The 115,343-nt window shown below is 61.5% G+C and carries 92 protein-coding genes (2 of these 92 running past the window's edge); 45 read left to right on the top strand and 47 right to left on the bottom strand.

The window, feature by feature from the left end:
• The 9 genes from PJK54_RS07080 to can all read right to left on the bottom strand — a co-directional run.
• Positions 1-209, bottom strand: the start of a protein-coding gene (locus tag PJK54_RS07080; RefSeq protein ID WP_077376448.1) for a hydrolase. Its footprint begins 850 nt before the window's first position; only the first 209 of its 1,059 coding nucleotides appear in the window; its start codon is at positions 207-209; its stop codon lies off the left edge, out of view.
• 188 nt (positions 210-397) lie between these two features.
• On the bottom strand, positions 398-1,762 hold the full coding sequence (gene pepQ, locus PJK54_RS07075) for a Xaa-Pro dipeptidase (RefSeq protein ID WP_077376445.1): 1,365 nt from the start codon (positions 1,760-1,762) through the stop codon (positions 398-400).
• A 53-nt stretch (positions 1,763-1,815) separates the two neighbouring features.
• Entirely contained in the window at positions 1,816-2,742 is a 927-nt protein-coding gene (locus tag PJK54_RS07070; protein WP_271302569.1) for a LysR family transcriptional regulator, read from the bottom strand.
• A 379-nt stretch (positions 2,743-3,121) separates the two neighbouring features.
• On the bottom strand, positions 3,122-4,189 hold the full coding sequence (locus PJK54_RS07065) for an ABC transporter ATP-binding protein (RefSeq protein WP_077376441.1): 1,068 nt from the start codon (positions 4,187-4,189) through the stop codon (positions 3,122-3,124).
• On the bottom strand, positions 4,186-5,217 hold the full coding sequence (locus PJK54_RS07060; protein WP_136937816.1) for an ABC transporter ATP-binding protein: 1,032 nt from the start codon (positions 5,215-5,217) through the stop codon (positions 4,186-4,188). The genes PJK54_RS07065 and PJK54_RS07060 overlap by 4 nt, the downstream gene beginning before the upstream one ends.
• A 20-nt stretch (positions 5,218-5,237) precedes the next feature.
• Positions 5,238-6,218, bottom strand: coding sequence for an ABC transporter permease (locus PJK54_RS07055; RefSeq protein ID WP_271302568.1), 981 nt, complete (start codon positions 6,216-6,218; stop codon positions 5,238-5,240).
• Positions 6,215-7,261: an ABC transporter permease gene (locus PJK54_RS07050; RefSeq protein ID WP_077376432.1), complete on the bottom strand. Its 1,047-nt coding sequence runs from the start codon at positions 7,259-7,261 to the stop codon at positions 6,215-6,217. The genes PJK54_RS07055 and PJK54_RS07050 overlap by 4 nt, the downstream gene beginning before the upstream one ends.
• A 324-nt stretch (positions 7,262-7,585) precedes the next feature.
• Entirely contained in the window at positions 7,586-9,181 is a 1,596-nt protein-coding gene (locus tag PJK54_RS07045) for an ABC transporter substrate-binding protein (protein ID WP_077376429.1), read from the bottom strand.
• Between the two features lie 735 nt (positions 9,182-9,916).
• Positions 9,917-10,573 (bottom strand): carbonate dehydratase, encoded by a 657-nt coding sequence (gene can / locus PJK54_RS07040; RefSeq protein ID WP_077376424.1) that lies wholly within the window; start codon positions 10,571-10,573, stop codon positions 9,917-9,919.
• Between the two features lie 278 nt (positions 10,574-10,851).
• Here can and gorA point away from each other — a divergent pair, with 278 nt between their 5' ends.
• From gorA to PJK54_RS07020, 4 genes are all read left to right on the top strand, one after another.
• On the top strand, positions 10,852-12,240 hold the full coding sequence (gene gorA, locus PJK54_RS07035; protein ID WP_254696484.1) for a glutathione-disulfide reductase: 1,389 nt from the start codon (positions 10,852-10,854) through the stop codon (positions 12,238-12,240).
• 405 nt (positions 12,241-12,645) lie between these two features.
• Entirely contained in the window at positions 12,646-13,629 is a 984-nt protein-coding gene (locus PJK54_RS07030; protein WP_217622094.1) for a TAXI family TRAP transporter solute-binding subunit, read from the top strand.
• A 476-nt stretch (positions 13,630-14,105) separates the two neighbouring features.
• A complete protein-coding gene (locus PJK54_RS07025) occupies positions 14,106-16,688 on the top strand; it encodes a TRAP transporter permease (protein WP_271302567.1) in 2,583 nt (860 codons plus the stop codon).
• Between the two features lie 422 nt (positions 16,689-17,110).
• On the top strand, positions 17,111-18,511 hold the full coding sequence (locus PJK54_RS07020; RefSeq protein ID WP_077376418.1) for a PhoH family protein: 1,401 nt from the start codon (positions 17,111-17,113) through the stop codon (positions 18,509-18,511).
• Between the two features lie 143 nt (positions 18,512-18,654).
• Here PJK54_RS07020 and PJK54_RS07015 read toward each other — a convergent pair whose 3' ends face one another.
• On the bottom strand, positions 18,655-19,620 hold the full coding sequence (locus PJK54_RS07015) for a DNA-binding protein (RefSeq protein ID WP_084208682.1): 966 nt from the start codon (positions 19,618-19,620) through the stop codon (positions 18,655-18,657).
• A gap of 329 nt (positions 19,621-19,949) precedes the next feature.
• Here PJK54_RS07015 and PJK54_RS07010 point away from each other — a divergent pair, with 329 nt between their 5' ends.
• Together PJK54_RS07010 and PJK54_RS07005 are read left to right on the top strand one after the other, a co-directional pair.
• Positions 19,950-21,218 (top strand): tyrosine-type recombinase/integrase, encoded by a 1,269-nt coding sequence (locus PJK54_RS07010; RefSeq protein ID WP_271302566.1) that lies wholly within the window; start codon positions 19,950-19,952, stop codon positions 21,216-21,218.
• 112 nt (positions 21,219-21,330) lie between these two features.
• Complete coding sequence (locus PJK54_RS07005; protein ID WP_084208681.1) at positions 21,331-21,762, top strand: SufE family protein; 432 nt, start codon at positions 21,331-21,333, stop codon at positions 21,760-21,762.
• Between the two features lie 156 nt (positions 21,763-21,918).
• Here PJK54_RS07005 and PJK54_RS07000 read toward each other — a convergent pair whose 3' ends face one another.
• From PJK54_RS07000 to PJK54_RS06960, 9 genes are all read right to left on the bottom strand, one after another.
• A complete protein-coding gene (locus PJK54_RS07000; RefSeq protein ID WP_240499520.1) occupies positions 21,919-22,629 on the bottom strand; it encodes an RES family NAD+ phosphorylase in 711 nt (236 codons plus the stop codon).
• Positions 22,626-23,027: an MbcA/ParS/Xre antitoxin family protein gene (locus tag PJK54_RS06995; protein WP_084209711.1), complete on the bottom strand. Its 402-nt coding sequence runs from the start codon at positions 23,025-23,027 to the stop codon at positions 22,626-22,628. The genes PJK54_RS07000 and PJK54_RS06995 overlap by 4 nt, the downstream gene beginning before the upstream one ends.
• A 112-nt stretch (positions 23,028-23,139) precedes the next feature.
• Positions 23,140-23,415: a membrane protein insertion efficiency factor YidD gene (yidD, locus tag PJK54_RS06990; RefSeq protein ID WP_205632688.1), complete on the bottom strand. Its 276-nt coding sequence runs from the start codon at positions 23,413-23,415 to the stop codon at positions 23,140-23,142.
• Between the two features lie 67 nt (positions 23,416-23,482).
• Positions 23,483-23,929, bottom strand: coding sequence for a phosphoribosyl-AMP cyclohydrolase (hisI, locus tag PJK54_RS06985; RefSeq protein WP_373996124.1), 447 nt, complete (start codon positions 23,927-23,929; stop codon positions 23,483-23,485).
• A gap of 123 nt (positions 23,930-24,052) precedes the next feature.
• Positions 24,053-24,877 carry a metal ABC transporter permease gene (locus PJK54_RS06980; RefSeq protein ID WP_077376406.1) on the bottom strand — a complete coding sequence of 275 codons (825 nt, stop codon included), beginning with the start codon at positions 24,875-24,877 and terminating at the stop codon, positions 24,053-24,055.
• Between the two features lie 77 nt (positions 24,878-24,954).
• Positions 24,955-25,785 (bottom strand): metal ABC transporter ATP-binding protein, encoded by an 831-nt coding sequence (locus PJK54_RS06975; protein ID WP_136937812.1) that lies wholly within the window; start codon positions 25,783-25,785, stop codon positions 24,955-24,957.
• Between the two features lie 115 nt (positions 25,786-25,900).
• Positions 25,901-27,073 (bottom strand): metal ABC transporter solute-binding protein, Zn/Mn family, encoded by a 1,173-nt coding sequence (locus PJK54_RS06970; RefSeq protein WP_271302565.1) that lies wholly within the window; start codon positions 27,071-27,073, stop codon positions 25,901-25,903.
• 77 nt (positions 27,074-27,150) lie between these two features.
• Positions 27,151-28,488 carry a dihydroorotase gene (locus PJK54_RS06965; protein ID WP_077376398.1) on the bottom strand — a complete coding sequence of 446 codons (1,338 nt, stop codon included), beginning with the start codon at positions 28,486-28,488 and terminating at the stop codon, positions 27,151-27,153.
• A 59-nt stretch (positions 28,489-28,547) separates the two neighbouring features.
• Positions 28,548-29,015 (bottom strand): Fur family transcriptional regulator, encoded by a 468-nt coding sequence (locus tag PJK54_RS06960; RefSeq protein ID WP_084208678.1) that lies wholly within the window; start codon positions 29,013-29,015, stop codon positions 28,548-28,550.
• Between the two features lie 335 nt (positions 29,016-29,350).
• Between PJK54_RS06960 and PJK54_RS06955 the strand changes: the two genes are divergently transcribed.
• The gene (locus tag PJK54_RS06955) at positions 29,351-30,007 is read left to right on the top strand and encodes a DUF1826 domain-containing protein (protein WP_176493914.1); all 657 of its coding nucleotides are present in this window, start codon (positions 29,351-29,353) and stop codon (positions 30,005-30,007) included.
• A 74-nt stretch (positions 30,008-30,081) separates the two neighbouring features.
• Here PJK54_RS06955 and PJK54_RS06950 read toward each other — a convergent pair whose 3' ends face one another.
• The 3 genes from PJK54_RS06950 to PJK54_RS06940 form a co-directional block, all read right to left on the bottom strand.
• A complete protein-coding gene (locus PJK54_RS06950; RefSeq protein ID WP_240499519.1) occupies positions 30,082-31,098 on the bottom strand; it encodes an alpha-L-glutamate ligase-like protein in 1,017 nt (338 codons plus the stop codon).
• 1 nt (position 31,099) lies between these two features.
• On the bottom strand, positions 31,100-32,662 hold the full coding sequence (locus tag PJK54_RS06945; protein ID WP_077376389.1) for an inactive transglutaminase family protein: 1,563 nt from the start codon (positions 32,660-32,662) through the stop codon (positions 31,100-31,102).
• A gap of 99 nt (positions 32,663-32,761) precedes the next feature.
• Positions 32,762-33,592 carry an ATP-dependent zinc protease family protein gene (locus PJK54_RS06940; protein ID WP_077376386.1) on the bottom strand — a complete coding sequence of 277 codons (831 nt, stop codon included), beginning with the start codon at positions 33,590-33,592 and terminating at the stop codon, positions 32,762-32,764.
• A gap of 882 nt (positions 33,593-34,474) precedes the next feature.
• On the opposite strand from PJK54_RS06940, the gene PJK54_RS06935 reads away from it, so the two are divergent.
• Complete coding sequence (locus tag PJK54_RS06935) at positions 34,475-35,041, top strand: DUF3833 domain-containing protein (RefSeq protein WP_271302564.1); 567 nt, start codon at positions 34,475-34,477, stop codon at positions 35,039-35,041.
• Here PJK54_RS06935 and PJK54_RS06930 read toward each other — a convergent pair.
• The 6 genes from PJK54_RS06930 to nfuA all read right to left on the bottom strand — a co-directional run bounded on the left by PJK54_RS06930 (position 35,038) and on the right by nfuA (position 42,922).
• Positions 35,038-36,858 carry an EAL domain-containing protein gene (locus tag PJK54_RS06930; protein WP_271302563.1) on the bottom strand — a complete coding sequence of 607 codons (1,821 nt, stop codon included), beginning with the start codon at positions 36,856-36,858 and terminating at the stop codon, positions 35,038-35,040. The two genes, PJK54_RS06935 and PJK54_RS06930, sit on opposite strands and share 4 nt — an antisense overlap.
• Before the next feature lie 301 nt (positions 36,859-37,159).
• On the bottom strand, positions 37,160-37,552 hold the full coding sequence (locus PJK54_RS06925; RefSeq protein WP_065392486.1) for an ectoine synthase: 393 nt from the start codon (positions 37,550-37,552) through the stop codon (positions 37,160-37,162).
• Between the two features lie 232 nt (positions 37,553-37,784).
• Positions 37,785-39,047, bottom strand: a complete 1,263-nt coding sequence (gene ectB, locus PJK54_RS06920; RefSeq protein WP_271302562.1) for a diaminobutyrate--2-oxoglutarate transaminase — start codon at positions 39,045-39,047, stop codon at positions 37,785-37,787.
• 259 nt (positions 39,048-39,306) lie between these two features.
• Positions 39,307-39,864, bottom strand: coding sequence for a diaminobutyrate acetyltransferase (ectA, locus tag PJK54_RS06915; protein ID WP_077376377.1), 558 nt, complete (start codon positions 39,862-39,864; stop codon positions 39,307-39,309).
• A 403-nt stretch (positions 39,865-40,267) separates the two neighbouring features.
• Positions 40,268-42,073 carry a diguanylate cyclase domain-containing protein gene (locus PJK54_RS06910; RefSeq protein WP_271302561.1) on the bottom strand — a complete coding sequence of 602 codons (1,806 nt, stop codon included), beginning with the start codon at positions 42,071-42,073 and terminating at the stop codon, positions 40,268-40,270.
• Between the two features lie 258 nt (positions 42,074-42,331).
• The gene (gene nfuA / locus PJK54_RS06905) at positions 42,332-42,922 is read right to left on the bottom strand and encodes a Fe-S biogenesis protein NfuA (protein WP_077376371.1); all 591 of its coding nucleotides are present in this window, start codon (positions 42,920-42,922) and stop codon (positions 42,332-42,334) included.
• Positions 42,923-43,282: 360 nt separating this feature from the next.
• On the opposite strand from nfuA, the gene metH reads away from it, so the two are divergent.
• The 7 genes from metH (at position 43,283) to PJK54_RS06870 (ending at position 56,405) form a co-directional block, all read left to right on the top strand.
• Entirely contained in the window at positions 43,283-47,011 is a 3,729-nt protein-coding gene (gene metH / locus PJK54_RS06900) for a methionine synthase (RefSeq protein ID WP_271302560.1), read from the top strand.
• Positions 47,012-47,332: 321 nt separating this feature from the next.
• Entirely contained in the window at positions 47,333-48,661 is a 1,329-nt protein-coding gene (locus tag PJK54_RS06895; protein ID WP_271302559.1) for an MATE family efflux transporter, read from the top strand.
• 387 nt (positions 48,662-49,048) lie between these two features.
• Positions 49,049-50,164: an ABC transporter substrate-binding protein gene (locus PJK54_RS06890; protein WP_271302558.1), complete on the top strand. Its 1,116-nt coding sequence runs from the start codon at positions 49,049-49,051 to the stop codon at positions 50,162-50,164.
• Between the two features lie 211 nt (positions 50,165-50,375).
• Complete coding sequence (locus PJK54_RS06885) at positions 50,376-51,521, top strand: ABC transporter substrate-binding protein (protein WP_271302557.1); 1,146 nt, start codon at positions 50,376-50,378, stop codon at positions 51,519-51,521.
• Entirely contained in the window at positions 51,511-53,973 is a 2,463-nt protein-coding gene (locus tag PJK54_RS06880; protein ID WP_271302556.1) for a putative bifunctional diguanylate cyclase/phosphodiesterase, read from the top strand. Before PJK54_RS06885 ends, PJK54_RS06880 begins: the two co-directional genes overlap by 11 nt.
• 232 nt (positions 53,974-54,205) lie before the next feature.
• Positions 54,206-55,858: a nitrite/sulfite reductase gene (locus PJK54_RS06875; protein WP_271302555.1), complete on the top strand. Its 1,653-nt coding sequence runs from the start codon at positions 54,206-54,208 to the stop codon at positions 55,856-55,858.
• Positions 55,851-56,405, top strand: a complete 555-nt coding sequence (locus PJK54_RS06870; RefSeq protein ID WP_084208669.1) for a DUF934 domain-containing protein — start codon at positions 55,851-55,853, stop codon at positions 56,403-56,405. Before PJK54_RS06875 ends, PJK54_RS06870 begins: the two co-directional genes overlap by 8 nt.
• A gap of 139 nt (positions 56,406-56,544) precedes the next feature.
• Here PJK54_RS06870 and PJK54_RS06865 read toward each other — a convergent pair whose 3' ends face one another.
• The gene (locus PJK54_RS06865) at positions 56,545-56,718 is read right to left on the bottom strand and encodes a DUF2970 domain-containing protein (RefSeq protein ID WP_077376348.1); all 174 of its coding nucleotides are present in this window, start codon (positions 56,716-56,718) and stop codon (positions 56,545-56,547) included.
• 229 nt (positions 56,719-56,947) lie between these two features.
• Between PJK54_RS06865 and PJK54_RS06860 the strand changes: the two genes are divergently transcribed.
• Positions 56,948-57,307, top strand: coding sequence for a hypothetical protein (locus tag PJK54_RS06860; RefSeq protein WP_084208668.1), 360 nt, complete (start codon positions 56,948-56,950; stop codon positions 57,305-57,307).
• Positions 57,308-57,461: 154 nt separating this feature from the next.
• Here the strand turns inward: PJK54_RS06860 and PJK54_RS06855 are convergent, their stop codons facing one another.
• Positions 57,462-57,743 carry a hypothetical protein gene (locus PJK54_RS06855; protein WP_084208667.1) on the bottom strand — a complete coding sequence of 94 codons (282 nt, stop codon included), beginning with the start codon at positions 57,741-57,743 and terminating at the stop codon, positions 57,462-57,464.
• A 398-nt stretch (positions 57,744-58,141) separates the two neighbouring features.
• Between PJK54_RS06855 and PJK54_RS06850 the strand changes: the two genes are divergently transcribed.
• The 10 genes from PJK54_RS06850 (at position 58,142) to PJK54_RS06805 (ending at position 72,431) form a co-directional block, all read left to right on the top strand.
• Positions 58,142-60,385: a cache domain-containing protein gene (locus tag PJK54_RS06850; RefSeq protein ID WP_271302554.1), complete on the top strand. Its 2,244-nt coding sequence runs from the start codon at positions 58,142-58,144 to the stop codon at positions 60,383-60,385.
• A 340-nt stretch (positions 60,386-60,725) separates the two neighbouring features.
• Positions 60,726-61,451: a FadR/GntR family transcriptional regulator gene (locus PJK54_RS06845; RefSeq protein ID WP_170212600.1), complete on the top strand. Its 726-nt coding sequence runs from the start codon at positions 60,726-60,728 to the stop codon at positions 61,449-61,451.
• A gap of 66 nt (positions 61,452-61,517) precedes the next feature.
• Positions 61,518-62,666, top strand: coding sequence for a galactonate dehydratase (gene dgoD / locus PJK54_RS06840; protein WP_077376333.1), 1,149 nt, complete (start codon positions 61,518-61,520; stop codon positions 62,664-62,666).
• A 96-nt stretch (positions 62,667-62,762) separates the two neighbouring features.
• Complete coding sequence (locus PJK54_RS06835) at positions 62,763-63,560, top strand: SDR family NAD(P)-dependent oxidoreductase (protein ID WP_271302553.1); 798 nt, start codon at positions 62,763-62,765, stop codon at positions 63,558-63,560.
• On the top strand, positions 63,557-64,552 hold the full coding sequence (locus PJK54_RS06830) for a 2-dehydro-3-deoxygalactonokinase (RefSeq protein ID WP_271302552.1): 996 nt from the start codon (positions 63,557-63,559) through the stop codon (positions 64,550-64,552). Before PJK54_RS06835 ends, PJK54_RS06830 begins: the two co-directional genes overlap by 4 nt.
• 28 nt (positions 64,553-64,580) lie before the next feature.
• Positions 64,581-65,267: a 2-dehydro-3-deoxy-6-phosphogalactonate aldolase gene (locus PJK54_RS06825; RefSeq protein ID WP_271302551.1), complete on the top strand. Its 687-nt coding sequence runs from the start codon at positions 64,581-64,583 to the stop codon at positions 65,265-65,267.
• Complete coding sequence (locus PJK54_RS06820) at positions 65,236-66,192, top strand: SMP-30/gluconolactonase/LRE family protein (RefSeq protein ID WP_271302550.1); 957 nt, start codon at positions 65,236-65,238, stop codon at positions 66,190-66,192. Before PJK54_RS06825 ends, PJK54_RS06820 begins: the two co-directional genes overlap by 32 nt.
• Before the next feature lie 44 nt (positions 66,193-66,236).
• A complete protein-coding gene (locus PJK54_RS06815; RefSeq protein ID WP_271302549.1) occupies positions 66,237-68,465 on the top strand; it encodes an alpha-galactosidase in 2,229 nt (742 codons plus the stop codon).
• Positions 68,466-68,509: 44 nt separating this feature from the next.
• On the top strand, positions 68,510-70,540 hold the full coding sequence (locus PJK54_RS06810; protein WP_271302548.1) for a beta-galactosidase: 2,031 nt from the start codon (positions 68,510-68,512) through the stop codon (positions 70,538-70,540).
• A gap of 505 nt (positions 70,541-71,045) precedes the next feature.
• On the top strand, positions 71,046-72,431 hold the full coding sequence (locus PJK54_RS06805) for a GntP family permease (RefSeq protein WP_271302547.1): 1,386 nt from the start codon (positions 71,046-71,048) through the stop codon (positions 72,429-72,431).
• 121 nt (positions 72,432-72,552) lie between these two features.
• On the opposite strand, the gene PJK54_RS06800 is transcribed toward PJK54_RS06805, so the two are convergent.
• The 7 genes from PJK54_RS06800 to PJK54_RS06770 all read right to left on the bottom strand — a co-directional run bounded on the left by PJK54_RS06800 (position 72,553) and on the right by PJK54_RS06770 (position 80,024).
• Positions 72,553-72,873: a hypothetical protein gene (locus PJK54_RS06800; protein ID WP_176503324.1), complete on the bottom strand. Its 321-nt coding sequence runs from the start codon at positions 72,871-72,873 to the stop codon at positions 72,553-72,555.
• Between the two features lie 155 nt (positions 72,874-73,028).
• Complete coding sequence (locus PJK54_RS06795; RefSeq protein ID WP_084208658.1) at positions 73,029-75,257, bottom strand: FUSC family protein; 2,229 nt, start codon at positions 75,255-75,257, stop codon at positions 73,029-73,031.
• A gap of 3 nt (positions 75,258-75,260) precedes the next feature.
• Positions 75,261-76,178, bottom strand: a complete 918-nt coding sequence (locus PJK54_RS06790) for an efflux RND transporter periplasmic adaptor subunit (protein WP_077376306.1) — start codon at positions 76,176-76,178, stop codon at positions 75,261-75,263.
• Positions 76,179-76,398: 220 nt separating this feature from the next.
• A complete protein-coding gene (locus tag PJK54_RS06785; RefSeq protein WP_240499517.1) occupies positions 76,399-76,638 on the bottom strand; it encodes a DUF1656 domain-containing protein in 240 nt (79 codons plus the stop codon).
• Positions 76,639-77,024: 386 nt separating this feature from the next.
• The gene (locus PJK54_RS06780) at positions 77,025-78,320 is read right to left on the bottom strand and encodes a TRAP transporter large permease (RefSeq protein WP_271302546.1); all 1,296 of its coding nucleotides are present in this window, start codon (positions 78,318-78,320) and stop codon (positions 77,025-77,027) included.
• Positions 78,310-78,816 carry a TRAP transporter small permease gene (locus PJK54_RS06775; RefSeq protein ID WP_271302545.1) on the bottom strand — a complete coding sequence of 169 codons (507 nt, stop codon included), beginning with the start codon at positions 78,814-78,816 and terminating at the stop codon, positions 78,310-78,312. The genes PJK54_RS06780 and PJK54_RS06775 overlap by 11 nt, the downstream gene beginning before the upstream one ends.
• Before the next feature lie 218 nt (positions 78,817-79,034).
• Positions 79,035-80,024: a DctP family TRAP transporter solute-binding subunit gene (locus PJK54_RS06770; RefSeq protein ID WP_271302604.1), complete on the bottom strand. Its 990-nt coding sequence runs from the start codon at positions 80,022-80,024 to the stop codon at positions 79,035-79,037.
• Positions 80,025-80,768: 744 nt separating this feature from the next.
• Here PJK54_RS06770 and PJK54_RS06765 point away from each other — a divergent pair.
• From PJK54_RS06765 to PJK54_RS06725, 9 genes are all read left to right on the top strand, one after another.
• The gene (locus PJK54_RS06765; RefSeq protein WP_271302544.1) at positions 80,769-82,370 is read left to right on the top strand and encodes an MFS transporter; all 1,602 of its coding nucleotides are present in this window, start codon (positions 80,769-80,771) and stop codon (positions 82,368-82,370) included.
• Positions 82,371-82,668: 298 nt separating this feature from the next.
• Positions 82,669-83,088 carry a D-ribose pyranase gene (gene rbsD, locus PJK54_RS06760; RefSeq protein WP_271302543.1) on the top strand — a complete coding sequence of 140 codons (420 nt, stop codon included), beginning with the start codon at positions 82,669-82,671 and terminating at the stop codon, positions 83,086-83,088.
• Positions 83,089-83,093: 5 nt separating this feature from the next.
• The gene (locus tag PJK54_RS06755) at positions 83,094-84,728 is read left to right on the top strand and encodes a sugar ABC transporter ATP-binding protein (RefSeq protein WP_271302542.1); all 1,635 of its coding nucleotides are present in this window, start codon (positions 83,094-83,096) and stop codon (positions 84,726-84,728) included.
• Complete coding sequence (gene rbsC, locus PJK54_RS06750) at positions 84,728-85,705, top strand: ribose ABC transporter permease (RefSeq protein WP_271302541.1); 978 nt, start codon at positions 84,728-84,730, stop codon at positions 85,703-85,705. Before PJK54_RS06755 ends, rbsC begins: the two co-directional genes overlap by 1 nt.
• Positions 85,706-85,859: 154 nt before the next feature.
• Entirely contained in the window at positions 85,860-86,753 is an 894-nt protein-coding gene (gene rbsB / locus PJK54_RS06745; RefSeq protein ID WP_084208618.1) for a ribose ABC transporter substrate-binding protein RbsB, read from the top strand.
• 140 nt (positions 86,754-86,893) lie between these two features.
• Positions 86,894-87,919, top strand: coding sequence for a LacI family DNA-binding transcriptional regulator (locus PJK54_RS06740; protein WP_271302540.1), 1,026 nt, complete (start codon positions 86,894-86,896; stop codon positions 87,917-87,919).
• A gap of 138 nt (positions 87,920-88,057) precedes the next feature.
• Positions 88,058-89,278, top strand: a complete 1,221-nt coding sequence (locus PJK54_RS06735) for an MFS transporter (RefSeq protein WP_271302539.1) — start codon at positions 88,058-88,060, stop codon at positions 89,276-89,278.
• 226 nt (positions 89,279-89,504) lie between these two features.
• Positions 89,505-90,710, top strand: coding sequence for a dicarboxylate/amino acid:cation symporter (locus PJK54_RS06730; protein ID WP_271302538.1), 1,206 nt, complete (start codon positions 89,505-89,507; stop codon positions 90,708-90,710).
• Between the two features lie 248 nt (positions 90,711-90,958).
• The gene (locus PJK54_RS06725) at positions 90,959-91,993 is read left to right on the top strand and encodes a hypothetical protein (RefSeq protein ID WP_271302537.1); all 1,035 of its coding nucleotides are present in this window, start codon (positions 90,959-90,961) and stop codon (positions 91,991-91,993) included.
• A gap of 146 nt (positions 91,994-92,139) precedes the next feature.
• On the opposite strand, the gene PJK54_RS06720 is transcribed toward PJK54_RS06725, so the two are convergent.
• The 4 genes from PJK54_RS06720 to PJK54_RS06705 form a co-directional block, all read right to left on the bottom strand.
• Positions 92,140-92,679: a hypothetical protein gene (locus tag PJK54_RS06720; protein ID WP_077376142.1), complete on the bottom strand. Its 540-nt coding sequence runs from the start codon at positions 92,677-92,679 to the stop codon at positions 92,140-92,142.
• Positions 92,680-92,998: 319 nt separating this feature from the next.
• A complete protein-coding gene (locus PJK54_RS06715) occupies positions 92,999-94,540 on the bottom strand; it encodes a c-type cytochrome (RefSeq protein ID WP_271302536.1) in 1,542 nt (513 codons plus the stop codon).
• Positions 94,541-94,542: 2 nt separating this feature from the next.
• Entirely contained in the window at positions 94,543-96,156 is a 1,614-nt protein-coding gene (locus tag PJK54_RS06710) for a GMC family oxidoreductase (protein ID WP_077376139.1), read from the bottom strand.
• Positions 96,157-96,265: 109 nt separating this feature from the next.
• Entirely contained in the window at positions 96,266-96,850 is a 585-nt protein-coding gene (locus PJK54_RS06705; protein WP_077376136.1) for a sugar dehydrogenase complex small subunit, read from the bottom strand.
• 319 nt (positions 96,851-97,169) lie between these two features.
• Here PJK54_RS06705 and PJK54_RS06700 point away from each other — a divergent pair, with 319 nt between their 5' ends.
• From PJK54_RS06700 to PJK54_RS06685, 4 genes are all read left to right on the top strand, one after another.
• Positions 97,170-97,712 carry a carboxypeptidase regulatory-like domain-containing protein gene (locus tag PJK54_RS06700; RefSeq protein ID WP_271302535.1) on the top strand — a complete coding sequence of 181 codons (543 nt, stop codon included), beginning with the start codon at positions 97,170-97,172 and terminating at the stop codon, positions 97,710-97,712.
• Positions 97,713-97,786: 74 nt separating this feature from the next.
• The gene (locus PJK54_RS06695; RefSeq protein ID WP_271302534.1) at positions 97,787-98,518 is read left to right on the top strand and encodes a helix-turn-helix domain-containing protein; all 732 of its coding nucleotides are present in this window, start codon (positions 97,787-97,789) and stop codon (positions 98,516-98,518) included.
• A 176-nt stretch (positions 98,519-98,694) separates the two neighbouring features.
• Entirely contained in the window at positions 98,695-99,915 is a 1,221-nt protein-coding gene (locus PJK54_RS06690; RefSeq protein ID WP_271302533.1) for a DMT family transporter, read from the top strand.
• Positions 99,916-100,129: 214 nt separating this feature from the next.
• The gene (locus PJK54_RS06685) at positions 100,130-101,110 is read left to right on the top strand and encodes a DMT family transporter (RefSeq protein ID WP_271302532.1); all 981 of its coding nucleotides are present in this window, start codon (positions 100,130-100,132) and stop codon (positions 101,108-101,110) included.
• 126 nt (positions 101,111-101,236) lie between these two features.
• Here the strand turns inward: PJK54_RS06685 and PJK54_RS06680 are convergent, their stop codons facing one another.
• The 4 genes from PJK54_RS06680 to PJK54_RS06665 all read right to left on the bottom strand — a co-directional run bounded on the left by PJK54_RS06680 (position 101,237) and on the right by PJK54_RS06665 (position 106,358).
• Positions 101,237-101,566, bottom strand: a complete 330-nt coding sequence (locus PJK54_RS06680) for a HigA family addiction module antitoxin (RefSeq protein ID WP_077376121.1) — start codon at positions 101,564-101,566, stop codon at positions 101,237-101,239.
• 14 nt (positions 101,567-101,580) lie between these two features.
• Positions 101,581-101,919: a type II toxin-antitoxin system RelE/ParE family toxin gene (locus PJK54_RS06675; RefSeq protein ID WP_279854579.1), complete on the bottom strand. Its 339-nt coding sequence runs from the start codon at positions 101,917-101,919 to the stop codon at positions 101,581-101,583.
• Positions 101,920-102,044: 125 nt separating this feature from the next.
• Positions 102,045-103,346 (bottom strand): cytosine permease, encoded by a 1,302-nt coding sequence (gene codB, locus PJK54_RS06670; RefSeq protein ID WP_271302531.1) that lies wholly within the window; start codon positions 103,344-103,346, stop codon positions 102,045-102,047.
• Positions 103,347-103,907: 561 nt separating this feature from the next.
• Positions 103,908-106,358 (bottom strand): FdhF/YdeP family oxidoreductase, encoded by a 2,451-nt coding sequence (locus tag PJK54_RS06665; RefSeq protein ID WP_271302530.1) that lies wholly within the window; start codon positions 106,356-106,358, stop codon positions 103,908-103,910.
• 341 nt (positions 106,359-106,699) lie between these two features.
• Between PJK54_RS06665 and PJK54_RS06660 the strand changes: the two genes are divergently transcribed.
• Entirely contained in the window at positions 106,700-107,140 is a 441-nt protein-coding gene (locus tag PJK54_RS06660; RefSeq protein WP_077376112.1) for a hemerythrin domain-containing protein, read from the top strand.
• A gap of 179 nt (positions 107,141-107,319) precedes the next feature.
• Here the strand turns inward: PJK54_RS06660 and PJK54_RS06655 are convergent, their stop codons facing one another.
• Entirely contained in the window at positions 107,320-108,123 is an 804-nt protein-coding gene (locus PJK54_RS06655) for a spermidine synthase (RefSeq protein ID WP_240499723.1), read from the bottom strand.
• Positions 108,124-108,781: 658 nt separating this feature from the next.
• Between PJK54_RS06655 and PJK54_RS06650 the strand changes: the two genes are divergently transcribed.
• The 4 genes from PJK54_RS06650 to PJK54_RS06635 all read left to right on the top strand — a co-directional run bounded on the left by PJK54_RS06650 (position 108,782) and on the right by PJK54_RS06635 (position 112,872).
• On the top strand, positions 108,782-109,141 hold the full coding sequence (locus tag PJK54_RS06650; RefSeq protein ID WP_077376109.1) for a hypothetical protein: 360 nt from the start codon (positions 108,782-108,784) through the stop codon (positions 109,139-109,141).
• A gap of 222 nt (positions 109,142-109,363) precedes the next feature.
• Positions 109,364-110,218, top strand: coding sequence for an SDR family oxidoreductase (locus tag PJK54_RS06645; protein WP_271302529.1), 855 nt, complete (start codon positions 109,364-109,366; stop codon positions 110,216-110,218).
• 333 nt (positions 110,219-110,551) lie between these two features.
• Complete coding sequence (locus tag PJK54_RS06640; protein WP_271302528.1) at positions 110,552-111,574, top strand: patatin-like phospholipase family protein; 1,023 nt, start codon at positions 110,552-110,554, stop codon at positions 111,572-111,574.
• Positions 111,575-111,663: 89 nt separating this feature from the next.
• A complete protein-coding gene (locus PJK54_RS06635; protein ID WP_271302527.1) occupies positions 111,664-112,872 on the top strand; it encodes a hypothetical protein in 1,209 nt (402 codons plus the stop codon).
• A gap of 80 nt (positions 112,873-112,952) precedes the next feature.
• On the opposite strand, the gene PJK54_RS06630 is transcribed toward PJK54_RS06635, so the two are convergent.
• Positions 112,953-114,419, bottom strand: a complete 1,467-nt coding sequence (locus PJK54_RS06630; protein WP_271302526.1) for an aminotransferase-like domain-containing protein — start codon at positions 114,417-114,419, stop codon at positions 112,953-112,955.
• Positions 114,420-114,835: 416 nt separating this feature from the next.
• Here PJK54_RS06630 and PJK54_RS06625 point away from each other — a divergent pair, with 416 nt between their 5' ends.
• Positions 114,836-115,343, top strand: partial view of an APC family permease gene (locus PJK54_RS06625; protein WP_077376097.1) — the beginning only. The gene runs 917 nt beyond the window's last position; 508 of the gene's 1,425 nt are visible here — the first part of the coding sequence; the start codon lies at positions 114,836-114,838; its stop codon lies off the right edge, out of view.

The raw sequence follows: 115,343 nt of genomic DNA, 5'->3' as shown, positions 1-115,343 counted from the left end.
TCGGACAGTTCAACTTCCCGTTCGCGACGGCTGTTGCCATCACTGGTCACCCAGGAGAGTTCGACGAAATCACCGTCCGGCAGGTTGAGTATCTCGGTGCGGCGAGACAGCGGGGCGCGGGGCAGCAGGCGGGGCAGCAAGGTCTGGACATGGCGATTGCGCAACCCCAGAGCGGGCCGGAACTCGGAGGTGAAGATCGAATGAGGCATGACGCTGACTCCAGAGACAGGAAATCCCGAGCAGGGGCATCGCGCGCCACATGCCAGGATTTCCTGACTTCCATTCAGTGATTCTTTACGTCTGATACCAGGACTGGCTGCATCATTTCATTATCCATCGGTCACTGCTAGTTGCACTGCAGCATGATGCGCCGTCGTCGGTCAGGTCACTGCGCTGCTCACAATCCGGTGTCGGGGCTGCGCGTCAGGTTCTCGGCGCCATCGGCGGTGATAACCAGATTGTCCTCGATTCTGACACCGCCATGAGGCGCCAGGGCGTCTACCAGTGACCAGTTGATCGCCTCGCCCCGTGCATCGTTGCGCAGTGGCTCGAGAAGCATGGGGATGATGTAGCACCCCGGCTCGATGGTGATGGCCATGCCGGTCTCGAGTACGCGGGTCAGGCGCAGCATCGGGTGACCTTCCGGAGGGTGACGCACCTCACCGCTGGTGTGATCCGGAATTCGACCCGCGACATCATGCACCTGAAGTCCCAGCAGGTGCCCGAGACCATGCGGACAGAAGGCGGCGGTGATGCCTTGTGCGACCTGCTCCTCGGCAGGCAGGGAAACCACGCCCAGTTCACGCAGCAGCTCCCCCAGCTCACGATGCATTTCCAGGTGAAGCTCGACGTAATCGACCCCGGGCGCCAGTCTGGCGATCAGGCGCTTCTGGAGTGCCTCCACGCCCTCGATCAGTGAGCGGTAAAGGGGCAGCGCGTCATCACCCGCCCAGCTGCGGGTGATATCGGAGGCATAGCCGTGCACGCTGGCACCGGCATCCACCAGCAGGCTGCGGCGGGAATCAGGCGTCTGCAGGCCATAGTGCTGGTAATGCAGTACCGCGGCATGTTCGTTGAGGCCGACGATATTGCCGTAGGGCACATCGGATTCGCGTTGGCGGGACGCGCCGAGATACGCCAGCTGGATATCGAGTTCCGCACCGCCTTCCATGAAGGTCCGCCGGGCAGCCAGGTGGCCACGGGCAGCGCGCAGGCTGGCCTCTCTCAGACAGGCGATCTCGAATTCGCTCTTGCAGACGCGCCCCTCGTCCAGCTGACGGACAAGCCCGAGCGGATTGGGCAGCGCCTCAAGCTCGCTGACCACCTCCGGCTGAAGCTCGGCGATCTCACCCACCAGCGCCACGCGGCCCTCGGGACGCTCCGGCAGTGTCGGCTTGCGCAGATGCACGATCTCGAAGCACGCAGCCCAGGGGGCGATGTCAGGTGTCGGCAACGTGGGCGACAGGTGCCAGAAATCATCAGGGGCATACAGATAGAGCGTTGGACGCTCACCCGGACGAACCAGCAGCCAGCTATCGCTCAGGCCTGCCATCGGCACCCAGTGAAGGAAGTGAGCATGGGACTTGAAGCTGGCATCCTGGTCATCGGCGAAATGCCGTTTCGGCTTGCCGCTATGCAGCACGATGGCGTCCAGATCATGCTGTTGCATGGCAAGCTCATAGCGCGCCTGCAGCGCCGCCAGATGCGCGCGATGTGCCTCGGCATGGGTCAGTGCGGGGTCATTCAGGCGAGGTTCGAACATCTGTCTTCCTTATGTCAATGTGGTTCAGAGCTGCGCTGTCGCCGGCGAGTCCTTCAGGTCAGTCCGCCGGACTCCGGTGGCTTGCCAAGCCGCGACCATAGCTCACTGACGCTGGCGTGACGTGGCTCGCGCGGGCGATAGAGTCGAATATGCAGTGGCAGATCCCAGCGTTCATCTCCGGCGCGCACCAGCTGCCCGCTGGCCATCTCCGCGGCCGCCAGACGCTGTGGCAACCAGCCGATGCCGTAGCCCTGCAGCACCAGTGCCTTGATGTTGGCTGCCTGGATGTTCTCGTTCATGGTCACCAGGTGTGCCTGGACGGGCACCTGAGCCAGGTGAGCCGTCAATGAGGTCGCGATGACGGCGCGGGGGTGAGGGCTGATGAACGGCAAGGGATTGCGACGCGTGCCCGGCAGGGGGTGAAGCGGGCTGCCATCCGCCTGGGGCGCGCATAGCGGAATGAAGCACTCCTCACCGACTACCAGGTATTGATAACTGTCCAGCTCAAAGCCGAGGTCCACACGTGCCTGAGGCCAGTAACACATGGCCAGATCACACTCGCCGCGATCCAGACCATGAAAGTAATCCGCCGCCAGCCAGCCCGTCGCACGCAGATAGGGAAACACCTGCTCCCGCAGCTGGTGCTGATCCAGCCATTCGGGCAGGAAATGTGATACCAGCGATTGCGGCGCACCGAGCGAGATCTTGCTGGCCTGCTGCTGGGCCATGTCATGCAGACGTTCACGCGTGATGCGTACCCGCTCGGTAATCTGCTCGCACAGCTGGAGAAACTCATCCCCGGCAGGGGTGAGTGACAGTGGCAAGGTCTGACGATTGATCAATGTGGTGCCCATCTCCTCTTCCAGCAGTTTGATACGGCGAGAAAAGGTGGGCTGAGAGACATTCTGTGCATCGGCTGCCCGTGAAAAGTGACGGGTCTGAGCCAGAACGATGAAGTCTTCGAGCCAGCGTATTTCCATGGATTCGGTGTGCCTCGTCGGCCTGTCGACAGGCCATGTCAGGAGGTCGGGCGCACATCTCTGCGGACGTGTCACACCAGGGTATCTTGCGGGGAGGTCAATGGCGCCATGCCCGGCAGCGTTCATCGTGACGATTCGCTACCGGGCAGATTGACCCCTTGGTCAATATCGGATCTGCGAGATGTTGCCCTAGACCGAGAGTGGGATGCAATCGTCGATCCGTCGATGTCGACCCGAAAGTCCACGCCAGGCATGTCATCAGACGGCAAGGCAGTCGGCTTGCGCCGGCTGCCTTGGACATCGCCATCCGTGCCCCGAGGGCCGGGCCCTGAGGCACGGGGCAACTCACCACGGAGTGGCATCTGGGCAGGTGTCCTGCTCAGTCGATTCTGCCTTCCTCGACGGCATGGCAGGCCACCTGACCACCCTCGATGGCGATCAAGCGCGGGATCTCCCGACGGCAGCGTTCATTGGCATGCGGGCAGCGACCATGGAAGACGCAGCCCGATGGCAGATTCACCGGGGTCGGCACCTCACCCTCCAGGCGGATGTGATTGGGCTTGTCATCATGCAGGCGCGGTATCGCCGACATCAGTGCCTGGGTGTAGGGATGTCTGGGGCGAGCGAACAGCGAGCGAGTGTCCGCCAGCTCACACAGGGTCCCCAGATACATCACGGCGACACGTGTCCCGAAGTGTTCTACCACGGCAAGATCATGGGTGATGAACAGGTAGGTCAGATCCCGCTGTTCCTGCGCATCCATCATCAGATTGAGCACCTGAGCCTGAATCGAGACATCCAGTGCCGAGATCGGCTCATCGGCGACGATGAACTCGGGGTCCACCGCCAGTGCGCGGGCAATCGAGATGCGCTGGCGCTGGCCACCGGAGAACTCGTGGGCATAGCGCTTGCCCCAATCCGGGTCGATCCCCACCGAGCGCATCACTTCCTCGATCTTGTCGCGGATCTCACCATCCTTCAGTGTCGGCTGGTGGAAGCGCAGCGGCTCCTCCAGCGTCTGCTGGATGGTCATGCGGGGATTGAGCGACGCATAGGGGTTCTGGAAGATCATCTGCATGCGACGGCGATAGGGCAGCAGGTCCCTGGGTGCCATGTCATCGATACGTGTCCCGTCGAACCGTATCTCCCCGCCACTGGGCTTGAGCAGCCCCATCACGGTACGTGCGACCGTCGACTTGCCACAGCCGGACTCGCCGACGACACACAACGCCTCGCCCCGCTTGACGTCGAGAGTGACGCCATTGATGGCATGCACGTACTCCTGCTTGCGCCGCAGGCGTCCCTTCTCGAAGGTCAGCTGTTCGAGGAAGTCACCGGACAGCGAGAAACGTTTCTCGAGATCGCGGATCTCGACCAGGGTGTCGCCGAGCGCGGCACTTGTCCCGCTGGCGAGACGCTCCTCTGGTGTGAGAATGGCCTGACTCATGCGTTCACCTCCGTTCGGGGAGCCTGGGAGGCATCGGTGACGATCGGGGTCCACGACTCTCCTTTCACCATCGCCTGCACCATGTGACAGGCCACCTTGCAATTGCCGGATGCCACGAAGGCGGGCACCTGCTCATGACAGACATCCGCCGCGAAATCACAGCGCGGATTGAAGGCGCAGCCAGCCGGAATCTTGGTCAGTGTGGGCATCGAGCCGCGAATCTGATTCAGGCGACTACCGGGCGTGGCCATCTGGGGCAGGGCGTTGATCAGCCCCTGGGTATAGGGGTGCTGGGCATCATTGATGATCTCGCGGGTCGGGCCCTGCTCGATCACGCGGCCCGCATACATCACCAGGGTGCGCTGGGTCACCTGGCTGACGACACCCAGGTCGTGGGTGATCAGGATCAACCCGACATTGTGCTTCTCGCACAGCAGCAGCAGCAGCTCCATGATCTCGGCCTGGATGGTCACATCCAGTGCGGTGGTCGGCTCATCGGCGACGATGATGTCCGGGTCCAGCAGCAACGCGATGGCGATGATGATGCGCTGACGCATGCCACCGGACAGCTCGTGCGGGTACTGATCAAGACGCTTTTCCGGTGAGGGAATGAAGACCTGATTGAGCTTGTGCAGGGCGATGGCGCGCGCATCCTTGCTGGAGATGCGACGGTGCGCCTTCAAGCACTCGATCATCTGCTCGCCGATGGTCAGCACCGGATTCAGCGTCATCATCGGGTCCTGGAAGATCATCGAGATGCGATTGCCGCGAATCGATTGCATCGCCTTGGGCTTCATGGTGTTGAGCACTTCGCCATCGAATTTGATCTCGCCGCCGGCGATGTAGCCGGGCTTGGCGATCAGATTCAGGATGGTGAAGGCGGCGACCGACTTGCCGGCCCCCGACTCACCCACGATGCCCAGGCGTTCGCCACGTTCCAGCGTGAAACTGACGTCGCGCAGGGCGCGGACCTCGCCGCCTCGCATGGCGAAGCGGACATCGAGGTGGTTGACTTCAAGTAATGCCATTGTCTTGATTCCTCGTGGCTTCAGCCCTTGTAGAGGCGGGGGTTCATCACGTCACGCAGCCAGTCGCCCAGCAGATTGATCACCAGTACCAGCAGAATCAGCACGCCACCGGGAATCAGCGTGATCCACCAGCTGCCTGACTGCAGATAGTCGAAGCCGGATTTGATCAGTGAGCCCAGTGACGGCTGGGTTTCCGGCATGCCGAGGCCGAGGAAGGACAGCGCCGCCTCCGAGATGATCGCGTTGGCGATCTGCACGGTGGAGATGACGAAGATCGGCGACAGGGTATTGGGAAGAATGTGTCGGAACATGATCCGGCGGGAGCGGAAGCCCATCACCCGTGCGGCATCGACATATTCCTTGCTCTTCTCCGCCAGCACGGACGCCCTGACGGTGCGCGCATACTGGGGCCATTCCGCCAGCCCGATGATCAGGATCAGCAGGATCAGCGCATAGTCCGAGAAGGCGGCGCCACCGAAGGTCGCCTTGATGATGGCACCCACCACGATGGCCACCATCAGGGTCGAGAACGACAGCTGGATATCCGCCATGCGCATCAGGAAGGCATCGACACGTCCCCCCAGATAGCCCGCCAGCAGCCCGAAGGTCACGCCGAGCAACGCCTGCAGAATCACGGCACCGAAGCCGATCAGCAGCGACACGCGCGTGCCGTACAGAATGGTGGAGAGCAGATCCCGCCCCTGGGCATCGGTGCCCAGCAGGAAGGCCGGATCACCACCCGCCATCCACGCCGGCGGAAGCTCCGAGTTCATGATGTCGATGGTGGCCAGGTCATAGGGGTCCGCCGGGGCGAGCCACGGGGCGAGAAAGGCCCCGAGCACCATGGCGATGAAGACCAGCAGGCAGGCCTGGGCCATCCAGTCACGCTTGAAGCTGTAGACCAGATAGGACTCACGGAAGCGCTGCCAGCGTCCGGGCACCGCGATGGAGCTGGTCTTCGGAGTGACGGGCGTATGGGTCTCGGAAGTGGAATGGCTCATGCCGATTTCCCCGCAAGCTTGACGGTGGGGTTGACCAGACCGTAGATCAGGTCGACGAGCGTATTGGTGATCACGAAGATCACGCCGACCATCATCAGGTAGGCCACGATCAGCGGAATGTCGGAGCGGGTGATGGCCTCGAGGAACATCAGGCCCATGCCCGGCCACTGGAAGACGGTCTCGGTCAGGATGGTGTAGGCCACCATGGTGCCGATCTGCACGCCGCCGACGGTGATCACCGGCAGCATGGTGTTCTTCAGTGCGTGCAGGAAGTAGATGCGCTTGAGGCCGATCCCCTTGGCACGTGCGAACTTGATGTAGTCCGACTGCAGGACCTCCATCATCTCGGCGCGAATCAGGCGGATGAACAGCGGCAGCATGATCGAGGCCAGCGAGATGGCCGGCAGTACCAGATGCCAGAGGCCATCAGCGGTGAAGAAGCCGCTGGACCAGGGGCCTGCCACATGGACCAGCTCACCCCGCCCGTAGGAAGGCATGCCGCCATCGGTGGAGAGCATGCCGTTCAGCACACTGCCCCAAGGGGTATCACCGGGGAACCAGTCCACCGTGACGCCGATCGCGAACAGCTGGATCAACACGATGGCCGTCAGGAACACAGGTACCGAGATCCCGATGATCGAGGTCCCCATGAACAGGCGTGAGAGCCAGTTGCGTGGGCGGATCGCCGCGAACACGCCGATGGGGGCAGAGAGCAGGATGATGATCAGGCTCGAGGCCATCACCAGTTCCAGCGTGGCGGGCAGGTGCTTGAGTATCACCTCGGTCGCTGGCTGCTTGTAGAAATACGAGGTGCCGAGATCCCCTTGCAGGGCATTGCCGGCAAAACGCAGATATTGGGTGATGAAGGGGTCGTTGAGCCCCATTTCATCGCGCATGACTTCACGCTGGGCTTCTGACACGGCCTGGCCGGTCATCTCGCGCAGCGGGTCGCCCAGGTTGTCCTGAATGGCGAAGCTGATGATGCTGATCACGAACATGACCAGTACGGCGTGCATCAGGCGTTTGATCAGAAAGGCAATCATGGATCGCCACCTTCCTCGTGAACATCACGGTCTCGCGCGCGGCGGCCTGGTCTGGCTGGCCAATCGCGCTGGGTGTCAGGAGTCCCGCCTGTCGCTGGCCTGTCATCGGGCACAGGCTCCCCAACCCATCACCGAGAGGCGATGACCAAGGGGAAGCAACAAGCGGGGGTAAGTCGTCGCCTTCAGCCAAGCAGGGCAACCAGAGAGCTCACGTTGCCTATCTCCGGTTGCCTGACTTGCCTGTCGCGAGGGGTGCGTGGCCAGGAACATGACACTGGACGATGCAAGACGGTTCAGTGCCTGTCACTCACTCACGGCGTGGGATCAGTCCTGGTCGATGACCAGATCACCCAGGTACGGGAAGTTCATCACGTTGAGGACCGGCTCGATGTTGACGCCATCACGCGCGCCCCAGGCAAGGTTCTGCCAGTGCAGCGGCACGAAGCCGGCATCGTCGTAGACGGCTTTCTCGGCAGCCTGCAACATCTTGGCGCGCTTCTCGGTGTCGGTCTCCAGATTGGCCTCGGTGACCATCTTGTCGACGTCCGGGTTGCAGTAGTTGCCGGAGTTGTACTGACCGACACCGCTGTCGGCATCCGGGCAGAAGGTCAGGAATTCGAAGAAGTTGGCGCTGTCTTCGGTATCCGAGTGCCAGCCGATCATCATCATGTCGGCCGCACGTGCATCATATTCCGGCCAGTACTGGGCCTTGGGCAGGGTCTTGAGGTCTACCGTGATGTTGATCTTGGCCAGCATCGAAGCGACGGCCTGAGCGATCTTGGCGTCGTTCACATAGCGGTTGTTGGGCGCCATCATGCTGATCTCGAAGCCATCCTCGTAACCCGCTTCCTTCATCAGCTCCTTGGCCTTGGCCACGTCATAGCGCGGTGTCAGCTCAGGATTATGGCCCTGATAGCCATCCGGCGACATCTGGGCGGCGGGGGTCGCGAAGCCCTTCATCAGCTTCTGGGCGATGCCTTCCTGATTGATGGCGTAGTTGACCGCCTGACGGACACGCTTGTCCTTGAAGGCTTCGACACGTTCCTGGTTCATCTGGAAGGTGATGATGCGGGTGCCGCCCATCTCGACCAGGTGCACGCCGTCCTGCTTGCGGATGCGTTCCAGATCGGTCGGCGGTACCGGCGCGATGAAGTCCATGTCGCCGGAGAGCAGCGCCGCGACACGGGTGGCGTTTTCCTTGATCGGCGTCAGCACGATGTCGTCGACATTGCCCGGGGATTCGGTATCCCAGTAATCCTCGAAGCGCTCGAAGCTGATCTTCACGCCTTGCTGACGGTCGGTGACCTTGTAGGGGCCGGTACCGGACTCGTTGCGTGAGGCAAAGGTGTTGGCGGCCTTGGCGATCTCATCCTTGGCCTTGCCGTCTTCGGTCTCGCCGGAATAGAACTTGCTGTCCATCGGGAAGATGTAGGTCGCGGCATTCAGCACCAGCGGGAAGGGCTTGTCGGTCACCAGATCCACGGTGTAGTCATCCACTGCCTTGACGTCAGTGAACGGTGCGAAGATGGCCTTGAAGTCAGCACTCTTCCTGAGGCGCTCGATGGTCCAGACCACATCCTTGGCGGAGAAGTCATTGCCGGAATGGAACTTGACGCCTTCGCGCAGATGGAAGCGCATGGTGTTGTCATCGACACGCTCCCAGCTCTTGGCCAGACGGCCATCGAAGCCCAGGTCCTTGTTCCAGCGAATCAGCGGGTCATAGACCATGTGCGACAGCTGCAGAGTGCCGCCGGAGAGTTGCTCGTGGATATCGAGCGTGACCGGGTCTGCGTCGTAGGCCATGCGCAAGGTGACATCTTCGGCCAGGGCTGGTGTCGCCATGGCCAATGTCGCGCTGCCGATCAGCGCGCACAGGGTCTTCTTTTGGAAGAGGGACTGGAAGGCATTCTGACGGGTCATGAGCTTCCCTTTGCTTGTGATGTTTGGTTGTTCTTGTGGCTCTCTTCGCGTTGTCTCCCTCAGGGCGACACGCAAGGATGCGCTTTCACAGTAGTGAGACACGCCGCACAGAGACAATCGAAATGTTGACTAGCCAGATTCAGGCCGTGAATAGCGGTGTCGACAAAAGCGCAACACACACGTTGCTGGTGCATCACGAGGCAAGGGCGTCTTGCATGGCGTTCGTTGGACGATGGCAAGTGTCGTTCAGGACGGTTGGTTAAGTCTCTTGCCTGTGTCACGTGGGGAAAGCGTGACTGGTGATAGCATTCCGACAAAGGCGGTTGAAGGGATATTCTTATTCAATTCAATGGCTTGATGGCGATATGCATCCTTGCTCATCGAAAGGTGGCAAGAGAGCCACGCCATCGTGTCCTCTCGCGAGTCGGGCAGACGACGGAGCCTGTCTTGCGGAGATGACGGCGGGGAAATTCTTGACGAGGCGGTGTTCCCGGACGAGGAATCCGAGATTGCCTGGAAGGAAACGATGAGGCGCACCGTTCTGGTGCGAGGCTTGATTCGCGACTAAGGTCTAGTCGTTGTGCGCAGTCTCGCGGGCGTCATACACCCGAAATCAACGCTGCAACGTGACACGCCTCCCGAAAGGAAGGCGTGTGGGTGGCGCACCGCTGACGAGCCGAGAAGCCTCAGGCGTGGAGGCAGAGCAGGGTGCGCCTGCTCACTTACTCATTTCACTTACTCATTGCTGCCGGCGACAGGCGTCAGGCGGTCAACCCGATAGAGGTTCGGCACCTGGGAGAGACCGCTGATGGTGCACTCCAGGTTGTTGACGCGACCATCCGAGAGGCCATAGACCCAACCGTGGATCTGCAGATTCTGACCGCGCTCCCAGGCACGCTGGAGAATCTTGGTACGCGCCAGGTTCTGTACCTGAGAACGCGCATTCAGCTCACACATGCGGTCGACCTGTTCGTCCAGCGGCAAGTCCTTGAGCTCGGCGTGATGCAGGTTGTAGAGCTCGCGCAGACTGTGCAGCCAGTAGTCCACCATGCCGTTGTCCCCGCCGGTGATGGCAGCGCGTACACCACCACAACCGTAATGGCCGACGATCATGATGTGCTCGACCTTGAGGACATCCACGGCGTACTGGATCACGGACAACGCATTCATGTCGTTGTAGTGAATCAGGTTGGCGACGTTGCGGTGAACGAAGACTTCACCCGGCGGGAGATCGATGATCTGGTTGGCGGGGACGCGTGAGTCGGAACAGCCGATCCACAGATAGTCCGGATTCTGCTGGTCGGAGAGTCGCTTGAAGAAGTCAGGATCGCGCTCGGTCATGGACTTGGCCCAGACCTTGTTCTGCTCCAACAGCTTTTCAATATTGCTCATGGCGAGGGGACCACTTATCAGGATGACGGGGCAGGGGAAGATGTTGTACAGACATGCTTGCCGCCGCCAGGCCCTCTGCAATGCAATACGTCAACATCGCAGGCCATCGTGAGCGGCGCATGTTGTAACTTTTGTCTAACATCATTGGTATTTTTACCGCGCGATGACCTGCAGGGTCAACCAGCAGTCACGATGGCGGATGACCGCGGCCCACGTCATGGGGCTGCCGAGGGGCATGACTCCTGATACCATGTGGCCAATTTACCAAGGAGATTCCCGTGTCCGATCAGACCCAACAGCCTGTGACAGGCCAGTTTGACTTCGACCTGTTCGTCATTGGCGCCGGTTCCGGCGGTGTGCGTGCAGCGCGTACTGCCGCAGCCACCGGTGCACGCGTTGCCGTCGCGGAAGATCGCTATCTCGGCGGCACCTGCGTCAACGTGGGTTGCGTGCCGAAGAAGCTCTACTCCTATGCGGCTCACTACCATGATTCCTTCAAGGACAGCGCAGGTTTCGGTTGGAACATCGGCGAGGCTCCCCGGTTTGACTGGGCCACTCTGCGAGATCGCAAGACCGCCGAGATCACGCGCCTGAACGGCATCTACCGCAACATGCTCAACAACTCCGGCACCACGCTGATCGACGGCCGTGCCACGATCGCCGATGCCAACACCGTCGAAGTCAACGGCAAGCGCTATACCGCCGCGAAGATTCTGGTGGCTACCGGTGGCTGGCCTTTCCTGCCGGACTTCCCGGGCCGTGAGCATGCGCTGGACTCCAACCGCATCTTCGATCTCGAGCAGTTCCCCAAGCGCTTCTTCGTCATTGGCGGCGGCTACATCGCCGTCGAGTTCGCCAGCATCTTCAATGGCCTGGGAGCCGAGGCGCATCTGAGCTATCGCGGCGAGCTGTTCCTGCGGGGCTTTGACGATGAAGTGCGCGCCTTCACGCGCGACGAGATGGCCAAGAAGGGCGTCAACCTGCACTTCAACACCACCGTGCAGTCCATCGACAAGCAGGGCGATGTCTATCAGGTCAGCCTCAGCGATGGCCAGGTGCTGGAAGTCGACTGCATTCTCGCCGCGACCGGTCGCAAGCCGAACATCGATGGTCTCGGGCTCGAGAATGTCGATGTCGAGCTGAATGCCGACGGTACCGTGCGCGTCAATGAGCGCTTCGAGACCACCACCCCCTCCATCCTGGCACTCGGTGACATCACCGGCGGGCCGGAGCTCACGCCGGTCGCGCTGGAAGAGGCCATGCATCTGGTTCGCGCACACTTCGGTGATGGCGTGGTCGGTGGCCTGGATTACGACACCATCGCGACGGCCGTGTTCTGTCACCCCAACATCGGCACCGTCGGCCTCAGCGAGGAAGCGGCGCGCGAGAAGTTCGACAGCATCCGTGTCTACACCGCCGATTTCCGCCCGATGAAGCACACGCTGTCCGGCAGTGACGAGCGCAGTCTGATGAAGCTGATCGTCGATGATGCAACCGACAAGGTCGTCGGCGTCCACATGGTGGGGGATGAGGCAGGCGAGATCATGCAGGGTATCGGCATTGCCGTACGTGCTGGCTTGACCAAGACCGACTTCGACCTGACGGTCGGTATCCACCCGACCGCTGCCGAAGAATTCGTGACCATGCGCAGCGTGACCCGCACTTGACGCCTCATGCAGGCGACGGTGAGGAAGCTCTGGGCTATTCCATGGGCAGCGTTACCATTCGTTGACATTCGTCAGCGATCGCCAGCTTGAAAAAACGCCTCGCGGCATCACCGCGGGGCTTTTTTTGTGCGCGAAGGGCGCTTGACCAGTGAATTTCTTGTCTGCCAGTTCAGGTCACCACATGATCTTGCCAGCGCATACACCTTTCGTAGCATAAAGCTTTTCCGTTACGTACCAGAGACATCAGCTATGCTAATCTCATCTCAGCGTCGAGCATCCACAAGTTGCTGAAATATCAACCTTGTCATGCAATGCGGTGATCAGGTTGTTTCCTTCGCAGTGTTCAGCCGGGATGCAAGACGGCAACACCAATAACAAGCCAGCAAAGGGAGTTTCAAGATGACCATGATCAAGAAGTCGTTGACAGCGGCGGTCGCGACCGCAGGTCTTGGCCTGATGGGGATCTCCGGTGGCGCCAGCGCCGCGGAGCAGACCTTCGTGACCATCGGCACCGGCGGTGTCACCGGCGTCTACTATCCGGCCGGTGGTGCCATCTGCCGCCTCGTGAATCGTGGCAAGGCGGAACACGGCATTCGTTGCAGCGTCGAGTCCACGGGTGGTTCAGGCTACAACCTGAACAGCATTCGTACCGGTGAGCTGGACATGGGCGTCGCTCAGTCAGATGCCCACTACAACGCCTATGAAGGCGAAGGTGACTTCGCGGACTTCGGCCCCAACAAGGAACTGCGCTCCCTGTTCTCCCTGCACCCGGAACCGTTCACCGTCGTTGCCCGCAAGGACAGTGGCGTGACCGAGTTCGATCAGCTGGAAGGCAAGCGCATGAACATCGGCAACCCGGGTTCCGGTCAGCGCTCCACCATCGACACCCTGCTGTCTTCCCAGGACAAGGATACCAGCGTCTACTCGGTGGCATCCGAGCTCAAGGCTTCTGAGATGTCCTCCGCGCTGTGCGACAACAAGATCGACGGCTACGTCTATGTCGTGGGTCACCCGTCCGGTTCCATCAAGGAAGCCACCACTACCTGTGACGCGACTCTGGTCAACGTCACCGGCGACGCGGTCACCAAGCTGGTCGACGAGAAGCCGTACTTCTCGGTCGCCACCATCCCGGGCGGCATGTATCGCGGTAACGACGACGACGTCACCACCTTCGGGGTGCGCGCCACCATCGTGTCCAGCACCGAAGTGGAAGATCGTGTCGCCTACGAGGTGGTCAAGGCCGTGTTCGACAACTTCGATCAGTTCCAGCGTCTGCACCCGGCCTTCCAGGTGCTGAACAAGGAAGAGATGGTCAGTGCATCGCTGACAGCTCCGCTGCACGATGGCGCCAAGCAGTACTACAAGGAAGCGGGCCTGCTGAGCGAGTGATGCGGTTGACTCGCTTGCCTGTCGCAGGCTGATCAGGCTTCACCACGGAGACCGCACATGTTGCGGTCTCCGTGCTTGTGCAGGAACCGTTGTGCAGGAACCGTTGTAGAGACCTCACCTTCGTGACTCGTCGTCCTCATGAGTCGCAGCTCCTGCATGGCCAATGGATGGCTGCCGCCGGCGGGTCTGGTGATGCAGCAAGGCGCATGACTCATCCCCGTCGATCTCAGCGGTGAGCAGGTGGGGAAGGTGGTACCCCGAGCGTCGCTCGGCGCTGAGTCAGGAAATATCGTCCTGATTCAGCCAATTAATGGAAACATCCGTCAGGCCGGACATACTGAAGATGTAACCTGCTTGATAAGCATGTGGCTGTGCAGCGTCATCCTGGGTCGGGAACATGGCGGGTAGACGTAGATGCCGTTTCCTGATGATGCCTGCCAGCCATCGCCTGACTCGCGTTGATCGGATCATAAAAAATGACCAAAACTCAATCTTCACCGCCGTCCTCTGCGCCTGGCGCCGAGACGGATCATGATGCAGAAGTGCAGAAGATGCTCGAATCGGAGGTCGGCGGGCGTCATCCGGAAGGCTTCGTGGGGCGCCATTTCATGTGGTTGATCCCGCTTGCCTGGTCTCTTTTCCAGCTCTATCACGCCTCGCCCTTGTCGCTGCTGAACTCCGACACCGCGCGAGCCGTCCATCTCTGCTTCGCCATCTCGCTGGCGTTCGTGGCTTATCCCGCTTACAAGGGCGCGCCCGCCAATCGTATTCCTCTGTATGACTGGGCGTTGGCGATATTCGCCGTGGCAGGCGTGGCCTACGTGCTCATCTTCAGTGACGAACTGGCGCGACGAGCGGGTGCCTATACCACGACGGACCTCGTGTTCTCGGGCATCGGCCTCCTGTTGCTGCTGGAAGCGACCCGTCGCGCGCTCGGGCCGCCGCTTGCGGTCGTCGCCACCGTCTTCCTGCTCTACAGTCTGTTTGGCGCCTACATGCCCGATGTCATCGCGCATGCCGGGGCCAGTCTCAACAAGCTTCTGGGGCATCAGTGGCTGACCACGGAAGGGGTCTTCGGTGTCGCGCTGGGTGTCTCCACCGACTTCGTCTTCCTGTTCGTGCTGTTCGGCGCCTTGCTTGAACGCGCCGGTGCCGGCAACTACTTCATCCGCATGGCCTTCTCGATGCTCGGTCACATGCGTGGCGGACCGGCCAAGGCTGCCGTGGTGGCGTCTGGCCTGTCGGGGATCATTTCCGGCTCTTCCATCGCCAACGTCGTGACCACCGGGACCTTCACCATCCCGTTGATGAAGAAGGTCGGCTTCCCTGGCACCAAGGCAGGCGCCGTCGAGGTGGCAGCCTCCACCAACGGCCAGCTGACACCCCCGATCATGGGCGCTGCCGCCTTCCTGATGGTGGAATATGTCGGCATCCCCTATCTGGATGTCATCAAGCATGCCTTGTTGCCTGCACTGATCTCCTATATCGCGCTGATCTACATCGTGCACCTGGAAGCGTGCAAGGCCGGCATGGAAGGCCTCAAGCGGACGCACAAGACCAGCCTGATGGCTTCGATGCTGACCTTCCTGACCGTCTTCATCGGCATGGGCGTGCTCACGCTGGTGGTCTATTACGGTATCGGCTGGATCAAGGGTCTGGCGGGTGATGGTGCGGTCTATATCGTGCTGCCGCTGCTGCTGGCGTCCTATGTCGGCCTGATCGCCTATTCCGCCTGCTTCCCTCCGCTGGAGGAAGGGGACATCGATGAATTGCCGCCGGTGGGCCCGACGGTCAAGGTCGGTCTCTATTTCCTGCTGCCGGTCGTGGTGCTGGTGTGGTGTCTGACCGTCGAGCGCATGTCGCCGGGGCTTTCCGCCTTCTGGGCGGTGCTGTTCATGATCTTCATCACCGTGACCCAACGCCCATTGGTCGCGATCTTCCGCAAGGAAGGCAATCTGGGGGGGGCAACCCAGCGTGGCGGTGAGGACCTGTTCCATGGTCTGGTCATCGGCGCCAAGAACATGATCGGGATCGGTGTCGCCACGGCGGCGGCCGGTATCGTGGTCGGTACCGTGACCCTGACCGGGCTCGGGCTCAAGATGACGGCATTCGTCGAGTTCATCTCGGCAGGCAACCTGATGCTGATCCTGATCTTCACTGCCGTGATCAGTCTGATTCTGGGCATGGGGCTTCCCACCACAGCCAACTACATCGTGGTCTCCACGCTGATGGCGCCGGTCATCGTCAATCTGGGCGCCGAGAACGGCCTGATCGTGCCGCTGATCGCCGTGCACCTGTTCGTGTTCTACTTCGGGATACTGGCAGATGACACGCCACCGGTGGGTCTGGCCGCCTTCGCGGCGGCGGCCATAGCCAAGTCAGACCCGATCAAGACCGGTATCCAGGGCTTCACCTATGACATCCGCACCGCGATCCTGCCCTTCATGTTCATCTTCAACACCAACCTGTTGCTGATGAACATCGATAGCTACTGGCATCTGGCGATCACCATCGCCTCGGCGGTCGCGGCGATGCTGGTCTTCGCGGCGGCCACGCAAGGTTATTGGCTGACGCGTACCCGCTGGTACGAGACCATCGGTCTTCTGCTGATCACCTTCACGTTGTTCCGTCCGGGCTATTGGTGGGACATGGTCTATCCGCCAGTCATCATGGCGGCTCCGCAGCAGATCGAGACCCTGATGGAGGAGGCACCGGTCGACAGCAAGCTGCCGATTCATGTGTCAGGCATCAATCTGGATGGCGATGAGGTCTCCAAGACCGTGCTGCTGCCGGTGTCGGATGCCGACAGTGGCGAAGCGCGCCTGAGCGATGTCGGTCTGACGCTGGATATCAGCGACAAGCAGGTGCTGGTCAGCATGGTGGAATACGGTAGCGTGGCACAGCAGGCCGGTATCGATTTCGATTTCACCATCGATGGCATCCAGCAGACCGCTGAACGTCCACCGAAGGAAATCGCGATGCTGCCAGCCATCGTGCTGTTGTGGTTGATCGGCTGGTTGCAGGTGCGCCGTCGCCGTCACGAAAGCGTCACTGCCTGATGCTTCGAGGTCTGGACGATCGAGACCCGTGACATTGTGCACCCGCCAATGAAAAACCGCCCCTGACATCGTCAGGGGCGGTTTTTTTCATCTGTCCTTCCGCAGCGCTCCTGGCGGCGCGGTTGTCTGACGATCTGGCGGCAGGGGATGTCTGGCAAATGAAATCTGGCAAATGAAAAGTGCAGAGAGTCCAGTGGCTGCGTACTCATGGCTGCACGAGATGCTCGGCAGGAAGGCCGACAACATGGCCGTGACGAACAGCAGATGAGAGTGCGGCCAGCAGAGCCGGGGACAGATTATGCGCCTGCGTTGCGTGACCTGTCAGCACCCTGTGCGTGAAATCGAGCGCCAAATTGAAACATCCTCGACATATTCGGCGTGATAGCTTCAAAGGGCACACCCCAACGGAAGGCATGTCGCCAATGGTAAGAGTCGAGAAGCAGTCCCGTCGTCTGTACGTCCTCGATACCAACGTGCTGATACACGACCCCTCCGCCATCTTCCAGTTTGACGAGCACGATGTCGTCATTCCGATGACGGTGCTGGAGGAGCTGGACAAGCACAAGAATGGCCACAAGGAAATTGCCCACACTGCTCGCCAGATCAGTCGCACTCTGTCTGATCTCACCGCCGACATCACACCACAGGAGATTCTGCGCGGTATTCCACTGCCGGGCTCGTTGAATGGCGCCGGCAATCTTCATTTTCTCTCCGGCAGCATCGATCAGAGCGAGGCAAGCGCCGACAACCGCATTCTTGCCGAGACACGCAGTCTCGCGGCGCGCAGTCAGGATGCATCCGTCATCCTGGTGACCAAGGACATCAATCTGCGCATCAAGGCAGCGGCACTGGGCATGGCCGTCGAGGACTATCTGACGGATCGCGCCTTCAGTGACAGCGATGCCATGATCGAGGGCGTGAAGCTCTATCACGAGGCTGGGCCTGACGGTCAGGGCGTATGGGATGACCTGCAGGTGGATGTCACCGTCAGTCGCGAGAATCATCGCACCTTCTACACCCTCGCCGGCCAGATGCCCAAGGACTGGTATCCGGGAATGTTGATCGCGGATTGTGATCGTGGTGCCAGCTTCGAGGCCATCGTGCGCGAGCTGGACAATGATCACGCCTGCCTTGAGGTATTGCAGGATTTCCGCAACGAGCGTAGCGCCTGGGGCGTCAATGCCCATGACAGTCGCCAGAATTTCGCGCTCAATCTGTTGATGGATGAGAGCGTCGACATGGTCTCGATTGCCGGGAGTGCCGGGACAGGCAAGACCTACATGACCCTGGCGGCGGCATTTGAGCAGACTCTGGAGAAGAAACGCTTCGAACGTATCATCTTCACGCGCGCGCCGATCGCCATGGGGGAAGAGATCGGCTTTCTCCCCGGGACCGAGGAAGAGAAGATGTCGCCGTGGATGGGCGCCTTCCACGACAACATGGACAATCTGCTGCGCAAGGAAGGCGAGGGCACCAGCGCGTGGAACGAGGAGGCCACCCGTGCCTGGATTGGCAACCGTGTCCAGATACGCTCGCCGTCCTTCATGCGTGGGCGAACCCTCAGCGATACCTTCCTGATCATCGATGAGGCCCAGAACCTGACACCGAAACAATTGAAAGGGCTGTTGACCCGGGCTGGTGCCAACACCAAGGTCGTGCTGCTGGGCAATGTCGGGCAGATCGATACGCCCTATCTGACGGCCAATACCTGTGGCCTCGCGGTGGCAGTGCAACGCTTCGCCAATTGGCCGCATGCCGGTCACGTCACGCTCAAGTGTGTCGAGCGTTCGCGTCTGGCACTGGTGGCGGAAGAACTGCTGTAGATTTCTCGACAGCGGTGAGCATGATGTGACGTGAATCCTGAGGTGCGGGAACGCGCCATCCTCCAAGCGAAACGCCACCCCTGAGGGTGGCGTCTTTCATTGGTGTGAGTGTTGCAGCAACCTCAGCAGACGTTGCAGGAACATCAACACACAAAGGGAGGAAGCGGCGCGAAGGCCAGGCGCTCCTTGAGCAACTTGTTTTCATGCGTGATCTGGCTCAGCTGTGCTTCCAGACGAGATTGTTCCGCCATGGACTGCTCCAGCTGAGAGCGCAGATCCTTGAGCTCCACATCGCGCTGCTGTCGTAGCGTGGTTTCCTCGAAGCGACGACGTTCCTCTTCCTGAAGCAACTTCCGCTGCTCCGCCGTCTGGGCATCCAGGCGTTCCACGCGCTTCTCGAGCTGCTCGTGGCGGCGGCGATGCTGCTTGTCCAGCTCCTGCTTCTCCAGGCGCGCATCATCGAGCAGCTTCATCAGGCGCGTCTCACTGGCCTCGTGACGAGACTCTTCCTGCGCCAGGCGCTCCTTGAATTCGCTTTCCTGTTGCTGCACCAGCTGCTGATGGCGCTCATGGTCATGCTCGCGTGTCCGCTCGAGTGCGGTGACATCTTCCTGGGCAAGCGTCAGGCGCTTCTCGAGCTTCTCCTGCAATTGCTGCCATTGTTCGCGCTCACTGGTCAAGGTCGCCAGTGTCTGCACGCGCTCCTCGAGACGCGCCTGTACTCCCGCCAGTTGCTCCGTGAGTGCACTGAGCCGCTGCTCCGCATCTTCTGCGCGCCGCTGTGACTGTGCCTCGGCCTCACGGGCTGCCTCGGCCTGGCGGTCAGCTTCCTGCCGATAGTGCGCCAGGCTCTCGTTGGCCAGAGACTGGGCTTCACTCCATACCGTGGCCAGTGTCTCCGTCAGACTATCCGGCATCGCCTGGGTCAGAGGCTCATCACGTTTCTCGGCGCGACGTTGGCGCCATTCGCGCAGATGATCGCTGATGGTGGTGAAGCTGCCGGTCCCCAGCACTTCCCGAATCTTCTGCACGCTGGGCGCTTCACCACGTGCCATCAAGGATTCTATCGCTCGTTGTACATCCTCGTACTGGACGCCAATGCGCGCCATGGGAATCTCCGTCCGTATTCTGAAGTTGATGCTCAGCGGCCATTACGCCACGAAGTGACGTTCACTACCACTCCATTGGTCAGGATTCTGCGTGATATGCACAAGAAATCTTCCCTGTGCTCTCGCGGGCTCCCCTTTAGGCAGGCTTCTGGCCGCTTAGCGTCATTGTAGCGGCTCGTCTGCTTGGGATAAAGATAATTACATATTACGTAATACGTAATTTACGTTACCCTTGGTGGTCATAATTCATGATTACGCGCCTTATCTTGAATTATAATGGGCGTAACGTCACAATCAGCCCCCCAGGCAACGCGACAGGAGTCGAGACAGTGGAGAAGGGCGCACACGGTGGCATGACCGCGTTGATCGGGCGCCTTGAGGGCGAGCTGGCCAATACCACCAGCACTGCAGCCGTCACGCAGAGTGGCGACGCTGCACTCATCAAGGCGCAGACGGACATTGAAGCCGTGGCGGCGTGGCTCAATGAATATCGCCACAGCCCGCAGACCCTGCGCGCCTATCGCAAGGAAGCAGAGCGTCTGCTTCTGTGGCTCAGGGCGGAAGGTGAGCAGGGGAGAGACGCCGCCCTGGCAAGTCTGGATCGTGAGCGGCTCGAGCACTTCGAGGCCTTTCTGGCCAATCCTCAGCCAGCGGAGGTCTGGATTGGCAGTGTGCGTGCCCGCAGGCACCCCGAGTGGCGACCCTTTCGCGGGCCGCTGGCTCCGGCCAGCCGCCGCCAGAGTCTGGTGATCCTGCAGGGGCTTTATGCCTGGTTGATCGAGGCCGGCTATCTGGCGCGCAATCCTTTCCGGCTGATGCGCGACAAGCGGCGCATGGACAATCGCACGCTGCGCATCGAGCGCTATCTGGAGCGTCCGCTATGGGATTGGTTGTGGGGGCGTATCGAGGCGCGCTGTGATGAGGTGCGTTGTCACGTACCGACAGCCGGCAGTGCCTCCCTCGAGCACGAGGTGTCGCGGGAGCGATTCATCGCGGAGCGCCAGCGGTTTCTGTTCGCGTTTGCCTACCTGATGGCACCGCGTATCGCCGAGATGGCCGCCGCGAGAATGGGGGATATCATCAAGCGGGAAGGCCAGTGGTGGTGGCGAGTGATAGGCAAGGGCGCCAAGCTGGCCGAGATCCCGCTGCCGCCCCCGATGCTCGAGGCCCTGGTGCGCTGGCGACGCCTGCGTGGACTGAGTGACTTGCCGCAGGCACTGCCCGCTGATGAGTCACTGCCCCTGCTCGCGCGGTTGGATGGCACGACCCCTCTGGGCGACAATCAGCTCTACCGGTTGATCAAGCAGACGTTTACCCAGGCCGCCCACGACATGCGCCAGCGAACGGAGCGCCCCGGCGACGCCAGCGAGCTGATGGCACGCACGCTCGACCAGGCAAGCCCGCACTGGCTGCGTCACACCGCCATTACCCACCAGGCACAGGCCGGGGTAGAGCTACGTTTCCTGTCTCGCTCCGCCAGACACTCACGGCTGGATACCACCTCTCGCTACCTGCATGCCGAAGACGGCGAGTGGCAGCAGCAGATGGCAAGGCACTCGCTGGCGACGACGACGGCTACCCCTGAGGAGGAGGCGTGACTGCTGGCATGGCGCCAGGCTTCACGCCTCCCGTGCGTCCGTCGGAGTCAGGCGTTATCATGGCCGACAGCATATTTTCAGACACTCTTCAGTGACATCAACGGGAGTCAGCATGAGCGACGCGCAACAAGCGCAGGCGGAACTGGTCGAGGAATTCAGCTTCTTCGACAATTGGATGGACCGCTATCAGTACATCATCGACATGGGCAAGGCGCTGCCGGAATACCCGGAAGAGTTGAAGGGGCCTGAGACCAAGATCGACGGCTGCCAGTCCAACGTCTGGATTCATCCTGACGTACGTGGTGAAGGCAGCGAGCAGCGTCTGCACTTCCAGGCCACCTCGGATGCGGCCATCGTGGCAGGCCTGATCGCCGTGGTGCTGCGCATCTACAACGACCGGACGCCGCAGGAAATCGTCGCCACTCAGCCGACCTTCCTCGCTGAGCTTGGCCTCGACAAGCACCTGTCGCCGACACGCTCCAATGGTCTGCATGCAATGCTCAAGCGCATCTACGGTGTTGCCGAGCTGCACGCCAACGCCTGACCCCCTGGCGAGAAAAGAGGCCTGACGATAACCAAGACGCCCGCCATGCCGATCGAGATGTCTCGAGAGGCCTGGCGGGCGTCTTTGGCATTGCGATTGTCATTGCAATGACGCGCTGACTGGACCCAGCGGGAGGTTCGCAGTGTCGTCACAGGCTTAGCGGTGCTCCTTGACCTCCAGCACATGCGTCATGGCCTGTTGCTGACCATCCCAGACGTAGCGCAGGTGGGGGCCCTGGATGGGGATGCTGACCGCCGGTGGACGCAGGATGGCCGCGCATTCGGCATCGGGCTCAACCTTGGCATGGCGGACGCTGGGGTAGAGCAGACCATGGCTGCCGGTATCTCTCATCTTTGCCGCGAAAGCCTGGCCGGCCGGGTAGCTGGCCGTGTCCGGCTGGCATAGCTCGGCGTATCCCTGGCGAATGTCGTGCAAGGGTTGCGTCACGCGATTGACGTAACTGCGCATCGTCATTTCCTGGCTGGGTTGCGCGGTATCGGCCAGAAAGCGTGCCATGTGAAAGCGGGTTTCGCTGATGGCGGTGTCCAGGCTACTGGCGCAGTAGTAGACACCGAAGCTGCCATCGGTGAAACGTGATGCGCGCCCGATGTGCGTGAAGGCCGCCATCACCGGTGTGGAGCCCGGCCCGCTGATGCGATCCTCGGGTGCGACACGGTTCAGCTCGCCGGCCTCCTCGCGCAGACGATCATTGGTCAGCGCCTCGATGGCAAACGCCATCTCCAGCTCATCAGGCTCGAGAATATCCTCGAACACCGAGATGGGCGGGAAGGCGCTGGAGATGACGCGCCAGGCGTTCTGCCAGTCCGGCAGTGTCAGGGCAGGTTGGGGCAGGGCGCTCATGCTCATCCACGCACTCCGTCGAGATAACGACGGGTGTCGGCCAGTGACACCACCTGCCCGGCCAGCATGTAGTCAAGCGCGCTCTGTCCATTGAAGGGAGCGGCACGATTGGGGCGGCGCACCCATTCATGGGCCATTTCAGGCGTGTTGCTGAACAGGATGCGCAACGCCTTGTGAATCCCCATCACGTAGGAGATACGCTCCAGGGTGTCATTGGGCAGGCGGACTTCCGGCAGCTTGCGGTACTTGTGATAGGTGGTGGTGCCGATGCCGCCGAGCAGCACGCGTTGATCGGCAGCGCTGCATTGCCATTTCTCCATGATGTTGAAGAAAGACTTGAGGGCAACGCGACCCGCGCTGGGGCTGGTCGGAGACACACGATCGATGGCGGTTGCGGTGGGCATGGTGCTCTCCTGCTGACTGACGATGGCATCGCACATGACGCCTTTCACATGTGAAGTATATCACGACTTCACTTCACATGCGTAAATCAGCTCGCAGGAGCGTGCGACACCATCAGGGCGTGGGGCCTGAGTCGCGGTCATTGCCCGCGCAGCAGTCTGACGATGACTCCTTGCGTGGCGGCACGGGGTCCACTCCTCCGGGGCCACCGAGGGGATGGCAGCGTGACAGGCGTCTGGCTGTCAGCCAGCACCCCTTGAGCGGCCCATGCACCTTGATGGCCTCGAGGCCATAACTGGAGCAGCTGGGATAGAAGCGACAACGCGGCCCCAGCAGCGGGCTGAGCACCAGCTGATAGCCGCGCAGCAGGCCGGTGAGCAGGCGCGTCATGCCAGCCGTCACAGCGCGCGACAGCGAGCCGCGAGCAGGGCGGGAATCGGGGTCTCGTTGACCTGACTCAGGCGTTGCCATACAGCGTGTCGGGATCAATGATCGGTGCATCGGTGATCTCTGCGCCTTCGGCGTCAAGGCGCCAGTAGAAGCAGCTCTTGCGTCCGGTATGGCAGGCAGGGCCGGTCTGATCGACCTTGACCAGCAGGGTGTCACCGTCGCAGTCAAGGTGGGTGCTGACCAGATGCTGCTGCTGACCGGAGCTTTCGCCCTTGCGCCACAGCTTGCTGCGCGAGCGCGAGAAGTAGCACACGCGTCCCGTGGTCAGCGTCTCGCGCAACGCCTCGGCATTCATCCACGCCATCATCAGTATCTCGCCGCTGTCATGCTGCTGGGCGATGGCAGGAATCAACCCGTCGCCATTCCACGGCAGGGCAGCCATCAGGGTGTCCAGCGCGACCTTTTCGCCGACCTGTGCATTTTCCAGCGACTTGAGCAGTCCATCCTGTGCCATTGAATCCATATCCTTGCAGAAGCTGTATCGAAGACTGGCCCCGTCGCGACGTTCACTGCGCAGGTTGCAGCGTTTCGGTCCGGAGGCCAGATCTCAAGAAGTCTCAGTGTAACAAGCCGCGACTCAGCGGCGCAGACCGCCACGGGCGCTACGCCAGATCAGCGAGACCAGATAGGCGATCCCCGCCACCAGTACGATGGTGGCACCGGCAGGCAGATCGAACTGCCAGGAAAGCGCCAGACCACCGGTGGTGAAGGCCATGGCCGCCAGACTCGCGATCACGATCATCATGCCCAGTGAGCGCGCATGATGGCCGGCCAGCGCGGCTGGCAGTGACAGCAATGCCAGCACCATGATCAGCCCGACGGCCTGCAGCAACAGCACCACGGTAATGGCGACCAGCACCAGCAACAGCAGATAGAGCGTCTTGACCGGCACTCCTCGCAGGCGAGCGAACTCTTCATCGAAGATCACGGCCGTCAGTGGACGGTGCACGACCAGCAGCACCAATGCCAGCCCGCCCACCATCCAGGCCAGGGTGCCGATGGCGTCCGCGGGCACCAGCAGCAGATTGCCGAACAGATAGCTCATCAGATCGACCTTGTAGCCCGGTGTCTGACTGATGAAGAGGATGCCGGTGGCCATGCCGATGGCCCACAGCGCACCGATGACGGTGTCTTCCTGATCAAACCCCTTGAGGCTGATATAGCCGATCAGCAATGCCGCGAGGATGGCACTGATGAACGCACCGACGAGCGGGCTGGCCCCCATGAAGTAGGCGATCCCCATGCCGGCAAGCACCGTGTGGGCGATGCCGCCTGCCAGATAGCCGATGCGGCGTACCACGACATAGGGGCCGACCAGGCCCGCCGCGAGGCTTGCCAACAGGCCGGCGAAGAGGGCGTTCTGAAGAAAGTCCTGGCTGCCCAGGGCGGTGATGAAATTCATGTGTTGTAAGCCTAGAGCGCGGGGCAGGCGCCGTGAAAGAAATGAACCCGCCAGGCAGCCTGTCACGGGCCGCCGTATCAATGATGGTGATGAATCATCTGGACGTGTTCACCGTAGAGCCGCTCGATCGATTCGGCGGTCAGGGTCTCGGTGTCATGGACGATCATCTTGCGGTTGAGACAGGCCACCCGATCGACATAATCACTGATGAAGCCGAGATCATGACTGATCACCACGACACTCATGCGATTGGCCAGCCGATTGAACAGCTCGAACAATGAACGCTCACCATCGCTGTCGACACTCGCGGTGGGCTCATCCAGCAGCAGCAATTGCGGCTCGGCCGCCAGTGCCCGGGCTATCAGGACACGCTGCAGCTGACCGCCGGAGAGGGCATCGATATGCCGGCGGCGCAGATGGCTGATACCGACTTCCTCCAGTACCGCACCGATCGCCTCACGATCCGCGCGTGGCCAGGGGCCCCATTGACGCTTGCGTCCCTGGCGCCCCATCAGCACGACGTCTTCCACGCGGATCGGAAAGCGCTTCACGAAATTGGCGAACTGTGGCACATAGCCGATATGGCGTGCGGCAGATTGGGGAGTGCGCCCCAGCACGCGGACACACCCAGCTGCCGGCTTGTGAAGGCCAAGCACCAGCTTGAGCAAGGTGCTCTTGCCGCCTCCATTGGGGCCGATCAGCCCCACGATCTCGCGGGCGCCGACCTGGAAATCGACATCGTCGAGAATGACCTGCTCACCATAGCGGAAGGTCACGCCGCGAATATCGATGGCATCCGGCGCATCCGCCGGTACCGGGCGAAATACCGGACCGACACTGCGCCCGGTGGCTGGTGCATCCGGATGGCTGTCCGGGCGCCGGCGCGCGACGGAGATGGGGCTGGCCATGACGAGAGGTACCTCTTTGCAACGCAGACGGGCGCGTGAGCGCCCGTCTGACTTTTTTATGGGGCAGAGCATTGTGCAAGATCATGCCGCCTGCGCAATACCTGGCCAGAAATTACTAACTGTCGGTCCGCTCGAAGCCTGCTTTCAGTGCTTCGGTGGCACGCTTGAGATTCTCGAGATAGTCCTCGGCCAACGGGTCCAGCACGGCGACTTCGGCATCCAGCGAACTGGCGATGCGCTTGGCGGCCGTCTGGGAGAATTGTCCCGAGACGAAGATGGTGCCGATGTTCTCATCCTTGGCACGTGTGACCAGAGTGGCCATCTCGCGTGGTGTAGGCTCACGACCACTGACTTCAATGGCATGCTGCGCGAGTGAGTAGCGATCCGCGAAGTAGCCGAAGCTGGGGTGGAAGATCAGGAAGTTGCGACCCTTGTAAGGTGCCAGCGCCTGCGCGATCTGCGTGTCCAGCGTATTCAGGGTCTTGAGCAGCCGCTGCTCATTGGCATCGATTTCACCGGCATGTTCAGGCAGCTGGGCTTCCAATACCTTGGCAGTGCGCTCGACGACGGTCTGCATTCGCTGCGGATCCAGCCAGAGATGAGGGTCGGCTTCGCCGAGGTCTTCATGCTCATCATGGCCCGCGTGCTCGTCATGATCCGCGTGGTCTTCATGGCCGTGCTCGTCATGATCCGCGTGGTCTTCATGGCCGTGCTCGTCATGATCTGCGTGGTCTTCATGGCCGTGCTCGTCATGCTCTGCATGGTCTGCGTGGTCTTCATGCTCATCATGGCCCGCGTGCTCGTCATGGCCTGAGCCGTCATCATGATGATGAGCGTCTTCACTGCCGAAATGGCGCGTGTTGAGACCCTCTTCCAGATGCACGACCTGCATCTCGGTATTGTTCTTCTCGAGACGCGGCAACCAGACCTGCTCGAAGGGTACGCCGATGGCGAGATAGAGGGGAACCGTCGACAACTCGGCCACCTGGCGAGGGGTCGGATCATAGGTGTGCGGGCTGTTGCCCGGTTTGACCAGCGTCGTGATCTCGACATGATCCCCGGCCAGCTGATCGACCATCCACTCGATAGGCGGCACGCTGACGGCGACATGCAGTGGCGCACTGTCTTCGGCTTGCGCGTTGGGGGCCGCCAGAACGGCAAGCGCACCCAGCACGCTCAACGGCAGGCTACGCGCAGCCCGCGAACCCAGCGTGCGCTGGATCCGGGACAGCAGCTTTTCGCAGAACACTTGGCGAGAGGCCAGGGGAGAGCCCGCATGCATACTCATGACACCACTTCCTTCTGATAGTGATCACGGCATGATGCGGGCAAGGCGTGCCGAAGATCGACACGCCAGGACCGCCATCAGCCGCGGTTGAACGAGAGACGCTGGCCGTTGGCCACCGGGTTGACGGTCTTGCCGTCATAGGCTTTCACGCCATTGACGAAGGTCGCATCGATGCGTGCCTTGAAGGTCACGCCATCGAAGGGGCTCCAGCCACACTTGTAGAGTACGTTGTCACGGGTGACGCTGGTCTCGCCATTCAGGTCGACCAGCACGAGATCCGCGAACGCCCCTTCACGGATATAGCCGCGATCGACGATGGAGAAGCGATCCGCGACGTTGTGGCTGGTCTTCTGCACCAGGGTTTCCAGGTCGTAGATGCCGTCCTGAACCTGATCCAGCAGTGACAGCAGGGCATGCTGCACCAGCGGCAGACCGGAAGGCGCCTTGAAGTAGGGGTTCTGCTTCTCTTCCCAGGTATGCGGCGCGTGGTCAGTGGCTATGATGTCGATGCGACCATCCATCACGGCGGCACGCAGGGCGGCACGGTCTTCGGCGGTCTTCACGGCCGGGTTGCACTTGATCAGGCTGCCACGCGTGTCGTAATCGGCATCGCTGAACCACAGGTGATGCGCGCAGACCTCGGCGGTGATCTGCTTGCCAGCCATCGGGCCCGGCTTGAACAGCGCCATCTCTTCAGCGGTGGTCAGGTGCAGGACGTGCAGCTGGGTGCCGTTGCGAGTGGCCAGGTCGATCGCCAGGCGTGAGCTCTTGATGCAGGCCTCGCGAGAGCGGATCAGACCGTGCTCGGAGAAGGGCACGTCTTCCCCGAAACGCTCACGCCAGCGCGCCTCGTTCTCCAGAATCATCGGAGTGTCTTCGCAATGCGTGACGATGGGCGTCGGAGCATGCTTGAAGATACCTTCGAGAATCTCCGGATCATCGACCAGCATGTTGCCGGTCGAGGCACCCATGAAGATCTTGATGCCGCAGGTCTGATTCGGATCCAGCGTCTTGATCGCTTCCAGGTTGTCGTTGCTGGCACCCAGATAGAAGGCGTGGTTGGCATGCGCACGACCCGCCGCGACGGCGAACTTGGCTTCCAGCGCATCGCTGTCCAGGGTGGCCGGCTTGACGTTGGGCATGTCGAAGAAGGTCGTGATGCCCCCGGCGACGGCGGCGGCCGACTCGGTGGCGATATTGCCCTTGGCGGTCAGGCCGGGCTCACGGAAATGCACCTGATCATCAATCATGCCCGGCAGCAGATGGCGGCCGGCAGCATCGATCACTTCACGCGCGTCCAGATGTGAGAGATCACTGCCGATGGCATGGATACGCCCGTCCTTGATGCCCACATCCAGAGTGGAAATGGTGCCTTCATTGACGACCTGTGCCTGCGAAATGCGGATGTCCAGCATGTGACGTCCTCCGTGGGAAGCAAATGTTATATCGTATCAAAAGCGCTCGCAAGCGCCATTCACTGAGCGGTTTCTACCATGTCAGCGACCTGAGAGGCGCATTTCTGGCAACGCCCCTCAAGTTCGACAGTCTGGCGTTCGATCGTGAAACCATGGCGATCTGCACTGGCGAGAAGGCGAGTGCCAAGATCATCGTCGTGCATCTCCTCGACTCTCCCGCAACCACGGCAGATCAGCAGCTGGAAGCCGTGCTGATGCTCGGGACAGTGGCAGGCAAGGAAGGCATTGAGCGATTCGATGCGATGGACGAGGCCTTGTTCGATCAGGAAATCCAGCGCGCGATAGATCGTGGGCGGGCGAGCGGCACCGTGTTCCTTGGCAAGCTGATCCAAGAGGTCGTATGCCTTGAGTGCGCCATGACTGTTGGCGATCAATTCCAGCACACGTCGCCGGATCGGGGTGAAACGCACGCCACGTTTCAGGCATTGGCGTTCAGCCTGGTCGATCAGCGAAAGTTGCTCGGGCATGAAGAATCCTGGGTGTCGGGAATTCTGAGGATCGAGAATCCGGGATGACGAGAGGCCAGTGACACGTTGAGAGTGAATCAGATCAGCGTGTTACCTCAATGAACAGACTCTTATTCTAGGGTATTTGGGCGGTCTCGGGCCATATGCAGACTCAGGCTTGTCAGATAGCGGCAAGGTAGAGTGTTGTCACTGCACAGCAAAGACATGTTATAACATAACAATAGCGAGCGTGATTTCCCTCTTGCCTACCCACCGAGGCGCTTACCATGCACTCGATCACTCCGATCACTTCTCATGACACACCATCGGCTTCCCGGCCTGCGAAGGGCGGCAGGTTGGCCCAGTCAGCTGTCACGGCGAGCGGTTCGAAAGATTCGGCAACACCACACTGGCACATCGGCGAGCAGGCGCTGGATCTCGGGGAGATCTTTCGCCCGGAGGTGACGCTGGCCGTGATGCAGCGCCGCATCGATGCGGCATTGAAAATGGCGGTCAAGGCTCAGTCCTCGGGTGCCTACCCGCTGCGCATGCGCTGGCGCGGGCCTATCAATGACCTGCGTGAGGCGCTGGAGCGCTACCTACCCGCACCGGATGCCGGGGCTGCGCTGATAGAGGATATCTATGTGCTGGGAGAGGCCATCGGCGAGCTGTTCGACGTGCAGGATATCGGCATGCGGCTGGAAATGACCCAGAGCGCCATGTGCCCACGCTTTCATGTGGATCGCATTCCGGTCCGGTTGGTGACGACCTATGAGGGCCCCGGAACGCAATGGTTGCCGGAGCAGGCCGCCGATCGCCTGGCTCTGGGGCATGGCGTTGTCGGACACCGGGACATCTGTCGGGACCCGGAACAGATCCGGGAGCTGCGCCCGGGAAGCCTGGCCTTGCTCAAGGGAGAATGCTGGCCCGGCAATGAGGGGCATGGCCTGATCCATCGCTCGCCAGTCGTGCCGACCGGTAGCCGCCTGATGCTGAGCATGGACCCCGGTTGAGGGTCTCGTCCCGCGAACGCAAACGCCCCGTGACACTCGCGTGTCACGGGGCGTTGTTCTCTGCGGTCACGCCATCATTCAGGAATGGGGGCCATTCCGACGTTGGCCACGTCTTCCTTGCTGCGCGCGAAGTGCTTGCGGGCGAAGGCTACCCGTTCCGCGACAGGCACGCCATCAGGTTGACGTTCGATCAGCTCGAGACGCTTGCGCAGTCCTTCGCCATTGGCCATCTGGATGGCGAGGCCCGGTCGGGCATTGAGCTCGAGCAGCATCGGGCCATGGCGCCGGTCAAGCACCATGTCCGTGCCCAGATAGCCCAGTCCCGTCATCTCGTAACACCCCGAGGCCAGTTCGAGCAGGGTGTCCCACTGGGGTACCTTGAGCGAGAAGATGTCATGTCCCGTATCGGGGTGGGCGAACTGCGGGCGATCATACTGCACGCCGCGCACGGCCCAGCCTGACCCGATATCCAGCCCGACACCGACCGCGCCCTGGTGGAGGTTGGCCTTGCCATCCGAGGCCGCCGTCGACAGGCGCATCATCGCCATCACGGGATAGCCCTTGAAGACGATGACCCGAATGTCGGGAACGCCTTCATAGGTGAACTCGGCGAAGGCCTGATCGAAGGAAATCAAGCCTTCGACCAGCGCCACATCCGGTGAGCCGCCCAGCGAATAAAGTCCTGACAGGATGTTGGAGACGTGGCGCTCCATGTCGGCACGCGTGATGCGCGCGCCGCTGGGCTTCACATACTCTTCGCCATCATGGTGCTCGATGACGAGGATCCCCTTGCCGCCAGAGCCCTTGGCCGGCTTGATCACGAAACCTGCGTGATCGCGCACCATGTCGACGACCCGCTCGACCTCGAACTGGCTGGCGACCTTGCCGATCATCTCCGGCGAGGCCAGACCGTACTTCTGACACAGCAGCTTGGTCTGCAGCTTGTCATCCACCAGCGGGTAGAGGCGACGGTCGTTGTACTTCGAGATATAGCCGATGTTGCGGCGATTCATGCCGACAACCCCCCGGGCGCGCAGGGCGCCCGGTGTGGTCCAGTTGCGCGACCAGCGATTCATCCATGACGCGAGCATCTCAATCCTCCGTCAGCGGCTTGAAGCGACGCAATTCCAGCAGACGATAGCCGGTGTAATTGCCCAGCAGCAGGATGAAGGCCATCAGCACCAGCTGCAGACCCAGGAAGTTGAAGGTCAGGTGGCGCACCCACGGATTGTTCATCGCCAGATAGGCCAGCACGGCGGTCAGAAGGCTACCGCCACCTTGCTTGAGGACTTCCTTGGGGCCTTCCTCTTCCCAGAGGATCGACATGCGCTCGACGGTCCAGGACAGGATGATCATCGGGAAGAAGGTGATGGTCAGGCCGGCATTGAGGCCGAAGCGATAGGCGAGTACCGAGAAGATCGAGATGATCGCGATCACCGTGATGATCACCACCGAGACCCTGGCGACAAGCAACAGGTTGAGCCGCGAAAGGTAGCTGCGAATCACGAGCCCGGTGGCGACGATGAGCAGGAAACCGATCAAGCCGGTGATCAGGCTGGTCTGGATGAAGGCGAGGGCGATCAACACCGGCATGAAGGTACCGGAAGTCTTCAGGCCCACGAGCACTCGCAGCAGCACGACGACCAGTGCGCCGATCGGGATCAGCAGAATGGTCTTGAACAGGGCCTGCTCTTCCAGCGGCAGCGAGTGGATCGAGAAGTTGAGCAGCTCGTCATTGGCCAGCTTGTTGCGAACCGCGACGGCGGCCGGTTCGTTGTGGCGAATCATCGAGAAGCTGACGCGGGAATTGACGCCACCTTCCACTTCCAGCATCGGGGCACCGCGGCCTTCCCACAGCAGCAGGTTGTCAGGCTCACCTTGCTTGCCGGTCTCGGGGTTGATCAGCACCCAGTCAGTGTTGAGCTTCTCACCCTCGGGGGAGTCGATCTCGACAGCCTGATTGCTGTCAGGTGTCTCGGCGAAGACCTGCAGCCAGGAGCTCACGTTCTGGCGACGGCGTCCGTCTTCCAGGCTCAAGCCACTGACCAGGCGTGCGCTCACGCCCGCTTCATTGAGCAGACGCAGCATCAGCACCGGACGCTGGAACTGGGTCAGCAGCAGACGCGCGTTCTCACCCTGACGCTGATTGTCGAACTGCTTGATCAGTTCACGGGCGAAGGTGAAGGAGTCGGCGCTGCGGGTGCGCGCCTGCTCGATCACCTGAGCGGCAGCCGTATCATAGGGACGTTCCCAGGACACTTCCTGAGGCGCCGGCAGGCGCTTGATGGCAGCAGGCGTCGCGTTGTCGGACTCCAGCATGGTCACGGTGTAATACAGCAGCTGGGAGCCAGCGGCCTCACGGATCGACCATTCAGCACGACGGCCCGGCAAATCATCCAGGTACGACAACCCGAAGCCGGAGGAGGCCGTGTTCTCGGTCAGGACGCTATAGCCTTTCTGATTTTCCGGAAGCGCCAGCGACGCCTTGACCGGACCGCCCGTTGCCGTGAAGGCGACCTGGGCCTCGATATCCCAGACTTTCTGTTGTGCACCCGGCACCCAGGGCACATCGAAGGAAATATGGCGGTAGGCGGTCAGGCCCACGCCAATCAGCATCAGCAGGCCGACCAGCAGGTAAAAGGAGAAACGCGACATGGGAGTCCTTGAGTATTATGCAGTCACAGGGTCTGGCACCCGGCCAGACCCTGTCAGTGGAGATGTTCGAGATCCGTGAACGTCAGGTGAGGGCGAGGGTCAGTCGCGATTTCCTTCATTCGGGTCCTGATCCTTGGCAGCGGCGGTGCTGGGAGCGCTGCCCGGGAATTCCGGACGCGGATTGATGAAGGTGCGGCTGACATCGACGGCTGCGATATCCATCATGAAACGACGGCCCAACAGCACCGGGTACGTCAGATCACGACGGTCATTCAGGGTGAATTCGACACGCTGCTTGATGTCGCCAAGCGTCATCAACATGCTGACCACAGGACGGTCTTCCCGCCCTGACGCCTGCACGATGGTCACGGTACGGCTTACCTTGGCTTCTACCCACTTGTCGCGCACCTCGGGAACGAAGTATTTGGCATCCTCGCGAAGCGCCAGCTTGAACTTGACCCACTTGTCGCCATCACGTTCGAACTCGGTGATGTCACGCGCCGACAATGAGGACGTGTTCGCGCCGGTATCGATGCGCGCCTTGAAATAGCTGCCGATGTCCGGAAAGCCGACCCACTCGACACGTCCGAGCAGCGTCTTGTCCATGATCGGGTTTTCAGAGGCGGTCTTGCAGGCCTGAACCACCTGCGGAGCTGCCGGCTGTTCCATTTCGGCATGCATGCGGCGTAGTTGGCTGCCGACTTCCCGCATGTCGCGGCGCAATGAGCGGTTCAGTTCGCGCTGCTCGACAAGCTGTTGTTGCTGGACGTCGCATTGCCCGGCGATCTGGCTCTCCAGGGCATCGATGCGTTGCGAGAAGGCCTCCGGGGTCAAGACCGGCTTGGGGGGCTGAGGTTGCGCCGGAACACAACCTGCCATGACGATGACGCTGGACAATGACACGGGCAGCAGCAGCTTGCGGATCAGCATGATAAAGAGGGTTCCTGTTCAGCCTTGCTGACGATCTCGTCTTCACGAGTTCGCCTTGCATGATTCTTGTTCATCCATCTCGCACCGTACTAGCACGAGTGGATGATGGGAGGGAGCCCGGCCACCTTCAGTCGTCGTCTTCGCAGCGATCGCTGAAGGTGTGGCAAAGGGCGATGATACGTAGGCCGGATAGTCGCTGTCCATGATTCGCCACCCACGGCTGATGCGCCCGGGAACGGCTTCCGTCAATGCGTTGCCATTCACGGACAATCATTCAATCCAGCGTGATGCGAAGCGCTCATGACGCCTCTTGCCGTCGATTCCATCGCTCGACAGGCAAGAACGTCGCTCGTTGGGGACGTGCCTGTCCCAGCCGAGTTGACGTCTCCGGCTACCATACTTTGGCACTTATTTCATGGACTTGCACATTTCTCGCATCGTGAGTGCACCTTGTGGTGGGTGTCACAAGTCATCGAATGATCGGCGGGAGCACTGGAGACCTCAGTGGCGAAGTCTGTTCTCAACGGGCTGGTCGTGACACAAGGGCAGGAGAAGACCAATCACTGACGTCAGCTGACGACAGGCAGACATGCTGCTGAACTTTTCAGGACATCAGGCACTCGAGTTGTGGTTCAGCATGGCGGGTATCAGTCATGCACAGCGAACACATGACAGGCAGCATGATCGTCAGGGCGGGTCCAGTGAGACGTGAGTCTGGGCTTCTCGAATACTCGATTTAACATAATATATATTATACGAGCCTATGGGATGTCGACATCACGCCTGCGCTGACGATCCACTGCAAGCGCCAGACCACATCCAAATTGCTATTTGTAGAATTACTGCATAATATCAGTACAAGTTTCCTTGTCGAGAATGTCGATGATTCGCTCCCGCTTGCGCTCCCTCGGTCTGATCACCCTGCTGGCCTCCTCGGCAAGTCTGTTGATGGCTTGCAGCAGCCCTTCAATCGATACCTATGCCGGTTCCGGTCCCGAGTTCAGAATCGACGAGTACTTCCTCGGGCACACACGAGGCTGGGGAATGGTTCAGGATCGTTCCGGTGAAGTGACCCGGCGCTTCGTGGTGGACCTACAGGGCACCAGGCAGGATGGACGATTGACCCTCGACGAGAACTTTCGCTACAGCGATGGCGAGACGCAGCATCGACAATGGATCTTCACCCCGACGGCTGACCGTCAGTGGCGCGGCACGGCAGCTGACGTGACCGGAGAAGCCACGGCAGCCAGCAATGGCCATGCCTTTCGCATGCAATATGTCCTGCAGGTTCCCATCGATGGCAGTGTCTGGGAGTTCAACATGGATGACTGGATGTATCTGCAACCAGACGGACGCGTGTTGAATCGCACCTCGATGCGCAAATTGGGCATCGAGCTTGCCACCATCACCCTCGCCTTTCAGCGCTGTCCCTGTGAGAGCGGCCGCTAGAGGCGCTTGTTCAAGGGTGAATGTGTCTCGGCAAGCCACTGGGCATAGCTATCTTCCGGGAGCGCAGGTTGCCCGAAGGCATCGCTTTGAACCTGATCGAACCCGAGAGACTCAAGCTCCGATAGCTGCTGAACTCGCTTGCTACCTACCGCGATAGGCACCAGCCCCAGCGTTTTCATCGCACAGATCCATGCCTTGATCAAACGTGTCTGATCCGGCTCATGCTGCTGAGGTACCATGAAGCGTGGGTGCAGCTTGACGGCTACCGCCGGCATCCGGCTCAACAGACGCAGATTGGCATTTTCCCGGCCAAACCGATCAATGCAGAAGGAGACTCCGTCACGGGTCAACGAGGTCATTGCCGCAATCAGTGCCTCTGGTGTCTCCGCGAAGCGTTCGCAGCCCGTGAGATCCAGGCGCAGATGCTCCCCCTTGAGGCGGTAAAGTCGCAGGATGCGTCTCAATGTCTCGGCGTATTCACTGTCAATCAGGCGCTTCGCCGAGAGATTCAGTGATACCGGCACTCCGAGAGACTCCGTGGAGCGCTGCGACTGCCAACGACTGACCATGGCGCACGTCTGGCGCAACACCCAGGTATCCAGTTCTTCGCCAAGGCCTGCGCGCTCAGCCATGCGCAACATCTGGTTCGCGGTGACCCAGCGCCCTTGAACCTGCCAACGCAGCAGCATCTCCATGCCGCACACCTTTCTCGTCCGGACATCCAGGATCGGCTGCGCATGCAGGCTGAGCTCATTGTCTCGCAAGGCCCGGGCGAAGCGATCGCCCAATGCGATGGCAAGCGTGACATTGCTGCTGAGATCGGCGACCTGAAGATTCTGCTGACACGGTGCCCAATGCGCCGCACTGGCAAGTTCCTCCTCGAGAAGTTCGACAAGCTCATGGGCCGTGGCCCCCTCGGGCGTGAAGGTGGCCGTTGCGACCAGGAGTTTGGGCCTCAGAGCACTGGAAAGATGCATCAGCCAGGGCTGAGTGATGAAACGCTGCCAACGCATCCCGCTGACAGACTGCCGCTGAGGCAGCAGGATGATCAGGGTATCGCTGCACAGACGACCCTTGATGACGTCTTCATCATCGAAGGTTTCGTTGATCTGGCTGGACAGTGACTGCATCACCTCCTGGAGGAAGACCTCGCCCTGATGGTGACGCCAGTGTTCTGCCTCCAATACCTTGAGCATGATGGCCTGGTAGCTTTCGCTCCCTCGGTTTTCCATCCAATGGGCAAATGTCTGAAGATAACGTCGTCGTGTGCTGTAGCCGGTAATAGGGTCAATGCTGGCCTGAAGCGTGGCACGCGTTCGTTCCGTCAGGAGGCTGTCGCGCTGGATCAGCTCGTTTTCGACCAGCATGGCACAGCGTCCCAGCCTTTCGAGTTGAGGCGCACTCAGCTCACGTGGTGTGTGATCGATGAGGCACAAGGTGCCTAATGGCAATCCTGAACTGTCTCGCAGCAAGGCGCCGGCATAGAATCGGAGATATGGCGGGCCGGTGACCAGGGGATTGTCATGGAAGCGTTCATCCTTGCTCGCGTCGTTGACGACGAGGTAGCGCTCTTCATGGAGAGCGTGGGCGCAGAAGGCCAGGTCACGCCCCGTTTCACGTGCATCGATACCGCAGTGGGCCTTGAACCATTGGCGATTCTCGTCCACCAGTGACACGAGACAGATGGGGACATCGAAGATATCCGCGACCAGGCGCGTCAGGTCGTCATAACGCTTTTCATGCTCACTATCCAGTACGTGAAGCGCGTGGAGGCTATCGATTCGCTCCTGTTCGCGAGGATGAGGGGCTGCTGTCATGAACCCGGGACGCCCACCTGCCGCAATGGCGGGTGGGCTGACAGACGCGTTGTGTGGGGGGATGGCCATTGGCGAGGATCTCATCTGAGTGACACGGACACCATTCAGCTTATCGTTGCCTGCATCGCGAAGGGAGACTTAGCGCCTCTGGTCAATTAAACGGTAAACTTTCGAATATTCGTGATGCAATATGGAGCCGCGCGCCCTTCTGCCCTGCTCCCACATACCACGAAGCCCCCGCAGCTTGGCTGCGGGGGCTTCGTGTGGTCAGGCCATGGATCTCGCGGTTCGTGACGCGGATTCAGGCTTCGGCAGGTGCGTAGGAGCCATCTTCACGGTGGACTTCCTTGCCGGTCAGACCCGGCGTGAAGACACATGCCAGATGCATGGTCTTGGTAGCACGCAGCAGGTGGTCGTCATGTTCATTGAGGATATAGACGTCACCCGGCTTGATCGGCCAGACCTTGCCATCCGCCAGTGTCTCCACCTCGCCCTCACCTTCCATGCAATACACGACTTCATAGTGGTGCTTGTAGTGGATATGGGTCTCGGTACCTTCGAAGATACGGGTGATATGGAAGGAGCACTTGCCACCATCTTCGTCGAGCAGCAGACGAGTGCTGTCCCAGTTGCCGTTCTCGGCCTTGACCAGACGATCCGTCTTGCGGGCTTCCTCGAGATTGCGAACGATCATCAACTTCTCCTCATTTGGGCGCTGTCATGACTCGACAGCTGACAGATGGCGATTCCCGTAGTGACATGAAGGCAATGGCGCTTGAACACGAAACAGCCACGACGCAGAACGATGAGCGCCTTCTTCGGTGACAGGTGACAAGGGCCAGGAATCGCATGAGATGACCCGCGCCATGGCGGGCCAGGGAAGAACGGACGCCGATCACGTGACTAGCGCCCGATACCGCAGAGACTCAGCGCAGGACGGCTGCCGCATTTTCCTCGATGATGTCGAGGGCTTCCAGCAGGTCTTCATCACGGATGGTCAGCGGACACAGGCATTTGACGACCTGCCCGGAGTGACCGCTGGTCTCGATGATCAGGCCCTGCTCGAAACAACGTGAGGTGATGGCATCTGCCAGTTCACCTGACGCCACATCGATACCGCGCATCAAGCCACGACCTTTCTCGTGTGCCGCGAAGCCGTTTTCACGCGCCTTGGCGGCAATCTTCTGGAAGCGCTCCTCGACGATACGGCCCTTGCGCTGGATGTCGCGCTCGAACTTGTTGTCGCTCCAGAAGTGACGCAGTGCAGCGGCACCGGTCACGAAGGCCAGTGCATGGCCACGGAATGTGCCGTTATATTGACTCGGCTTCCACTCATCCAGCTCCGGACGCATCATCACCATCGCGAACGGCACGCCAGAGGCCGACAGTGACTTGGAGTTGCAGACGATGTCCGGAACGATGTCGGCATGCTCGAAACTGAAGAACTTGCCGGTACGACCACAACCCGCCTGGATATCGTCGATGATCAGCAGGATCTTGTGCTCCTTGCACAGGGCATCCAGACGCTGCAGCCATTCGATGGAGGCCGGGTTGATGCCACCCTCGCCTTGTACGGTCTCGACCAGTACGGCTGCCGGGCGGTCAAGACCACTGGAGGAGTCCTTCAGCAGCTTGTCGAGATACGCGACAGTGTCGATACCCTCGCCCATGTAACCATCATAGGGCACGAACTGTGCGCCTTGGGCTGGCAGACCCGCTGCATCACGGAACTTGGCGTTGCCTGTCGTGGCCAGAGCACCCATGGTGACGCCATGGAAACCATTGGTGAACGACACGATGTTGTGACGGCCCGAGACCTTGCGCGCCAGACGGATGGCGGCTTCGACGGCATTGGTACCGGTCGGCCCCGGGAAGTGGACCTTGTAGTCCAGACCACGCGGCTTGAGGATCACTTCTTCCAGTGCTTCCAGGAAGTCGCGCTTGGCGGAAGTCCACATGTCGAGACCGTGGATGATGCCATCACTGCTGATGTAATCGATCAATGCCTTCTTGAGCACCGGGTGGTTGTGCCCGTAGTTGAGCACGCCCGCGCCGGCCAGGAAATCGATGTAGCGCTTGCCATCCTCGGTGAACAGGTGGGCATTCTGCGCCTTGGTGAAGACGGTCGGGAAAGAACGAGAATAAGTGCGTACCTCGGATTCCATCTGTTCGAGTATCTGCGTATTCATGCTGTCACCTCCCTGGTGATGGATGGCCATGCTCGGCGCGGTGAAAGCGCTGGCGGCCATGCCAGAATGTAAAGACGATTCAACGAATGACACTGACCCGCTTGCACACGATGACTTGGGGGTCGACAAGTGATGTCACGACTTTCCTGTCATGAACATCCAGCGGGTGAGACGTGATTCTCCTCGAGGTCCGACACGAGAATCGTGACGCCGCCTCACCCGAGACTTCTCCATGGCGTCTTGAGACACCATAGCTGGCTCAGATATCGCTCGGCAGGAACGGACCGATACGTACCAGGTTCTCCGCGAGGTGCACGCCGCCCAACTGATCCGAGGAGAAATACTCACGCGAATGCAGGGGGACCTGCCAGCGCTCGGACAGACGCGTGAAGAGTGCCCAGGACGCTTCGTTGTCAGGTGTGATGGTGGTTTCGAGGTGGCGCACATGGGCCATCTCCGGGCGCTTCATCACGGCTTCGATCAGACGACGTGCCAGGCCAGTCCCGCGGGCTTTCTCACCGACGGCGATCTGCCACAGGAAGAAGGTCTGCGGGGCATCATTGCGGGTGTAGCCCGAGACGAAGCCGACCACCTCACCCTCTTCATCCGTTGCCACGGCGCAGCTGTCACGGAACTGGGTTGCCAGCAGAACGTACGAATACCCTGAATTGAGGTCCAGCGGCGGGCATGCCTTGACCAGCTCATAGATGCCCCAGCCGTCATCAGTGGTCGGCTGACGGATGAACAGCGGCGTCGTGGCGCGGTTGATCACGGCATCATGGGTGTGGTGGGCAAGGCCCTGAATCGTGGAAGTCATTGTCATGGTTTTCATAGATTATTTCGCAGTTGGCGAATTCGCTATAAACCATAACAAACCGTTATGAGTCTTGCAAACCATAGTTTATTTGCGAAGCGCTCATGCATAACAGGAAATTATCGTTTATCACCCCATCGCATGAGCCGCTCCACGGGCAATCGCCACGCCTCCGCCTACCGCGCAGACGCCAGTCATGCCATGCCCCCTATCCTCCATCCCCTATCGCCAGCAGTGCCTGAGTGCAGTGAGCGTCACTGACAGCAGAACGACATATGGCGCCCGCAGGCGCCATATGGAGAAGAAAGGGTATGAAGAGATGCCGTCGCGGCAGGCATCGTGAAGACGTCACATGCGGTCTCTGACGATGTCAGCAGATCCCCATCGCACGTGCCCGAGCGACAGGTCAGCGTTTCACGACCGTCGAGGAAGCGGCTCGCCTGGAGGAGGTCGCCACGATCTGCCCGAGTTCATCGTGGCGACTGAACTGGATGGCGCAGTTGCGGCCTTCATTCTTGGCAGCATATAGCGCCATATCGGCATTGTGAGTCAGCGCTTCACGTTGATTGCCGTGTTGCGGCGCGATCGCGATACCGATGCTGCACCCCACTTCCAGCTTGTGGTCTTCATAGAGGAAAGGCTTGCCCAATGAATCGATGATGCGCTGTGCCAGCTGGGCAAGTTCACCATGGCGCCCCAGATTTGCCTGGATGTCGGTATTGTGGACCAGTACCACGAATTCATCGCCGCCCAGACGTGCGACGAAGTCGTCCTTGCGCACCACCTGGTTGAGCCTTTCCGCGATCACCTTGAGGGCGACGTCACCAGCCGCGTGACCATAGGTGTCATTGATGGGCTTGAACTTGTCGATGTCCAGCATCAGACAGGCCATCTGACCGCCCTCTTCATTGACATCAGCCAGCCACTGCTCGCTTCTCTCATAGAAATGCTGACGATTGGGCAGGCCTGTCAGGGAATCATGCATTGCCAGCTGAGTGATGCGTTTCTTGTAGTTGTTGCTCTCGATGATGTTGTACTTGAACTTCTGGAGCGCCCGCGCCATCTGGCCGACTTCATTGGTGTGCTGAGTACTGTCGATCACCACGCTGACATCATCATTGGCCAGAGTGTTCATCGTCTGCGTGAGGCGGCGAATCGGCTTGAGCACATAGCGAGCGAACAGCCACATGGAAAGCCCGATCAGCACGGCGATCATGATCAGCGCCAGGCCATTGACGATAGGGGCCAGCGTCGCCAGCAGCTTGAGCGTCTTGCCGACCGCCGCCGAAGTGGCGGCGACGCGTTGATCGCTTTGATGATCCAGGACCGCAAGGCCCTCGATCGCTGGCGCGTCATCGACCTTGACGCGGGCGTCAAGCTCACTGGCTGACATGCCGGGCTGCTCATCATGTAGATGACTGATCGTCAGCAGGCGCTCGCTGTAGGCCTGAATGACACTGGCGATATCTCGGATCGCACGCTGCTCTGCCACGTTCATGCCCATCTCGCGGTAGGCCGCAAGCGTCTCACGCAGCGACTGGATGTCCTGGGCGGCTTGCTGTCCATAGATGGCGTCCCCGCGCAGAACATAGTTCTTGAAGTGGTGGATCATCTCGCCGTACCCCATGTCCCGACGCAGGTTGGCGACCAGGCGTGCCTTGCCCATACCATCTTCCAGCGGATTGGCACTGTCACGGGATTCACGTATGGCGACGCTGCGCAGGGTGTCCAGCCCGGACACGGCAAGATAGTCATCCACGACGACCTGTCGGTCGATCTCACGAACCGACTCATCAGTGGCCATCAGCTGACGAACCTTCAGTACCATGGCGTCGTAACGGTCCAGCGTCTCGTTCAGCCCATGGAGGGCCGCTTCTTCCTGTTGACTGATCCCCAGACTCTGGTAGCGGAACAAGGCGCTGCGGGCTGCGCCGATTTCATTCTGGATCTCGGGAATCAACGCCTCATCATGTCGCAACACCAGGTTCTTGAAGTCGTGGATCATCCCGCCGAAGCCCATCGACTTGGTAAGCTGGCTCTCCAGGCGTGGCTTGTCGGCACGTGCCTGCTGATATTCGTGCCAGTCCGTTTCCAGTTCTGACACGTTGCGGGTGATGAAAGCCAACACGACCAGCAACACCAGCCCTGCCAGTGCGGAGAGTCCGCAGATGATGATGTTGATGGTACGAAAGCGCATGTTGGCCAGGGTCATGTATGGCGGTCTCTTCACTGGTGGATACGGTCATCGGGCAAGCCGTCATGAGGCGTCAACGTAGGCGCCATCTGCAGCATTCATCTTCACAATACCAGAAATCCTAATACTCGGATGTATTACCCGGGGTCATTCCCGGCACCAGCCTCCCAATGAAAAGATCCCCCACCGCAACGCGATGGAGGATCTTTATCTGATCAAGCTTGGACGGGACGTCTCAGGCCATCGACAGGCGCCTTGAGGCATCACGTCAATGAATCAGTTGTAATAGGCATTGGTCGTATCGGTGTGATCGGTCACGTCACGAATGCCGGCGAGCTCGGGGATGCGTTCCAGAAGCGTCTTCTCCACGCCATCCTTGAGCGTCAGGTCAACAGCCGAGCACCCCTGGCACCCGCCGCCGAACTGCAGCACGGCAACCTGGTCGTCGGTCAGCTGCATCAGCTTGATCTCACCACCGTGTGCCGCCAGGCCCGGATTGATCTCGCTGTAGAGGATGTAATTGATGCGATCTTCCAGCGGGCTGTCCGCATTGACCTTGGGCATCTTGGCATTCGGTGCCTTGATGGTGAGCTGGCCGCCCATGCGATCCGCATTGAAGTCGACCGTCGCCTCTTCCAGGAACGGAACGCTGTGGGTGTCGAGATAGACCTTCAGCTTCGGAAGATCCAGAATCTCGTCGGTCGGCTCTTCTTCTCCCGGGCGGCAGTAGGCAAGACACGTCTCGGCATACGGAGTGCCCGGCTGGGTGATGAAGATGCGCACGCCGATGCCTTCCACGTTCTGCTTCTCGAGCAGCTCGGCAAGATACTCCTGGGCGCTATCGGTAATCTGGATGCTCTCACTCATGGCGCAGAGACTCTCTTGATGTCAGGTGACTAATGGCTCCATGTTAAGGAAATCCTGCTGCACTCGCAATCCTGAGCAAATCACTCGGGTTTGGCGCCATGGGCGCGGCCACTCCCGGGCGGGCTTTCCTAAAGCACTCATGTTGCGCATGAATCATGCTCATCGTGACGATTCTGCAGTCTGATACGATAGTCACATCTGGCAAGGCGAGGATGCCGCGAGCGGATCCTTCACCAGAGCCTCCCAATAGCAATGAGTTCGCGCCTGTGGCGTGTGGCTTGCCTGGCAAATTCCTTGCTTGGCAAACAGAGTCACACGTCCGGGAAACAACGCGACAAGTCACGTACGCTGGAGTCCGTCATGGCGCAAGCCCACCCCCCTGTTCCCTATTCCCTGCCCCTTTCTGACGCGCTGAGACAGGCGCTGCAGGAGCGTATCCTGATCCTCGATGGTGGCATGGGCACCATGTTGCAGAGCTATGGACTGGAAGAGGAAGACTTCCGTGGTGATCGCTTCGCCGACTGGCCCAGTGACATCAAGGGCAACAACGACCTGCTGGCCCTGACACGCCCGGATATCGTCGAAGCGATCCACCGCGCCTATTTCGAGGCCGGCGCCGATATCGTCGAGACCAACACCTTCAATGCGACCCAGTTGTCGCAGTCCGATTACGGCATGCAGGCGTTGGTGTACGAGATCAATCTCGAATCGGCGCGACTGGCGCGCAAGGCAGCCGATGACGTGGCCGCCGAGACCGGCATCCCGCGCTTCGTCGCCGGGGTGCTCGGCCCGACCAGCCGCACCTGCTCCATCTCCCCCGACGTGAACGACCCCGCCAAGCGCAACGTCACCTTCGATATCCTGCGCGACAATTATCGCGAAGCTGCGCTGGCGCTCTTCGAGGGCGGCGCGGACCTGATCCTGATCGAGACCATCTTCGACACGCTCAATGCCAAGGCGGCGATCTACGCCCTGGAGGAGCTGTTCGACGAGGGTCACCCGCGCCTGCCGGTGATGATCTCCGGTACCATCACCGATGCCTCGGGACGCACGCTGTCCGGCCAGACCACCGAAGCCTTCTGGAACTCGGTACGCCACGCTCGCCCGCTGAGCATCGGCCTCAACTGTGCTCTTGGCGCCGAGGAGCTGCGCCCCTATCTGCGTGAGCTGTCCGAGAAGGCCGATACCTTTGTCTCCGCGCACCCCAACGCCGGCCTGCCCAATGAATTCGGCGAGTACGACCAGACCCCGGACGAGATGGCCGAGATCATCCGAACCTTCGCCTCGGAGGGTCTGCTCAACATCATCGGTGGCTGCTGTGGCTCCACGCCGGAACATATCCGCGCGATCAAGGGTGTGGTGGATCAATGCGCGCCCCGCAAGGTGCCCGAGATCGCCAGAGCTTGCCGCCTGTCGGGGCTTGAGCCCTTCAACATCCAGCCGGACTCGTTGTTCGTCAATGTCGGTGAGCGTACCAACGTCACCGGCTCCGCGCGCTTCCGTCGCCTGATCAAGGAAGAGGATTACACCACCGCGCTGGAAGTCGCCCTCGAGCAGGTCGAGAGCGGCGCGCAGGTCATCGACGTCAACATGGATGAAGGCATGCTGGAGTCACAGGAGGCCATGGTGCGCTTCCTGAACCTGATCGCCTCGGAGCCGGATATCTCGCGGGTGCCGATCATGGTCGACTCCTCCAAGTGGGACATCATCGAGGCGGGGCTCAAGTGCATCCAGGGCAAGGCGGTGGTCAATTCCATCTCGCTCAAGGAAGGCGAGGAAAGCTTCCGTCACCAGGCGCAGATCTGTCGACGCCATGGCGCGGCCGTGGTGGTCATGGCATTCGATGATGTCGGACAGGCCGACACCTATGAGCGCAAGATCGAGATCTGCGAGCGCGCCTACCGATTGCTGGTCGAAGATATCGGCTTCCCGGCCGAGGACATCATCTTTGACCCCAACATCTTCGCCATCGCCACCGGCATCGAGGAGCACAACAACTACGGCGTCGATTTCATCGAGGCCACGCGCTGGATTCATGCCAACCTGCCGCATGCGATGATCTCCGGCGGCGTCTCCAACGTGTCCTTCTCGTTTCGCGGCAACAACCCGGTGCGTGAAGCGATCCACTCGGTGTTCCTCTATCACGCCATCCAGGCGGGTTTGAGCATGGGCATCGTCAATGCCGGCCAGCTGGCGCTCTACGATGATCTACCCGATGAGTTGCGTGAGGCCGTCGAGGATGTGGTGCTGAATCGTCGTGATGACAGTACCGAGCGTCTGCTCGACATTGCCGACAAGTACAAGGGTGATGGCAGTACTGGCGAGAAGAAGGAAGATCTCGAGTGGCGCAGCTGGCCAATCAACAAGCGTATCGAGCACGCGCTGGTCAAGGGCATCACCACGCATATCGAGGAAGATACCGAAGAGGCGCGGGTCCAGGCGGCGCGCCCCATCGAGGTCATTGAAGGCCCCTTGATGGATGGCATGAATGTCGTCGGTGACCTGTTCGGTGCCGGCAAGATGTTCCTGCCCCAAGTGGTGAAGTCGGCACGGGTCATGAAACAGGCGGTTGCCCACCTGATACCCTTCATCGAGGCAGAAAAATCCGGAGACACCCAGGCCAAGGGCAAGATCGTCATGGCCACCGTCAAGGGCGATGTCCACGATATCGGCAAGAACATCGTCGGCGTGGTGCTTCAGTGCAACAACTATGAGGTGATCGATCTGGGCGTGATGGTACCCGCCGAAAAGATCCTGCAGACCGCCATCGACGAGAAGGCCGATATCATCGGGCTTTCGGGCCTGATCACGCCATCACTGGACGAGATGGTCAGCGTCGCCAGGGAAATGCAGCGTCGGGGCATGCAGTTGCCGTTGCTGATCGGGGGCGCCACCACCTCCAAGGCGCACACGGCGGTCAAGATCGAGCCACAGTATGAGCATCCGGTCATCTATGTCACCGATGCGTCGCGCGCCGTGGGCGTGGCGTCTCGTCTGCTGTCACCCGAGCTCAAGCCCGACTTCGTCGATCAGGTGCGCAGCGAGTATGCCGTGGTGCGTGAGCGCAATGCCAAACGACGCCCGAAGGCTGCGGACCTTGACTATGCCCAGGCGCGCAAGCGCCGCTTCCAGCCTGACTGGGAGAATTACACGCCGCCGGCGCCAAGTTTCACGGGCCTCAAGGTCTTCGATGGGTATGATCTCAACGAACTGGTCGAGCGTATCGACTGGACGCCCTTCTTCATGAGCTGGCAGCTGTCAGGCAAGTATCCGAAGATCCTGCAGGATGAGGTGGTCGGAGACGCCGCGCGTGCCCTGTTCGCCGATGCCAGAGAAATGCTGCGCAAGTTGATCGATGAGAAGGTGCTGACCGCACGTGGGGTCATCGGTTTCTGGCCAGCCAACTGTGTCGACGACGATACCCTGGAGGTCTATGCCGATGAGTCGCGTACTCACGTCATCGAGCACCTCCACCACATCCGTCAGCAGATGACCAAGAACCGCGACGGCGTCTGTCACAGCCTCGCCGATTTCATCGCTCCCCGAGACAGTGGCAAGCCGGACTGGATCGGTGGCTTCGCCGTCACCACCGGGCATGGGGCGGATGAATTGGCCAGACAGTACGAGGAGGCTGGCGATGACTACAACGCCATCATGGTCAAGGCGTTGGCGGATCGTCTCGCCGAAGCCTTTGCCGAGCGCCTGCACGAACGTGTCCGCAAGGAGTTCTGGGGATATGACGCCGAAGAAGTGCTCGACAACGAGGCACTGATCGCCGAGCAGTATCGGGGCATACGCCCGGCGCCAGGCTACCCGGCCTGCCCGGACCACACCGAGAAGGCCACGCTGTTCCGCATGCTCGAACCGGAGACGCATGCCGGCATGGTGCTGACCGAGAGCTTCGCCATGTGGCCGGCCGCCGCCGTTTCCGGCTGGTACTTCGCCCATCCTGAGTCGAAGTACTTCTCCACCGGCAAGATCACCCGGGACCAGGTGCTGTCATTGGCGGAGCGCAAGCGCATGCCACTCGCCGAAATGGAGCGCTGGTTGTCACCGGTACTGAGCTACGATCCGGACAACGCCAGCTAGATCAGGTCGTACGAAGATTTGCCGACAGCCGGCAAGCGTATCTCGCATGATCATGCAAAGGGCACCTGCCAGCGCAGGTGCCCTTTTGCGTGGGGCTGGTTGACTCAGCAGAGTCTCGGTCAGCGTCATGCATCGGATGCTGCCTGTGACACCTCACGCTATAATGGCCTCCTTTGTCCTTCCCTGCCCTCTGACCTGCGAGCCGTCTGTGTCCCTGTTCTGCGCATCCATCCCGTCTGTCCTGCCCTGCGCGGCGGCATCGTCTGAAGGTGACTCTGGTGATTGCCGGCGGCGGTATTCACCGGCGATGGGGCGTGCGTGATGTTGCCTGAACGCCAACGCAGCCTGAGAATTCTGAAGCTGGCACTGCCCATCATCGGTGGCATGCTGTCGCAGAGCCTTCTCAATCTGATCGATGCCGCCCTGGTAGGACAGCTTGGTGAGACGGCGCTGGCCGGAGTCGGGGTCGGGGGCTATGCCATGTTCATGGTCACGGCCTTGATCTTCGGGCTGTCATCCGCCGTGCAGGCCCAGACCTCTCGACGGCTGGGAGAATCTGCCCCCGAACGTTGCGGCGAAGGGCTGAATGCCGGACTGATATTGGCATTGTCGGTGGGCATTCCCGTGATGTTGGCCTGCCATCACTGGGCAGACACCTTGCTTCGTCTGATCAATGACCAGCCTGAGGTCCACGCAACGGCCACCTCCTACTTCCAATGGCGCGTCGCCGGCATCGTGCCCGTCGCCATGGCATTCTGCTTCCGCGGATTCTGGAATGGACTTCAGCGCACCGGTATCTATCTGCGCATCATGTTGATCACCCAGCTGATCAATGTGGTGTTGAGCATCATCTTGATCCATGGACTCTATGGCGCCCCCAGGATGGGCGCCGATGGTGCAGGTGCCGGTACGACACTGTCACTCTTCGTGGCATTGGGCCTGTGGGTACAGGCGACCCTGGGAGAGCGCAGACAACATGGCGTACTGCATGCCTGGCCGCCACTGGGACACTACCTGACGCTGCTCAAGCTGGCGGTGCCCCATTCCTTCCAACAGCTGTGGTTTGCGGCGGGCTATGCCGTGTTGTTCTGGATTCTGGGCAGGATCGACGCGGCCAGCGTGGCGGTGGGTCATGTGCTGGTCAATCTCTCCCTGCTGCTCATTCTGCCCGGAGTCGGTCTGGGGCTGGCGGCCATGAGTCTGGTGGGCCAGGCATTGGGACGCGATCACCATGAAGATGCCCATCGTTGGGGATGGGATACGGTGCGCATCGCCCTGCCTTGCCTCATGCTGCTGGGATTGCCGCTCTGGGCGGCACCGGAAAGCGTGCTGGGCCTCTTCCTGCATCGCCCGGAGTTGATCGCGCTGGGCAAGCTCCCGTTACAGCTGACCGCCGTGATGATCATCATGGACTGCGCGGCCATCGTGCTGGCTCAGGCGTTGCTCGGGGCTGGTGCCAATCGCACGGTCATGACCGCCACCCTGGCCATCCAATGGCTGCTCTTCCTCCCGCTTGCCTGGTGGTTCGGGGTGCATCTGGAGGGTGGCTTGCTGGCCATCTGGTGTACTCAGCTCGGGTATCGAATCTTCAACTCCCTTGTCTTCAGTGCCATCTGGCAACGCAGAGAGTGGCAGTTGCTGCGGCTTTGAGTCTCGCCCTCTTCCTTCATAAAAGGGCCGTGGTGGCCTTGTCCTGTCGACCTCGAGATCGCCATGGGGGCATCACCGCCACGTGGATTCCCTTTCATCTGGCATCGCCTCTGAATCGGTCTGGAGGACCGAAGCGTTGAAATCGGGTGATAGTGCACGGTTGTTGAGGCGTATGACATGCTGAGGTCTGGAGTATGTTGGTCATACTGTAAATCCTTGTCATCGGGTGCCGACATGTCGATCACGTCTACATCAGGAGGTTGGATCAAGAGTGCGCGGCGATGGATTCCCGTCGCTTGCGTCATGGCGTTCAGCCCCCCGATTGCCGCTTCCTCAGCCCCCCTCCCACCAGTCCTTGATGTTGCCTCGGCCAGCAGTCACTCGAGCATGACCAGGGTGGCCGACGAGATGCCCCCCACGGCGGCGTCCCTCGCGCCCGGGCGAAATCTGACCGTCGTCTTCGTCAATCCGGGGCTGCCTGGGGAACGATTCTGGAACATGGTCACGGCGATGATGCAGGCAGCAGCTCGAGACCTGAATGTCTCGCTGGAAGTCGTATATGCCGAGCGAAATCCCATCCTCATGAAACGATTGGCAAGCGCGGCCCTGGCGCGTGCAACACCCCCGGACTACCTCGTGCTGGTCAATGAGGAGCAGGCCGCTTCCGACCTCCTGCCTCTGGCAGATGGCGGCTCATCACATGTCGTGATGCTGTTGAACGGCTTGACCCCGGAGGAGCAGACAACTCACGGCGTCCCGGGCAGTGTCCACCCCTCCTGGATCGCCAGCGTCATTCCCGACAACCATGGTGCCGGGAGAAGGATGGCCAGCGAATTGATTGACGCGGCGCGTATCTATCCGCCCGGTGAAACGCGCCACGGGCTCGCCTTGATCGGCGATACCAGAACGCCAGCCTCCATCGCTCGCAATGCCGGGATGCTGAATGGCTTTGCTGAGCATGATGCCGTCAAGATGACGCGCATTCTCGAGGCACGCTGGAACCTTCCGGATGCTGAGCGGCTCACGCATCACTATCTCCAATGGGCCGAACGCTCGGGATTGCACAATACCCTCATCTGGGCGGCAAACGACGCCATGGCGGAAGGTGCCGTCCGAGCGGTTGAAGCCAGTGGCATGCAGCCGGGCAAGGATGCGCTGATCGCGGGTCTCAACTGGTCGCCCGAGGGCATCGCCATGGTGATGGACAAGCGCATGGTGATGTCAGATGGCGGGCATTTCATGGCGGGAGCCTGGGCGATGGTGATGTTGAGAGACCACGCTGATGACCCCCACTGGGCCCCCAGAACCGTGCACTTCCCGATGAGCCCCATCCATCAGGGAAATGTCGATATCTACGGCCCGTTGCTGATCCAGCCGGACTGGGAAACGGTGGACTTCACGCGCTTCAGATTGCAGACAATGGAAGACGACTACGCGTTTGATCCGATGGCAGTGTTGGAGCAGATGAAAGACTCGCCTGCGCCACTCGAACGACAGGACTGATCGAGCAGATCATGGTGCGGCCCCGGGAGAGGAACACGTCAGATCACCCGTCGCCAGGCAGCCCTCTCCCCTTCAGCTCGCCAGCCGCGGGGATCGACTTGCTTCCTGACAGCCTGTCACACGCGATAATGGAGTCATCATGAGATTGACGCGACCTTCACTGGCTTCACGATGTTCGAGGATGTGCCGTGCCCTTGCCCTGTTGGCATTGATGTCCATCTCAACGATGACTCAGGCCGAGAGCTTGCGTCCCATCAAGCAGGTCGTGTTTCTGAACCCCGGATATTCCACGGAAACGTTCTGGGCCCAGGCGATCATCGCTGCCTCGACGACCGCTGAATCCCTGGGGATGCATCTGGAAGTCTTCAGTGCCAGACGCAACACCGACGAATTCATTCGAATGGGAAAGCAGGTATTGAACCGAGAGAGCCCTCCGGATCTATTGATCACCACCAACAACCATGGACTGGCGGTTCCATTGATCGAGATCAGCCATGCCGTGCGCGTGCCCATGATCATCATCGTCAATAGCCTGACCCCCCGCCAGGCCAGAGCGTTGGGCAAGCCACTTGGCCGATATCCCTACTGGCTGGGCAGTGTTTCGCCTGATCATCAGCAAGGGGGGCACGACAGCATGGTGGCACTCATCAATCGCCATGACGTCTTGCATGGCAAGTCGGATGGTCGAGGCATCGCTCTTGTCGGAGGGCTGCATGACGAGGCGACACGACTCCGGGTGCGCGGTGTACAGGACGCGCTTCTCAGAGCCCCCCATCTGTCCCTGGATCGGATATTTCAGGCCAACTGGAGTTATGAGGATGCCTACCGAAAGGTCGAAAGCTACTTGAGACATCAAACAGACGCCCGCCCCCTTCGCATGATATGGGCGGCCAATGACCTGATGGGCATCGCGGCCATTGATGCCCTCAAGCACAATGGGCTTCGCCCGGGCAAGGATGTCGTCGTGGCTGGCATGGGATGGACCCGTGCCGGAATCGATCACCTGCGCTCAGGAGAGATGGAGGTCAGTGCTGGCGGAGGCGCCCTGGCGACCGCCTGGTCACTGGTCCTGCTCGCCGCGGTACAACAAGGAACTCTCCAGGCAGGTGATATCGGCACTCGCTATTACACCATGGGGATCGCGCTGGCTGGGGACCCGGAGGCCTTTCTGGACAGGATTCCTCTGGAAGTCCTTGCCCTGCAACCGATGGATCATCTGATCAATGAGGTCGCGACACTTCCCCCTGATGCCTCTCCCTTCCTTCCGATGCCCGCTCATGCCGCTTCATCGTCCAGCGTTGCAGCACCGAGTGCACTGACGGCCGTCCATCAGGGAGCACGCCGCCATGCGCAATGACGAGACACAGGACAGGCCTCACGACACGACAGAGGCGCATGAGGGCCACGATGCCTCGCCCCTGCGCTGGCGGATATTGCGCGTGCTGGCGCCGCTCATCCTGTTGATCTGTGCAGTCAGCGGTGTCGTGGGTTATTCACTGTATTCAAGTGAAACCATCAAGCACATGCACGAAGATCATCAAGAGATGATGAATATCACGGTATTGTCCCTGCCAAGTGCGATCTGGAACTTCGATGACGATGTCATTCACGCCTATCTGGAAACGCTGAGCAGTCACCCCAGCGTGCATGCAGTGCGCTACTACAACCATGAGGGCTCTCTCGTCGAGGAGATCACCAAGGCGGGCGACGCCCTGGACCCGATGATACATTCCCAGGAGCTGGTCTATCGCAATTCTCTCGTGACGCAGGTCGTGGGGCGACTGGAGATGGAAAGCACCAATGCTCCCTTGCTTGCCAAGCAATACCAGGGAGGAGCGCTGCTGTTCGTCATCGCACTCTCGATCATCATCTGCGTTCTGCTGATCGTTTCCTGGCAATTGAAACGCTACGTGATGGTCCCTCTCAACCGGGCGATCGCCAGCATGCGTCAGCTGGAGAATCCGCAGACGGCATTTCGCAGGATCCCGCTCACGCGCTCAAGAGAGATCAACAAGGTCATTGCACAGCTGAATAGCCTGGGGGAGCGCATCTTCATCATGATGGAGGCGCTGCGTGACAACGAAGAGCGCTATCAGCATTTCTATCGCGACACCCCTGCACTGCTCTTGGTGATTGATGCTCACGGTACGGTGCTGGATGTCAGCCAGAGGATGCTCGAGGTAACGGGGTGGAAGCGAGAGCAACTGGTGGGATCGCCCTTCGATACCTTGATCATCGGCCAGAATGCTCATTGTATCGATCGCATCAGCTCGGCGCTTCGCAAGGGGGACGCGTGCGAGAACCAGGTGATGACCCTCAAATGCCTCTACGAAGAGGACCGGCAGGTACAGGTGGTCATCCCGTCGGCTACCAATGACAGCGAACGCGGCACCATGATGCTGCTGTCGGACGTTACCGAATTGAAGCGGACCCAGAAGCGATTGCTGGAGCATGAGCTTATCGACCCGCTGACACAGCTGCCGAATCGTCTGGCCCTGAACTCACACCTTCAGACACTCATCAATGGCGGGGCTCCCTTCGGACTGCTGCTGGTCAACATCGATCGTTTTCACAGCATCAATCACCACCTCGGCCCTGTCGACGGCGACATCCTGCTCAAGGAAGCGGGAGAACGTCTGAAGAGTTGCACTCCAGCCTGGATGGGTCGCTCCGGCGGAGATGAATTCGTCATGACCTGTGACACAAGCGAATTGCGCGCCCTGGCGCGTCGGATTGAACTGGCCTTCTCGACGCCGCTTCTCAAGGCGGGGGAGCCCATCAATCTCAGCCTGAGCAAGGCAGGGCTTGAAGTTCGCCAGGATGATGAGACGCCCAGTCGTCTGATGCGCCTGCTCGAGCGCACTGTCATGGATATCAAGCACAAGGGAGGCAACCAGTACCGACTCTGTGTACGCGACAGCGCTCTGGAGGACGGTGAGCCATTGTTCCTCAAGGAGCGTCTGATTCGCGAGGCCCTGACCAGAGGTTGGCTCTGCCTTTACCTGCAGCCCATCTTCCAGGCGCAAAGTCCTGATCTCGATGCTCCAACATTGCTGGGGGCGGAGGCACTGGTGCGTATCCATCACCCAGACCTTGGCTTGATTGCGCCCGATGAATTCATTGCGGCAGCGGAGAAGACGGGGCAGATCATCGATATCGGAAACTGGGTACTGGAAGAAGCGGCCGTCATCTTGAGTGAATGGCAAGAGCAAGGTATCGAGACTCGTTACCTGTCCGTCAATGCCTCTGTCATGCAGTTCAGGGATCAGGGCCTGCTGCACAAGCTCGAATCATTGATCGAACGCCATCCGATACGTCCTCGGCAGCTGATCATCGAAGTGACCGAAAATCTGATGCTCGACAATGAGGACAGCCTGCGCTTTCAGCTGGAGGCGATTCGCAAGCTGGGCGTGAATCTGTCATTGGATGACTTCGGTACTGGCTTTTCATGCCTTTCCTATCTTCACAACCTGCCCTTCGGCACCTTGAAGATCGACCGCTCGTTCGTGATGAACGTACAGACAAGCCGGCGAGACAGGGAGCTTGCACGCATCATCGTCGACATGGGGCATTCGCTTGGCATGCAGGTCGTCGTGGAGGGAATCGAGGCACGGGGTCAGGCAGAGATCTTCAGGGCCATGGGAGTGCGCGCCTTCCAGGGGTATCACTTCGCGCGTCCGATGCCCCTGCAGGCCTTCAATGCCCGGTACTCTTCGTCAAGTGAAACCCGCATGTGTCTTCTTCGGGCGGCGACACCCGACGATCAGAATCGCGACCGCCAGATAGGCACGGGCCGTGACGAGGATTGACGGCAGCAACATGATGTCATTCAGGGCCAGACGCGCATATTGCAGCCTCTGGCCTTTTCTTTCGTTCTTGCCGTAGGCACACTCATGGCATCTTCTTCATAACCCTATCATCGAAAAGTATGATTATTTATTCTTTTAAAGAATAAAAGATAGGGAGTAAGGTGACCGCAGCATCAACAAGACTCGCATCAGTGGTCGCCCACCTGATGCCCGACCGCAGGACACCCCTGACATGTATCGGTATGACACTTACGACCAGACCCTGGTCGACGAGCGGGTAGCTCAGTTCAAGGACCAGATGGACCGCTATCTGGCCGGCCGCCTGGGTGAGGAAGAATTTCGTCCCCTGCGCCTGCAGAACGGCCTCTACATTCAGCGTCACGCACCGATGCTGCGTATCGCCATTCCCTACGGCATGCTGAGCGCTGCACAGCTGCGCTCACTGGCTGCCATCAGCCGTCGCTATGACCGTGCCTATGGTCACTTCACCACGCGTCAGAATCTGCAGCTCAACTGGCCGAAGCTTGAAGATGTCCCGGCGATCCTCGCCGAGCTGGCCCAGGTCGAGATGCATGCGATCCAGACCAGCGGCAACTGCATCCGCAATACCACCACGGATCAGTTCGCCGGTATCGCGCAAGACGAGACGGTGGATCCGCGTCCCTGGTGTGAGCTGATTCGTCAGTGGTCCACCCTGCACCCGGAGTTCGCCTATCTGCCGCGCAAGTTCAAGATTGCCGTCACCGGCGCCAGCGCGGACCGTGCCGCGATCCAGGTCCACGATATCGGCCTGCGCCTGACACGTGGCGAGGATGGTCGCGTCAAGGCGACCGTGCTGGCAGGTGGCGGCCTCGGTCGTACCCCGATGGTCGGCGATGTCGTGCGGGAAGATCTCGATTGGCAGCACCTGCTGACCTATCTTGACGCCATCGTCCGCGTCTACAACCAGTGGGGCCGTCGTGACAACAAGTACAAGGCGCGCATCAAGATCCTGGTCAAGGCATTGGGCATCGAGGAGTTCCGCCGCCGTGTCGAGGAAGAATGGGCACACCTGAAGGATGGCCCCGAGACACTGACAGACTCGGCGGTTGCCAAGGCGACCGAGTACTTCCCGGAACCGGCGCGTCGTGCCGTCGGCGAGGACGCGATTGCGGCCTACGAGACACTGCGCAGCGAGAACCGGGCCTTTGCCCGTTTCGTGACCAACAATGTCGTCGGCCACAAGGTCCCGGGTTACAAGGCCGTGACCTTGTCACTCAAGCGCCGTGAACTCGCGCCGGGCGATGTCACCGCTGATCAGATGGACGCCGTGGCCGACCTCGCGGAAGAGTACGGTTTCGGTGAACTGCGTGTGACGCACGAGCAGAACCTGGTGCTGTCAGATGTGCCGGTCGATCAGCTCGAGAATCTCTGGAAGGCGCTGGACACGCTGGGCATGGCCAATCCGACCGTTGGCACCCTGGCCGACATGATCTGCTGCCCTGGCGGAGATTTCTGCTCACTGGCCAATGCCAAGTCGATCCCGATCGCCCAGGCACTGCAGGATCGCTTTGAAGACCTCGATTTCCTGTATGACCTCGGCCCGCTGGATCTGAACATCTCCGGTTGCATGAACGCCTGCGGCCACCACCACGTCGGCAACATCGGCATTCTCGGTGTCGACAAGAAAGGCCAGGAGTTCTACCAGGTCTCGCTTGGCGGCCGCAGTGATGACAACGCGACCATCGGCAAGATTCTCGGCCCGTCGTTCAATGCCGAGGACATGCCGAACGTCATCGACAAGGTGTTGCAGGTATATGTCGAGCAGCGACTGGAAGATGAGGTCTTCGTCGATACTTACCACCGCATCGGCATGAAGCCGTTCAAGGAGCGCGTCTATGCCTGAGGTGACAGCGGAAATGACGTCAGCACGTGAATTGACTGATCAGCGTCAAGGCGGAGTCATCCGTCAGAACCAGCTGGTCCCCGAGGACGCCTGGCAGGTCGTGCGCCTTGATGAAGACGGTAACCTGCCGAGCTACCAGCAACCTGCCCTGCTGCCTCTGGCACACTGGCAGGCGCTGGTGGACGCAGGTGAAGGGTCTGACCAGCTTGGCCCCTGGCTTGCCAGCGATACCGAGCTGACACCGGAGCTGGGAGAAGCACTTGCCACTGCACCGCTGCTGGCAGTCGATTTCCCCAACTTCAATGATGGGCGTGGCTATACCCTCGCCCGCCTGATGCGAGAGCGGTATGGTTTCCAAGGCGAAATTCGTGCCATTGGCGATGTGCTGGTCGATCAGCTGCATTACATGAGCCGCTGTGGCATCGACGCCTTCCAGCTGCGCTCGGACCAGTATGTGGAAGATGCCTTGTACGCGCTGTCCATCTTCAGCGTGAGTTACCAGACAGGTATCGATCAGACGAGTCCGCTGTTCTCTCGTCGCTGGTAACCCTGACGACTAGCCAATGAAAGGCCCCGTGAGCTGGATGTCACCAGTTCACGGGGCCTTTTCGTTTCTGGTCACCTCTTTCGTTGCAGACCTTGTCGAGGTATCGGTCTCTATCATGGTATCGACGCCTATCGACAGGTCACGCCGCCATCACCGTGGCCAGCAATGCCATGCCCCCGACCAACAGAGCAGCCATCACCAGTCCTACCACCAGAAAGTCCAGCGCATGACCATGCTCGAAGTCACGTTTGCGGTTGGCTTCCTTCTGAACGCCGATGAATGCAGCAAGCACGGATTTGACTTCGTTGATCATGAGCACCTCCCAGAATGACGCATATCAATATGGTGGTGGAACAACGCTGCAAGGCGTGGCGGCAACCCCTGCGGACAACTACGATGAGGTGATGCTGCCTTTCGCGTCACATGCGGACCTGAATTCACTATTGGCCAGAATCTACTCGAATACCAGTGAATCATGACACGGACGGGTCACAAGACAGCAGCTTCCAGTGCATTATACAGCCGCTGAAGGAGCTATCCTCATGGAACTTTCCGTCGTGCCATCTCTGCCTTTCAAACCCTTGACGGCCCATCCGCTGTCCTGGATGAACCGTCCTGATGATCTCGTGCACCCTCTCGCCCCCTGGATGCGATGCCAGCAGGTCATCTGGTCGCTGGGGTTGCAGGCCTATCAGCAGGAACTGGCCTTCATTCAGCTCTGTCAACTCAAGGGGCTTGAGATGACTCAGGCGCTATTGGCAGGTGACTGGCAGGAGGCTCGGACCTCGCCTGAATTGCTTGGCAAACTCGCCGGGGATGTCACCGAGCATGCGCTGACTCGCATGAAGCGACTGCAGACATTGAATGAAGAATTGCAGGATGCCATCTGGGAAGAGATCTGACTCGCATGACAGGAGCCTCCCCCGGTCTCCACGCAATGTGCCGGGGGAGAGATCACGCCAGAAATGCACAGCGAAAGGGTGCCTCTGGCGATGGCAAGGAGACTGGCGCCGTGAGGATGGAATGTGACGATTCAGGCAAGGACCATGGATGACATCAATCCGTCCGTGTCTGGAACTCACTGAGATCGCACAGCCAGGCATGTGCCGTTTCACGATCCAGCCCGAATTCCGCGATCAGGCTCTCCAGACGCGCATTGAATTCAGCCTCACGCGCTTCAGCCGGGTCCGTTGCCTGGGGGCTGCTTTCTGACGTGGCGGGGGGAGTCGAGGGACGATCCAGCGCATTCAACTCTTCAGCCAATGCCTTTTCAAGTTCATCAAACAAGGCACGCTGCTTGCGGGCGCTTGCGATGACCTTTTCATCATGTCGGTTCATGCATGGTTTCCACTATTGATCTTGTCGACAACAAGAAGAGAGGCTGAAACATTCAAGACAGCAAAATATCACACTATGCCCAAGGCTTCTGCAATGTCATATCGGCAACATGGGGGAGTAACGGAACCAGAAGGCAACCCCTTGGGAAGAATGCCACCAGGGAAGTGATATCTTCTTGAAAGCCATGAAGAAAGCGCCTGTCATCATGCCCATTTCCCACCATGCTAGCAAGCATGCAAGGGACGCTGACCCGCCGCCTTGAGACGGCAATTCCCAAGCAATCTCACCATGTTGGGCATGGCGTTGACCAGACGCTCGGTGCGTGATCGACAAGCAACGAACGCTTTGTCGTTGTGGTGTATCCTCAGTGTACGAAAAATACACGGATGATGTATCTGATGATCAAGGATAATGATCTTTCCTCAGACAACACACCACCAGGGCGGTCTTTCCTTGACGCCACGCGAGAATTCGCCGGCCTTTCGATTCGGCACTGGTTGGGGCTGGTAGCGCTCTCAGGCGTGGTGCTAGGCCTGGTGTTGATCATTCTCGAAAGAGACAGCCGCGAGATGGAAGCGCTGCATGCGGCTTCCACGCGTGACCTCATCACGAGCGAGAGGCGTCTGCAGGCAAGCCTGCTGGTCGAGCAGACGCTCGGCGTGATTGCCTCACGGCATCGAGATTACGAACATCGTCTGCAGCGACTGATGATGACGACGATGCGGGCCCCCTTCCTGGGAATCACCCACCTTACCGGTCGAGATCGGTCCTATATCAGTACCGAGCTCCTGCGTCAGTTCCCTGATCTTCGCATCAACCCGGATTGGATCGATATCGTTCAATTGCCGAGCAATCTCTATCCGGATTGGTGGTCAACCGAACTCAATCTGCGCCTGCACACGAGCAATGACATTCCTCACTTCCTGCGTGGCACGGACGCAGGCCTGATCTTCGCCATCCCGAGCCAGCAGGGCCTGGGCAAGGATGGTGAGGTTCGACGCCCTCGCAACACCGCCTCGACCATCTGGACCCTGATTCATATCGACCCGCAGATGGTGGCATTCCTGGTCGCCAACGAGCTTCGTCAATCCCTGCATGCCAGCCTGGACAAGGGAGAGAGTCGCTATGTCTGGATCAATGAAATTCTGGATCCGACGGGCGGCCCCGGCTACGCCCGTCGCCTGATTCACCCGCTCTTGCCCGGCACCGAAGGCACGCTGCTCTCCACCGAGCATCAGGACAGCAGTGGACGCCAGCCTTACAAGACCGAACTCGAGGGTGTCCTGCAGGGAAGTGGCATCTTCTTCGATTACCGCTTCCCCCGCTCCCGTGGGGGGCCTGAAGAAGACAAGACGACCTATGCCGCGCTGTATCCGCCCTTCCAATGGATCGTGGCCAGTGGGGTCTACATGGGCGACATCAACAATGCTGCCCTGACAGCCCACGCGGACATCATGCAGGAGAAAAGTCGTCTGGAGCGATGGCATCTCCTGCTGACCCTCGGTGCCTGCCTGCTGCTGTTCCTGGCCATCGGTCATGCCCTCTTCCGGCAATCCCGCACCCGTCAGCGTCAGATGCGCCAACGCATGGGGTGTCTGGAAAACGAGCTTGAGCAGCGCGGTGAGGACAGGCTGATCAATACCCTGCAGATGATTCGCAATGAACGCTGCCCCCAGCGTGAAGGCAATGACCTCATCGTCGCCGAATACGTGACGGCCATCGCCAGAGAGCTGGGGCTTGAAGAGGCGCAGATCAGCGCACTGGAGCGCACGGCCATGCTCCATGACATGAGCCGACTGACACTTCCCGACACGCTGCTCAAGCCGATGGCGCAGCTTCAGTTCGATCAACAACAGTTGTTGCGTCAACAGGCGGATATCGGCAGCCGAGTGTTGAGAGAAGCGCTCAATGCGCCTCTGGAGGCCAGCCTGCTGAGTGAAAGCCAGCACTACATGCCTTACCGCCAGACGGACTCGGGGGCGGCCTTGCTTTCGCGGTCTGCCAGTCCCGCGATCCTGGCGCTGGTCGTCCAGGTCCTGGAGCTGGTGAGATACTCGGGCCTGACTCAGGCGGAGGCCATCAGTGAAATCGAGCATTGCGCCTACCAACCCTTTGCGCCGGACATCCTTCAGGCGGCACGCAGGGTGTTGACCCGCAAGCCGCTCCCCAGGGCCGAGCCACGCAGCGCGATTCCCGGCCCGCGTCAGATCGAGCGCCATGCGGATCAGTGGCGTGACCAGACGACCGGTTGCTTCAACCGTGCCTTGCTGGAGACCTTGCTGGCAGGCTTGCTGCATGAAGGGCATGTCACTGTGCAGGGGATAACGCTTCACCATCTCCAGCTCGTCGGGACGCAGTCCCCTCTCACTACGGACCGGCAATTCGGTCCCCATCTGAATGCCTGTTTGTACCCGCTCAAGGTGTTCCATCTGGCCCCTGGCCACTTCGTGGTCCTGGAAGACGAGACCGAGGAAGCCTCGAACGTTCCCGTGCTGACTCCAGCCACTCAGCAGCAATTGAGGAATGTACTCAGGACCTTCGAGATAGACGCGGAACTCGTCACCCGACAGAGACTTCTGACCGGTGATGAGTCACTCAAGGACTGGCGACATCACATCGATCAGCTGATCGCTGATGACTGATGATTGATGGCAAGGTCTGAGGGGAGTCGACCGATCCCAGCGGCCTGCCCGAAGTCTCGCCATACCCCCTCCCCACCTCTCAAGGCGACCTGCCTGCCGGCAACGACCAAAGTTGCATTCGTTGAGGCTTGTTCAAATGTCTGACATTTATTAAGGTTCATTCAGACATTTACCGTAGCTTGCCCTGCGCACTACGTCAGCCACGAGGCCTCGCGTGACCATCTCTCGCCCAGACCCACTCTCTGAGACTTCCAGCGATACAGCGCCGGATCAGGATTCCTCTCGCCAGAAAGATTCACTGTCGCCGGCCATGACGGGCTCCAGACAGCCCGTAGCCAGCATGGAAGCCATCGCTGCCTGCCTGGCGCGTGAAATTCTGGCCGGCACGTTCGAGCCAGACGACAACTTCCCGCGTGAAATGGACCTCTGCAAGCGCTTCGATGCCAGCCGTAACCGGCTGCGCAATGCACTGGCCCAGCTGGTGGGGGCCGGATTGCTGGAGCGCACTGCCGGCCGTGGCACCCTGGTGCGGCCGATGAGCGAATGGCAACTGCTGGATCCACTGATGAGCGACTGGATCAGCGGACTGGAAGGCATCAACCCTGCCCTGATGCGTGAGATCTACGCCTTCCGGCTGTCCGTCGAGCCCTATGTCAGCGCCCTGGCGGCGACCAAGGCCAACGCCCAGGACCTCGCAAGGCTGGAGCGCGCCTTCGAGGGAATGGTCGCGACCGCCAATGACGAGCAGCAGGCAGCTCACAGCGAATTTGACGTGGCGTTCCACGAGGCTATCTACCGCGCTACCCACAACCTGGTGTGGGCCCAGCTGGGTAGCTTGCTGCGCCCTTCCATCAGCCAGTTGATCGAGTCCTCCCAGCAGGCGGCACAACAGCACGACCAGGCCCATCACCGTGCCAGTCTCGAGCGACATCGCGCCGTGATGGAAGCCATCCGCCTGCGTCAACCGGACATGGCGCGTACCTGTGCCGAGCGCGTGCTGGAAACGGCTGCGCGCGATCTCGGATTCGGCCTTGATCATCCGCGCCTCGAGACGCCGCGCTTCTGACCCACGACTTTTCCTTCTTCAATGCTTTCCAAGCTCGACACGAGCGTCATCCCAAGGAATCTCGACATGAAAATCACTCGACTCAAGACCTGGCAAGTTCCGCCACGCTGGTTGTTCCTCAAGATCGAGACCGATGAGGGCTGCTATGGCTGGGGGGAACCGGTCATCGAAGGGCGCGCCGCCACGGTGGAAGCCGCGGTCCACGAACTGTCGGATTATCTGGTCGGCCAGGATCCGCGCAACATCGAGCACCTGTGGAACGTCATGTACCGCGCAGGGTTCTATCGCGGCGGCCCTATCCTGATGTCCGCGATCGCCGGCATCGACCAGGCCCTGTGGGACCTGAAGGGCCGTGATCTGGGAGTGCCCGTGCATCAGCTGCTCGGCGGCCCGGTGCGCGACAAGATGCGGATGTACGCCTGGACGGGCGGCGATCGCCCGTCAGAGGTCGGCGCAGGTGCCAAGGCGCTGGTCGACCAAGGCTTCACGGCCTTCAAGATGAACGGCACGCCGGAGATGCAGATCGTCGATTCCCACAAGAAGATCGATGACGCCGTGGCGCGTGTCGCCGAAGCGCGTGATGCGGTCGGCCCGGACGTGGGGATCGGCATCGACTTCCATGGCCGCGTGCACCGCCCGATGGCCAAGGCGCTGCTGCGGGAACTGGAGCAGTTCCACCCGATGTTCATCGAGGAGCCGGTGGCACCTGAGCACCTGCCCGCGCTCAAGCATATCGCCGAGGGCATCGCGACGCCCATCGCCACCGGCGAGCGCCTGCACACCCGCTTCCAGTTCCGTGACCTGCTGGCGGACGGCATGGTCGACATCATCCAGCCGGATCTCTCCCACTGCGGCGGCATCAGTGAAGGCTTCAAGATCGCGACGCTGGCCTCGGCCTACGACGTGGCCCTGGCACCGCACTGCCCGCTGGGCCCGCTGACGCTGGCGGCTTCCCTGCAGCTGGATGCGGTGTGTCACAACGCCTTCATCCAGGAACAGAGCATGGGCATCCACTACAACAAGGACAACGACGTCCTGGATTACCTGGTCGACAAGGACGCGCTGGCGATCAAGGACGGATTCTGCGCCATTCCCCAGGGCCCGGGGCTCGGGGTCGAGATCGACGAAGCCTTCGTCGAGGAACGTGCCAAGGTCGGGCATCGCTGGCGCAATCCGGTCTGGACCCACGAAGACGGCTCCGTCGCTGAGTGGTAATGCAGAGCAAGCCGCAACGTACACACTGACAACACAGACGCCATGCCAGGACAGGCTCTCAGCCGAAGGTCTGTCACGCTGCAGAAGGGACTCATCATGACCCGTACCGCATCACCCCATACTGAACTCCCCGCCTTCGCGGACTTTCGCTACCCGGACCTCGCGGGTGCCAGTGTCTTCATCACCGGCGGAGGCTCGGGTATCGGTGCCGCATTGACCGAAGGCTTCCTGGCGCAGGGTGCCAAGGTCGCCTTCGTCGGGTTGTCCGATGCCAGCGAGTTCTGTGACGCCATGGAGGCCCGATACGCCAATCGCCCCCTGTTCATCCGCTGCGACATCCAGGAGATCGAGGTATTGCAGGCGGCTGTTGCACAGGCGCGCGAGGCCCATGGCCCGATAGGCGTTCTGGTCAACAATGCGGCCCGCGACACTCGCCATACGCTGGAGGAATGGACGGTGGAGCAGTGGGATGAATCCATCGCCACCAACCTGCGTCCCCAGTTCTTCACCGCTCAGGCGGTCGCGGCTGACATGCGGGCACTGGGAGGCGGCGCCATCATCAACCTGTCTTCCAACAGCTACATGCTGGGGCTGGGGGGCTATCCCACCTACGTCACCGCCAAGGCCGGCATCATGGGGCTTACCAAGGCGCTGGCGCGTGAACTGGGGCCAGACGCCATTCGCGTCAACTGTCTGATTCCGGGCTGGGTAATGACGGAGCGTCAGCGCGAGCTGTGGGTCAATGACAAGGACTTGAACGAGTGCATCGACCAGCAGTGCCTCAAGGAAGCGATTCCGGTCGAGGACATGATCAATCCTTGTCTGTTCCTGGCCTCCACCGCCTCACGCATGATGACCGGCCAACCGATGGTCGTGGATGGAGGTCGAGTGTGAGCGCCGTCCATGCCCTCCCCGCCTGGATCGCCGTGGATTGGGGCTCCAGCAATCTGCGTGCCTGGGCGCTGGATGATCAGGATCGGATCATCGCCCAGGCAAGCAGTGCCCGCGGCATGCTGGGTCTGGCGAGCGATGAATTCGAGGATGTCCTGCGGGTGGTGATCAATGACTGGCTGCCCGAGGACTCCACCTCAAGCATGCCGGTGTTGATCTGCGGCATGGCGGGCGCACGCCAGGGCTGGGTGGAAGCGGCCTACCTTCCGGTCCCGGGTGAGCAAGCCCCTGCCATCGATGTCCTGTCTGGCCTGGCAGAGCAGCTGACCCATGTGGCAACGCGCGACAGACGTATCGCCGTCACCATCGTGCCGGGGCTGTGTCAGCACCAGCCGGCCTTTGATGTCATGCGCGGTGAGGAGACACAGCTGGCGGGTCTGGTCGCCGCTCAGCCGGGCTATAGCGGGGCCGTCTGTCTGCCCGGCACCCACGCGAAGTGGGCACAGCTCGAGAACGGTTCGATCACGGGCTTCACCACCTTCATGAGCGGTGAACTCTACAAGCTGCTCAGTCAGGATTCGGTCCTCAAGCACTCCGTGGCGGGAGGGGATCTTGCCGATGAGCCACAGCGTCAGGCATTTCTGGCAGGCATCGATGCGGCCATGGCGGAACCGGCGCGCATGACGGCGGCGCTGTTCGGCATCCGTGCGCGGGATTTGCTCGATGAACGCCTCGATGATGAGGCCTCGCGCGCGGCCTTGCTGGGTGCGCGGCTTTCCGGTCTGGTGCTGGGCCTTGAGCTGGCTGGTGCCACATGCCTGCAGCCGCAAGGGTCGCTGATCACCTTGATCGGTGATGACACCTTATGCCAGCGCTATCGGATCGCACTCGAGCATCTGGACTATCGCGTCAGCCTGGCCGCCAATGCCGACATGATTCTGGCCGGGCTCGGGCGCATTCATCACGCCTGTCAGGCACGCCTCGCCACTGACTGACACCCCCATCTTCCCCCTGGAGAATTTCATGAGCCTTCCCCTGGTTGCCATTCTGCGCGGCGTCACGCCGCAGGAAATCATCGCGATTGCCGACGAGATCATCGCGGCGGGCATCACCCGTATCGAGGTCCCGCTCAATTCGCCCCAGCCGCTGGTCAGCATCGCGGCACTGGTCAAGCACTGTGCGACGGCCCATGACGGCCAGATCCTCATCGGTGCCGGCACCGTCCTGACGCCGGAGCAGGTGAGGGACGTGCATGGCGTCGGTGGTCGGCTGATCGTGTCGCCCAATGCCGATGTCGAGGTCATTCGCGAGAGCCGCCGCCTCGAGATGGTGTCCATGCCAGGCATCGTCACGCCGACGGAGGCCTTCGCGGCCCTCGCCGCCGGCGCCTCAGGCCTCAAGCTCTTCCCGGCGACCCAGGTCGGTATCGTCAACATGAAAGCGATGCTGGCCGTGCTGCCCACAGGCACCGAGCTGTATGCCGTCGGGGGCATCGGCAGTGACAACTTCGCGCAATGGCGTGCGGCGGGTGTCCATGGTGCAGGTCTGGGAACGGCCATCTACACGCCGGGTCTGACGGCTTTTGACGTCGGTGAACGAGCACGCAAGCTGGTCTCCGCCTGGACCGCCGCCGACCGAGCCCCAGCGGCTCTCCCACAGGATTCACGAGGAGTAACGGATGACACGATCGACCTGCCTGGGCACGGCTGAGCGCCTCGTGGCCAGCCACTGCGAGCTGGGAGAAGGCCCCGGCTGGACACCCGCGACAACCACCCTGCCTGCGCGGGTGCGCTGGCTGAACATCCTCGCCGGCGAGCTGCATCACGCGGCCGCGGATGGCAGTGATCACGTCATCACTCAGCTTGCGCGCCGCACCTCCTATGCGGCGCTCACCCTTGAAGGCGACTACCTGCTGGTCGGTGAAGGCATGCTGTCACGCTGGAACCCCGAGACAGGCGCCGTGGAGGATGTCATGTCCTTCGAGGCGGACGCCATGCCCGCGACACGCAGCAATGATGCTCGAGTGGATACCCACGGCAGTCTGTGGCTCTCGAGCATGGGCTGCAACGCCGAGACCGGGGCTGGCAGTCTCTACCGCCTGCACCGCGGCAAGCTTTGCAAGCTCATGGATGGGCTGACCATTCCCAATGCGCTGTGTTTCTCGCCGGATGGCCGCTTCGCCTATTTCACCGACACCGTTACCGGTCAGGTGCTGCGCTGGCCGCTGGACGCCGATGGCTGGCCACTCAAATCAGCAGGTGAAGGGTCAGCAAGTGAAGGGGCGGCAGGTGAATACAACGCTCCTGAGGTCTGGGCCGACCTGCAGGATTGTGGCGGTGGCCCGGATGGCGCCGTGATCGACGCCGACGGCCATATGTGGATTGCGCTCTGGGGGGCCGGCCGCGTGGCAAGGCTGGATCATGGCGGCAAGGAAATCGCTCATGTGGCCCTGCCGGTCAGCCAGCCCTCGTGCCCGCTGTTCGGTGGTGAGGGGCTGAGCACGCTGTATATCACCACGGCGCACGAAGGCATGGCCACGCCGGATCATGTGGCGGGTGATGGTGATCTCTTCGCGCTGGACCTGTCAGCACACGGCTTCAAGGGACTGGCAGAAGCGCCGCTGGTGTTGGGCTGACACTGCCATTCCGTCTCTGATTCTTCTTTATTTCTGGACCTCTCATGATGACCGCAGACGCTCCATCCACCCGACCTTCGACAGCGCCCGACGCAACCTGGTCCCCCCAACAGCAGTGGCTGAGCCTGAGCGCCGACGGCATCCAGCTACAGCTGGATCTCGCCGATGGCCTGCTCAAGCTGGCCCACCTGGGGCGCATCGCCCCGGTCACGCCAGCCCAGCACCGCCTGATGAGCGCTGCTGCCACGCCCCAGGCAAGCCTCGATCAGCTCCCGCCCAATACCTTGTTCAATGATGCCGGGCTTGGCTTTGCGGGCTATCCGGCCTTGATCGGTGACCGTGATGGACGTGACTGGCTCACCGACATGCGACTGAGTGAGGTGGCGTGCTCGACCGATTCACTGGGCGCGCATGCTCAGCTGACACTGGCGGATGCCACGAGCGAGCTGGAAGTTCTGCTGTCACTCACGCTCACCATCGAGGGGGTACTGCGTCAGTCCACCACCCTGCGCAATCCTGGTACGGCGGACTATCGTCTCGAGTGGCTGGCGGCCTGCTGCCTGCCACTGCCGAACCGCTTCGAACAGTGCCTGAGCTTCGGTGGCCGTTGGGTCCAGGAGTTCACCGAGACACGCCACGCCCTGAGTGAAGGCACCTTCACGCTCGAGAATCGTCGCGGGCGCAGCTCTCACCAGCGCGTGCCCTCCCTCATCGTGGGTACCGAGGGCTTCAGCGAGCAGTCCGGGGAGGTCATCAGCGCGCACCTGGCCTGGAGCGGCAACCATCGACTGCTGGTGGAGCGCCAGTTCGATGGCAGCACGCAACTGCAGCTGGGCGCACTGCTGTTGCCCGGTGAGCAGGTACTGGCCGCCGGCGACAGCGTCACCACGCCGGAAGTCGTCATGGCGTGGTCTGACACGGGCATCAATGGCGCCAGTCAGCGCATGCATCGTACCTTGCGTGCACGGCTTGACTGGCCGACGCCGAACAAGCCTCGCCCGGTCCACGTCAACACCTGGGAGGCCCTCTATTTCGATCACGACGCCGAGCGGCTGGAGGAGCTGGTCACCGCTGCCGGCGACGTCGGCGCGGAACGCTTCGTGCTCGACGATGGCTGGTTCGTGGGCCGCGATGGTGAGCGAGCAGCGCTGGGCGATTGGTACCTGGATCAGGGCAAATACCCCGAGGGGCTGGGGCCCTTGATCGCGTCCGTCCATGCCCAGGGCATGGAATTCGGTCTGTGGGTGGAACCCGAGATGGTCAATCCGGACAGCGCGCTCTTTCGCACGCATCCCGACTGGATACTGGCGCTGGAAGGCCGTGAGCAGCCGCTGGGGCGGTATCAATGCGTGCTGGATCTCACACGCCCTGACGTCACTGACTATCTGTTTGCGCGACTGGATGCCCTGCTCAGCGACTACCCGATCCGCTATCTCAAGTGGGACATGAATCGCGACCTCACCCACGCCGCGACCCAGTCCGGCGAGCGTCGCGGCATGCCTGCAGCGCATGCTCAGGTACAAGCGCTCTATGCGCTGCTCGCACGTCTGCGCCAGGCGCACCCTGAGGTGGAAATCGAGAGCTGCGCCTCGGGGGGCGCCCGCACCGACCACGGCATTCTGCGCCACACCCATCGCGTCTGGACCTCGGACTGCAACGACCCGCATGAGCGAACGCACATCCAGCGCGGTGCCAGTCGCTTCCTGCCGCCGGAGCTGCTCGGGGCCCATATCGGGCCGGAGCATGCACATACCACGTCGCGGCGTACCTCCCTTGCCTTCCGTGCCTCCACGGCTCTGTTCGGTCACCTGGGCCTTGAACTGGACGTCAGCCAGCTCGCGCCATGCGAGCGTGGGGAGCTGCGCGTCTGGATCGAGCGCTACAAGGCATTGCGCGGGCTGTTGCATGGCGGCGTGAGCTGGCGTCTGGACTGCCTGGATGACGGCCAGCATGCACATGGCGTGGTCAGCCAGGACGGTGAAGAGGCGCTTTACTGCATCAGCCAGCTGGCCATGCCACGCCACGCCGTACCTGCGCCACAGCCGCTGGCAGGGCTCATCGCCGAGCAGCATTATCGACTCGAGCTGCTGGAACTGCCGGAACATCCCGAACGCCGCATGAAGCAGCTGCCGGCCTGGGTGCAGTCCCAGCTCTCGGGGGAGCCCGTCGTCGCCAGTGGCGAGATGCTGATGCGTGCCGGGCTTGCCCTGCCGGTGCTTGACCCGGAACAGGCGATCCTGGTCCACCTGACGGCGGCACACGACGTTGACTGAGCCTGCGCTCCGGCTATCACTTCACCGATTCAAGGATGACCTGTATGCAACTCGGCGTCTGTTATTACCCGGAACACTGGCCGCGTGAGCGCTGGGCGCAGGATGCCCGTGACATGTTCGAGGCCGGCATTCGCGTGGTGCGCATAGGCGAGTTCGCCTGGAGTCGGCTGGAGCCGCGCTCCGGAGAGCTGCGTTTCGAGTGGCTCGACGAGGCCGTTGAGGTGCTTGCCCGCGCCGGTCTCAAGATCGTGATGGGAACCCCGACGGCCACGCCTCCGAAATGGCTGGTGGATGCCCATCCCGAGATACTGGCCGTCGATGAGCATGGCCAGGTGCGGGGGTATGGCTCACGTCGCCATTACTGCTTCTCCTCGCCCGTCTATCGCACGCAGAGCGAGCGTATCGTGCGTTTGATGGCGGAGCGCTACGCCACTCATCCGGCGATCATGGCGTGGCAGACCGACAATGAATACGGCTGCCACGACACCATCCTCAGCTACTCTCGGGCGGCGCGCGCAGGCTTTCCTGAGTGGCTGGAACAACGCTACGGCAGTGTCGAAGCGCTCAATGAGGCATGGGGCGCGGTGTTCTGGAGCCTGGAGGTGACCGCCTTCTCGCAGGTCGAGGCGCCGGTCGGCACCGTCACCGAGCCACATCCGGCGATCGTGCTGGATTATCGTCGCTTCTGCTCCGACATGGTGGTCGAGTACAACCGGCTTCAGGTCCAGACGCTGCGAGACAGCGGCGTGAACGTCGATATCGTGCACAACTTCATGGGCCTGTTCACGGAGTTTGACCACTTTGACGTCGCCCGGGACCTGGACATCGCCAGCTGGGATAGCTACCCGTTGGGCTTTCTGGAGCGTGGTGCCCATCCCGAGGCCACCAAGGCGTTCTATCGCCAACAGGGCCACCCTGATTTTGCCGGTTTCCACCACGACCTCTATCGCGCCATGTGCAAGGGGCGCTGGTGGGTCATGGAGCAACAGCCGGGGCCGGTCAACTGGGCCATCAGCAATGCCGCCCCACTGCCCGGCATGGTTCGCCTCTGGAGCCATGAGGCCTTTGCCCACGGTGCGGAAGTCGTTTCCTATTTCCGTTGGCGTCAGGCCCCCTTCGCGCAGGAACAGATGCATGCGGGTCTGTTGCGTCCGGATGGTTCACCGGCCTCGGCCTGGCCGGAGCTGTTGCAGGTCCGCGATGAACTGGTTCGCTTGAGCGCAGAAGGCCTCAGTGGGCGCGAGATCGAGACCGAACAGGCCCCCGTGGCCTTGATGTTCGACTATGCCTCGATCTGGGCCTGCCAGATTCAACCGCATGCCGAGGACTTCGATGCGCTGGAACTGCATCTGAGCTGGTACAGCGCCCTTCGCAGGCTCGGTCTGGACATCGACATCGTCTCCCCTCGTGATGAAGTCAGTGGCTATCCTCTCGTCGTGCTGCCCTGTCAGGTGATTGCCGACGATGCGCTTGCGGCACGCCTGAACGCTGCACGTGACAGCGGCAGCCGTATCGTGATCGGCGCACGCTCCGGCTCACGCACGGCAGACTTCCAGATACCCGATCAACTGGCACCGGGCGCCCTCGGCGAGCTGGCCGGCGTCACGGTCGATCGGGTCGATGGTCTGCGCCCCGGTGCCTGCCCCGTGGTCACCACGGCCAATGGTCATCATGGCCACGCGTTGCGCTGGCGAGACCTGCTCGACAGCACGCGAACCACGGCAAGGGTCGTGACCCGTTTCGATGATGGAGAAGCGGCTCTCACGGAGCGCGCAGGGGTCAGCTATCTGACCGCCTGGCTTGAAGAAGACACCCTCATGGCCGTGCTGGTCGAGGAATGTCGCAAGGCAGCCATCCTTACCACCGCCCTGCCGGAGGGTGTGCGCCTGCGCTGCAGAGGCAATCTGGTGTTTACCTTCAATTATTCGCCTGAACCACGCTGGCTACCCGAAGGCCTGGTGCCGGAAGATGGCTGGATCTGCGGAGGCCAACAGCTCGCTCCCGCTGGCGTCAGTATCTGGCGCATGGCACGAGGAGATGTCCAAGGCGATGACGGCAACGGAGCGCTTCAGTAGCCTTGCCATCATCCAGACAAGCGTCACGTACGTATGACTCCATGACCCCTGTCGGCCTCGCGACCGGCGGATGGTTCGATCGTTTCTGGCGGTGCCTCCGGGTACCGCCTTTTTCTTAAGGCGACAGTTGCCAACAAGAGTTTTCGTCAAGAGCTTGCCGCTGGCGGTGTGTAGAACACATCCCCTTCCCGTAGCAGGTCTTCTGCTGACACAACGGTCCCTTCAGTCCTGGAAACTTGCGGAATTGACAGGATTTCTCATTCAAACAGAATATAACGGTATAAATTCTATCTGTCGTACCACACCCCTTGCCACCCCCCGTCCCACGCTGCCACTTAAGCCGCATTGCCCTCTTGTCAGACAAACTCTACCTTGAGCCAGATGTCACTGTAGAACAGCCCATATAAAGAAATAATTACAGGAAACGCACCTGTTCACAGGACATACGTCGTCATTGGCAGACGGCACACCATGACTACAACGCCAACCACGAGATGTCCCCTTCATGAGCATTCTTGCCATTCTGATATCGCTGGGACTGTTGATGTTCCTGGCCTACCGCGGTATCACTGTTCTGTTGCTGGCACCTGTGATGGCGGCTCTTGCCGTCGTGCTTTCAGGTGATGCAGGCGCCCTGCTGCCCAGCTATACCGTCACCTTCATGAGCCAGCTGGGCGGCTACCTGGCCAAGTTCTTTCCGCTGTTCATTCTCGGTGCCCTGTTTGGCCAGTTGATGGCGGATTCCGGGGCAGCCCACGCGATTTCCGAGGGGCTGGTAAAGCGCCTCGGAACCCGCCATGTGATCCTCACCGTCGTGTTGGCCTGCGCCCTGCTGACCTACGGTGGCGTCTCGCTGTTCGTGGTGGCTTTCGCCGTCTATCCCATCGGGGCCCAGCTCTTCCGGCGCACCTCGACACCCAAGCGACTGCTGCCCGCGGCACTGGCGCTGGGCTCCTTCACCTTCACGATGACCGCCCTGCCCGGTACCCCGGCGATCCAGAACGCGATTCCGATTCCCTATTTCCAGACCAACAGCTTCGCGGCTCCCGGACTCGGCATCATCGCCGGTCTGATCATGCTGGGGCTGGGCACCTGGTGGCTGAAGGGCAGAGCCACGAAAGCTCAGGCGCAGGGCGAAGGCTACGGCAAGCATGACAATGAGGCATTGAATGACGATACACCGGTGGCACGCATGAGCATGCTGTCAGCGGTGATCCCGCTGATACTGGTGATCGGACTCAATGCCCTGCTCACCTACCTTGTCTTCCCGCGCATCGACTTCTCCTATCTCAATGATGCCTTCCCGGAGCTGGACCCGGCCAGCGCCACCGGCATGTGGTCGATATTGATCGCGCTGAGCTGTGCGTCACTCTGGCTGGTGGTGACTCGCTGGAAGCAGTGGGCTGACTTGAAGACGACGGTCAACAATGGCTGTTTCGGTGCCATGCTGCCCGTCTTCAACACCGCCTCGGAGGTCGGTTATGGCGCCGTGATCGCCAGCCTGGCCGGCTTTGCACTGGTCAAGGAGGCAGTACTGGGGCTCTACCCCGACAATCCGCTGATCTCGGAGGCCGTGGCGGTCAACGTGCTGGCAGGGATTACCGGTTCCTCCTCGGGCGGCATGAGCATCGCGCTCTCGACACTGGGCTCGACCTACATGGAGATGGCCGTCAATGCCGGGATAGACCCTGAATTGATGCACCGTGTGGCGGCACTGGCGGCTGGCAGCATGGATACGCTACCGCACTCAGGTGCAGTCATCACGCTGCTGGCCATCTGCAAGCTGACTCACCGCCAGTCCTACGGACAGATGTTCATGATGACCGTGGCGTTCCCGATGCTGGCACTGATCAGTGTCGTGACGCTGGGCAGCCTGTTTGGCAGCTTCTGACCACGACATGTCTCTGAAAGCCAAGGGCGACAGAAACGACACAGGCCACCTCAAGGGGTGGCCTGTGTCGTTTCGATACCTGAGACATCTGTCTCAGGGCGCCTTGATGGCACGGACAGTCTCAATAGACGTGATGCTGTTGGATCATGGGGACTTCGGCGCGGGCACGCGTCTTGATCCAGAGCGTCAGATCTTCCTTGTCGGCCCGAGGATTCTCCGCCACCCAGTCGACGATGCGCGAGGCAATGAACTCGGCGTAGAAGTCATCATCGAACTGCAACAGCATCAGGTCCTCACCGGCCTGGCTCACTCGCAGCAGCACTTCACTGCCGGGCAGCACATACAGGCTCAATTCGTGCAGGTATTGCGTCGTGAAGGTGACGCGCTTGAAGCGATCAGGGGCATCACGACCACTGTTGCTGATGTCATTCATGAAAGCCATGATGCTCCCCCGTAGTAGACATCTCATGCATTTCGCTCAGATATGAGCAGATATCTACAATGATAGACCAGATGCTCTTGCCACGGTTGCTTTTATTAGCGTTTTTTAACGGACCACCCGACGCCTGAGCGCGGAACATTGATCAGGCGTCAGATTCACGCGTTCTGACGCAACGCATCACTCTCGAGGGTGAGTTGCACTCGCTCCAGCCAGCCCGCCAGCAAGGCTTGCTTGTGGCGACTCATGGCGTCCTGTTCGGCGATGGTCTGCGAGAATCGGCGCCCGGCCTTCTCAAGCCGCCTGGGTCGCTTGCCCTGACTGCATCGCTCGAAATCCTCCGCCAGCGCCAGAATCAAGCTCTGCAAGGCACGCTGCACGGGCCTGGACATGTTCTCGCCAAGCTCCCGTCGCACGAAGCCTATTCCGCGCCCGATATCCATGCCTGTCAGGCCCAGAGACATCAGAGGCATTCCCTGCGGCTCGTCCGCGATCGCAGGTGAATCGGCCCCGCCCTGACGTGACTGCTGTTCCTGTTGACGGCTTTGCTCATGGCGGGCAAGACGCAGCAGGCGATCCCCCATACGTCCCCCGAACCAGCTGTCCACCTGCTGAGCGGGGCGTTCGGCCAGCTCCCGGATATCACTCGCCGTTGTCTGGATCAGCTGGCGCTTGTCCCAGCCGGCCCCGGGTACCGGGATCAGGCGAAACCCGAGAATGGTCACGATCAGGCCGATCCCGGCCGCCAGACTCCGGTTGAGGGTATAGGCCACATCGAAGGTCATGCCGTTGTCGGGCATCACCAGCAGGATATTGAACACCACGAACGGCAGACAGATCCCCGCCAGCACCGGCACCACGGACCCCATCAGGCCGATGAACAACGGAACACTGAAGATCAGAATGAACGGCACGAAATGCTGAGCCTGACTCAACAGGACATTGCCGAACAACAGCACACTGGGCACGGCGAACAGCAGGCCTTTGAGCACCATGGGGATGATCGGTGCGGGGTCATCGCGACTGGCGAAGATACCGGAGAACAACGTGCCCAGCAGCATGGCCACCGCCCCATTGTCCCAGGCCGTCGCCAGCCAGAAGATGGAGGTAGTCCCGAAGATCAGCATGGCACGCAGCGCATTGGTCGCCGCTCGTCCGTGATCGCGATGCCAGCTCAGACTGGGCTGGCGCAATTGATGGCGACCGGGATGATTGATGACCTCACGCGCCTGAAGCATCACCAGCGCATGGCCCAGCACTTCCCGCAGACTATAGAGCAGCCGTGCCTCGAGGGCAGACAGATTGCGCTGACCGCGTGAGATTCTCAGACATTCTCCGCGCAGCTCCTTCAAGGTGGCGCGTGCCTGACCGATCCCCTGGTTGTCGGCCATGCTCTGGAAGGCGCTGCCGAGTCGCTGCATCAGGTCCTGTGTCGGCTGACTGAAGCGCTCCGGTTGCTGAACGGCCGGACGCGCGAGCTGATCGTCTTGCCCGTCGTCGTCGATGGCGTTGTGGTGCTCGGACTCACCGTCAGCGCCAGTGGCGTGATGGCGCAGGAAGAATTCCGGGTGACGCAGCTGATGCAGTGCCTTGAGGGTGGCATAGAGACGCATGCTCCGCCGAGTCAGCAGATGGACACCGCGGATACGCCCCTTGCCCTGAGGCCCCTCATACCGCGCGGAGTGGGCATCGATCTCGAGATTGTTGAGCGCCCCAAGGCCGGTCATCATCTGTTCGAGCATCGCCTGACGTTCGCGATTCTCCTCGGCATGCCGTTGCTCGGCGCTCAGGTCATCCTGGGAGGGGTCCGAGAAGGCCAGCGCCATATAACGGAAGGTGGCGTTGACGGCGGTATCCGCCAGCTGCCCCAGATGGTCTCGCACACGTATCGGCCAGACCAGCGCACTGACCAGCACGGCGCACAGTGCACCAAGACTCAACTCACTGAGGCGAGCCAGCGCCACCGAGAAGAAGTTGCCGGGCGCCGAGGACGTCAGCACCACGATGATCATGCAGGCCACCGCCCCCATCACGCAGCCATAGGAGAGGTTGTTGTGGGTGAGCGAAGCTCCGTAGATACACAGGCCGATCCACAGGGTGACACTGCCCAGTGCCAATTCCGGCGCCTGGGCAAACAGCCCCATGATCACGACGGCGACACCGACACCCGCCACGGTGCCGGCGATCTGGCAGATGCCCTTCTCGACCACCATTCCCGACATCGGGCGTATCTGCAGAAAGGCCGCCGAGATCAGCGCCCAGTACGGGCGATCCAGATCAAAATAGAAGGCCGCATAGAGTGCCAGTGACATGGCAAGGACACCCTTGAAGGCGAACTTCAGGGCAAAGGAAGAGGGTCTGAGAAACGCCGCGAGTGCCGGAGACATCGATCAAGGTGCTCCGTGGCCGCTGTCCTCGGCATCGGTGATGTCACTGAGCAGCCGGACACTCGCCGTCATGCCTGCCGCCAGATTGACCCCGGACGCCCGTACCGCCTCGATATCATCGAACTCCACTCTCACCGGGATGCGCTGTGCCAGGCGTACCCAGCTGAAGGTCGCACTCACCTGCGGCAGCTGCTGGGCATTGGTCGCGGTATTGTCATCGGCGATCCCCTCACCGATTCCCACGACACGGCCCTTGAAGTCCTTGTTGCCGCTCATCAGCGTGATCTGGACCGGATCTCCCTTGCGCACATGCTGCAGCTTGGTTTCCTGGAAATAGGCGCTGAGATAGAAGGAGTCATCCTTGATCAACGCCATGACCGAAGTACCCGCCGTCACATAGTTGCCCTGCGTCAGGTGCATGTTGAGGATGCTGCCATCCGCCGGGGCGGTCAGCTGGGTACGGTCAAGATCCAGTTGCGCGGATTGAAGCGCCGCCTCGGCCTGCTGCACATCGGCGCGAGCCACCTCGGCCTCGAGACGAGCACTGTCACGCTCCTCTTCACTGATCGCCCGGTTGGTCAGGCGACTGCGTCGATTGGCTTCATGCTCCTTGAGCCGCAAGGTGGCCTTGGCACTGGCCAGACTCGCCTTGGCCTGAGCCAGCGCCGCCGCATAGCGGGCCTGGTCGATCTGCAGAATCACGTCGCCCTGCTTGACGCGAGTGGTGTCCGCCACGTTGAGCTCACTCACCCAGCCGGACACGTCAGGGCTCAGCGTGATCACCTCGGCACGCACGCGAGCATCCCGCGTCCAGGGACTGTACATGTAGGTCTTCCACAGCCAGATGGCACACCAGACCGCCACGGCCACCAGACACAGGGTAATGACCCATTTCACGACTTTCTGTCGAGACTTGCTCATGCAGTTTCCTTGAAGAGTTGATCCTGACGGGAGCCTCGGCTCACACGAGATTGCGCAGAGTGATGCTTGCCAGTGACGCCTGAGCTCGACCGCCTTCGAAGATGGGGTGACGTTGCGACAGTGACGCGACAGGTGAATGACGAGGGACATCTGACGCTTGCGACGCGAGCGCTGTCGCGATGACGATGAGTGACGGACCAGACGCGATTCGGTGAAGGCGTCAGGTCACCAGTGCGACGATTCCCGTCAGACAGATGATGAAGAGCGAGATGTCGAACCAGGCTTCGAACCATAGCTCATGATTGGCAAGCACCCGGTGCAGCAACGAGCGAATCAACCCGGCGATCACCAGCGCCGCCAGCGCATAGACCAGCATGGGGCTGATCAGGAATTCTCCCACCACCATCTCGTGCAGTGCATTGAAACCTGCCAATGGCATGTCAGGGGGTGTTTCGTTCATCGACACATGTCCTTGGAGATCCTCTGGAGGTGAGATCACGCATGCGGGGAGCGATAGGCGAGATTGGTCGCCAGCATTGACGCTCAGTCAACGTCAACCTATGGAGGCTGGTCCGCCTGCATTCAAGGTCTCAAGCGCCCGCCACCCCACAAGAATATATGCAGGCTAACATTTATCAGGCGAGTTGCCACGTGCCCGTGATGAGACGCGACAGTGCGCAAGTGCTTCCCCCTGCTGGATTTTCCAGTAGGCGCGCGGGTGAAGTCAGCGTCCGGGCTGAACATCTGGTGGGTGTGGCAGTCATGACAAGCGGCTTGCCTCTCGACAAGCCGCTTTTGAAGGCTCCGCTCCGCTTTCGCACTCAACAACGCGCTCACTCGGTTGCGTTACACGGCATAACCGAGGATGCGCGGCAGCCATAGCGCCAGTTCCGGGAACAGCATCACCACTGCCAGGGCCGCGAGCATCGCCACGACAAAGACCATCGCCCATCCGACGGTCTTCTCGAGTCGAACACCGGCCACACTGCTGGTCACCATCAGATTGACGGCCACCGGCGGCGTGAACTGGCCGATCGCGATGTTCATCGCCAGCAGGATGCCGAACCATACCGGATGCCACCCGAAGTGCTGCATCACCGGAATCAGCACCGGCATCAGGATCAGGTAGATGGAGACCGCATCCAGCAGCATCCCGGCGATCAGTACCGCCACCATCACCAGAATCAGCAGCGTCGTGCCGCTATCGGACAGCGTGATCAACCACTCGGCGAGATGGCGGAAGGTACCCAGCATGGTGCCGGCCCAGGCGAATATGCCCGCCAGCGCGATGATCAGCATCACCACCCCCGAGATCACCGCTGCTTCCCTGAGCAGTTCCCACACCTGAGAGAGCTTGAGCTCACGGGTGATGAAGAGCCCGACACACAGCCCGTAGGCGGCCGCCACCACCGCCGCTTCCGTGGGCGTGAAGAGGCCTGAGCGCAGCCCGCCGAGGATGATCACCGGTGCCAGCAGCGCCGGAATCGCTGAGCGGAACGCCGGACCCAGCGCGATACGTTCCACCTGAGTCGGATCTTCCCAACGATAGCGCCGCGACAGCACCCAGGCCGGTACCAGCAGTGCCGCACCGACCAGTAAGCCCGGAATCAGCCCTGCGGCAAACAGCGCGCGCAGATCCACCCCCGGCACCACGATGGAATAGAGGATCAACGCGATGGAGGGCGGGATCAGGATCGCCGTGGAGGCCGAGGCCGCAATCAGCGTCGCCGAGAACGCCTTGGGATAGCCCGCCCGTGTCATGCTGGGAATCATCACCATCGCCACCGCGGCGGCATCCGCCGGGCCGGAACCACTCATGCCGCCCATGATCAGACACACCAGCACCGCCACCAGGGCGAGTCCGCCGTGACGTGGCCCGATCAACGCCTGGGCGAAGCGCACCAGCCGCGCCGCCACTCCGGCACGCTCGAACACCAGCCCCGTCAGGATGAACAATGGAATGGCGATCAGCGGATACTTGGCAATGCTGTTGTAGGTATTGGTCCCCAAGGTGGCCAGCATGCTGACCGGCAGCCCCGCGACGATACCCACCGCACCCGACAGCCCCAGCGCGAAGGCGACCGGCACGCCGAGTATCAACAGCGCGGCGAAGCTTGCGAGCAACCAGAGATCAGGACTCATGATCTGACTCCTTGTGCTCCGGCGACGCATCCTGACCGGGTCCATGACCAGGCCCTTGCGCAAGACGCTCGACACATTGCTGCAGCTGGCGCCAGGCCATCGCCAGCGCCAATATCGGCAGCCAGATCACGTACCACCAGTTGGGCAGGCCCAGTCCCGGTGACAGCGACTCCCACTGATACTCCTCCAGCGCGAAGGTGCCGCCAAACCAGACGACCAATCCAAGCACGACAAGTACCGCCAGGGTCTGCAACACCACCACCAGTCGCCACAGCGGCAACGGCAGCACGTCTTCCAGCAGCGCGATACGAATATGTGACTGACGGCGAATCGCCACCGAGGCGCCCGCCAGCGTCAGCAACACCAGCAGGAAGACCGAGAATTCCTCGGTGAAGGCAAAGGAGGCATCGGTGGCGTAACGCACCACCACGTTGGCCAGACTGATGATGCCGATCAGGCCCAGCGCCAGCGCCGCCAGCCAGGATTCCGGCCGCACGCGTGGCGGTGGCCTGTCCGTGGGAGTAGGCGCTCCGCTGGTGCCGGTTTGATGTGAGGCTTGTTGAGACGGTTGTTGCGAATTTTGCGACATGACACGCGATCCACACGAACGCCGAGGCTGTCAGGCCCCGGCGTGGTTCTTCACTCAATAACGCGCACAGACCGCATTATTCCCGATGTCATCTGCTCCGTGAGCAGCGGCGATCATGACCAGACTCAGCGCGAGGCCTCGACCTCGGCACGTGCCGTCTCCACCAGCGCCTCACCGATCTTCGGTGTCCAGCTTTCGTAGACCGACTGGGTGGCATCGCGGAAGGCCTGCATCGCATCGTCATCGAGCTTGACGACATTCACGCCGCGCGCCTCGATATCCGCCAGCCGCTGGGCATTGCCTTCACGACTCATGGCGATCTCCCAGGCACCCGCTTCCCTGGCGGTCTCGGTCAGCAGAGTGCGCTCCTGTTCGCTGAGCGACTTCCAGACACGCTGGTTGGCAGCGAAGATCAACGGGTCCGCCATGTAGTGCCAGAGGGTCAGATGGGTCTGACCGACCTGATCGATCCGTGCCACATCGAACACCGACAGCGGGTTCTCCTGACCATCCACCGCACCGGTGGTCAGCGCCGGCTTGGCATCCGCCCAGCTCATCTGGGTCGGATTGGCGCCCAGCGCCGTGAAGGTGTCCTGGAACAGCGGCGAGCCCACCACACGAATCTTCAGGCCCTTCAAGTCGTCCGGCGAGGTGATCGACTTCGAGGAATTGGACACCTCACGGAAGCCGTTCTCGCCCCACGCCAGCGGCATGATGCCCTTGGACTCGATGGCGGCGAAGACCTGCTTGCCCGACTCACCCTGGGTCAGCGCATCGATGGCGTCGTGGTCCGGCATCAGGAACGGCAGCGAGAACAGGTTGAGCTCCGGCACCTGGGGCGACCAGTTGATGGTCGAGCCCACCGCGAGATCGATCAGCCCCTGACGCATGGCCGAGAACTCCTTGGTCTGATCTCCCGCCACCAGCTGGGCATTCGGATAGACACGCAGGGTAAGCTCGCCACCGGAGCGCTCCTCTACCAGTTCCGCCCACTTCTCGGCCGCCTGTCCCCACGGGAAGGTATCCGACAGCACGGTGGAGACGGACAGCTCGCGGGCCTCGGCATCACTCGCCATCAGTGGTGACAGCAGAGCCAGGCCAAGCACGCCAGCCATCAGGGCAGCGCGACTCGGGGCGGCAACACGCGAAGAAGTAGTGGAAGGAGTTGCAGACATTGAAGCGTGGCGATGCCATTGATGAGAGACGGTGTCAGTTCCGGAGGCGGAATCAGCGTTGGCGAGTGCGGCGGTCAGGGTCATGAATAACCTCTTGATTATGATGTTATTGAGTGTGTCCTCGGGCAGATTCGCATCTACTTTGGTCGCTGACCATTCGACCATGCGACAGATCGGCGCTTTTTCGACGCTCACATGCTATCTCGCTCCATCACTATTACTGTATATACATCCACTCCTCGGGTTTTCCGAGACTTTTTGCGTACGAAACGCTCGACCATGTGGTGTCATCAACGTGTGTTGCCAAGGAGTGTGTCTAGCGATTCAAGAGGGCCAACCTTGGTGCAGCCCCCTCCAACAGGGAGTTTCAGGATATTTCCCTTTGCTTGATGCCGTGCCTTTTACAACGCCAGCGTGCCCCCAGCCCCTCCGAGGTCAGGATTTCACGGGGGACTGTATATCCACCCAGCCCATTACATCATTGCGACAAATTTCCAGATCTGTCGCCTTTCATCCACGCAATGGCGCGCCACGGGTCGCAGACTGCGGATTCGGTCGGTAGACTGAGCGCCGTTCCCGCAAGGACCAACCACGACTGACCATCACCACGCACGCAAGTGTCGTACCTGACATCTCGTCGGCACCGCTCAAACGGTACCGACCTTGACCGATGAGGCCCCTTCCATGCCGCACCCCCAGCAGGAAGCCATACCCACTCCCACCTTCGAGACCGAGCCGCTCGACACGCCGCCCAAGCGACTGCAGCCGACCAGCAGTCTGGGCGCGGCGGTCGTTCTGTGGTCGCTGCTGCTGGGAATGGGGATGCTGATGCTGGCCAACGGACTGCAGGGCAGTCTGTTGGGGATTCGTGCCTCCTCGGAAGGCTTCAGCAACACCATGACGGGCATCATCATGTCGGCCTACTTCGCCGGCTTCCTGCTGGGCTCGACGCTTGCACCGCGCAAGCTGCGTCGGGTCGGCCATGTGCGCACCTTCGCGGCGCTGGCCTCCATCACCTCGGTGTGCATCCTGATCCACGCGCTCTATGTGGTGCCCGAGGTGTGGATCGCGATGCGCTTCATCACCGGCTTCGCCTTCGCCGGCCTCTACGTGGTGGCGGAGAGCTGGCTCAACAGCCAGGCGACCAACCAGATGCGTGGCCGGCTGCTGGCCATCTACATGGTGATCACCTATCTGGGCATGGGCGGTGGCCAGTTGCTGCTCAACGTCGCCAACCCGAATACCTATCTGCTGTTCATCCTGGTCTCGGTGATCATGTCCTTGGCGCTGGTGCCGATGCTGCTGTCTGCCTCACCGCAACCCGAAGGCGCGCAGCCGGAGGCCATGGGGATCGTTCGTCTGCTGCGCCTGGCACCGCTGGGCACCCTGGGCGGCTTCGCCACCGGCATCGCCAACGGCACCGTCTTCGGCATGGGCGCGGTGTATGCCGACCGCGCCGGCCTGCCGGTGCAGGAAGTCTCCTGGTTCATGGGTGCCTTCATCCTGGGGGCCGCCCTGCTGCAATGGCCGCTGGGCAAGCTCTCCGACAAGCTCTCGGCCAAGAAGGTGATTCTGGGCTGCAGTGTCGGGGCGATCGCGCTGTCCATCGGCGGCGTGCCGTTCAGTGGTGGCAGCATGCTGACCATGGCGCTGCTGGGGGCGGGGCTCGGCGGGTTGATCCTGACCCAGTACTCGCTGTTCCTGGCGGCAGCCAACAACCTGCTGACCACACCACAGATCATCTCCGCCAGCGGCACGCTGGTACTAATGCATGGCGCGGGCGCGATTCTGGGTCCGCTCACCGCGGGCCTGCTGATGGAGCGCTTCGGGGCCGTCGGCTTCCTCTATACTCTGACCGCCATCCACGTGCTGATCGTGATTCTCGCCGCCAGTGTCACCAGCAAGCCGCGTCAGGTGCTGGATGCCGAGGATGGCGATCACCCCGGTCACTATGTGGTGGCGCCCTCCACCACCAGTCCGCTGAGTGCCGCCTGGGTCGAGGAAGCCATCACCGAGCCCGAGACCGGTCAGCTGGAATTCGACTTCGATGCCGAACCTGAGCCGGAGCGTAGCGAAGAAGAACTCGCCGCCCAGCAACAGGAAGCGGCCTCTGAAACAGAAGGAGGCGTCGTGCAGCAGGTCGACAACGAGGAAGGCGTGATGAATGACCGCGTCACCGGCATGGAAGACGACTGGCATCTGGATGGCCATATCGACGAGCAGGCCCAGCACCTCAGTGAAGAGGAGCGCCGCGTCAAATCAGAGCCGGAGCGCGAGAGCTACTGATCACGCCTGACGGCATGCCGAAATTGACAATAAAAAAGAGATAACCAAGAACACCGCCCTGAGAGGCGGTGTTTTTTTGGGTAGGGGCAAAACTTTCTCAATGGTCTGCTCCAAGTCCGGCTGTCCACGTATCCCGTGACTTTTCACCCCCTCACTACAAAAAAGTAGTCGCTCTACAGGGGCTACGACGTTTCGCCTACCGCGCCGCAAACGTTTGCGCGTCATACTGTCGCCCATGGTGAACCCGTCAGGTAAATGACTGGATCGACTCGCCCCTGCCTCATTCAAGGACTGAGACGTGAAACGACAAGGCCTACTTAACGCGCCGCTCAGCGGGCACATCGCTCGCCTCGGCCATACCCAGACCCTGGTGATCGCCGATGCCGGCCTGCCGATTCCCGCCGATATCCCCTGTGTGGATCTGGCGGTCATTCCCGGGCTGCCGGCCATGCTGCCGGTGCTCGACGCCCTGCTTGCAGAGCTGTGCATCGAAGCCGTGACCCATGCCAGCGAGCTGGCGGTCAAGAGCCCGGAGCTTCACGACGCGCTCTCGACCCGCCTGGCCTCACTGGAGCAGCGTGACGCCCAGCCGCTTGAGCGCCATGTGATCGAGCACGAGGCCTTCAAGGCCGAACTCCCCAAGGCCAGCGTGATCGTGCGCACCGGTGAGTGCACGCCCTACGCCAATCTGATCCTGCATTGCGGAGTTCCCTTTTGATGGGCATGCAGACGCAAGATGTCACGCATCCGACCCCGCAAGCGCCCAAGGTCAATGAGGACGCTGCCCCGCGCGTGCTGATGGCATTGCGCGGCATCGACAAGGGCTTTTCCGGGGTCAGCGTGCTCAAGGGCGTCGACCTGACGCTACGCGCCGGCCGGGTGCATGCGCTGGCTGGCGAGAACGGCGCAGGCAAGTCGACGCTGATGAAGATTCTCTCCGGCGTGTATCGCTATGACGCCGGCACCCTGTGGCTTCGCGATGAAGAAGTCATCTTCACCACCCCACGCCAGGCCATGGACAGTCGTATCGCCATCATTCACCAGGAACTCAATCTGGTGCCGGGCCTGTCCGCTGGCGAGAACATCTTCCTCGGGCGTGAACCACGCACTGCGCTTGGCACCGTCGACTGGAAGCGCCTGCATGCCGATGCCCGCCAACTGCTGGATCGCCTGCGCCAGACACTGGATTCACGCACCGCCGTCAGTGAACTGAGCATCGGTCAGCAGCAGATGGTGGAGATCGCACGTGCCCTGTCGCTTGACGCCGAGATCATCATCATGGATGAGCCCACCGATGCCCTGACGGACATCGAGACGGACATCCTGGCCGAGGTGGTCGCGGAGCTGCGCGGTGAAGGACGCTCACTGGTGCTGATCACCCATCGTCTCAACGAGATCTTCAGCATGTGCGATGAAGTCGCCGTGCTGCGTGATGGTCAGATGATCCATCAGGGGCCGACTGCGGAACTGGATGAGGATGGCTTGATTCGCCTGATGGTCGGCCGTGAACTGGCCGAGCGCTATCCCTATACGCCCGCCACCCCTGATGGCGAGGTGATGCTGGAGGTGAAGGAGCTTCACGCACCGGGCGTCAATGGCATCAGCTTCTCGGCGCGGCGCGGTGAGGTGCTCGGCTTCGGCGGCCTGATGGGCGCAGGACGCACCGAGCTTGCGCGCGCGCTGTGCGGTGATACCCGCATCGCGGCGGGAAGCGTGACCTTCAACGGACAGTCCGGGCAGTTCCCCTCGCCGGCTGCGGCACTGGCGGCAGGCCTGGTCTATGTGCCGGAAGATCGCAAGCAGTCAGGACTTATTCTGGCGCACTCGGTGGCCAGCAACATGTCTCTCAGTGCCCTGCCGAACTTCTGCGGTGCGCTGGGGCGCATTCGTCACGGCGAGGAAGCCGCCGCGGTCGAGCAGTTCGTCAAGAGCATGCAGATCAAGATCAGCGATACCGCCCAGGCGGTCGATACGCTGTCCGGTGGCAATCAGCAGAAGGTGTCGCTGGCCAAGGCACTGATGCCGGCACCGGAGCTGGTGATTCTCGATGAGCCGACCCGCGGTGTCGATGTCGGCGCCAAGCGCGAGATCTACCTGCTGATCAACGAGCTCAAGCGTCAGGGCAAGTGCATCCTGCTGATCTCCTCCGAAATGCCCGAGCTGCTGGGTCTGGCGGATCGCATTCTCGTGGTGGCCGATGGCCGGATTTCCGGTGAATTCAGCCGCGAGAACGCCACCCAGGAAGCGATCATGACAGCCGCCTCCGGTCTCGAGAGCCCGCTGAGTGCCAGCACTGGCGCCACCCGAGCGACCCCTCCACACACGTCTTCTGATTCCCGCCACGAGATGCCGAACTGATGTCCACTCCCACTTCCTCCGCCGCCGGCGACCGTCGACTCGACATCATGCGCCTGCTGGTCGACAACAAGGCACTGATCGCGCTGGCACTGTTGATCGCCGTCAGCGCCGGCCTGTCCGACAACTTCCTGTCTGCCGACAACCTGCTCAACGTGCTGCGCCAGACCAGCATCAACGCCATCATCGCCATGGGCGTGACCTTCGTCATTCTCACCGCCGGTATCGACCTGTCAGTGGGTGCGGTACTGGCACTGACCGGCGCCTTCGCCGCCTCGATGACCGCCGCCGGCCTGTCACCGTGGCTGAGCGTGCCCGGCACCATCATCGCCGGTGCCGCACTGGGCGCAGTCTCGGGTCTGTTCGTCGCCTTCGGACGCATCCAGGCCTTCATCGTCACCCTGGTGGCGATGACGGTACTGCGCGGCGCGACGCTGGTCTATACCGATGGTCGCCCGGTCTCCATCGGCGTCAATGAAGCCGCCGACAGCTTCTGGAACCTGGGCGGCGGCTACTGGATGGGCGTCCCGATTCCCATCTACATGATGTTCTTCGTCTATGTGCTGTGCTGGGGCGTGCTGCATCACACCCGCTTCGGCCGTCACGTCTATGCGGTCGGCGGTGGCGAGAAGGTGGCACGCCTGTCCGGCATCAACGTCAATCGCATCAAGATCAGCGTCTACGCCATCGCGGGTGCCTTCGCGGCACTGGCGGGTGCCATCCTGGCCGCCCGTCTGGGTTCGGCACAGCCGAATGCCGGCACCGGATACGAACTCGACGCCATCGCGGCCGTCGTCATCGGGGGCACCAGCCTGATGGGTGGTCGAGGCCGCATCTTCGGCACCTTGATCGGCGCACTGGTGATCGGGGTCTTGAACAACGCGCTGAACATCATGGGGGTCTCAAGCTACTTCCAGATGATCGCCAAGGGCGCCGTCATCCTGCTCGCGGTACTGATCGACAGCCGCGCCCAGAAATAGTCTCGAACGCGCGCGAAAGACGCTTGCGATTTCATTCCCGGCAGCATCGAAGACCCTCGATCCCGTGCGCCAACCACGGGGTCATGCATCGCCAGGGTCGCCGACAACGAAGACGCCAGACGATGGCGTCGACAACAATGAAAGGAACCACGCCATGAAAAAACTGCTCGTTTCCTCGCTGACCACCGCCATCACCGCCGCCGGTCTGAGCATGATGCCGGTGCAATCCGCCATGGCGGACAAGATCGCGCTGGTCGTGTCCACACTCAACAACCCGTTCTTCGTCAGCCTGCAGCAGGGTGCCAAGGACAAGGCGGCGGAGCTCGGCCATGAGCTGATCGTGCTGGATTCCAGCAATGACGCCGCACGTGAGCTGTCCAACGTGGAAGACGCCCTGTCACGTGGCGTGGACCTGCTGCTGGTCAACCCGACCGACTCCGACGCCGTCGTCTCCAGCGTGCGTACCGCCAATGCGCGCAACGTGCCGGTGGTGACGCTGGATCGTAGCGCCAACGGCGGCCGAATCGCCGCCCACGTGGCCTCCGACAACGTCGCGGGTGGCGAACTGGCCGGCAGCTTCATCGCCGAGAAACTCGGCGGAGAAGGCAAGGTCGTCCAGCTTGAGGGCGTGGCCGGTGCCTCTGCGACACGTGACCGTGGGGAAGGCTTCCTCAAGGCCATCGAGGGTCACTCGGACATCAGCCTGATCGCCAGCCAGCCGGCCAACTTCAATCGCACCCAGGGCCTCAACGTGATGGAGAATCTGCTCCAGGCGCATCCTGAGGTGAATGCCGTCTTCGCGCAGAACGATGAAATGGCCCTCGGCGCACAGCGCGCGCTGCAGGCGGCCGGCAAGGACATCCTGCTGGTCGGTTTCGACGGCACCGATGAAGGCATCAAGGCGGTTCAGGCCGGCAAGATGGACGCGACCATCGCGCAGCAACCGTCACTGATCGGCAGTCTCGGCGTGGAAGTCGCCGACAAGCTGCTCAAGGGCGAGGACGTCGACAAGACCACCGACGTGCCGCTCAAGCTGATCACCGAGTAAGCGCGAGCCCGCGAGACGTGACACCAAGACGCCGGCCTCGTGCCGGCGTCTTCGTCACCGCTCTCCACCGGCGCCACCAACACGCCACGACAGACGTCAGAACAGACGCATCATTCCACTAGGGACAGGGGACAGGCAGCGTGATTCGACTCAAGGATGTGGCGGCACGGGCAGGCGTTTCTGTCACCACCGTCTCACATGTGGTGAATGCCACTCGGCCCGTCGCCAGGGACACCGAAGCGCGGGTGCGCGAGGCCATCGCGGCACTCGGCTATCGGCCGGACAGCGTGGCACGTGCGCTGAAATCCAATCGCAGCCGCACGCTGGGGATGATCGTCACCAGCGCGCACAACCCGTTCTTCGCCGAGGTGATCCGTGGAGTCGAGGACCGCTGCTATCAGGCAGGCTACAGCCTGATCCTGTGCAACAGCGATGACATCGATGCCAAGCAGCTCAGCTATCTCGAGACACTGCGCGATCGCCGCATCGATGGGCTGGTGGTGATGACCGCCGAGAACGGCGAGGGCTTTCTGCAGGCTCTCAGCGCCCTGCCACTGCCGACGGTGATGATGGACGCCGACCCTCAACCGGGCTGGGACATGACGGTGGTCAACGACGACTCGCGCCTTGGGGGCAGGCTTGCCATCGAGCATCTGATATCCCGTGGACTCGAGCGCATCGCGCTGCTGACCGGCCCACGCGATCACGCCCGCTCGCGGGAGCGCCTGTGCGGAGCACTCGGGGCGCTCAAGGCCGCCGGCCTGGGCGTACCGGAGGACTGGCAGGTCGCCACCGACCTGATGCTGGAAGATGGCCATCGCGCCGCTCACCTGCTGCTGGCGGACCCCGGGGATCGACCGGACGCCATCTTCGCCTTCAATGACCTGCTGGCGCTGGGCTGTCTGCGCGCCGCGCAGGATCTCGGCCTCGAGGTCCCACGCGAGCTGTCGATCATCGGCTACGACGACATCGAGATCAGCGCCTACCTCAACCCGGCACTCACCACCATCCGCCAGCCGATCTATGACCTCGGCACCACGGCGGTGGAACAGCTCATCGCCCGCCTGGAGGGTTCTCCCTTCCCGGGCCAGACCCAGCTTGCCCCCACGCTGGTCGTGCGCGAGAGCGTCTCGAGGGTAGACCGGGCATCATCAGGCTTCCGCTGATAACAGCTCGGCATCAAAGATATCCATTATCAACATTTCTCTTATAGGTGATGGCGACATACCGTAGGCCACCTTGATCGACGCCAGATCAGCGCGTCAGATCCGCACATCAGCACAATGCGCAAGAGGAGCCTTTCGGTGAGCCATCAAGACGAGACGACCACGGAGACCCCCGAGTCCTCCCCCATCAGTCGCGGCCTGCTGTTGCTGATGACGATTGCCGTGGCCGCCACGGCAGCCAACCTGTATTACAACCAGCCGCTGCTGGCCGACATGGCAGCCTCACTCGGCGTCAGTCAGGGCACCATCGGCATGATTCCCTCGGCCACGCAGTTCGGTTATGCCGTGGCGATCCTGCTGATCTCGCCGCTGGGCGACACCATGGACAGACGCCTGTTGATCCGCAATCTGTCCATCACCCTGGCCGTGGCCTCGCTGGGCGTCTTTCTTGCCCCGAGTCTCTGGCCATTGCTGGTGGCGAGTTTCGTGGTCGGTCTGGGCGCCAACATCACCCAGCAGCTGATCCCGCTTGCCGCGTCACTCTCCACACCGCAGAGGCGCGGCAAGGTGATCGGCACGCTGATGACGGGGCTGACTATCGGCATCCTGCTCTCGCGCACCCTGAGCGGCAGCATCGCCGAGTACTGGGGCTGGCGCAGCGTCTTTCTGGTCGCCGCCATCCTCGCCATCGTCATCGGTGTGTCACTGTATCGTCAGCTGCCGAGTCGTGCCCCTGCGGTGCAGATGGCCTATCCCAGGCTCATCGCCTCGATGTTCACGCTGCTGAAACGCCATGCGCTGCTGCGCGAATCCGCGCTCACCGGCGCACTGTGGTTCGCGGCCTTCAACGCCATGTGGGCGACACTGGCACTTCATGTCACCGACACGCCCTTTAATTACAGCGTTCAGCAAGCCGGACTGTTCGGCATCATCGGACTGGCGGGGATCATCGGAGCCAAGGCGTCGGGACGTCTGGTCAATCGTGTCGGCGCAGGCCCCTTGATCAGCCTCGCGCTCACGATGGTGGTGGCCGCCTTCGCGGTACTCGGCCTCTGGGGAGACAGCCTGACGGGGCTGATCATCGGCATCATCCTGCTGGATCTCGGGGTCTTCGCCGCCCAGATTCCCAATCAGGTACGCGTCTTCTCCATCGACCCCGAGGCGCAGAGCCGCATGAATGCCGTCTACATGCTGTGCTATTACACCGGTGCCGGCCTGGGCTCGGCCGTCGGGGTCAAGATGATGAGCCTCTTCGGCTGGCAGGGCATGGCAGTGTTCGGGCTGACGCTCGGGGCGCTGGCGCTCGTGCATCACCTGCTCAGACAGCGCCGGCCAGCGGCGCCCTCCCACAAGGCCTGAACGTCCCTCTCAAGGGGTCCGTGGGCCCCGACGACAGCGAATGCCGCCATCACTCACGGACTGCGGCAAATGACGCCATGATTCAGGTAGTCGATTCAGGTACACTCTGCGCGCCATTTCGGTGCGTGGCCTGACTGCGACGACCAGCAGTCCGCCGACCAGCGAGATGGTACGCGATTCACGGCCTGTACTCAGGGCAAGAACCCGTCAAACTCTCGAGATCCACATGAAGCTCATCGTCAAACTTGTCCTCGGCATCATCGCCGGTCTTCTGATCGGTCTGATGGCCCCGGATATCGTGGTCCGCGCGGCGCTGACCGCCAAGGTCATCATCGGCCAGCTGATCAACTTCACCATCCCGCTGATCATCCTGTTCTACGTGATGAGTGGCATCGCCTCTCTGCCGAAGAATTCAGGCGCCATGCTCGGACGCACCGTCGGCATGGCCTATGGCTCCACCATTCTCGCTGGCATCTTCGCCTTCCTGGTCGCCAGCAATCTGCTGCCGGGCATGCTGTCCGGCATGGCGACCGTGGCCGAAGGCCGCGACGCACTGGCCCCCTTCCTCGATCTCGAGATTCCGGCCGCGTTGCCGGTGATGACGGCGCTGGTACTGGCCTTCGTCTTCGGTGTCGTCATCAGTCGTCGGGAGCTTCCGACCCTGAAAAGCGCAGTATTTGAATCACGTGAAGTGGTCGACGTGTTCCTCAACAGCGTCATCATCCCGCTGCTGCCGCTGTTCATCGCCGGTACCTTTGCCGAGATGGCCTATGAGGGCAAGGCACTGTCGACACTGGATACCTTCTGGAAGGTGCTGGTGCTGGCCATCGTGATGCACTGGATCTGGTTGAGCACGGCCTATCTGATCACCGGGCTCGTCCAGCGTCGCTCGCCGCTGGGACTCCTGCGCAACATGCTGCCCGCCTATCTGACGGCGCTGGGCACCATGTCCTCCGCCGCGACCATTCCGGTCAGCCTGCGTCAGACCAAGGCCAACGGGGTCAGCGATGAAGTGGCGGATTTCAGCGTGCCGCTGTGTGCCACCATCCATCTGTCAGGCTCCACCATCACCATCGTGACCTGCGCTACCGCCGTGATGATGATGAGCCATGACCTGGCCATCGCCAGTCTCGGCGAAGTCGTCCCCTTCCTGATCATGCTGGGCCTGACCATGATCGCCGCGCCCGGTGCGCCGGGCGGCGCCGTGATGGCCGCACTGGGCGTGCTGGGCAGCATGCTCGGCTTCGGCGAGGCGGAACTTGGCCTGATGATCGCGCTGTATCTGGCACAGGACAGCTTCGGCACCGCCACCAATGTCACCGGCGACGGCGTGATCGCGCTGTGGGTCGACCACTTCGCCCGCCGCGATGGCGTGGTCGCGGAAAGCGATGCCCGAGCGCTTGATGAGCAGGCCGCGCGTTCACGCTCCTGAAGCAGGCCACCCGAGTGTCACGGACTGATCTCCAGGGCGTTCGGGACAACCGCTGCACACGAAAATGCCCCGCCACTTCTCGAGTGGCGGGGCATTTTCGTGTGCAAGGCTTCCACATGCTCAAGGTGAGGCATGACGCCGCGCCGCGCCTGACACCATGCCCGCGAACGGCTACCATGAGCGCCCACGCGTGAGCGCTGTCATGGCGGTGAGTTACCGCCTCTCTGTTACCGTTGCCGGAGTGCCAGATGTCCCTGCTTGACTCTTTCCCCCTCACCCCGCGTGCCCAACGCCTGCCCCTGCGACACACACTGGCGGCCTGGTGCCTCGCCGGTGGCAGCTTGATGCTGGCCCAAAAGGCCAGTGCCCTGGAGATCGGCATGCCTGCCGACGCCGGTGTCAGCGCCAGCCCTGCCGTCGTGCTGGAAGCCGAAGGTACCCACGAGGACTCACTGCGCGAACCGCTGACCCTGACGCAATTCGCCAGTGCGGATGAGGTGATGAAGGGGCTGCGTGATGGCACGCTGGACGCCGCCTACCTGACGCCCTGGAATCTCAAGGCACTGGCCGAGAGCGGCGTGCCGCTGCGGGTACTGGATGGCGCGGACCTGGATGATGTCAGCCTGGTCGCACGCGATGAGCTGATCCGCTATACCAAGCTGTTCGAGCCGCAGGAAATGCTGATCCGCTTCCTGAATGACACCACGCGTGCAGTGCGGGTGGTGATCAGCGACAGTGATGCGCGCTCGCATCTGGCGCTCAAGCAGTGGATCGAGGTCAAGGTCGGTTCCAGCATGCAGCTGGTGAGCCCGCGCTCGCTGGAAGCGCTGGAAGGTGATGAGTACGCCGGCGATGCGCCCAAGGCGCTGATCAACAGTCGCAAGATGCATGCCGCCTTCCTGGGTGGCGATGACGCCTCCCGTCTGGTGGCCCTGCACCCGCTCTCCAAGGATTGGCTGCCGCGCGCCAACATGCTGGATCTTCCGCGCATGCTGCTGGTCAGCCGCGCCGACATCGCCGATGACGCTCTCGATGCCGAGCTTCAACAGCTGGGCCAGGCCCACGCCGCGGCACAACGCACCCTGCATCAGGAAGACCCGACGAAGGCGGCCTTCATGCTCAAGCAGGAGTGGCCGGTCCAGGCCGGTGAAGCGCCAAGCCTGCCTCAGGTGGTACATGCGCTGAATGGCGATGCGCTTGCCGTCAGTGACATGCGTCAGGCGCTCAATGACTGGCTGGGCGAGCAGCAGGCCAAGGTCACCTGGCCCGAACTCCAGCCGTGAGTGACGGTCATGAGAGACAGTCGTGAGCCGTCTTGATCCCAGACTGTCTTGCCCCTCAGGCCGCCTCGGACCGTCAAACGCCAGGCGCGTCAGCCAGAGACAAAAAAACCCGCCAATTGGCGGGTTTTTTCATTCATCAGCGACGATCAGGCGTCCAGCGCTTCCGCGATCTGGGACTGAGCCTTGGGACCGATACCCTTGACCTCAGCGATCACGCCGTCAGCGTGGGCCTTGCGGACCTTGGCGACGTCATCGTAGCCGGCTTCGGTCAGCGCGCGGATAGCTGCAGCGTTCAGACCCAGGTCTTCCAGGGAAGCGGCGTCTGCGGTGTCCTCGGACTCCGCCTGCTCTTCAGCGGCTGCCATCGGCATCATGCGGGACTGGGCGATGGCCTGTTCACGGGCCAGACGCGCCTTGTACTGCACCAGCTTCTGGTTGAACTCGTGTTCGACCTGCTTGCGGTGCTTGTCAGAGGCTGCTGCCTTCTCGCTCAGACGCTCGTTGCGAGCACGCAGGTCCTCGACTTCCTTCTTTGCCTTGTCACGGGCATTGCGGAGCTTGTCGGCTTCCTTGCTGGCTTCACGCAGCTGACGCTCCAGCTCCTTGATGCGGGCGTTCTGGTCCTGCTTGGTGTCCTGCTCCTGAAACAGGGATGCAAGCTGATCGTCAAGAGTAGCGTCGGTCATACTGCTATGTTGCCTCGAATAATTGATAAAGAGCTAAAGTCTGGGCGCACATTCTACCGCAGTTCTTCAGTTTGTGCTGCATTTGAGCGCAACCGAGCGGGATGAATGTGATGTCGGTGTCCTGCCTGGCGCAATTTTACCCCATCCTCACCATAGCGCCAGCACTGGTTGTCTCTGGCGCCGGGTGAGCCTATCGGCCAGTCGTCGTGGCGGTCTTCACGCATGCCACGTCGACTGGCCAGGCAATTCCTGCCCCCTTCTCACGTTCACATTCACATTCATGTTCACATTCGCGCAAGAGGGGACGATCAAGGGCGCCTCAGTGCTTGCGCCATTCTTCCAGCTTGTCCGCCAACTGCTGGCGACGCGCATCAGGTGCCGCGAGAGAGGCACTCTGGTGACCTTCCCCGAAGCGATTCTCCAGGTAGTCCATCAGGTTGATCAGCTCGCCGTCGGTCAGATTGTCATCAAAGGCCGGCATGAAGACGCTGTGACCATTGTTCTCGCGCTGCACGCCATTGAGAATCGCCTGCGCCAGGTTGTCCGGATAGACACTGCCGGTCACGCTGTTGTGGAACAGCGAAGGGTAATAGCCATCCTGAGTGCCGGCACCATCCGCCCCGTGACACATGGCACAGTGGCCCAGATACAGGCGCACACCGGGGGTGGCATCCGTCAGCTGACCGATCAGCGCTTCGTCATCCGGGCGTTTGTCGAGCGGCTGACCGCGCAGCAACAGGACATCGTCAGCCGGTGCCCCCTGATTGAACCGCGTGGCGACCTGAGGCTCGCTAGCCTGCTCGGCTTCCGCCTGGCGATCGCCATCATTGATCGCCTCGCCCTGCTCACCCTTGCCATTCACGGCCGGGATGGACTTCAGATAGACGGCAATGGCACGCAGATCATCTTCGCTCATGTGACGCATGGAGTGCGTGACGACATCCGCCATCGGGCCGCCGGCCTGCGCCTTGCCCTTGAGGTTGCCAGTGGCGAGGTAGGTCTGGATATCCTGCTCACTCCAGCTGCCCAGACCATCCTGCATGTCCGGCGTCAGGTTGAAGGAGCGCCAGCCTTCGATCATCGCACCACCGAGATAGCCGTCCTCATCGCCTGTCAGCGCCTTCTCCTGGAAGGCGATGCCACGCTCGGTGTGACAGCTGCCACAGTGTCCCGGCCCCTGGACGAGATAGGCGCCACGGTTCCAGTCGGCGCTCTTCTCGGGGTCATCCTGCCAGGGCTCCAGCGGCGAGAAGATCTCTTCCCACAGCGCCATCGGCCAACGCATGTTGAGCGGGAACGGAATCTCGCTCTCACGGTTCGGCGTGGCGCTCGGCGTCACGTCATGCATGTTCCAGGCATAGAGTGACTTGATGTCGTCATCGGTCAGACGTGCATAGGATGGGAACGGCATCGCCGGATAGAGATTGTGGCCATCGGCCGCCTCGCCTTCGCGCAGTACACGGGTGTACTCCTCGAGGGTGTAGTTGCCGATGCCGTGTTCGGTGTCCGGGGTGATGTTGGTAGCGAAGATCTTGCCGACCGGCGTTTCGAAACCGAGGCCGCCGGCGTACTCTTCACCATCTTGCGTACTATGACAGGCAGCGCAATCACTGGCGCGTGCCATGTACAGGCCCTTCTCGATCAACGCCGAATCATTGGTGGCGGCCTTGTCGGCCTCCACCTGCCTGGCGTGCTCATCTTCACCACTGCCACAGGCGCTGAGCAACAGCGCACTGGAACCGGCAATGGCAGCAAGACGAATTGCACGGGCCAGACGCGCGGGACGGGCCGTGAGGCGGGCACCTCGGGCATTCTCATCAATGGCATCACGAATACCAGCAGTACGGGCGTGCGGGACCATGCTTATATTTCCTGTTCGAGCAGATCGGCAATACGAAGAGACAAGGCGGCAATCGTCAGAGTGCAGTTGACCGAGCCGACTGTCGGCATGCTGCCGGAGCTGGCGACGAACAGATTGTCGTGGCCATGCACTCGGCAATCGCGGTCCACCACGGATTGCGTCGGGTCATCTCCCATCAGGGTCGTACCGCAGATATGCTGGTTGTTGGAGAACTCATCACGGAACGCGATGTCCGTGCCTCCCATCAGCTTGGCGATGCGTGCATATTGCTCCCGCGTATGCACGGCGCTGCGCTTGACGTAATCATCGATAGCATAACGGAATTCCGGGCGCGGCAGACCAAGTGCGTCACGTTTTTTTGACGGCGTGATGCGATTGGCTGGCTCGGGCAGCAGCTCATGGAAGCTGTCGAACTGCACATAACGGCTGGCACGATTGTCGATCTGCGCCTGCAGGTCCGCGCCCAGCCTCAGGGGCGTTTCCGCCAGCACCTCGGTGGTCATCTGCTGAGTCCGGGCGATGTTGGAAAGGTGCAGCTTCTTGGAGGCGAATTCACGGCGGAAATCCCCGTCACGCCAGGTGATGATGGACGTCATCTCCTGGGGGCCACGGCCGGCCCACAGTGCCTCATCGGCCAGAAAGCTCACACCGGTACCCGGGTGATCCATCAGATGCCGGCCGACCATGTCGTTCTGGTTGCCCACACCGTCGGGGGTATGCGCATTCACCGACATCTGCATCAGCTTGGGCGTCTCGATGCCATTGGCCGCCAGCACCACCTTGGGTGCGCTCAGTCGATGCTGCTTGCCTTGCGGGTCGAGATAGCGCACCTCGCGAATCTTGCCGCTGGCATCGCTTTCCAGATGATGGACGATGGCATTGTCGATCAGTCGGGCACCGGCGCGCTCCGCCTTCTCGACGTGAATGATGCCGGAGTACATCGCCCCGATCGGGCAGATCGGCATGCAGTTGTTGTTGCCGCAGCAGGTCGGGCGGTCATCGTAGGGGCGGCTGTTGCGCGCCACCGGCTCGGTGACCATGTCAAAACCGTGGGGATTGATGCGCTCGCTGACCCGCCGTTCGTTCCACGACAGCGGCAGAGGCGCCATCGGATACTCGGCGCTGCGCGGGCTGCCGAGATCGACATCATTCGGCCCCCAGACACCCAGCGCCACCTCGGCCCGGAAGTAATAGTCTTCCAGGTCCTCATAGGCGATCGGCCAGTCGAGACCTACTCCATATTCGCTCTTGAGACGGAAATCGCTGGGCAGGAAGCGCCAGGCCGAGGCCGCCCAATGCCAGGTGGTACCGCCGACGGCGCGGATATACTGCGCGTCATAGGGCTGCTCACCCTTCTGGACGAGATAGTCGGCATTGTCGCCATGCAGCATGGGATGCGGTGCCGCCTTGCTGGCGGGATACGGCCCCATGAAGTCCATCTTGTCGGCCTGATTGCGAAAGCGCTCCACGATCTGCCAGCGCTCCAGGCGCGGGCCGGCTTCCAGCATGATGACCGCCTTGCCGGCTTCGGCCAGACGATGCGCGATCAGGGCACCGGCAACGCCGGAGCCCACCACGATCACGTCAGCGTCATACGTACGAGCTTCCTCAGCCATGCGGGGTTCTCCTCAAGGTGCTTTGCGTCACCGCAGCGGGACTGCGATGTCGTCAGGGCATTCGTTGCCGCCCGCTCTCATGGCGATGCTGGCAGATGAACGAGTGGGTTCAGGCAGGACGCTCGGCCCAGAAACCGGGACGATTCGGGCAATAGGTCCGCACGACCTGGACATCGCGGGGGCCTGCATACATGCCGGCATGTTCAAAGGCGATCACCTCGGCCTGCGGGTCGGTGGCAGATTGCCCCACCGTCCCCAACATCCAGGCCTGCAGCACGCGGCGCACCAGTGCCATCTCGGCTTCGCTCACGTCATCCTCGCGCAGATATTCACGCTGCTCCCCCAGGGCCAGGAGACGATCTCTAAGATCCACCAGCGTGCCAAGGCCCGGCACGCCATCGACGGGCGTGCGCGCCAGCGCCTCGAAGAACCGCTGCCCGAGACGCTCATTGAGGACTCTGTCACTCAAGAGCCATGCCGAGAGGGACATGAAGGCGGCAAAGGCGCCATCCTCATCCGTCTCCCGGGCACTGCTGGTGACCGTTTGCGCCAGCGCCGACAATGGCAGGCTGGTCAGTGTCGCGGCACCGACCCCGAGCAGACCACGCTTGAGCAGGCGACGCCGGGAAGCATCGACGCGTGCGATGTCATGAGTCGAATCAGGCAAGGCATCGGTCTCAGGCGAAGTCGTCATGGGGCTCTCCGGGCAATCATGGGAACAGATACGCACACTCGAGCACGCTGGCAGGCCAGCAGCAGGTCAAGCGGGAAACATTAACATTGGGTGAATGGTAACAATTGGCACCCCCTCATAGACGAAAGACTAATGAATCGTGCGTTCGCACTTGCGCAACCCTGTCATCGCGCTCGATGCAACCCGAGCGAACGCGGCAGGCCCCATCCCTCGCCCCGGGAGCGTGGCTTACGTCTTTCGCGGCGGCTGACGTTTTCAGTCATCTCGCGGCACAGTAGGATGTGGGCTTGATCCCTTCGTCATTCCAAGGATGGCCATCATGCTTCGCACCCTGCGTACCCCTCTCGCGTTGATTCTCACCACCACTCTGCTGGCAGGTTGCGAGAGCGCGTCCCGTATCGCCGACAGCATTTCCCTTCCGGACTTCGGCAGCACCACTGCCTCCGAGGACGGCGATCAGCGCGTCAAGCGGACAGTGGCCTTTCCGGAGGCGGAGTACGCCAAGCTCGACAAGACGGGAACCTCGGTCATCAAGGGCCGCATGTCCTATGACTGGCAGGGTCAGACGATCCATGCCAACCGGGCCGGCATCTCCATTGCCCCCGTCACCACCTACTCCGCGGAAGCCGCGGAACTGGCACTGGCCGGCAAGACGGCAGAGCGCGCCGACCCGCGTGCCCAGGCCTATACCCATATCGTGCGCACCGACAGCAATGGCTACTTCAATGCCACCGGCCTGCCCGCCGGCACCTTCTATGTCGCCGGCGTCATCAAACTGCCCGATGGCACCCGCAGCCCGCTCATCCTGAGCCAGGTGCAGGTCGGGCGTGGTCAGACACGCAATATCGAACTGAGCCGCTGAGCGTGCTGAGCCCAGACTCCCGCGAGCCCCGGGCCTGCCACCCTGAGGGATGATCGACGAATGACCACGACACCATGACGGCACTCTCGTTACGTTCCTACACGCCACGCGCCGATGTGCATGATCACGAATATCCGCAGCTGGTGCTGCCGATCCGGGGCCATCTCGACATCCAGGTCGGCGGCTACACCGGTACCGTGGTCACCGGCGAATGCGTGATCATCCGCTCGGGCGAGACCCATCAGTTCCAGGCCCATGACGCGGCACGCTTCATCGTCGCGGACCTGGATTACCTGCCCGACAATCTCGCCGCCACTCGGCGCGTGGTGTTCTCCATCAGCACCCTGCTGATGAACTATCTGCTGTTTCTCGAAGCCCAGCTGCAGGGCAAGGTCGATGCGCGGATCGACCGTCTGGCCATCGAGCTGTTTCTGGGCCTGCTGGAGCGGCAGACCTGCGACAAGCGTGTCGATCGGCGTCTGCTCAGAGTGCTGGATGTCATGAACGAGCAGCTGGATCAGCCGCATGACGTGGCATCACTGGCGGCCCTGGCGCATCTGAGTCCTACCCAGTTCCACAAGATCTTTCGTGACAACCTGGGCGTCAGCGTCAAGCAGTACCTGACAGCGCGGCGCATGGAGCGCGCCCGTGCGCAGTTGATCCATTCCGACCTCAGTGTCCAGCAGGTCGCCGAGGCAGTGGGCTATCAGAACCTGTCGGCCTTCACGCGACGCTTCTCTCACCATTTCGGCATGACGCCGCGCGAGATGACTCGCCAGTACTCCAGCCTGACCATCTCCAGTTGAGCGTCTTCCCCTGACCTTCTTCAGCACCTCTCCCGCCCTTGTCACGGCGTTTCAGACGCCTGCTGGCTCACTTGGCTGTCTCCAGCAGAACGAAGCGTAGTTTCAGCACAATATCGATTCGCAATGAAGCGTAATCTCGTGGTCACCGAATCACCTTTCATTGCGAGCCATCAACCATGCAACACCGCTTCGCGAACGCTTCGCTCTCCCCGCTGCTCCAACGTCAGACCGGCAACCTGTGCGTACTGCTGGCTGCCTGCCTGTGGGGAACCACCGGCACGGCCGCCCACTTCAATCAGGGTGTGAGCCCGCTGGCCACTGGCGCCTTCGCCATGGGGGTGGGCGGCGTACTCCAGGCCATCCTGTCACGCCGCCATCTTCGCGCCGAGGCACACAAGCTGCTCGCACAGAAACACCTGGTGGCCTGGGGCGCTCTGTTCATCATCTGCTATCCCCTGGCCTTCTACTCGGCCATGGAATACACCGGTGTCGCGATGGGCACCGTCATCACCATCGCCACGGCCCCCTTGGCGGCCGCCGCACTGGAATATCTGCTGGACCGCAAGAAGGTCACTGCCAGCTGGTATGCCGCACTGACGCTGGGAATGATCGGCGTCGCGCTGATGGCCATCGGCGAGACCGCGTTGCCTGAAGCCACGCCACTGCTGGAAACGTATGGCGAGGCGGCGATGCTCATGGATGAGCGCAAGCTCATCGGCATCGCCCTGGGGATCGTGGCCGGCGCAAGCTACGCCACCTATTCGCTGCTCGCCAGACGCATGATGTTGCAAGGCACCCACGGGCGTGCGGCGATGGGCTGCCTGTTCGGCACCGCCGGTGTGCTGCTGCTGCTCGGCCTCGGAGGCGCCAGCCTCATCCACGACCCGCGCCTGTTCGCCACGCCGGTGAATGCCAGTGTCGCCATCTACATGGCGCTGATTCCCATGCTGCTGGCCAGTCTGGTCTTCGGGCGTGGGCTGGCCAGCGTGCCCATCAGTCGCGTCACCATGCTGACCATGTTCGAGCCGCTGGTGGCAGGCGTTCTGGCGGTCGTGGTGGTCGGCGAGCAGTTCACCATGATGGGGGCGATCGGCATGCTGTTGATCATGACCTGCCTGATGCTGCAGCTTCGCTCCCGTGCCCCCAGGCCCCCGACGGCCAGTCCGCAGCCAGCGCCCACCGCATGGGCAAGGGCCTCCCACGCATCACGACGCCCTGACCTTGAGGCAGAGCGGGCGTCTGATCTGGAGACTGACCTGGCGACGGGGCTCTGGACTGGCAGCGATAGCGGGCAGGAGTCCGTCTGCGAAAGCGTCGCAATGCTCGACTACCCCGCAGAGAGCCAGCACGGCTGGTCCCATGCGGCAGTGGAGTCCGGCGACAGGACACCACGTTGAACGGATCTCACTGAACGGATCTCACTAAACGGATCTCACTGAACTGGCCTCACTGAGCCGGTTGCGCTGAGCTGACGACGGGGCGCAGACCGCAGTGACTCCCCGCGTTGTCGTGATCATGACAGAAAGTGGTTTCAGCACACTCTGCGTGCTCGCGGCATGCATGGCGAGCCGACGAGAAAGAGCGCACCTCTCACGCCAAAGGAATGCCTGGATGACAACGATCTCTCCTCTGACCACCCAACCCTCGAAGTCGGGAGTGCTGGGCAGCCTGGCGGTGCTGTTTGCGGCGCTGCTGTGGGGCACCACCGGCACGGCGGCCCACTTCAATCAGGACGTCAGTCCGCTGGCGACCGGTGCCTTCGCCATGGGCGTTGGTGGGCTGCTTCAGGCAGTGATCGCACGGCCCAATATCTTGGGCTGCCTGGGCCTTTTGATGGCGCAGAAGTGCCGGGTATTGCTCGGCGCCGTATGTGTCGTCATCTACCCGCTGGCCTTCTATACCTCGATGCATCTCGCGGGCGTCGCCATCGGCACGGTGATCACCATCGCCACGGCGCCCCTGGCGGCCGCGATACTGGAGCGCCTGTTCGGTCACCATCGACTCACGCCGAGCTGGTATCTCAGCCTCGCACTGGGCATCGCCGGGGTGGTGATGATGGCATTGGGCGAAACGGGCTATCAGGGCATGACGACGCCCCTCGCCACGGGGCAGAGTGCTGACGGTCGCCTTGCCTTCACTGATGAACTGGCGCGCCTGGCGGGTATCGCGCTGGGCATCATCGCCGGGGTGACCTACGCCGCCTACTCGCTGATCGCACGGCACATGATGGAAGGTGGTATCCACGCTCGCGCGGCCATGGGCAGCCTGTTCGGCGTCGCCGGCATCGCGTTGATCGCAGGCCTGGGCCTCAGCATGCTGGTGGCAGACCCGCGCCTGTTCGCCACTGCCGGCAACGCAGGCGTAGCACTCTACATGGCACTGGTACCGATGTTCCTCGGCTATCTCGCCTTCGGCTATGGCCTCAAGACCATCGCCGCCAGCAAGGCCACCCTGCTCACGCTGTTCGAGCCGCTGGTCGCTGCGCTGCTCGCCGTCACCATCGTCGGAGAACATATCGCCCCGCTCGGCTGGCTCGGCATGGTACTGATTGCCGTCTGCCTGGTGATTCAGGTGAGGCCGAAAACGATCTGAAGAATGCCTGGAGCCTGAACAACAGAAAGCCCCAGCCTGAGGATCAGGCTGGGGCTTTCTGTGTTACTGGGCATGAACTCTCGGCCTAACGCCGTCTCGATCACTCGCCGTGAAGAGCGTGCGACGTCAATGCGAGGCAAGCTCGGCGGCATCAACTTGCGGCGTTATGCGGCGTACGCCCTTGGCATCCTGCGCGTAGGCACGATGGCGCACATCCCAAAGCTCCACAGCATGCTGGATGTTGAGCCAGAACTCCGGCGTATTGCCTAGCGCAGCCGCCAGCTTGATCGCCATCGGGGCCGTCAAGGTCCCCTTGTCATGAACGATACGGCTCAGGGTATTTCTGTGCACTCCCATCGCCTCGGCCAGTGTACGGATGTCGATCTCCATCGGCTCCAGAAACTCTGCCGTCAACATCTCGCCTACCGTCAGTGGGCGCCGCTGGGTGTTTCTCATCACTGCTACCTCCTCTAGCCCTTGTCAGCATGCGGGTCTAGATATGTTTGATGGGCAATCCCTGCCTCCCATCGAAAGATGAGTCGATACTGCTTGTTGACGCGAATCGAGCAATAACCTGCGAGATTGCCCTGGAGATGCTCGAAACGATTGCCTGGCGGAATCCTCAAATCAGACTCCTGGCTTGCGGCATCGAGAATCTGCAACTTGCGATAAAGCGAACTTGAGAGCGCCGCAGGTATCTTGCGGTGGCCAACATCTTGCTCGTAGAAGCTCTCGAGCCACACATCCCTGAATTCCACCGCCATGGCAGCACCTTTTTCCACCATTCTATGCACAACCATGTTGTGCATCAAGTGACTCTCCCCTGAGGTGGCTCTACCCTGACGTTTCTCTCCCCCATGAAAAACGCCCAACGAGTCCAGGACTCGTTGGGCGTGTCGTATTCCTCTGCCCTTCACATCAGGCGATCAGTCACTCATGCCGCCGTCTTGTCGGCCAGTTCGACCTTGGCAAGCTTGATCAGCCCGCCGTAGACGACGAAGGCGACCACGACACCCACGACCGGCGGCATGAAGGGGGAGCTCCAGGCACACAAGCAGGCGATGGCGTAGGCGGCGAGGCCCGGCCAGTGGTAATCCACCTTGGGCATCTCGGCGAGACGCGGATACTGGCCTCTGTGGCCGAGCCAGAAGTTGGCCATGATCACGCCGCCGATCGGCGGAATGAAGGTGCCGAGCAGAATCAGGAACGGGATCAGCCACTCATACATGCCGAGTACCGCCAGCACCGTGCCGATGGCCGCGCCGCCCAGGGTGACGCGCTGACGATGCGGCGTGCGCAGCAGGTTGCAGCCGGCGATGGCGAAGTTGTAGATGGTGTTGTCCTGGGTGGTCCAGATATTGAGAAACAGCATCAACACCGCTAGGCTGACCAGCCCCTGGGCAATCATCACATCGACGATATCGGCCTGCTGATAGATCATCGCGCCGAGCGCACCGGTCAGCACCATCAGACCATTGCCGACGAAGAAGGCCGCCAGCGTGGCGATCACGGCGATCTTCGGCGAGCGTGCGAAGCGACTCCAGTTGGTCGCCTGGGTGCCGCCACTGATGAAGGTACCGATCACCGCCGTGATGGCGGCTGTCCAGCTCATGGAATCCGTGGGCGTCAGTGCCGCGAGTCCCGCCATGCCACCGACATCGACCATGCCGGTATAGAGACTGAACAGGATGAACAGCAGCATGGCCGGCACGGCAACGCGCGAGAGCATGTCCAGGCCGCGATAGCCGATCATCGCCGTCAGGCAGAAGGCGAAACCGAAGATGACCATCAGCGGCGTGGTCAGCCATTCCGGCAAGCCGAGTGTCTTGACCAGCACGATGGCGATGGTCGCGGTGCCCCAGGCGTACCAGCCGATCTGGGTGAAGCCGAGCACGAAGTCCGACAGACGGCTGCCCTTCTCGCCAAAGCACAGGCGCCCCATCAACACCGAGTTGAGGCCGCTCTTGCAGGCGATGTAGGCCAGCGCCGCCGCATAGCTCCCCAGCAGCAGATTGCCGATCACGATGATCCACATCAGCTCATTGAGCGCGAAGGCCGCGCCCAGTGACCCACCGGCCCACATGGTGGCGGTGAAGAAGGTGAAGCCGAGCAGCACCATTGAAGTGGAGAGCAGCCCACGTCGTGCCGAAGCGGGGACTTCGCTCAAGGGATAGTCATTGCCTGCGGCCGAAGCCAGCGGTGAGGTCTGTGAAGTTGATGAGCGGTCATCTGCCATGCGGGGTATCCCTCGGACTCGTGCATCGCGCATCGCGCATCGCGCCGAGTCTCTTCGTGTGAGGCCGTGTCAGCCGGAGTAAGGTGCCATGCTCTCTCGCCACCTGGCAGATCGCTCTCATGGAACGCTGCGCTCGACGGGCAGCGCGTCGGTCGATGAGAGCCTGCCAACCGCTGGCGAAGTGCGGATGAGCGGGACTGGCGGTCGCCACCCTACCACCACGCAAGAAACGCGCCAGTCCTTGAGATGCCCGCGTACCTGTCCGCGGACTGCCCGGCGCCATAACTTGTCCTTGGCGTCAGGATCTCGCGCTGGAGGGGGTGTGAGGCAGTCATTGGCGCAGCAATGCCCTCTATGCCGTATCGCTTGCGTCACTTGGCCGGTGATGGCGCAAGATCCCCGTAAGATGCCCTCAATATGGCAGTGATCCACAAAAACGCCACGCGGCGCACTCTTTCAGTGCAGCGCGTGGCGTTGATCGCATCGTCCTTCCTCCACGCCATAACCTGACGCCAAGTGCAGGATGCAAATTTTTTCAGACATTCCCGGTCAGAGGCGTCCTCAAGCGCTTGCCAGCACTCCTTCACTGGCATTGACCTCTTCGCTGTCCATCAGACGCAATCTGACAGGCACCGATTTCGAGGCCGGCGTATTGCTGCGCGCATCACGGTGATCCAGCGGAATCAGGTCATTGGTTTCCGGGTAATACGCTGCCAGACAGCCGCTCGGGATATCGTAGGCCTTGAGCTTGAAACCGGCCATGCTGCGCTCGACACCATCCTCACTCACGGTTTCCATACGCACGCGCTGGCCCTCGGACAGGCCGAGCGTTTCGAGATCCTGCGGGCTGATCATCACCACCATGCGCGTCCCGTAGACGTCCCGATAGCGGTCATCATTGGAATAGACGGTGGTGTTGAACTGATCATGGCCCCGCATGGTGCTGAGCAGGAAGGTACTGTCCATGTCCAGCGTCTCGTGGGTGACCTTGTCGAGGCCCTGCTCATCGGTGCCAAGTCCCTCGGGGAACAGGAAGTTGGCGCGCCCGGAGTCGGTGTGCCAGATGCGCTCACGCGGGGCGATGCGGATGTGGAAGCCACCCTGCGCCAGGCGGGCATTGTAATCCGGGAAGATCTGCGGGAAGACCTGTTCGATACGGTCGCGAATGCGCGCGTAATCCGCCTGCAACCAGTCCCAGTCCAGGGTGGGATGCGCCGGCAGAGTGGCCTTGGCCAGCTGACAGGTGATGGCGATCTCGGAGTGCAGGCTGGCATCCGCCGGCGCCATCACGCCGCGCGAGGGCGAGACGTTGCACATGCCGTCCTCGACACTGGTGGTCTGCTCCGCGCCCTTGCCATCGGCGCCGGCCTGCAGGTCGCGCTCGCTGTGACCCAGCGTCGGCAATACCCAGCCGTGCTTGCCGGGGTGCAGATGGCTGCGATTGAGCTTGGTGGCGATATGCACCGTCATGTCCAGCTCGTGCACCTTCTCCACGATGCGCTTCTGGTCCGGAATCGCGCGGAAGAAGTTGCCGCCCATGCCGATGAAGGCCCGTGTCTCGCCGCGCAGAATCGCCTCGCAGCATTCGGCGACATCATGGCCATTGTCCCGTGGGCACTGGATGTCGAAGACGCGATCGAAGGCATCCAGCATCGCGCCGTTGGGGAGGTTCTCGATACCGACGGTACGATCCCCCTGCACGTTGGAGTGGCCGCGCACCGGACAAGGCCCGGCGCCCGGCTTGCCGATATTGCCGCGCAACAACAGCAGATTGACGATCTGCTGGATGGTATCGCCACCCCGCGCATGCTGAGTGATGCCCATGCCCCAGCAACAGATCACGCGCTCGGCCTCAAGATAGGTCTGCGCCGCCTGCTCCAGTGACTCCCGTGACAGGCCGGACATCTCGACCAGATCCTGCCAGTCAAGCTTGCGGCAGTGATCGGCGAAGGCCTCGAAGCCGTGGGTGTGCTGGGCGATGAAGTCATGATCCAGCAGCCCCACCGCATGCGGATTGCGCTCACGCAGTGCATCGTCGGCCTCGATCACGTACTTGCACATCGCCTGCACGGCAGCGAGGTCACCGCCGATGCGCAGTTGATGGTACTGGGTGCTGATCTCGACGCCCTTGCCGCTCAGCATGTCCCTGGGCGATTGCGGGTCGGCAAAGCTCACCAGCGCCCGCTCGCGCAGAGGATTGAAGCTCACCACCTCGGCACCACGGCCACGCGCCTCGTGGAGATCGCCCAGCATGCGGGGACTGTTGGTGCCGCTGTTCTGACCGAAGATGAAGATGGCATCGGCCTGCTTGAAGTCCTCGAGATTCACCGTGGCCTTGCCGATGCCGATGGACTCCGGCAGCGCCCGCGAGGTGGTCTCGTGACACATGTTCGAGCAGTCGGGGAAGTTGTTGGTGCCGTACATGCGCCCGAACAGCGAGAACAGGAAGGCCGCCTCGTTGGAGGTGCGCCCCGAGGTATAGAACTCGACCTGGTTCGGGTCCTCATACTGCTTGAGACGCTCACCGATCTCGGCGTAGGCCGCCTCCCAGCTGGTCACCTCGTAACGGTCCTGCTCGGCGTTGTAGCGCAGCGGGTGCGTCAGGCGCCCTTCCTTCTCCAGATGATGATCCGACCACTCGCGAAGCTGGCTCACGGTGTTCTGAGCGAAGAGTTCATCGCTGACGCGTTCACGCGTCGCCTCCCACGCCAGCGCCTTGGCACCGTTCTCGCAGAAATTGGCCCCCTTGGGCTTGTCACCATTCGGCCAAGCGCAGCTCGGACAGATGAAGCCATCCGGCTTGTTCATCTTCATCAGGCTGACATGCCCGGCGATCGGCAGGTGCTCCTGCCAGAGGAACGTCTCCACTGCCTTGAGCGATGGCCAGCCGCCGCCCGGCGGACGATCAAGCTGGCTGCCGGAAAGCTCGCGGGAAAGGTCAGGCGCATGGGACCCCTTGTGGCCGAAGGTGCTGGAAGAGGCGGGCCGGGACGTAGGCGCGTCGTGTGACATGTCAGAACTCCTGCGCGGTGCGTGCTCGATCAAGAAAGAGAAAGTAGCAGGCAAGATATGAGCGATACCTCATCTCTTGCTCTCGCGCGGGGGATTTTCAAGGGCAGCCGGCGTTGCGCCCTTGAAGTTCTTTCGATCCGCCACCAGAGTTGTACATACCTGACACAATGAGCTCGAGAAAATGCGCTGATACGGCGAGCCCCTGACAGACGTGAGCCATCCTCTGGAATGCTGGAACTCCAAAAGCTTGAAGGGAGAAGCTCAGAGTCCGGCAAGAAGAGAGACAGGCCACGCGTCTCGCCCAGCCACTCGACAAGCTGACGCTGATGAGGAGCCCGAACATGACCATCTTTGAAGCCCTGCGCGAGACCCACGACGAACAACGCCGCCTGCTGGACATGCTGCTCAAGACCGAAGGTGACAGCGAACCGCGCGATGACCTGTTCAAGCGCCTCAAGGAATCGCTCACCAACCATGCGGGAGCTGAGGAGCGCGCGCTCTACATCCCGATGATGGAACACGACATGACGCAGGAAAAGGCGCGTCACAGCGTGGCCGAGCACCATGAAATCGATGAGCTGGTCGAGAAACTTGAGACGACGGACTACAGCTCACCCGGCTGGCTGGCCGCCGCCAAGCAGCTCGAGCATCTGGTGACTCACCATCTGGACGAGGAAGAGCAGGAAGTCTTCCAGCTGGCCGGTCGCGTCTTCGACGACGCCACCAAGCAGCGACTCGCCGATGAGTACCTGAAGGACATGAAGGCACGCGAAGCGGCCTGATATGTCGCCTGATGCCTGACGCCTGACGCCTGACGCCTGACGCCTGACGCCTGGCGCCTGACGCTCGACAATAGCCAGGCAGGAGATGACACGGGCTGGCCACATGACGTGGCCAGCCCGTTGTCGTTGATGGCGGTCGAGAAGTTGGCGAAAGAGGCTGACGCCCCGGCCGCACGACATTACCGGCGGCGGCTGCCTTTCGCCCCGGCCCCCTTGAATGAGCCGCCAGCACGCTTGCCCTTCTTCTCTCCCTTGCCCGCCCCTGGCCCGGACTCGGAGGTCGCGGAACGCCCGACATGACGTGCGATCCAGATCGTATGCCTGGCTCCGGACGTGCCATGGGCATACACCTGACGTGCCTCGGCCTTGAAACCGGCCCGCGACAAACGCTGCGAGAAACGCGCATCGGCCGTGGCCGACCACACTGCCAGAATGCCGGCAGGTCGCAGTGCCCTGGCGCATACCGCCAGCCCTTCCGCGCTGTAGAGCCAATCATTGTCGTCAGCGGTCAGCCCCTCCGGGCCATTGTCCACATCCAGCATGATGGCATCGAAACCGCCAGGTGCTTCGCGCAGCACCTCGGCCACATCGCGATTCTCGACGGTCGTGCGCGGATTGCGGATCGGATACCCCGCCTTGGCCCCCAGCGGGCCGTCATTCCAGGTGATCACGCCCGGCACCAGCTCGGCGACCACCACCTCGGCATCTGCCTTGAAGTGCGCAAGCGCCGAGGCCAGCGTGAAGCCCATGCCCAGACCGCCGATCAGGACACGCTGCGGCGCCGACGGCGTTCCGCGACTCTTCAGCAGGCCAGCAGGAATCTCTGCCAGCGCGTCTTCCGAGCCATGCATGCGGGTATTCATCAGCTGCCCCCCCTTGCCGCTCTCGATCTTGATGACGAAGTCCTCGCCATACTCGAACAGACAGAGCGAATCCGTGGTACCGGGGATCGGGGCGGTATCGAGCAGCACAAAACGTTTCATGGCATATCCAGGCTAGAAGAGATCACGCGACAATCGATACCTGCAGGCAACTCCAGCCGGGGCGACGCGCATTGACGCAATATCCCGCTGGCAGGCATCTGCATGATCCAGAGGAGCGTTATCCTACCAGCCATGCGCGTCATGGCGATAATGAGCCAGTCACTCCACAGGGATACCTGCCAGAAAGGGCAACAGCAGTGGCAACGGTTGAGAGACAACAGAGCCCCTGCAACAGAACTGGCACATTCTCGTGGTATCTCTAATACTGGCTAGGTGGTTACGAAAATCCACAATCGTTAATCAATGGAAGTTGCATAATGCAAAACGCTGGCGCGAAGGTGCCAGACACGCGGCAGCGATGCTCTCTGGCTTGAGCGCCAGCCAGACCACGGCCTGCTCGGGAGATCGTGCCCGCCAAGCACGTCTCTCGGGTCATTGCCTGACCCCGCCTTGAGGCGACACACTATGGGGAAAGGCGGTCTGCGGGACAGGCGAGATGGTGATTTCGCACGACGATTCACGCACGCAAACAACGACACCTATAACAGCGACGCCTGACAGAAAGACACTCTCACGTGGCGGCAGACGTCGTCATGACCAGCGAATGACACGCATCATCTGCACTCGGGACACCGAGTGCCATCTAGGGGAACCACCGATGCCACACACCAATCCAGAGCAACTGGCGACCATCAGTGCCGAAAAGGTAGAGGAACGCTTTCGCGGTCTGCATCCCATCGTCGCGCTGGTGTCAGCCACGCGACTGATGCAATACCTGGAGCGTGAGGGCCTGATGCTGCAGGCACACCGCCGCCTGTGTGCCTGCATCATCCGAGAGGCGCTGCCCACGCTGGAAGCCGGTCCGGGGCATGACCCCGAGAACCTGCCAGAGCTCAATGTCCAGGCCTCACCCCTGCAACGGGAGCAGGCGCTTGCCCCCGCCGTGGCCTCCGTCTCGCCGCAGGGGGCCCCCACCCCGGCGACTGTACACGATAAGCCACAGGGCGTCGTTTCCTGAGCCGTTGACACCTGGCCTGAGCCGAAGATGTCACCCCCGCCCGATGCTTTCCCCTGAGCAACGGGCGTTTTCATTGGTGGCATGACCCGGCCCCACATGAACATCAAGTTTTTTGAATGTAGGGGTTTGAATCCGCACGAAGATCCACATGTCATTCAGGTAGGCGTTCGCGTCTGAAGGCGATTGCGTCGTCATCATGATTCACGGACAAGGAGTGACAGCATGAGTCAACTACAACCCCCGCAGCATCAGGATCATCAACCGGGTGATGAACATCGCATGCAGCCTCGCCCCGAATATATCCGGGAAGGCTATCAGGGCAGCGGAAAGCTCAAGGGCAAGGTCGCCGTCATCACCGGAGGCGACAGCGGCATCGGGCGCGCCGCCGCCGTCCACTTCGCGCGCGAAGGAGCCGACTGCATGATCACCCACGTCGGCAGCGAGGAAGAGGACGCCGAGGAAACCATCCGACTGATCGAGGCCGAAGGTCAGAAGGCCAGCCGCATCGCCGGTGACATCGGTGACCCGGCCTTCTGCCGCAAGGTGATAGAAGGCACGCTGGAGGAATTCGGCAAGCTCAACATCCTGGTGAACAACGCCGCCGAGCAGTACGACTGGAATGACGTGACCGAGATAGATGACGAGCAGCTCGAACGCACCTTCAAGACCAATCTCTTCAGTCACTTCTATCTGATCAAGGCCGCCGTCCCGCATCTTTCCAAGGGCGACTCCATCATCGCCACCTCCTCGGTCAACGCCTTCAAGGGCAATGACAGCCTGATCGATTACAGCGCCACCAAGGGGGCCATCCAGGGGCTGGTACGCTCGCTGTCCGGCACGCTGATGGACCGCGGCATCCGCGTCAATGCCGTGGCCCCCGGCCCGGTCTGGACCCCGTTGATCCCCGCCAGCTTCGAGGATGACAAGGTCGCCGAATTCGGCAAGCAGGTGCCGATGGAGCGTCCCGGGCAACCCAGCGAGATGGGCCCGGCCTACGTCTATCTGGCCAGCGACGATTCAAGCTACATGTCGGGACAGACGATCCACCTCAATGGTGGCGTCGTGCTCAACACCTGATCACGATGCGTCCCTGAACGCTTCACTGCGCCAGCGACTGGTGATCACTGTCCGGCCAGCGACGAGACGATCACCACGCAGCAACACCAAAGGCCACCCGATCCGGGTGGCCTTTTTCACATTCCCATAGGGGTCTGCTCAAGGAATGCGTACCACGTCCCAGCGCTTGTGCCGCGTTCGAATCACCTCTTCTCCCTGCCAGTATCAGGCCCTCCTGTCGGTCCGTATCAGGCATTTCACACGGCTGTAAAGCGTTGGCCTCTCTATTCTGGTAGCAGCCCAGGGAATGCCATGGGCAGGAAAGGAACGTCACTCGCGCTGCAGGAGGCCTGCATGTCCAAGCTGATTCTCTCGCTGGATGGTGGCGGCATACGTGGGGCAGCCACCGCCCGGTTTCTGATGCATGTCGATGCGACACTCAAGCGCGACCACCAGACCACACTACGCGCCTGCGTCGATTTCTACGCAGGCACCTCTACCGGCAGCCTGATCGCGCTGGCGCTGGCTACCACCGACATGAGCCTCGAGGACATCAACGGGCTCTACAGCGCCACCAATGCCAGGAAGATCTTCGTCGACAATCGTGGCTGGTTCGAACTCGATGGCATCAATGCGCCGCGCTATGAGGCTCGGGGCAAGAGCGCGATGCTCAAGAAGCATCTCGGCCAGGCCAAGCTCCGGGATGTCCCTGACGGCAAGCAGGTCCTCGTCGTCACCTACGGGATCGAGAGACGCCGCCCGCATGTGCTGAAGTCCAGCAAGCGCGAGCATCACAAGCTGCTGGCCTGGCAGGTGGCGGATGCCTCGAGCGCCGCGCCCACCTACTTCCCGACCCGCGACATGAAACTCGGGACGGACAATGAGCAGACCTGGCTGATCGATGGGGGCGTGATCGCCAACAACCCGACCATGTGCGCCATCGCCGAGGCCTGTCGACTGTGGCCGCATGACACCCGGCGCGTGCTGTCGATCGGTACCGGGACGCGCACGCGCAAGATCAACGGCCCGGATTCCCAGCATTGGGGCGCGGTGCAGTGGATACTGGAAGGCAGTCTGATCGACGTGCTCTCCGACGAGAAGGTCGTCGGCTATCAGGCCATCACCATCTCGCCGCCGGGCAGCTACATCCGCGTCAACGCCGAGATGCGCCCGCAACCGGGATTGCCCAGGGCGCCTGACGATGCGATGGACGACATCAGCGTCACCAATATCCAGCGCCTCAAGGGCATGGGCGACTTCTGGTTCGCGCAGTACGGCGAGGCAGCGGTGGCGCTGATCATGGACCACTATCGTGGCCCGTCGCTGGACCGCATCGACCCCGCCACCGGCAAGCCCGAGGCCTATGAGCCACACTGAGCACGCCTGGCGCGACGCGAACACGGAGACGCCTGTCAGCGATTTTGCTACTCTGCGCTGCCATGCTCATGCCGACCCGAGTGTCTCCGATGCCCCAAGGTAGTTCGCCAGTGTCTCGCCGCTCCGCCACCCGCCTCCTGGCAGCGCTCAGTCTGTCATTGGCGACCCTCGCGCCCACCCTGACGCCGGGTATCGCCCTGGCAGCCGACGACATGCACTTCGACCAGCCGGAAGCCTTCGCCACCTTGAAGAAGGCGGTCGGCTATTTCGATGAGATGGACACCTTGCCGGAAGAGGCCTGGATCAGCCGCGATCAGGCCTCCGCGCGCAGCGATATGGACGAGATGATCGAGAAAGCCATGCAGGCCCTCGACGTGCCGGAACTCTCGACCCTGCGCAGCACCTATCGACAGGTCGAGGACAAGATTCGCGAATCGCGCCGTGAGATATCCGAATTGAAGGAAAAGCGTATCCTGGCGTCCGACACCGAGGTCTCGACGCTGACGCGCTTCACGCCCACCGATACCCTGCGCGAATTCACCGCCAGCACACGCGGCGATTATGACCTGCTGATCGCCGCGCATGAGAAGAACATCACCGCCTATCAAGGCGAGCTGACCACGCTGGAAGGCAAGCTGGCCGCGCGGCTCGAGGAGATCGGCATCACCCTGACGCCGGACCAGGTGCAGGTGTGGCTGTCCTCGGTGGTCGGCGACGACGTGTTGACCATGAGTGTCGTGTTCGCCAGCATCAAGTCGGTGGCCCAGCAGCTCGCCGAGCTGACCCGCGACAGTGGCGAGAATCTGGAGTACGCGCGTCGCTACTACGGCATGGTCGTCATGCTCCACCGCATGATCGTCACCATGCAGCAGGACTTCATCGCCCGCGTGGATGACGAGGTATTGCCGCAACTGCAAGGCTTCGCCGACGAAGCCGAAGCCACCACGCGGGATGCGCGTACGCTGATCAAGCAAGGCGGCTCACGTGAGAGTCTGGAGAGCAACATCCGCGCCAATGCGCTGACGCTCAAGACGATCAACCTGTATCGCTCGCTGGTGAGCGAGCAGCGCGACCGCGTCAAGACATCGCTCACCAAGAGCCAGCGTGAGCTTGCGGTGGCGACCAATACCTATCGCACCGTCAAGCTCAGCGCGCATGTCGCCGACCTGATCCGCCAGGGCGTCAAGACCTTCGACACCCTCGCCGGCCTGCAGGTACCGGTCGCCACCAGCTTCGAGAACAGCGCCATGCGTGAGGAATTCCGCAAGCTGACCGAGCGCATGCAGCAGGCAAAGTAGCACTCGCGTTCAGTGTCGATACCACGCCTTCGCCCTGCCGGGCGGAGGCGTTTTCAGTTCTGGCGCTGCTCAGTGCCGCCCTACCGGATGTCGCGCATGGTCAATATGCTCTCAAGCGTGCGTCTGAGCCGGGCCACCTCACTGACCAGACTCTCGCCCGCCAGCATGCCGACCCCCAGCACCAGCCCGCGCCGCGAGTCCTCGCTGCTGCAGACCATGCTCAGTGGACGCACGATCAGATGCTCCTTGACCATCAGTTGCGCGACACGCTTGTCATCGATCTCGGGGGCGAACTGCACGCACAGGCTGATGCCGCGCGAGGGCGGCGAAACGCTGATCACGCCCTTCACCTGACACAGCTGGTCATGTACCACCTGCTGTCGGCCCAGATAATCGCGCTGGATGCGCTGATACCAGGCATCGAGATCCCCATCGGCGATGAACTGCGCCAGCACCGCCTGATCCAGCATGCGCCCCTCGCGAAACACCTCGCTGCGCAGCCGATTCATCGGCCCGGCCAGCGCGCGCGGCACCACCAGATAGCCCAGCCGCAGGCCAGGAAACATCAGCTTGGAGAACGAGCCGACCAGCAGGCGATTGTCGGCGTCCGGGTCAAACAGCAGCTGATCATGGTCATCGCCACTGAACTCGTAGTCATCCTCGAGGATATAGGCGGGCTGACAGGCCTCGCAGAGCGCCAGCTTGTCACGCCGTGAGGTAGGGACACTCAAGGGATAGTGATGCGAGCCGGTGAAATAGGCGATCTGCACCGGACGACGCTCCAGCAGGGCGATCTCGTGGCCCGGGGCATCGGCGGTGTCATCCGCGGGCCGCCAGGGAATCAGCTGGGTCTCGAGTCCGGCGGCCAGAAAGACATTGCGTGCCCCCCAGTAGCAGGGAGACTCCATCACCACCTGCTGGCCGGCGTCCGCCAGCGCCAGCGCGCACAGCTCGATGCCGTGGTGGGTGCCCTCGGTGATGATGATCTGCTGGGTATCGCAATCGATGTTGCGCCAGCGGCGCAGAAAATCCCGAATCTCCCGCTTGAGCGGGCCATAGCCACCGCTGGAATACGACAGCAGCAACGCGTTGTGGGGCACCGTGACGCTGGCATACAGTTGACGCCACTTGCGCATCGGAAAGCGCGCGATATCCGGAATGCCCGGCACGAAGGCGCCACTCTGGATCAGACTGGCACCCTGCCCGCCCAGCACCCGGCGTGCGCGAGTGGAGAGCGGCAGTGGCGCAGGTGCCTCGAGCGAGGCGCTGCCGGGTCTCGCGGCATGCGGGCGGCGCGTCCAGGTGCCCTGACCCTGCCCGGTGTGCAGATACCCTTCCTCGATCAGCGACTTGATGGCCAATGACAGAGTGTTGCGTGCCACACCCAGCGCCTCGCACAGCTTGCGATGCGCAGGCAGCCGTACCCCCACCGGCCATTGCTCACGAATCATCTCGAGCAATGCCTGCTCCAACCGCACCTGCTTGCCCAGGGCCTGCGACTGGCGGCGATAGCACTCGATCAATGGCTCAAGCGTGGCCAGTTCCATGCAGGTCTCCCGATATCGTTCATGTAGCACGTAACGTCCATACGCTGCATAAATCACGTGAGCAACCAGCCTGGCTGGCGGGGTACAGCGCCCATTCATCCCTGATTATCCGCAGTCCACCAAGATTGGTCCAGTCAAACGCTCAATTGGTCTATTCGCCTGAACAGTGGGCGCTGATAGCGTGTCCCTCAGGCGCTGCCTACTGACTGATGCTCACAGCCCACGATGGCTGGATCGCTCCTGCGATGTCGACAGGAGCGAATTTTTTCCACAAGCCTCAGCCAGCAACAGGACTGACTTTGCACCTGCTTACCCGCCAGCACCTTTGGCAGAGGACAGCAGACGCGCACGAAAGACATCTTCAGGTCCGGCACCGCCATATAACAAATTCCAAGATCGACTCGGACGCATCCCCCATGACCCAAACAACTCCCCCTGCAGAACAACTTGTCAGAGTCCTCGCCCGCGGAGACGTTCTGGCCCTTGCCTTCGGTGCCATGGTCGGCTGGGGCTGGATCGTCCTGACCGGCGGCATGATTCAGGACGCCGGCAGCATCGGTGCCATCATCGCCTTCATCATCGGCGGCATTGCCGTCGTGCTGATCGGCCTGACCTATGCGGAACTGGCCGCCGCCATGCCCAAGGTGGGTGGCGAACACGTCTACAGCTACCGTGCCATGGGACATTTCTCGTCCTTCCTGTGCACCTGGACCATCATTCTCGGCTACCTGAGCGTGGTGTCCTTCGAAGCAGTGGCTCTGCCGACCGTCATCGAGAACCTCGCACCCGGCTATGCCGTCGGTCACATGTGGACCATTGCCGGCTGGGACGTCAAGGCCACTTGGGTCGCCGTCGGGGTCGGTGGTTCGCTGGCCATGATGGCCATCAACTACGTCGGCATCACCACCGCGGCGCTGCTGCAGA

The organism is Cobetia sp. MMG027 (genome assembly GCF_027947415.1).
GTDB lineage: Bacteria > Pseudomonadota > Gammaproteobacteria > Pseudomonadales > Halomonadaceae > Cobetia > Cobetia marina.
The sequence above is the reverse complement of the archived record's forward strand: the minus strand, read 5'-3'. Positions and strand labels throughout refer to the sequence as shown.

What these genes read in the sequence shown, in the direction of transcription:
- PJK54_RS06980 (WP_077376406.1), bottom strand. Translation starts at nt 24,877, where the DNA reads ATGAATTTCATCACCGCCCTGGGCAGCCAGGACTTTCTTCAGAACGCC.
- PJK54_RS06885 (WP_271302557.1), top strand. Translation starts at nt 50,376, where the DNA reads ATGTCCATCTCAACGATGACTCAGGCCGAGAGCTTGCGTCCCATCAAG.
- PJK54_RS07020 (WP_077376418.1), top strand. Translation starts at nt 17,111, where the DNA reads ATGGTAAGAGTCGAGAAGCAGTCCCGTCGTCTGTACGTCCTCGATACC.
- PJK54_RS06930 (WP_271302563.1), bottom strand. Translation starts at nt 36,858, where the DNA reads ATGACAGCAGCCCCTCATCCTCGCGAACAGGAGCGAATCGATAGCCTC.
- PJK54_RS06695 (WP_271302534.1), top strand. Translation starts at nt 97,787, where the DNA reads ATGACGGCACTCTCGTTACGTTCCTACACGCCACGCGCCGATGTGCAT.
- PJK54_RS06925 (WP_065392486.1), bottom strand. Translation starts at nt 37,552, where the DNA reads ATGATCGTTCGCAATCTCGAGGAAGCCCGCAAGACGGATCGTCTGGTC.
- PJK54_RS06975 (WP_136937812.1), bottom strand. Translation starts at nt 25,785, where the DNA reads ATGGCCAGCCCCATCTCCGTCGCGCGCCGGCGCCCGGACAGCCATCCG.
- PJK54_RS06790 (WP_077376306.1), bottom strand. Translation starts at nt 76,178, where the DNA reads ATGAGCAAGTCTCGACAGAAAGTCGTGAAATGGGTCATTACCCTGTGT.
- PJK54_RS06705 (WP_077376136.1), bottom strand. Translation starts at nt 96,850, where the DNA reads ATGACGACTTCGCCTGAGACCGATGCCTTGCCTGATTCGACTCATGAC.
- PJK54_RS06685 (WP_271302532.1), top strand. Translation starts at nt 100,130, where the DNA reads ATGACAACGATCTCTCCTCTGACCACCCAACCCTCGAAGTCGGGAGTG.
- PJK54_RS06895 (WP_271302559.1), top strand. Translation starts at nt 47,333, where the DNA reads ATGTTGCCTGAACGCCAACGCAGCCTGAGAATTCTGAAGCTGGCACTG.
- PJK54_RS06970 (WP_271302565.1), bottom strand. Translation starts at nt 27,073, where the DNA reads ATGAGTATGCATGCGGGCTCTCCCCTGGCCTCTCGCCAAGTGTTCTGC.
- PJK54_RS06675 (WP_279854579.1), bottom strand. Translation starts at nt 101,919, where the DNA reads ATGCACAACATGGTTGTGCATAGAATGGTGGAAAAAGGTGCTGCCATG.
- PJK54_RS06835 (WP_271302553.1), top strand. Translation starts at nt 62,763, where the DNA reads ATGACCCGTACCGCATCACCCCATACTGAACTCCCCGCCTTCGCGGAC.
- PJK54_RS06890 (WP_271302558.1), top strand. Translation starts at nt 49,049, where the DNA reads ATGACCAGGGTGGCCGACGAGATGCCCCCCACGGCGGCGTCCCTCGCG.
- PJK54_RS06730 (WP_271302538.1), top strand. Translation starts at nt 89,505, where the DNA reads ATGAAGCTCATCGTCAAACTTGTCCTCGGCATCATCGCCGGTCTTCTG.
- can (WP_077376424.1), bottom strand. Translation starts at nt 10,573, where the DNA reads ATGAGCAATATTGAAAAGCTGTTGGAGCAGAACAAGGTCTGGGCCAAG.
- PJK54_RS06845 (WP_170212600.1), top strand. Translation starts at nt 60,726, where the DNA reads ATGGAAGCCATCGCTGCCTGCCTGGCGCGTGAAATTCTGGCCGGCACG.
- PJK54_RS06815 (WP_271302549.1), top strand. Translation starts at nt 66,237, where the DNA reads ATGATGACCGCAGACGCTCCATCCACCCGACCTTCGACAGCGCCCGAC.
- codB (WP_271302531.1), bottom strand. Translation starts at nt 103,346, where the DNA reads ATGGCAGATGACCGCTCATCAACTTCACAGACCTCACCGCTGGCTTCG.
- PJK54_RS06725 (WP_271302537.1), top strand. Translation starts at nt 90,959, where the DNA reads ATGTCCCTGCTTGACTCTTTCCCCCTCACCCCGCGTGCCCAACGCCTG.
- ectB (WP_271302562.1), bottom strand. Translation starts at nt 39,047, where the DNA reads ATGAATACGCAGATACTCGAACAGATGGAATCCGAGGTACGCACTTAT.
- PJK54_RS06940 (WP_077376386.1), bottom strand. Translation starts at nt 33,592, where the DNA reads ATGCTGATCCGCAAGCTGCTGCTGCCCGTGTCATTGTCCAGCGTCATC.
- PJK54_RS06800 (WP_176503324.1), bottom strand. Translation starts at nt 72,873, where the DNA reads ATGGCTTTCATGAATGACATCAGCAACAGTGGTCGTGATGCCCCTGAT.
- PJK54_RS07015 (WP_084208682.1), bottom strand. Translation starts at nt 19,620, where the DNA reads ATGGCGCGCATTGGCGTCCAGTACGAGGATGTACAACGAGCGATAGAA.
- PJK54_RS06660 (WP_077376112.1), top strand. Translation starts at nt 106,700, where the DNA reads ATGACCATCTTTGAAGCCCTGCGCGAGACCCACGACGAACAACGCCGC.
- PJK54_RS06680 (WP_077376121.1), bottom strand. Translation starts at nt 101,566, where the DNA reads ATGAGAAACACCCAGCGGCGCCCACTGACGGTAGGCGAGATGTTGACG.
- yidD (WP_205632688.1), bottom strand. Translation starts at nt 23,415, where the DNA reads ATGACGCGCCTGCTCACCGGCCTGCTGCGCGGCTATCAGCTGGTGCTC.
- PJK54_RS07060 (WP_136937816.1), bottom strand. Translation starts at nt 5,217, where the DNA reads ATGGCATTACTTGAAGTCAACCACCTCGATGTCCGCTTCGCCATGCGA.
- PJK54_RS06755 (WP_271302542.1), top strand. Translation starts at nt 83,094, where the DNA reads ATGCAGACGCAAGATGTCACGCATCCGACCCCGCAAGCGCCCAAGGTC.
- PJK54_RS07070 (WP_271302569.1), bottom strand. Translation starts at nt 2,742, where the DNA reads ATGGAAATACGCTGGCTCGAAGACTTCATCGTTCTGGCTCAGACCCGT.
- PJK54_RS06655 (WP_240499723.1), bottom strand. Translation starts at nt 108,123, where the DNA reads ATGAAACGTTTTGTGCTGCTCGATACCGCCCCGATCCCCGGTACCACG.
- PJK54_RS07065 (WP_077376441.1), bottom strand. Translation starts at nt 4,189, where the DNA reads ATGAGTCAGGCCATTCTCACACCAGAGGAGCGTCTCGCCAGCGGGACA.
- PJK54_RS06720 (WP_077376142.1), bottom strand. Translation starts at nt 92,679, where the DNA reads ATGACCGACGCTACTCTTGACGATCAGCTTGCATCCCTGTTTCAGGAG.
- metH (WP_271302560.1), top strand. Translation starts at nt 43,283, where the DNA reads ATGGCGCAAGCCCACCCCCCTGTTCCCTATTCCCTGCCCCTTTCTGAC.
- PJK54_RS06640 (WP_271302528.1), top strand. Translation starts at nt 110,552, where the DNA reads ATGTCCAAGCTGATTCTCTCGCTGGATGGTGGCGGCATACGTGGGGCA.
- dgoD (WP_077376333.1), top strand. Translation starts at nt 61,518, where the DNA reads ATGAAAATCACTCGACTCAAGACCTGGCAAGTTCCGCCACGCTGGTTG.
- PJK54_RS06780 (WP_271302546.1), bottom strand. Translation starts at nt 78,320, where the DNA reads ATGAGTCCTGATCTCTGGTTGCTCGCAAGCTTCGCCGCGCTGTTGATA.
- PJK54_RS06710 (WP_077376139.1), bottom strand. Translation starts at nt 96,156, where the DNA reads ATGGCTGAGGAAGCTCGTACGTATGACGCTGACGTGATCGTGGTGGGC.
- PJK54_RS06875 (WP_271302555.1), top strand. Translation starts at nt 54,206, where the DNA reads ATGTATCGGTATGACACTTACGACCAGACCCTGGTCGACGAGCGGGTA.
- PJK54_RS07055 (WP_271302568.1), bottom strand. Translation starts at nt 6,218, where the DNA reads ATGAGCCATTCCACTTCCGAGACCCATACGCCCGTCACTCCGAAGACC.
- PJK54_RS06910 (WP_271302561.1), bottom strand. Translation starts at nt 42,073, where the DNA reads ATGACCCTGGCCAACATGCGCTTTCGTACCATCAACATCATCATCTGC.
- PJK54_RS06810 (WP_271302548.1), top strand. Translation starts at nt 68,510, where the DNA reads ATGCAACTCGGCGTCTGTTATTACCCGGAACACTGGCCGCGTGAGCGC.
- PJK54_RS06870 (WP_084208669.1), top strand. Translation starts at nt 55,851, where the DNA reads ATGCCTGAGGTGACAGCGGAAATGACGTCAGCACGTGAATTGACTGAT.
- PJK54_RS06690 (WP_271302533.1), top strand. Translation starts at nt 98,695, where the DNA reads ATGCAACACCGCTTCGCGAACGCTTCGCTCTCCCCGCTGCTCCAACGT.
- PJK54_RS06960 (WP_084208678.1), bottom strand. Translation starts at nt 29,015, where the DNA reads ATGCCCGAGCAACTTTCGCTGATCGACCAGGCTGAACGCCAATGCCTG.
- PJK54_RS06665 (WP_271302530.1), bottom strand. Translation starts at nt 106,358, where the DNA reads ATGTCACACGACGCGCCTACGTCCCGGCCCGCCTCTTCCAGCACCTTC.
- PJK54_RS06785 (WP_240499517.1), bottom strand. Translation starts at nt 76,638, where the DNA reads ATGAACGAAACACCCCCTGACATGCCATTGGCAGGTTTCAATGCACTG.
- PJK54_RS06825 (WP_271302551.1), top strand. Translation starts at nt 64,581, where the DNA reads ATGAGCCTTCCCCTGGTTGCCATTCTGCGCGGCGTCACGCCGCAGGAA.
- PJK54_RS07030 (WP_217622094.1), top strand. Translation starts at nt 12,646, where the DNA reads ATGATCAAGAAGTCGTTGACAGCGGCGGTCGCGACCGCAGGTCTTGGC.
- PJK54_RS06860 (WP_084208668.1), top strand. Translation starts at nt 56,948, where the DNA reads ATGGAACTTTCCGTCGTGCCATCTCTGCCTTTCAAACCCTTGACGGCC.
- PJK54_RS06765 (WP_271302544.1), top strand. Translation starts at nt 80,769, where the DNA reads ATGCCGCACCCCCAGCAGGAAGCCATACCCACTCCCACCTTCGAGACC.
- PJK54_RS06820 (WP_271302550.1), top strand. Translation starts at nt 65,236, where the DNA reads ATGACACGATCGACCTGCCTGGGCACGGCTGAGCGCCTCGTGGCCAGC.
- PJK54_RS06945 (WP_077376389.1), bottom strand. Translation starts at nt 32,662, where the DNA reads ATGTCGCGTTTCTCCTTTTACCTGCTGGTCGGCCTGCTGATGCTGATT.
- PJK54_RS06935 (WP_271302564.1), top strand. Translation starts at nt 34,475, where the DNA reads ATGATTCGCTCCCGCTTGCGCTCCCTCGGTCTGATCACCCTGCTGGCC.
- PJK54_RS07000 (WP_240499520.1), bottom strand. Translation starts at nt 22,629, where the DNA reads ATGAGCATGAGCGCCCTGCCCCAACCTGCCCTGACACTGCCGGACTGG.
- PJK54_RS07005 (WP_084208681.1), top strand. Translation starts at nt 21,331, where the DNA reads ATGAGCGACGCGCAACAAGCGCAGGCGGAACTGGTCGAGGAATTCAGC.
- PJK54_RS06865 (WP_077376348.1), bottom strand. Translation starts at nt 56,718, where the DNA reads ATGATCAACGAAGTCAAATCCGTGCTTGCTGCATTCATCGGCGTTCAG.
- PJK54_RS07045 (WP_077376429.1), bottom strand. Translation starts at nt 9,181, where the DNA reads ATGACCCGTCAGAATGCCTTCCAGTCCCTCTTCCAAAAGAAGACCCTG.
- PJK54_RS07025 (WP_271302567.1), top strand. Translation starts at nt 14,106, where the DNA reads ATGACCAAAACTCAATCTTCACCGCCGTCCTCTGCGCCTGGCGCCGAG.
- PJK54_RS06965 (WP_077376398.1), bottom strand. Translation starts at nt 28,488, where the DNA reads ATGCTGGACATCCGCATTTCGCAGGCACAGGTCGTCAATGAAGGCACC.
- PJK54_RS06770 (WP_271302604.1), bottom strand. Translation starts at nt 80,024, where the DNA reads ATGGCTGGCGTGCTTGGCCTGGCTCTGCTGTCACCACTGATGGCGAGT.
- PJK54_RS06715 (WP_271302536.1), bottom strand. Translation starts at nt 94,540, where the DNA reads ATGGTCCCGCACGCCCGTACTGCTGGTATTCGTGATGCCATTGATGAG.
- PJK54_RS06805 (WP_271302547.1), top strand. Translation starts at nt 71,046, where the DNA reads ATGAGCATTCTTGCCATTCTGATATCGCTGGGACTGTTGATGTTCCTG.
- rbsB (WP_084208618.1), top strand. Translation starts at nt 85,860, where the DNA reads ATGAAAAAACTGCTCGTTTCCTCGCTGACCACCGCCATCACCGCCGCC.
- PJK54_RS06995 (WP_084209711.1), bottom strand. Translation starts at nt 23,027, where the DNA reads ATGCCCACCGCAACCGCCATCGATCGTGTGTCTCCGACCAGCCCCAGC.
- PJK54_RS06645 (WP_271302529.1), top strand. Translation starts at nt 109,364, where the DNA reads ATGAGTCAACTACAACCCCCGCAGCATCAGGATCATCAACCGGGTGAT.
- PJK54_RS07050 (WP_077376432.1), bottom strand. Translation starts at nt 7,261, where the DNA reads ATGATTGCCTTTCTGATCAAACGCCTGATGCACGCCGTACTGGTCATG.
- ectA (WP_077376377.1), bottom strand. Translation starts at nt 39,864, where the DNA reads ATGACTTCCACGATTCAGGGCCTTGCCCACCACACCCATGATGCCGTG.
- rbsC (WP_271302541.1), top strand. Translation starts at nt 84,728, where the DNA reads ATGTCCACTCCCACTTCCTCCGCCGCCGGCGACCGTCGACTCGACATC.
- PJK54_RS06700 (WP_271302535.1), top strand. Translation starts at nt 97,170, where the DNA reads ATGCTTCGCACCCTGCGTACCCCTCTCGCGTTGATTCTCACCACCACT.
- PJK54_RS06630 (WP_271302526.1), bottom strand. Translation starts at nt 114,419, where the DNA reads ATGGAACTGGCCACGCTTGAGCCATTGATCGAGTGCTATCGCCGCCAG.
- PJK54_RS06855 (WP_084208667.1), bottom strand. Translation starts at nt 57,743, where the DNA reads ATGAACCGACATGATGAAAAGGTCATCGCAAGCGCCCGCAAGCAGCGT.
- nfuA (WP_077376371.1), bottom strand. Translation starts at nt 42,922, where the DNA reads ATGAGTGAGAGCATCCAGATTACCGATAGCGCCCAGGAGTATCTTGCC.
- PJK54_RS06650 (WP_077376109.1), top strand. Translation starts at nt 108,782, where the DNA reads ATGCCACACACCAATCCAGAGCAACTGGCGACCATCAGTGCCGAAAAG.
- PJK54_RS06880 (WP_271302556.1), top strand. Translation starts at nt 51,511, where the DNA reads ATGCGCAATGACGAGACACAGGACAGGCCTCACGACACGACAGAGGCG.
- pepQ (WP_077376445.1), bottom strand. Translation starts at nt 1,762, where the DNA reads ATGTTCGAACCTCGCCTGAATGACCCCGCACTGACCCATGCCGAGGCA.
- PJK54_RS06795 (WP_084208658.1), bottom strand. Translation starts at nt 75,257, where the DNA reads ATGTCTCCGGCACTCGCGGCGTTTCTCAGACCCTCTTCCTTTGCCCTG.
- PJK54_RS06950 (WP_240499519.1), bottom strand. Translation starts at nt 31,098, where the DNA reads ATGCTCGCGTCATGGATGAATCGCTGGTCGCGCAACTGGACCACACCG.
- hisI (WP_373996124.1), bottom strand. Translation starts at nt 23,929, where the DNA reads ATGGCACAGGATGGACTGCTCAAGTCGCTGGAAAATGCACAGGTCGGC.
- PJK54_RS06850 (WP_271302554.1), top strand. Translation starts at nt 58,142, where the DNA reads ATGATCAAGGATAATGATCTTTCCTCAGACAACACACCACCAGGGCGG.
- PJK54_RS06635 (WP_271302527.1), top strand. Translation starts at nt 111,664, where the DNA reads ATGCCCCAAGGTAGTTCGCCAGTGTCTCGCCGCTCCGCCACCCGCCTC.